Source organism: Nakamurella lactea DSM 19367, from assembly GCF_000426645.1.
Lineage (GTDB): Bacteria > Actinomycetota > Actinomycetes > Mycobacteriales > Nakamurellaceae > Nakamurella > Nakamurella lactea.
Genome location: NZ_AUFT01000018.1, coordinates 1 through 115,343 on the forward strand (window position 1 = coordinate 1; position 115,343 = coordinate 115,343).

The 115,343-nt window shown below is 69.4% G+C and carries 94 protein-coding genes, 2 tRNA genes and 3 pseudogenes (1 of these 99 running past the window's edge); 46 read left to right on the top strand and 53 right to left on the bottom strand.

The genetic code is table 11. The annotated features are described in order from the left end of the window. Together K340_RS35280 and K340_RS0116855 are read left to right on the top strand one after the other, a co-directional pair. Positions 1-172, top strand: a 172-nt coding sequence (locus tag K340_RS35280; protein WP_211229511.1) for a transposase, incomplete at its 5' end; no start/stop codon positions are given. Between the two features lie 256 nt (positions 173-428). Beyond that, entirely contained in the window at positions 429-1,673 is a 1,245-nt protein-coding gene (locus K340_RS0116855) for a S1 family peptidase (RefSeq protein ID WP_029137571.1), read from the top strand. Between the two features lie 19 nt (positions 1,674-1,692). Here the strand turns inward: K340_RS0116855 and K340_RS0116860 are convergent, their stop codons facing one another. The 3 genes and pseudogenes from K340_RS0116860 to K340_RS37580 all read right to left on the bottom strand — a co-directional run. Continuing rightward, positions 1,693-2,472 (bottom strand): hypothetical protein, encoded by a 780-nt coding sequence (locus K340_RS0116860; protein ID WP_029137572.1) that lies wholly within the window; start codon positions 2,470-2,472, stop codon positions 1,693-1,695. Positions 2,473-2,505: 33 nt separating this feature from the next. Next, on the bottom strand, positions 2,506-3,165 hold the full coding sequence (locus K340_RS37575; RefSeq protein WP_084614572.1) for an RNA polymerase sigma factor: 660 nt from the start codon (positions 3,163-3,165) through the stop codon (positions 2,506-2,508). 37 nt (positions 3,166-3,202) lie between these two features. Next, positions 3,203-3,602 (bottom strand): annotated as a pseudogene (locus K340_RS37580) (metallopeptidase TldD-related protein); the annotation flags it as partial. 105 nt (positions 3,603-3,707) lie between these two features. On the opposite strand from K340_RS37580, the pseudogene K340_RS37085 reads away from it, so the two are divergent. Further along, positions 3,708-3,962, top strand: a pseudogene (locus K340_RS37085) (SpaA isopeptide-forming pilin-related protein); the annotation flags it as partial. A gap of 324 nt (positions 3,963-4,286) precedes the next feature. Here K340_RS37085 and K340_RS37585 read toward each other — a convergent pair. The 4 genes and pseudogenes from K340_RS37585 to K340_RS0116890 all read right to left on the bottom strand — a co-directional run. After that, positions 4,287-4,352 (bottom strand): annotated as a pseudogene (locus K340_RS37585) (hypothetical protein); the annotation flags it as partial. 301 nt (positions 4,353-4,653) lie between these two features. After that, positions 4,654-4,743 (bottom strand) — tRNA-Ser (locus tag K340_RS0116880). Between the two features lie 65 nt (positions 4,744-4,808). After that, complete coding sequence (tadA, locus tag K340_RS0116885; RefSeq protein WP_029137574.1) at positions 4,809-5,276, bottom strand: tRNA adenosine(34) deaminase TadA; 468 nt, start codon at positions 5,274-5,276, stop codon at positions 4,809-4,811. A gap of 8 nt (positions 5,277-5,284) precedes the next feature. Continuing rightward, entirely contained in the window at positions 5,285-5,764 is a 480-nt protein-coding gene (locus K340_RS0116890) for a tRNA adenosine deaminase-associated protein (protein WP_029137575.1), read from the bottom strand. Positions 5,765-5,938: 174 nt separating this feature from the next. Here K340_RS0116890 and K340_RS34455 point away from each other — a divergent pair, with 174 nt between their 5' ends. After that, positions 5,939-6,682 (top strand): GntR family transcriptional regulator, encoded by a 744-nt coding sequence (locus K340_RS34455; RefSeq protein ID WP_051266644.1) that lies wholly within the window; start codon positions 5,939-5,941, stop codon positions 6,680-6,682. Beyond that, positions 6,679-7,665, top strand: coding sequence for a prephenate dehydrogenase (locus K340_RS30905; RefSeq protein WP_211229500.1), 987 nt, complete (start codon positions 6,679-6,681; stop codon positions 7,663-7,665). The genes K340_RS34455 and K340_RS30905 overlap by 4 nt, the downstream gene beginning before the upstream one ends. Before the next feature lie 111 nt (positions 7,666-7,776). Here the strand turns inward: K340_RS30905 and K340_RS0116905 are convergent, their stop codons facing one another. Further along, a complete protein-coding gene (locus K340_RS0116905; RefSeq protein ID WP_029137576.1) occupies positions 7,777-9,045 on the bottom strand; it encodes a homogentisate 1,2-dioxygenase in 1,269 nt (422 codons plus the stop codon). 119 nt (positions 9,046-9,164) lie between these two features. On the opposite strand from K340_RS0116905, the gene K340_RS30910 reads away from it, so the two are divergent. Genes K340_RS30910 through K340_RS0116920 form a run of 3 tightly spaced genes read left to right on the top strand, consistent with a single transcriptional unit; the run spans position 9,165 to position 12,356 of the window. Next, positions 9,165-10,100 (top strand): hypothetical protein, encoded by a 936-nt coding sequence (locus K340_RS30910; RefSeq protein ID WP_154674320.1) that lies wholly within the window; start codon positions 9,165-9,167, stop codon positions 10,098-10,100. After that, on the top strand, positions 10,097-11,347 hold the full coding sequence (gene fahA, locus K340_RS0116915) for a fumarylacetoacetase (protein ID WP_051266708.1): 1,251 nt from the start codon (positions 10,097-10,099) through the stop codon (positions 11,345-11,347). Before K340_RS30910 ends, fahA begins: the two co-directional genes overlap by 4 nt. A gap of 52 nt (positions 11,348-11,399) precedes the next feature. Beyond that, positions 11,400-12,356 (top strand): LLM class F420-dependent oxidoreductase, encoded by a 957-nt coding sequence (locus K340_RS0116920; protein ID WP_029137578.1) that lies wholly within the window; start codon positions 11,400-11,402, stop codon positions 12,354-12,356. 235 nt (positions 12,357-12,591) lie between these two features. Here the strand turns inward: K340_RS0116920 and K340_RS0116925 are convergent, their stop codons facing one another. Beyond that, entirely contained in the window at positions 12,592-14,022 is a 1,431-nt protein-coding gene (locus K340_RS0116925) for an amidase (protein WP_029137579.1), read from the bottom strand. Positions 14,023-14,146: 124 nt separating this feature from the next. Here K340_RS0116925 and K340_RS0116930 point away from each other — a divergent pair, with 124 nt between their 5' ends. Further along, positions 14,147-15,400 carry a DUF4032 domain-containing protein gene (locus tag K340_RS0116930; RefSeq protein WP_029137580.1) on the top strand — a complete coding sequence of 418 codons (1,254 nt, stop codon included), beginning with the start codon at positions 14,147-14,149 and terminating at the stop codon, positions 15,398-15,400. A gap of 7 nt (positions 15,401-15,407) precedes the next feature. Here K340_RS0116930 and K340_RS0116935 read toward each other — a convergent pair whose 3' ends face one another. After that, the gene (locus K340_RS0116935; RefSeq protein WP_051266647.1) at positions 15,408-16,439 is read right to left on the bottom strand and encodes a hypothetical protein; all 1,032 of its coding nucleotides are present in this window, start codon (positions 16,437-16,439) and stop codon (positions 15,408-15,410) included. 100 nt (positions 16,440-16,539) lie between these two features. On the opposite strand from K340_RS0116935, the gene K340_RS30915 reads away from it, so the two are divergent. Beyond that, a complete protein-coding gene (locus tag K340_RS30915) occupies positions 16,540-17,145 on the top strand; it encodes a TetR/AcrR family transcriptional regulator (RefSeq protein ID WP_051266649.1) in 606 nt (201 codons plus the stop codon). Here K340_RS30915 and K340_RS0116945 read toward each other — a convergent pair. The 4 genes from K340_RS0116945 to K340_RS0116960 form a co-directional block, all read right to left on the bottom strand. Continuing rightward, complete coding sequence (locus K340_RS0116945) at positions 17,135-18,352, bottom strand: cytochrome P450 (RefSeq protein ID WP_029137582.1); 1,218 nt, start codon at positions 18,350-18,352, stop codon at positions 17,135-17,137. The genes K340_RS30915 and K340_RS0116945 overlap by 11 nt on opposite strands. Before the next feature lie 40 nt (positions 18,353-18,392). Further along, a tRNA-Thr gene (locus tag K340_RS0116950) sits at positions 18,393-18,465 on the bottom strand. A 48-nt stretch (positions 18,466-18,513) separates the two neighbouring features. Further along, positions 18,514-20,466, bottom strand: a complete 1,953-nt coding sequence (locus K340_RS30920; RefSeq protein WP_051266651.1) for a VanW family protein — start codon at positions 20,464-20,466, stop codon at positions 18,514-18,516. Between the two features lie 148 nt (positions 20,467-20,614). Continuing rightward, on the bottom strand, positions 20,615-21,178 hold the full coding sequence (locus K340_RS0116960; protein WP_029137583.1) for a helix-turn-helix domain-containing protein: 564 nt from the start codon (positions 21,176-21,178) through the stop codon (positions 20,615-20,617). A gap of 190 nt (positions 21,179-21,368) precedes the next feature. Here K340_RS0116960 and K340_RS0116965 point away from each other — a divergent pair, with 190 nt between their 5' ends. The 3 genes from K340_RS0116965 to proS all read left to right on the top strand — a co-directional run bounded on the left by K340_RS0116965 (position 21,369) and on the right by proS (position 25,862). After that, positions 21,369-21,941, top strand: a complete 573-nt coding sequence (locus tag K340_RS0116965) for a peptide deformylase (RefSeq protein WP_029137584.1) — start codon at positions 21,369-21,371, stop codon at positions 21,939-21,941. Positions 21,942-21,973: 32 nt separating this feature from the next. Continuing rightward, entirely contained in the window at positions 21,974-24,283 is a 2,310-nt protein-coding gene (locus tag K340_RS35300; protein WP_211229501.1) for a bifunctional alpha,alpha-trehalose-phosphate synthase (UDP-forming)/trehalose-phosphatase, read from the top strand. Between the two features lie 142 nt (positions 24,284-24,425). Next, positions 24,426-25,862, top strand: a complete 1,437-nt coding sequence (gene proS / locus K340_RS0116975; RefSeq protein ID WP_211229502.1) for a proline--tRNA ligase — start codon at positions 24,426-24,428, stop codon at positions 25,860-25,862. A gap of 86 nt (positions 25,863-25,948) precedes the next feature. Here the strand turns inward: proS and K340_RS0116985 are convergent, their stop codons facing one another. Together K340_RS0116985 and K340_RS30930 are read right to left on the bottom strand one after the other, a co-directional pair. Then, positions 25,949-27,025, bottom strand: a complete 1,077-nt coding sequence (locus K340_RS0116985; RefSeq protein WP_029137586.1) for a LacI family DNA-binding transcriptional regulator — start codon at positions 27,023-27,025, stop codon at positions 25,949-25,951. A gap of 78 nt (positions 27,026-27,103) precedes the next feature. Continuing rightward, positions 27,104-28,669, bottom strand: a complete 1,566-nt coding sequence (locus K340_RS30930) for a protealysin inhibitor emfourin (protein ID WP_084614577.1) — start codon at positions 28,667-28,669, stop codon at positions 27,104-27,106. Positions 28,670-28,956: 287 nt separating this feature from the next. Here K340_RS30930 and K340_RS30935 point away from each other — a divergent pair, with 287 nt between their 5' ends. Next, complete coding sequence (locus tag K340_RS30935; RefSeq protein ID WP_051266653.1) at positions 28,957-30,111, top strand: ABC transporter ATP-binding protein; 1,155 nt, start codon at positions 28,957-28,959, stop codon at positions 30,109-30,111. Between the two features lie 105 nt (positions 30,112-30,216). Here the strand turns inward: K340_RS30935 and K340_RS0117000 are convergent, their stop codons facing one another. Next, a complete protein-coding gene (locus K340_RS0117000) occupies positions 30,217-31,626 on the bottom strand; it encodes a serine hydrolase domain-containing protein (protein WP_051266655.1) in 1,410 nt (469 codons plus the stop codon). Positions 31,627-31,786: 160 nt separating this feature from the next. On the opposite strand from K340_RS0117000, the gene K340_RS0117005 reads away from it, so the two are divergent. From K340_RS0117005 to K340_RS30945, 3 genes are read left to right on the top strand one after another with little or no spacing between them, the layout of a single operon-like run. Then, positions 31,787-32,731, top strand: a complete 945-nt coding sequence (locus tag K340_RS0117005) for a metal ABC transporter solute-binding protein, Zn/Mn family (RefSeq protein WP_029137588.1) — start codon at positions 31,787-31,789, stop codon at positions 32,729-32,731. Between the two features lie 56 nt (positions 32,732-32,787). Then, a complete protein-coding gene (locus tag K340_RS30940) occupies positions 32,788-33,618 on the top strand; it encodes a metal ABC transporter ATP-binding protein (RefSeq protein WP_037365292.1) in 831 nt (276 codons plus the stop codon). After that, positions 33,619-34,524, top strand: coding sequence for a metal ABC transporter permease (locus K340_RS30945; protein ID WP_051266657.1), 906 nt, complete (start codon positions 33,619-33,621; stop codon positions 34,522-34,524). Between the two features lie 33 nt (positions 34,525-34,557). On the opposite strand, the gene K340_RS30950 is transcribed toward K340_RS30945, so the two are convergent. Further along, positions 34,558-35,805, bottom strand: coding sequence for an ROK family protein (locus K340_RS30950; protein WP_051266659.1), 1,248 nt, complete (start codon positions 35,803-35,805; stop codon positions 34,558-34,560). A gap of 236 nt (positions 35,806-36,041) precedes the next feature. On the opposite strand from K340_RS30950, the gene K340_RS35305 reads away from it, so the two are divergent. Then, positions 36,042-39,575, top strand: coding sequence for an alpha-N-acetylglucosaminidase TIM-barrel domain-containing protein (locus K340_RS35305; RefSeq protein WP_084614579.1), 3,534 nt, complete (start codon positions 36,042-36,044; stop codon positions 39,573-39,575). An 18-nt stretch (positions 39,576-39,593) separates the two neighbouring features. On the opposite strand, the gene rlmB is transcribed toward K340_RS35305, so the two are convergent. After that, positions 39,594-40,550 (bottom strand): 23S rRNA (guanosine(2251)-2'-O)-methyltransferase RlmB, encoded by a 957-nt coding sequence (gene rlmB, locus K340_RS0117030; protein WP_029137589.1) that lies wholly within the window; start codon positions 40,548-40,550, stop codon positions 39,594-39,596. A gap of 5 nt (positions 40,551-40,555) precedes the next feature. Next, positions 40,556-41,965 (bottom strand): cysteine--tRNA ligase, encoded by a 1,410-nt coding sequence (cysS, locus tag K340_RS0117035; protein WP_029137590.1) that lies wholly within the window; start codon positions 41,963-41,965, stop codon positions 40,556-40,558. 200 nt (positions 41,966-42,165) lie between these two features. Between cysS and K340_RS30960 the strand changes: the two genes are divergently transcribed. From K340_RS30960 to K340_RS0117075, 6 genes are all read left to right on the top strand, one after another. Then, a complete protein-coding gene (locus tag K340_RS30960; RefSeq protein ID WP_037365351.1) occupies positions 42,166-43,344 on the top strand; it encodes an ROK family transcriptional regulator in 1,179 nt (392 codons plus the stop codon). A gap of 180 nt (positions 43,345-43,524) precedes the next feature. Continuing rightward, on the top strand, positions 43,525-44,913 hold the full coding sequence (locus K340_RS30965) for an extracellular solute-binding protein (RefSeq protein WP_154674322.1): 1,389 nt from the start codon (positions 43,525-43,527) through the stop codon (positions 44,911-44,913). A gap of 113 nt (positions 44,914-45,026) precedes the next feature. Next, the gene (locus K340_RS0117060; RefSeq protein WP_211229503.1) at positions 45,027-45,971 is read left to right on the top strand and encodes a carbohydrate ABC transporter permease; all 945 of its coding nucleotides are present in this window, start codon (positions 45,027-45,029) and stop codon (positions 45,969-45,971) included. 3 nt (positions 45,972-45,974) lie between these two features. Continuing rightward, the gene (locus K340_RS0117065) at positions 45,975-46,889 is read left to right on the top strand and encodes a carbohydrate ABC transporter permease (protein ID WP_084614581.1); all 915 of its coding nucleotides are present in this window, start codon (positions 45,975-45,977) and stop codon (positions 46,887-46,889) included. A gap of 116 nt (positions 46,890-47,005) precedes the next feature. Next, positions 47,006-47,944, top strand: a complete 939-nt coding sequence (locus K340_RS0117070; RefSeq protein ID WP_051266664.1) for an SIS domain-containing protein — start codon at positions 47,006-47,008, stop codon at positions 47,942-47,944. After that, complete coding sequence (locus K340_RS0117075) at positions 47,945-48,778, top strand: class II fructose-bisphosphate aldolase (RefSeq protein ID WP_029137594.1); 834 nt, start codon at positions 47,945-47,947, stop codon at positions 48,776-48,778. 46 nt (positions 48,779-48,824) lie between these two features. On the opposite strand, the gene K340_RS0117080 is transcribed toward K340_RS0117075, so the two are convergent. The 6 genes from K340_RS0117080 to K340_RS30970 form a co-directional block, all read right to left on the bottom strand. Continuing rightward, positions 48,825-49,835 carry a hypothetical protein gene (locus K340_RS0117080; protein ID WP_037365295.1) on the bottom strand — a complete coding sequence of 337 codons (1,011 nt, stop codon included), beginning with the start codon at positions 49,833-49,835 and terminating at the stop codon, positions 48,825-48,827. A 2-nt stretch (positions 49,836-49,837) separates the two neighbouring features. Continuing rightward, positions 49,838-51,700 (bottom strand): hypothetical protein, encoded by a 1,863-nt coding sequence (locus tag K340_RS0117085; protein ID WP_154674323.1) that lies wholly within the window; start codon positions 51,698-51,700, stop codon positions 49,838-49,840. A gap of 149 nt (positions 51,701-51,849) precedes the next feature. After that, entirely contained in the window at positions 51,850-52,713 is an 864-nt protein-coding gene (locus K340_RS0117090; protein WP_245599596.1) for a sugar phosphate isomerase/epimerase family protein, read from the bottom strand. Continuing rightward, positions 52,710-53,645: a Ppx/GppA phosphatase family protein gene (locus K340_RS0117095; protein ID WP_029137598.1), complete on the bottom strand. Its 936-nt coding sequence runs from the start codon at positions 53,643-53,645 to the stop codon at positions 52,710-52,712. Before K340_RS0117095 ends, K340_RS0117090 begins: the two co-directional genes overlap by 4 nt. A gap of 48 nt (positions 53,646-53,693) precedes the next feature. After that, positions 53,694-54,374 (bottom strand): response regulator transcription factor, encoded by a 681-nt coding sequence (locus K340_RS0117100; RefSeq protein ID WP_029137599.1) that lies wholly within the window; start codon positions 54,372-54,374, stop codon positions 53,694-53,696. Further along, entirely contained in the window at positions 54,371-55,630 is a 1,260-nt protein-coding gene (locus tag K340_RS30970; protein WP_051266666.1) for a sensor histidine kinase, read from the bottom strand. Before K340_RS30970 ends, K340_RS0117100 begins: the two co-directional genes overlap by 4 nt. 160 nt (positions 55,631-55,790) lie before the next feature. On the opposite strand from K340_RS30970, the gene mraY reads away from it, so the two are divergent. Next, entirely contained in the window at positions 55,791-56,885 is a 1,095-nt protein-coding gene (gene mraY / locus K340_RS0117110; protein ID WP_029137600.1) for a phospho-N-acetylmuramoyl-pentapeptide-transferase, read from the top strand. Positions 56,886-56,914: 29 nt separating this feature from the next. On the opposite strand, the gene K340_RS0117115 is transcribed toward mraY, so the two are convergent. The 11 genes from K340_RS0117115 to K340_RS0117165 all read right to left on the bottom strand — a co-directional run bounded on the left by K340_RS0117115 (position 56,915) and on the right by K340_RS0117165 (position 69,602). After that, entirely contained in the window at positions 56,915-57,658 is a 744-nt protein-coding gene (locus tag K340_RS0117115) for a phosphoglyceromutase (RefSeq protein ID WP_029137601.1), read from the bottom strand. Between the two features lie 37 nt (positions 57,659-57,695). Next, complete coding sequence (locus tag K340_RS0117120) at positions 57,696-59,753, bottom strand: hypothetical protein (RefSeq protein WP_029137602.1); 2,058 nt, start codon at positions 59,751-59,753, stop codon at positions 57,696-57,698. Then, on the bottom strand, positions 59,750-60,844 hold the full coding sequence (locus K340_RS0117125; protein ID WP_029137603.1) for a glycoside hydrolase family 130 protein: 1,095 nt from the start codon (positions 60,842-60,844) through the stop codon (positions 59,750-59,752). The genes K340_RS0117120 and K340_RS0117125 overlap by 4 nt, the downstream gene beginning before the upstream one ends. 4 nt (positions 60,845-60,848) lie before the next feature. Then, positions 60,849-61,691, bottom strand: coding sequence for a carbohydrate ABC transporter permease (locus K340_RS0117130; RefSeq protein ID WP_037365360.1), 843 nt, complete (start codon positions 61,689-61,691; stop codon positions 60,849-60,851). A gap of 71 nt (positions 61,692-61,762) precedes the next feature. After that, positions 61,763-62,644, bottom strand: coding sequence for a carbohydrate ABC transporter permease (locus tag K340_RS30975; protein ID WP_407662236.1), 882 nt, complete (start codon positions 62,642-62,644; stop codon positions 61,763-61,765). 59 nt (positions 62,645-62,703) lie between these two features. Continuing rightward, positions 62,704-64,089: an ABC transporter substrate-binding protein gene (locus K340_RS0117140; RefSeq protein WP_037365364.1), complete on the bottom strand. Its 1,386-nt coding sequence runs from the start codon at positions 64,087-64,089 to the stop codon at positions 62,704-62,706. A 115-nt stretch (positions 64,090-64,204) separates the two neighbouring features. Further along, positions 64,205-65,224 carry a LacI family DNA-binding transcriptional regulator gene (locus K340_RS0117145; protein ID WP_029137606.1) on the bottom strand — a complete coding sequence of 340 codons (1,020 nt, stop codon included), beginning with the start codon at positions 65,222-65,224 and terminating at the stop codon, positions 64,205-64,207. A gap of 126 nt (positions 65,225-65,350) precedes the next feature. Continuing rightward, positions 65,351-66,559, bottom strand: a complete 1,209-nt coding sequence (locus K340_RS34465) for a DUF4349 domain-containing protein (RefSeq protein WP_084614582.1) — start codon at positions 66,557-66,559, stop codon at positions 65,351-65,353. A 114-nt stretch (positions 66,560-66,673) separates the two neighbouring features. Further along, positions 66,674-67,225, bottom strand: coding sequence for a type III secretion system chaperone family protein (locus tag K340_RS0117155; protein WP_245599604.1), 552 nt, complete (start codon positions 67,223-67,225; stop codon positions 66,674-66,676). Then, positions 67,177-68,496 (bottom strand): L,D-transpeptidase, encoded by a 1,320-nt coding sequence (locus K340_RS0117160; protein WP_084614583.1) that lies wholly within the window; start codon positions 68,494-68,496, stop codon positions 67,177-67,179. Before K340_RS0117160 ends, K340_RS0117155 begins: the two co-directional genes overlap by 49 nt. A gap of 74 nt (positions 68,497-68,570) precedes the next feature. Then, entirely contained in the window at positions 68,571-69,602 is a 1,032-nt protein-coding gene (locus K340_RS0117165) for a UDP-N-acetylmuramate dehydrogenase (protein WP_037365300.1), read from the bottom strand. Between the two features lie 104 nt (positions 69,603-69,706). Between K340_RS0117165 and K340_RS30985 the strand changes: the two genes are divergently transcribed. Further along, positions 69,707-70,219 carry a DUF2505 domain-containing protein gene (locus tag K340_RS30985; protein WP_051266667.1) on the top strand — a complete coding sequence of 171 codons (513 nt, stop codon included), beginning with the start codon at positions 69,707-69,709 and terminating at the stop codon, positions 70,217-70,219. An 87-nt stretch (positions 70,220-70,306) separates the two neighbouring features. Here K340_RS30985 and K340_RS30990 read toward each other — a convergent pair whose 3' ends face one another. Continuing rightward, the gene (locus K340_RS30990) at positions 70,307-71,029 is read right to left on the bottom strand and encodes a hypothetical protein (protein ID WP_051266669.1); all 723 of its coding nucleotides are present in this window, start codon (positions 71,027-71,029) and stop codon (positions 70,307-70,309) included. 174 nt (positions 71,030-71,203) lie between these two features. Here K340_RS30990 and K340_RS0117180 point away from each other — a divergent pair, with 174 nt between their 5' ends. From K340_RS0117180 to K340_RS31000, 3 genes are read left to right on the top strand one after another with little or no spacing between them, the layout of a single operon-like run. Beyond that, complete coding sequence (locus K340_RS0117180; protein ID WP_029137611.1) at positions 71,204-72,148, top strand: PAC2 family protein; 945 nt, start codon at positions 71,204-71,206, stop codon at positions 72,146-72,148. A gap of 59 nt (positions 72,149-72,207) precedes the next feature. Next, entirely contained in the window at positions 72,208-73,329 is a 1,122-nt protein-coding gene (locus tag K340_RS30995) for a potassium channel family protein (protein WP_084614584.1), read from the top strand. Next, positions 73,326-74,075: a GAF and ANTAR domain-containing protein gene (locus K340_RS31000; RefSeq protein ID WP_084614585.1), complete on the top strand. Its 750-nt coding sequence runs from the start codon at positions 73,326-73,328 to the stop codon at positions 74,073-74,075. The genes K340_RS30995 and K340_RS31000 overlap by 4 nt, the downstream gene beginning before the upstream one ends. A gap of 18 nt (positions 74,076-74,093) precedes the next feature. Here K340_RS31000 and K340_RS31005 read toward each other — a convergent pair whose 3' ends face one another. The 4 genes from K340_RS31005 to K340_RS31010 all read right to left on the bottom strand — a co-directional run bounded on the left by K340_RS31005 (position 74,094) and on the right by K340_RS31010 (position 82,156). Further along, positions 74,094-74,894, bottom strand: a complete 801-nt coding sequence (locus K340_RS31005; protein ID WP_161632130.1) for a sigma-70 family RNA polymerase sigma factor — start codon at positions 74,892-74,894, stop codon at positions 74,094-74,096. A 262-nt stretch (positions 74,895-75,156) separates the two neighbouring features. Then, positions 75,157-80,535, bottom strand: a complete 5,379-nt coding sequence (locus K340_RS0117200) for an ExeM/NucH family extracellular endonuclease (protein ID WP_029137612.1) — start codon at positions 80,533-80,535, stop codon at positions 75,157-75,159. Positions 80,536-80,768: 233 nt separating this feature from the next. Next, positions 80,769-81,587 carry an inositol monophosphatase family protein gene (locus K340_RS0117205; RefSeq protein WP_029137613.1) on the bottom strand — a complete coding sequence of 273 codons (819 nt, stop codon included), beginning with the start codon at positions 81,585-81,587 and terminating at the stop codon, positions 80,769-80,771. A gap of 5 nt (positions 81,588-81,592) precedes the next feature. Then, complete coding sequence (locus K340_RS31010; RefSeq protein ID WP_051266672.1) at positions 81,593-82,156, bottom strand: GNAT family N-acetyltransferase; 564 nt, start codon at positions 82,154-82,156, stop codon at positions 81,593-81,595. A 219-nt stretch (positions 82,157-82,375) separates the two neighbouring features. Here K340_RS31010 and K340_RS0117215 point away from each other — a divergent pair, with 219 nt between their 5' ends. Further along, positions 82,376-83,896: an HNH endonuclease gene (locus K340_RS0117215; RefSeq protein ID WP_029137614.1), complete on the top strand. Its 1,521-nt coding sequence runs from the start codon at positions 82,376-82,378 to the stop codon at positions 83,894-83,896. A gap of 10 nt (positions 83,897-83,906) precedes the next feature. On the opposite strand, the gene K340_RS0117220 is transcribed toward K340_RS0117215, so the two are convergent. From K340_RS0117220 to K340_RS34470, 5 genes are all read right to left on the bottom strand, one after another. Continuing rightward, on the bottom strand, positions 83,907-85,562 hold the full coding sequence (locus K340_RS0117220) for an aminotransferase class V-fold PLP-dependent enzyme (protein WP_051266714.1): 1,656 nt from the start codon (positions 85,560-85,562) through the stop codon (positions 83,907-83,909). 70 nt (positions 85,563-85,632) lie between these two features. Beyond that, entirely contained in the window at positions 85,633-88,224 is a 2,592-nt protein-coding gene (locus K340_RS37320; protein WP_029137616.1) for an ATP-binding protein, read from the bottom strand. Positions 88,225-88,348: 124 nt separating this feature from the next. Next, positions 88,349-88,666, bottom strand: coding sequence for a hypothetical protein (locus tag K340_RS36280; protein ID WP_029137617.1), 318 nt, complete (start codon positions 88,664-88,666; stop codon positions 88,349-88,351). 104 nt (positions 88,667-88,770) lie between these two features. Next, positions 88,771-89,982, bottom strand: a complete 1,212-nt coding sequence (locus K340_RS31015) for an anhydro-N-acetylmuramic acid kinase (RefSeq protein ID WP_051266674.1) — start codon at positions 89,980-89,982, stop codon at positions 88,771-88,773. Then, a complete protein-coding gene (locus tag K340_RS34470; protein ID WP_051266676.1) occupies positions 89,967-91,148 on the bottom strand; it encodes a serine hydrolase domain-containing protein in 1,182 nt (393 codons plus the stop codon). The genes K340_RS31015 and K340_RS34470 overlap by 16 nt, the downstream gene beginning before the upstream one ends. A 107-nt stretch (positions 91,149-91,255) precedes the next feature. Between K340_RS34470 and K340_RS31025 the strand changes: the two genes are divergently transcribed. From K340_RS31025 to K340_RS0117305, 13 genes are all read left to right on the top strand, one after another. Beyond that, entirely contained in the window at positions 91,256-92,935 is a 1,680-nt protein-coding gene (locus K340_RS31025) for an ABC transporter substrate-binding protein (protein WP_084614588.1), read from the top strand. Positions 92,936-92,941: 6 nt separating this feature from the next. Then, positions 92,942-93,904, top strand: a complete 963-nt coding sequence (locus K340_RS0117250; RefSeq protein WP_051266681.1) for an ABC transporter permease — start codon at positions 92,942-92,944, stop codon at positions 93,902-93,904. Further along, the gene (locus K340_RS31030) at positions 93,901-94,854 is read left to right on the top strand and encodes an ABC transporter permease (RefSeq protein WP_084614589.1); all 954 of its coding nucleotides are present in this window, start codon (positions 93,901-93,903) and stop codon (positions 94,852-94,854) included. The genes K340_RS0117250 and K340_RS31030 overlap by 4 nt, the downstream gene beginning before the upstream one ends. Continuing rightward, positions 94,851-95,822 carry an ABC transporter ATP-binding protein gene (locus K340_RS0117260; RefSeq protein ID WP_029137619.1) on the top strand — a complete coding sequence of 324 codons (972 nt, stop codon included), beginning with the start codon at positions 94,851-94,853 and terminating at the stop codon, positions 95,820-95,822. Before K340_RS31030 ends, K340_RS0117260 begins: the two co-directional genes overlap by 4 nt. After that, a complete protein-coding gene (locus tag K340_RS31035; protein WP_051266682.1) occupies positions 95,819-96,874 on the top strand; it encodes an ABC transporter ATP-binding protein in 1,056 nt (351 codons plus the stop codon). Before K340_RS0117260 ends, K340_RS31035 begins: the two co-directional genes overlap by 4 nt. Further along, positions 96,867-97,742, top strand: coding sequence for a MurR/RpiR family transcriptional regulator (locus tag K340_RS0117270; protein ID WP_211229504.1), 876 nt, complete (start codon positions 96,867-96,869; stop codon positions 97,740-97,742). The genes K340_RS31035 and K340_RS0117270 overlap by 8 nt, the downstream gene beginning before the upstream one ends. Before the next feature lie 35 nt (positions 97,743-97,777). Then, positions 97,778-98,719 (top strand): LLM class F420-dependent oxidoreductase, encoded by a 942-nt coding sequence (locus tag K340_RS0117275; RefSeq protein ID WP_029137621.1) that lies wholly within the window; start codon positions 97,778-97,780, stop codon positions 98,717-98,719. A gap of 85 nt (positions 98,720-98,804) precedes the next feature. Then, positions 98,805-99,920 (top strand): tRNA dihydrouridine synthase DusB, encoded by a 1,116-nt coding sequence (gene dusB, locus K340_RS0117280; RefSeq protein WP_029137622.1) that lies wholly within the window; start codon positions 98,805-98,807, stop codon positions 99,918-99,920. Between the two features lie 13 nt (positions 99,921-99,933). After that, entirely contained in the window at positions 99,934-100,398 is a 465-nt protein-coding gene (locus K340_RS0117285; protein WP_154674324.1) for a hypothetical protein, read from the top strand. 128 nt (positions 100,399-100,526) lie between these two features. After that, a complete protein-coding gene (locus K340_RS0117290) occupies positions 100,527-103,283 on the top strand; it encodes an LCP family protein (protein WP_029137624.1) in 2,757 nt (918 codons plus the stop codon). An 88-nt stretch (positions 103,284-103,371) separates the two neighbouring features. Beyond that, entirely contained in the window at positions 103,372-104,049 is a 678-nt protein-coding gene (gene phoU, locus K340_RS0117295) for a phosphate signaling complex protein PhoU (RefSeq protein ID WP_029137625.1), read from the top strand. Between the two features lie 81 nt (positions 104,050-104,130). Beyond that, positions 104,131-105,609, top strand: a complete 1,479-nt coding sequence (locus K340_RS0117300) for a S10 family peptidase (RefSeq protein ID WP_037365394.1) — start codon at positions 104,131-104,133, stop codon at positions 105,607-105,609. Positions 105,610-105,761: 152 nt separating this feature from the next. Next, the gene (locus tag K340_RS0117305; RefSeq protein WP_029137627.1) at positions 105,762-106,580 is read left to right on the top strand and encodes a Bax inhibitor-1/YccA family protein; all 819 of its coding nucleotides are present in this window, start codon (positions 105,762-105,764) and stop codon (positions 106,578-106,580) included. 12 nt (positions 106,581-106,592) lie between these two features. Here K340_RS0117305 and pstB read toward each other — a convergent pair whose 3' ends face one another. From pstB to K340_RS0117335, 6 genes are all read right to left on the bottom strand, one after another. Beyond that, a complete protein-coding gene (gene pstB / locus K340_RS0117310; RefSeq protein ID WP_029137628.1) occupies positions 106,593-107,372 on the bottom strand; it encodes a phosphate ABC transporter ATP-binding protein PstB in 780 nt (259 codons plus the stop codon). A 14-nt stretch (positions 107,373-107,386) separates the two neighbouring features. Continuing rightward, a complete protein-coding gene (gene pstA, locus K340_RS0117315) occupies positions 107,387-108,448 on the bottom strand; it encodes a phosphate ABC transporter permease PstA (protein WP_029137629.1) in 1,062 nt (353 codons plus the stop codon). Continuing rightward, positions 108,445-109,578 (bottom strand): phosphate ABC transporter permease subunit PstC, encoded by a 1,134-nt coding sequence (gene pstC / locus K340_RS31040; protein ID WP_154674325.1) that lies wholly within the window; start codon positions 109,576-109,578, stop codon positions 108,445-108,447. Before pstC ends, pstA begins: the two co-directional genes overlap by 4 nt. An 86-nt stretch (positions 109,579-109,664) precedes the next feature. Next, positions 109,665-110,924 carry a phosphate ABC transporter substrate-binding protein PstS gene (pstS, locus tag K340_RS0117325; protein ID WP_029137630.1) on the bottom strand — a complete coding sequence of 420 codons (1,260 nt, stop codon included), beginning with the start codon at positions 110,922-110,924 and terminating at the stop codon, positions 109,665-109,667. A gap of 222 nt (positions 110,925-111,146) precedes the next feature. Beyond that, positions 111,147-112,064, bottom strand: a complete 918-nt coding sequence (gene mshD / locus K340_RS0117330; RefSeq protein WP_084614592.1) for a mycothiol synthase — start codon at positions 112,062-112,064, stop codon at positions 111,147-111,149. Further along, a complete protein-coding gene (locus tag K340_RS0117335; protein ID WP_029137632.1) occupies positions 112,061-112,753 on the bottom strand; it encodes a winged helix-turn-helix transcriptional regulator in 693 nt (230 codons plus the stop codon). The genes mshD and K340_RS0117335 overlap by 4 nt, the downstream gene beginning before the upstream one ends. A 175-nt stretch (positions 112,754-112,928) precedes the next feature. On the opposite strand from K340_RS0117335, the gene K340_RS31045 reads away from it, so the two are divergent. The 3 genes from K340_RS31045 to K340_RS0117360 form a co-directional block, all read left to right on the top strand. Continuing rightward, positions 112,929-113,762 (top strand): alpha/beta hydrolase family protein, encoded by an 834-nt coding sequence (locus K340_RS31045; protein ID WP_245599598.1) that lies wholly within the window; start codon positions 112,929-112,931, stop codon positions 113,760-113,762. A 73-nt stretch (positions 113,763-113,835) separates the two neighbouring features. Next, the gene (locus K340_RS0117350; RefSeq protein ID WP_029137633.1) at positions 113,836-114,549 is read left to right on the top strand and encodes an LmeA family phospholipid-binding protein; all 714 of its coding nucleotides are present in this window, start codon (positions 113,836-113,838) and stop codon (positions 114,547-114,549) included. 109 nt (positions 114,550-114,658) lie between these two features. Further along, a protein-coding gene (locus K340_RS0117360; RefSeq protein ID WP_084614594.1) for an FABP family protein crosses the window boundary here: on the top strand, positions 114,659-115,343 show its 5' portion. It continues 152 nt past the right edge of the window; 685 of the gene's 837 nt are visible here — the first part of the coding sequence; its start codon is at positions 114,659-114,661; the stop codon falls past the right edge of the window.

Below are 115,343 nucleotides of genomic sequence, written 5' to 3' on the forward strand. Positions count from 1 at the left end.
AGGCACCGAAGCACGCACCTGGGAACCGAAACGGCTGCGGCTACGCCTGTTTTCGATCGCCGGCCGCATCGCCAGACGATCCCGCCGAGTACACCTGCGGCTGTCGGCGCACACACCCTGGGTCCGCCTGATCACCACTGCCATCAGACAGCTGAACCCAGCACCGACCTGACCATCAGAACCCGACCTATCCCGACCTGGCAGCACCACCCCTCGGGCAGTGGAACCCGACGCACCAACCGCGGCGACACGCGGACCACCAGCCACCACCAACCGCAAACGGAAGGAGAAAAGGATCAAGACCCGGCGCCATCAGACCAACCCGGCCGACTCGCGAAAGATCGAGGCTAGTGTCCCGGGACAACTATTCGGGAAGGGGAGGGACCATGAGGCGGATTGCTCGCACACGACGGATCCGGATTGAAGGGGTGGCGGCTCTGGTCGCCGCTCTCTTCGTGGGTTCGATGGCCGTCACTGTGACCGCGACCGCAGAAACGGACGAGGACCCCGTCGTCTTGCACATCGCTGCGGCAGACCACGTGAGCCTGCAAGAGGCGACGATTCGAGCCGACGTCGAGAGCAAAGCGTCGCTGATCGGAGTCTTAGCGAAGGAAGCCTTCCTGGACTCCTACGCCGGCCTCTACTACGACCCCGAGGGTCCGCGGGTGCGCATTAAGGGGAGCATCGGCGAGGATCAGTTGAAGGAGCTAGACACTAAGCTCTCCACAATCGGCGTACCTGCCGAAAGGGTGAAGGTCGTGTCAGCCCGCTTTACAGAATCGGAAATGGTTGCCCTGGCTGACCAGATCGGAAACCTGATCCACACGGACCTCCCTTACACCCAGTACGTCGTCAAGCCCGACATTAGAACGGAATCTATCAGCGTTTCAGTCCCTCGCGAACAGGTGAAAGCCGTCGACCTCATCATCGTCGGCGTTCAAGAACAATCCATCATACCGATCGAGGTTAGTGGTGCCGATAGTATGCCTGTCACCCAAACCTGCAATACCACGAATCAGTGCACCGACTACCTGAGGGGCGGCATCAGTCTGGAATTCGTATCGCGACAGAATCACTATTACTGCACCTCCGGCGTCATGGTACGTGGGCGCGGCACGGGCAACACCTATATGATGACGGCTGGACACTGCGGCTTCGACATCGGCGATCCCTTTTATGCCGTATATCCGAACAGCAGCCTGCATAGCATCGGCCCCAAGCACTCTAGTACCTATCGCAGCGGCGGTGACGCCGGACTCGTGAAGGTCACCAACCCCAACTGGACGATCAAGCCGTGGATCTACAGCAACTACAGCGGAGTTAACGGGCAGTACCTGGTTCAGGGTACTAGCCTGAACACTGTAGGAGTAAGGGTTTGCAAGTCCGGAAGAACCACCGGAACGACTTGCGGTGAGATTACCGACGTGACGCTAACTGTATCGTATTGCGAGGCTAACTCTTCATACGGGAACTGCGCTCTGCCCGTAGTTCCGGTTAACCATCTGGTGGAATCGGACATGTGCGCCCAAGGCGGAGATAGCGGCGCGCCAATCTTTTCATATCACCTGGTGTACGGCATCCTGTCTGGGATCATATTGAATAGTTGCACAGTGTTCTATACAGGAATTACCACCGACGCCAACGCACTCAATGTGGACGTGATTCTCGGATAACTACGCCCCGGATTCGCGCCTATTCGATGACCAGGGCGATCGATGCGAGTATCGATCGGAGCTGGCTCGGTTCAGCTTCGATGCGTATGGCAACGCCCTGCGTAGGAAATACGACGATGGTGTAGGCTGTATAGTGGGGGTGTTCGTCGTCACCGGTGCGACCCGTAAGCCCGTTCACGTGAATCGGCTCAGTGGCAACATCCGTGTTCATCCAGGTGTCTGCGACCTCAAGTGGCGTCACTAACACGCCCGAAGCATTCGTGCGCTGCGAGGATTCCTCCTGCTGTGCCAGGCAGATGGTCTGTTGGTCTATTTGGGTCTCGATCAGCGCGTAGTTCGTGGGAGCTGCCTTGCACAGTGGGTAATTGTCCATATGCACCCACGTCGTGGGCACCGTGAGCTGAACGCCACGGAAGGTTAGAACACCACCTGGTGTGATCGATCCGCCGTCCGGGTTACTCAAGGTGCTCGCGTTGCGATCGCGCTCAGTGGCCGACGGCGCCCATGTCGTCGGCACCGGTGTCTGTTGAGCTGCCACGTGTGTGGACGTCGCCGGCGCCACGGTGTCTGGCTGCGTCACCGTAGATGGATGGTCCCTATCGGTGAGCGCAACTGTGGTGACGATCCCGCCAATCAAGACCGCGGTCACGATGCCGGCCGTCACGATAGGCGGCCAGCGTCGCGTTGGAGGCCTGACCGGCTCGACACACAGGTGGTGTTCAGCGATGTCGTCATCGCGGGCGGTCATCGCGTCGCGGAGGGCGGTGACGCCCGCGTCTGACTCGTTGGGTCGCTTCATGGGATCGCTCTCCGGGTTAGTTGTTCGTCAGGGTCACTGTCGCGGAGCAGGGCGCGCAGTTCGAGAGAGTCCGCGGTAACACAGTGATCGGGCGGTCGACTCTCGGCAGCCGAGGTGCTCGCCGATTTCCGCATACGGGTAGCCGAGGTAGTGGTGCATCACCACCGCAGCTCGTTCGTTCGCTGGCAACGTCGCCAATGCAGACCACACCCCGGTCCAAACTGCGGTCCGGCCGGAGATGTCCTCGGCGTCGGCAACGTGGTGCCCGAGTTCAGCATCGGCGTGCCGGCGCCAGGCGAGACTGTGTCTTGCCCGAAGATACCTGCGGGTGATTGATCGGACAACGTATGCCTTTCTGGCCGGCTCCGGAGGCGTCCCCGTGCGTGCCCAGCCGCGCTGGCACGACAACAAGGACTCCTGGACCAGGTCTTCGGCAGTGTGATGCCCATGGGTCAGCTGATAGGCGTACCGCACTAGAGCAAGGCCATCTCGCTCGACCAGGAGTGCGACTGCCTGAAACGCTTCCATACCGTCGGACACCAGCAAACTCCTCTCGCCCCCCGGACCGAACATGACCTCGCTACACCTTAAGAGGCAACCGGAGCATGAAACGTTGCACGTTCCGCCGGATTCGGTCCGACGGTGACGGCGCTTGACCCATTCCAAAAGCGCGCACACGCACTGCAAAGCCATCGTCGACAGCCGCCGGTCCTACGCCCTACTGTCTGCGTCAGCGAGCCTTGGACAACGACGACATGTGGAACCCGTCGACCCTGACCGGCGGCATCGCGCTGCGGGTGAACCAGTCGCTCCACTCCCGGGACAGACACCGCTCGGTCGCCCCGACGTCGGATGCCCGGCGCAACACGTCCAGCGGCCACATATTGAACCGGAAGTTGTTCACCGCACCGGTCACCTCGCTCGACCAGGTAGACCCCGTCCCTGGTGAGTCCGGTGAGCAGCCGCGTCATCGGGTCGACCTCGCGGATGTACCACTGCGAGGTGACCAGCAGCCCGCGCTCCAGGTCGCCCACCAGCTGATCCAGCCCGCGGGTCTGGTCACCACCGCGCAGCACCAGGTTCTCGGCGGCCGGGGTGAACGCCTCTCCGTACTCGGCGGCGGACGCCCTGGTCTGCAGGGTGCCAAGTTCCAGGTCAAGAAGGGCTCGACCGTCCTGGCCACCGGAACCACCGACACCTCCGGCAACTGGACGTCCGGCTATCTGGGAAGCAACGTGAAGGTCGGCGACAAGGTCTCGATCGTCAAGACCGACGCCGCCACCGGTAACGGCCTGGCTGGCGCGACTTTCGCCATCCACAAGACCAGTGCGACCGGCGCGACCGTTGGCACCATCACCTCGGTTGCCTCAGGCGCAGCCACCAGTGCCTACCTGACCGGCGATGTGAAGGTCGGCGACACGGTGTGGATCGTCGAGACGTCGGCTCCCGCGGGCTTCACGAAGGCCGCCACCGTCACCGCGACGGTGACCCGCACCGGAACAGGAACGGGCAGCGTGTCCGTCAGCGACGCCCGCGTCTTCGGTAGTGCGGCGGTCGCCAAGGTTGACACCGTCACCGGCAAGCCGATCCCGGGCGTGACCTTCATGGCCGAGGCGCAGAAGGCCGGCACCACAACTTGGGTCACCGTCACCGGTGGAGCAATCAACGGCACCACCACTAGCCCCGAGGGCTACATCACCGGCGCCAGCGGGCGCGCACAGATCGACGGCACCCAGTCCACTCCCGGGCTGCAGGACCGTCAAGGGGATGCGGCGGCGAGACGCGATCTTCACCGATTGCAGTTCACCAGAGCGGATCATCGCGAACACCGCGGTGCGACTGAGCCCGAGCGCTTCGGCCGCCTCCTCGGCGGTCAGCATCAACTTGGGCACGACCGGCTCGGGGTGGGCGCCTCGTCCTCTACCGGCCGGGGCGCCAGTGCTTCACCCAACACGGCCAGGTCCGCCACAATCCGGGCGATCAGATCCGACGGTCGAGGTGCTGAACCCTCCTGCTGCTGCTTCTCCATGCAGAGCACATGCGCGGGGAGCCTCTCGCACCCCCAGTCCTGACCGGTTCCGAGGGGGTCAAAAAATGCACCTACGAGTGCACCTATTTGTCCATCAAGATCCAACCCTTGGTCGGGCATGATCGACTCGACATGCCCTGACCAGGGGTTTTTGGCGGTAGCGGTGGGATTTGAACCCACGGAACGCTTTCACGCTCACACGCTTTCGAGGCGTGCTCCTTAGGCCGCTCGGACACGCTACCGGGAAGAACCTTACCGGAGGGACGGCGGTGGTTTCGACCGCCTGCGGCCAGGTAGCGCGGTTCGGTCAGCGCCGCCGGGCGAAGAAGTCCCGCATCAGGGCTGCCGCTTCGTCGGCCAGCACGTCTCCGCGGACCTCCACCCGGTGCGGCAGACGTGGATCCCGCAGCACGTCCCAGAGCGACCCGGCGGCACCGGTCTTGGGCTCCCAGCAGCCGAAGATCAGCCGGGACACCCTGGCCGCGACCAGGGCGCCGGCGCACATGGTGCAGGGTTCGACGGTCACCGCCATGGTGGCGCCGGACAGGTTCCAGGTCCCGGCATGGGTGGCCGCGATGCGCAGCGCGACGATCTCGGCATGGGCGGTCGGGTCAACGGTGGCTTCGCGTTGGTTGCGGCCGGCGACCACGTACGAATCGTCCAGCGCGAGCACCGCGCCGATCGGGACCTCGTCGGCCGCAGCGGCGATTCTTGCCTGCTGCAGCGCCAACCGCATCAGCAGCAGGTCGTCCTCGGGGACGAACGAGGTCGTCACCGTCGGGGTCAGTCGGCGTCGACGACGGCCGCGTACTGATCGGCGAACCCGCAGCTCTCGGCGATCATCTGCAGTTGCTCGTCCGGGAACAGGTCGTCCTCGGCGACGATCAGCGACATCTGCTCCTCCGGCACCCCGAGGTCGGCCAGCAACCCGAGTTCACCCTCCGGCCACGGTTCGTCGTCGTCCTCGTCGTCCTCTTCGGGGATGGGCACCTGAAGCAGGTCGAGCACATCGGCCGCGATGTCGTAGTCCAGACCTGCGGTGGCGTCCGAGAGCAGCAGTGAGGCCCCGCCCGGGATCGGCCGGACGATCACGAAGAACTCGTCGTCGACGGCGATCATCGCGAACACCGCGCCGGTCGCCGACACCCTCCGCAGGGCGGTGATCACCCCGTCCAGGTCGTCGATCAGCTCTTCGGCGAGCAGCGAGCATCGCCATTTCCCGTCCTCGTGGACGACTGCTACCGCTGAACCGTCGGTGCTCACGTGACAAACGTACGACCTCCCCGCAACTCCGGCTATCCATTGGTCCGTTCGGCCGGGCATTTGCTCGGTCGTCACCCGGCCATCGCCGGCCCGGGCGTCCCGATGCCGTCTGCTCTGCCTGACCTCCGCGGGGCCGGTCGTGGGCCCGATTCGACCGCCGACGAAGATGACCCGATGGCCCCCACCCGCTACCTGGAGATCGCCGACGAGCTCGCCGACGAACTCGCCGACAGCCCGACCGGCAGCCGGGTGCCCAGCGAGAACGAACTGACCGTGCGCTTCGGCGTCGGCCGCTCCGCCGCTAGGGCCGCGATCGAGGAGCTCGAACGGCGCAACATGGTCCGCCGGGTCAAGGGCGCGGGCACGTTCGTCCAGCGGCCGATGCAGTTCTCGGTGAAGGCCGGCGGCCCGACCGCCTGGGAGCAGCTGATCCGCTCCGGAGTCGGGCACACCACCGTGCCGCTGGTGCGTGGGGGCACGCTGCCTCGAACCGCGGCGCAGGCCATGGGCGTGCCCACCGGCACCCCTGGATTACGGCTGTCGGTGCGGATGACGGCGTACGAGCAGCCGATCGGCCGTTCGGCGCTGTGGGCGGTCGGCACGGACCGTACCGAGGTGACTGAAGGGCTGCGGGAACACCAGGCGCTGCTGACGGCGATCGACGCCCGGCAGGTGCGTTTGCGTTATCGCACGGCAGAAGTCACGCTGGCGAACGCGACCGCGGATTTGGCGGCGGAACTCGGCATCGGCGTTGACCGCCCGTACTGGAAGATCGAAGGTGTGCTGGTGGACGATTCGCGAGCAATATCCGTGTGGGTGCGAACCGACTTCCGGGCGGACCGGATCAGTCTGGTCATGCAGATCGGTTCCGGCCGTGAGGCCGGCACCGACTCCCCGACCGCCCGGGAATCGCTGTGACCCCGCCGCTGCCGCCGGCGATCTGCGTGCTGGGGATGGGCCTGATCGGCGGCTCGTTGCTGCGCGCCACCGGCGAACGGCTTTCGGTGTCCGGTTGGTCGCCGAGCGAAGGCACCAGAGCGGCCGCGACAGCCGGCGGCTTCCTCGCCCATGCCGAGTTGGAAGAAGCGTTGGCCTGGGCTGTCCGCTACGACGCCCTGGTCGTCCTGGCCGCACCGCTGACGGCCTTCGACACTCTGCTGCGGAAGATCACCCGGTATGCCCCCGAGGTACTGCTGACCGATGTCGGCAGCGTCAAATCCGGTGTCGCCCAGCAGGTCTCGGCGATCGTGCCGCGGGCACGCTACATCGGTGGGCATCCGATGGCCGGCACCGCCGAATCCGGCTTCGCGGCTGCCGACGCGAGGCTGTTCGCCGATGCGGCCTGGGTCACCTGCCTGGACGACGGTAGCCGGATGGAGACCTGGGACCTGGTGGCCGGCCTGGCGTTGGCCGTCGGCAGCCGGGTGGTGCCCTGCACCGCCATCGATCACGACCTGGCCGTGGCCAGGGTCTCGCACCTACCGCACCTGCTCGCGCTGGCCCTGGCCCAGGTGGCCGAACTCGGTGGCCCACTGGCGTTGTCGCTGGCCGCCGGTTCGTTCACCGACGGCACCCGGGTGGCCGGCACCCGGCCCGAGCTACTGCGGGCGATGCTGGAATCCAACCGCGAGCCGTTGGTGGACGCCGCCGACGACGCGCTCGGAATCCTCGGTGTGGCACGGGCTTCGCTGGCGTCCACCGGCTCGCTGGAGCGGATCAGCACCGGCGGTCATGCCGCTCGCGAAGGGTACAACCACCGCAACGACGGGCTGACGGAGTTCGAACTCGTCGACCCGACGGCCGCCGACCTGATCGCGATCGGTGCCGCCGGTGGCCATCTCACCGAGCTGACCAGGACCGACACCGGCCGCACGGTCCGCGGCCTGAGCCATCCTGCGTAGTGATCCCGCCCGTGCACACTCGCCAGTTCTCCCTGCAGAGTTGCCCGTCATCTCCTCCACAGTCGTCCCTGCCCCCCAACAAGGGGTAGGGAGCTGGAGCCGGAACCGGCCTCAGCCGATCGTCAGCGGGCCGGAGTCGCCGTCCGCCGCCGGGCCGTCCGCCGCGGTGTCGGCCGGGCCCCGGCCGGCCCAGCTCCAGGCGTACTTGCCGTCGTCCACCGCGACGCCACCCTCGCCGAGCTCGAGTGGCCGGAAGGTATCGACCATCACCGCCAGCTCGTCGAAGTAGTCCTTGCCGATGGCACCCTCGACCGCGCCGGTCTGCGGGCCGTGCGAGTGCCCACCGGGGTGCACGCTGATCGACCCCTTGCCGATGCCGGATCCCCTGCGCGCCTCGTAATCTCCGTCGACATAGAACATGATCTCGTCGGAGTCGACGTTCGAGTGGTAGTAGGGCACCGGGATCGACAGCGGGTGGTAGTCGACCTTGCGCGGAACAAAGTTGCAGATCACGAAATTGATCCCCTCGAACACCTGGTGCACCGGCGGCGGCTGATGCACCCGGCCGGTGATCGGCTCGAAGTCGCTGACGTTGAACGTGTACGGGTACAGGCAGCCGTCCCAGCCGACCACGTCGAACGGATGGTGCGGACTCACCACGATGCTGCCGACGATGCCGCTCGGGCCGTTGCCGCGATGCTTGGTGTAGATCTCGGTGTCGGTGCCGGCGGCCGCATCGGGAGCCAGCAGCGGGCCGACCGGGCCGTGCAGATCCCTTTCACAGTACGGCGAATGCTCCAGTAACTGGCCGAACCTGGACAGGTAGCGCTTGGGCGGACCGATGTGGCAGTTGCCCTCGATGCAGTAGAGCCGCGACAGCTCGGCCGGCACCCATCGGTGCACGGTGGCCCGGGGCAGGATCACATAGTCACCCGACCGGTAGGCCAGCGATCCGAAGACCGTCTCCACCACCCCGGAACCCGCTTCCACGAAGACGCACTCGTCACCGATCGCGTTGCGGTACAACGGGCTCGGCGCGGCGGCGACCACGTAGGAGATCCGGACGTCACCGTTGCCCAGGACCAGCCGGCGGCCGGTCACCGCATCGATCGCCGCGGTGTCGGCGGCGGCGCCGAACAGGTCGTGCAGCGTGAGGTGGCGCGGTGCCAGCGGATGGTTCGGCGTCGTGGTCAGGTCCGGCAGTTGCCAGTTCCTGGCGTCGACCATCGCCGACGGGACGCTGCGGTGGTACAGCAGGGACGAGTCCGACGAGAACCCCTCCTCCCCCATCAGCTCCTCGGAGTACAGCGCGCCGTCGGGCGCGCGGAACTGGGTATGACGCTTCGGCGGGATCTCGCCGACGCTGCGGTAATGGGCCATCGGAAACTCCTTCGCCGCGCCGCGGCTGTGCTGAATCCTCTTCGACAACTTTCACCGGCGACGTCCGCTCAGCGGACGAATCTGTCGCTCTACAGAGACATTCCGCTAGCATCGGCGCTGTGTCAAGAGACAGCGCCGGGTCAAGAGACCGCACCTCAGCCGCGACCGGGTCGTCGCCGAGCGTGGTGCACGGCGGCCTGTTCGCCACGCTGATCGACGACGCTGCGGTCTTCCCACCCGGTTCGGCCGCTCTGCCCGACGCACTCGACGCCCACCGCCGGCTCCGACAATCCCCCGCCTGCACCTCGATCGGGCCGCTGCTGGTGCAGGCGTCCGCGCTGCCGGCACTGTTGGAACTGCTGGAGGATCCGGCCGAACCGATCGCCATCGGCATCATCGGGGCCCCCGGGGACGCGGCCGCCCTGGTCGCTGCCACCCAGCTGGCGATCGGTCGCGACGGGCTGAGCGTGGTCGGGGTCGAGATCGCCGCCGCCGGACGACCGTTGGACGATCTGCTGACGGACCTCGCGCCGCTGAGTGGAACCACCGGGGAACAGCTCGGGGTCGCTCTGGAGATCGAACGCGGGCGTCCCGAGCAACTGGAAGTCGTTGCCACGCTGCGGGATCGGTTACCGCCCGGCCGGCTCCGCGGCAAGTACCGGACCGGCGGCGTCGAACCCGGGTCGGTGCCGTCCGCCGCCGAACTGGCATCGGTCCTGGTCCATGCGGTCCGACTGAACCTGCCGATCAAACTGACCGCCGGCCTGCACCACGCGGTGCGCACGACAACCCAGCACGGCGTGCTGAACGTCCTGCTCGCGGTCGACGCGGCGTTCGACCAGCCGAGCCGCGTGCCGGACTGGCTCGAACAGGACGACCCCGGGCAGCTCGTCGGTGCCCTCAACGACTGGGACGACATCCAGGTGGCGCGGGCCAGGTCGATCTTCACCTCCTTCGGCTGCTGCGGTGTGCTCGAGCCGTTGACCGAAGCGGCCCGGCTCGGTGTGATCGGTCGGGTGGCGCATGACCTCACCCTCCCGAAGGAGTGCCGATGACCGCCCCTCGGCAGCTGGCCGAACCGTCAGACCCGTTGCAGGGCTTCGGCATCGACCATCTTCCCTACGGCATCTTCGCCGATTCCGGCCCCGGTTCCGCCGACGGCGCCGACGTTCCGCGAGTCGGGGTGCGTTACGGCGACCGGGTTCTGGACACCCCGGCGGCCCTGCCCCGGTGGCGGGAGTTGCTGCTGCAGCCGACGCTGAACGCCCTGCTGGCGGCCGGCCCGGACACCTGGGCCGCGGTGCGTGCCGACGTCACCGAGGTGCTGGCGAGCACCGCCCGCACCGAACCGGCGGGCGCGCAGCCGGATTCGCCACTGCTGCTGCCGCTGTCCCAGGTCACCCTGCGGATGCCGTTCGAGGTCGCCGACTACGTCGACTTCTACGCCAGCGAACATCATGCGACCAACCTCGGCCGGCTGTTCCGACCGGATTCGGCGCCGCTGCTGCCGAACTGGAAGCATCTGCCGATCGGCTACCACGGCCGGGCCGGCACCGTGGTGCCCAGCGGCACGCCGATCCGCCGGCCGCGCGGGCAGTCGAAGGCGCCGGACGCCGATGCGCCGTCGTTCGGACCGTCGCGGCGGCTGGACATCGAGGCCGAGATCGGCTTCGTGGTGGGCGTCGGATCCGAGCAGGGAACGTCGGTTCCGGCAACGGATCTCGCCGAGCACGTCTTCGGCGTCTGCCTGGTGAACGACTGGAGCGCGCGCGACCTGCAGCCCTGGGAACAGCCGCCGCTCGGGCCGTTCCTGGCGAAGTCGTTCGCCACCAGTATCTCTGCCTGGATCACTCCACTGGCGGCGCTGGCCGCGGCCCGGGTGCCGGCACCGGCCCGGACCGTCCCGGTGTTGGAGTATCTCGCCGACGGGGGCGACTGGGGGTTGGACATCGCGATCGAGGTGGACCTCAACGGCACCGTGGTGTCCCGGCCGCCGTTCGCCGGCATGTACTGGACCGCGGCCCAGATGATGGCGCACCTGACGATCAACGGGGCGTCGCTGCGCACCGGCGACCTGTTCGCCTCCGGCACGGTGTCGGGGCCGACCCCGGACACCGTCGGCAGCTTCATCGAGTTGAGCCAGGGCGGCCGACACCCGATCACCCTGGCCGACGGTGCCACCCGCACCTTTCTGCAGGACGGCGACACGGTGACGCTGACCGCGACCGCCCCGTCGACCGGCGGCGGCACCCTCCGGCTGGGCGAGGTGACCGGCACCGTACTGCCGAGCGCGTCCCGATAGCGATCGGGCCGGCTCCGCGGCGGCTGCCGACCGGACGGCGTAGATTCGCCCGGTGACCGTTCTCGGATACCAGATTCCCAACTTCAGCTACCCCGACACCGCACCCGCCGACCTGTTCGCCAACATCACCCGACAGGCCGTCGAGGCCGAGAACAGCGGCTTCGACACGGTTCTGGTGATGGACCACTTCTACCAACTGCCCGGCATCGGCGAGCCGGACAACGAGATGTTCGAGTGCTACACCCTGCTGTCCGCCCTGTCCCAGCACACCTCGACGGTCCGACTGTCGTCGCTGGTCACCGGTAACACGTACCGCAACCCGACCTTCCTGGCCAAGACCGTCACCGCGCTGGACGTGGTGTCCGGCGGCCGGGCCCAGCTGGGCATCGGCGCCGGCTGGTACGAGTTCGAGCATCAGGCACTCGGCTTCGAGTTCGGCACGTTCACCGACCGGTTCGAGCGGCTCGAGGAAGCGCTGCAGATCATCCTGCCGATGCTGCGCGGCGAGCGCCCGTCGTTGGACGGCAAGTGGTACCACGTGCACGAGGCGATCAACTCTCCGGCCCCGCTCGGGAGGATTCCGGTGATGATCGGCGGTGGCGGCGAGAAGAAGACGCTGCGGATGGTCGCGCAGTACGCGGACGAATCGAACATCATCTGCGCTGTCGAGGATCTGCCCCGCAAGTTCGACGCATTGGCCGCCCACTGCGACAGGCTCGGCCGGGACCGCTCCGAGATCACCGTTTCGTACCAGACCAGCGCCTGCATCGCGCCGACCCACGAGCAGGCGGTCAAGGAGTTCGAGGAGTTCGTGGCCCGCAACCCGCGGGCCGCCGGACAGCGGGAGCGGGCGGTGATCGGCTCGCCGGAGGAGGTCGCCGCGCGGTATGCGGAGCTGCTCGCCACCGGCATCGACGGCGTGACCGTGAACGCCGCCGCCAACTGCCACGTCGAGGGTCGGGTCGAGTTGCTCGGCCGGACCCTGGCGCCCTTGATCAGCGGCCGCTGAACGGACACAACCCACCGAGTCGGAGCGCTTCTCCCCGCCCCGGCCCCACCGCCGTCACCGAACCCACCGAGTCGGAGCACTTCTCCCCGCCCCGGCCCCATCGTCGTCACCGAACCCGCCGAGTCGGAGCGCTTCTCCCCGCCCGGACCCCGCCAGCGCAACCCAACCCGACGAGTCGGAGCGCTTCTCCCCGCCCGGACCCCGCCGACGCAGCCGAGCGCCGGAGGCACACCGATCAATCCAGTCCGGGGTGACGGAGCGCGTGCCCGGTGACCGCCTCGAACCCCTTCGCCATGCCCAGCAGCTCCCGCTCGGCGCGGTGCCGGCCGACGAACTGCACGCCGACGGGGGTGCCGGCCGCGGTGAAGCCGGCCGGCATCGAGATGGCCGGGTGTCCGGTGACGGTCACCGCACAGACCGCACGCATCCAGCCCAGGTAATCCTCCTGCCGCTCCCCCGCCACCTGCTCCGGGTACTGGATCTCGGCGTCGAAGGCAGGCAGTGGCGCCACCGGCAGGATCAGTGTGTCGTAGCGATCCAGGAACTCGCGCATCCGGTGGAACAGCTCGGTGCGCAGCACCGCGGCCCGACCGACCTGCGGTCCGGTCAGCTCCCGGCCGGCCAGCATGTTCTGATACAGGCTGGGCCGCACCAGGTCCCGGTGAGAGTCCAGGGTCGCGCCCATCGTCGCTTCGAACTGCCAGGCGCGCAGGGTGCGGAAACACTCGTCGGCGCCGGTGAAATCCGGTGACGCCTCCTCGACGATCGCCCCCGCCCGCTCCGCATCCGCAGCGGCCGCCCGCACCAGCGATGCGATCTCCGGATCCACGGTGATCGCGCCGCCCAGGTCGGTCGAGAACGCGACCCGCTTGCCCGTCAGCCCACCGGCGGGCACCGAGGCGAAGTCAGAGCCCGGCGCCTCCAGCGAGATCGGCGACCGGCCGTCCGGGCCGGCCATCACGCTCAGCAGCAGGGCGACGTCATCCACGGTCCGGCCCATCGGGCCCTGCACGCTGAAGCCGGCGAACCCGTCGGCGGCCGGGTACACCGGCACCCGGCCGGCGCTCGGGCGCAGCCCGATCACGTTGCAGTAGCCGGCCGGCAGCCGCAGCGACCCGCCGAAGTCGTTGCCGTCGGCCAGTGGATGCATGCCGGCGGCCAGCGCAGCGGCGGCGCCGCCGGAGGAGCCGCCGGCCGTCACCGACAGGTCGTAGGGGTTGCGGGTGATGCCGAAGACCTCGTTGAAGGTGTGCCCGCCGGCGACGAACTCGGGCACGTTGGTCTTGCCGAGGGTGATCACCCCGGCCGCCTTCATCCGCTGGATCACCAGGTCGTCGGTGTCCGGCACGAAGTCCGCTCGCAGCCGCGATCCGAAGGTGGTGCGGATGCCGGCGGTGAGGTGATTGTCCTTGTGCGCCACCGGAAGCCCGTGCAGCGGGCCGGTGAACTCGCCGCGGGCGGCCGCGTCGTCGGCGGCCGCCGCCTGGGCGATCGCCGCGTCGGCGACCAGGGTGACGACGGCGTTGACCCGCGGGTTGGTCTGCTCGATCCGCTCCAGGTGCGCGGCCAGCACCGCCCGCGCCGAGATCTCCTTGGCGCGCAGCGCGCGGGCCAGTTCGGTGGCGCTGCGGTAGTACAGCGGCTCGTCGGACGAAGTTTCGCTCATCGACCCAGCATTCCTCGTCAGTCCCCGGCGGCCCACGGCAACTGTTCACGAACGCGAGGTCGACGGGCGTCGGGCCGTGCCGAACCTCCCCGCCACCTGCGCCGGAATGTGCCACGCTGAGCGGATGCGCATGCAATTCACGGCCGGGCCGGATCCGACGGATCTGCTGACCCTGCCGTGGTCGACGGCGCTGGAGGACTGGCCGCGGGAGAAGCTGGTGAGTCTGCCCCGCGGCATCTCCCGGCACGTGGTCAGGTTCGCCAGAATCGGCGGGCTCGTCTACGCGATCAAGGAGATCAGCGCCGACCTGGCCGACCGCGAGTTCGAACTGCTGCGGACGTTGGCCCGCACCGGCATCCCGGTGGTCGAGGCGGTGGGCGTGGTGGCCGGCCGAACCACCCCGGACGGCGAACCGTTGGACGCCGCCCTGGTCACCAAGCACCTGCGGTTCTCGCTGCCCTACCGGGCCCTGTTCTCCCGGCGACTCGATCCGAACCTGGAGCCGAAACTGCTGGACGCGCTGGCCGAACTGCTGGTCCGGCTACACCTGATCGGGTTCGCCTGGGGCGACTGCTCGCTGTCCAACACCTTGTTCCGGCGCGACGCCGGCGCGCTGGCCGCCTACCTGGTCGACGCGGAGACCGGCGAGATGCGCGACCAGCTGTCCAAGGGTCAACGGATGAACGACCTGGACATCGCCGAGACAAACCTTGCCGGTGAACTGCTGGACCTACAGATGTCCGGGCTGCTGCCGGAGTCCGTCGACCCGCTGGAGACCGCCGTCTCGGTGCTCGACCGCTACGACTCGCTGTGGCGCGAGCTCACCGAGCCGCAGCCGATGCACACCGACGAGTGGTGGCAGATCGAACGAAAGATGCGGCGGCTCAACAACTTGGGCTACGACGTCGGGCAGATCCAGATCAACGAGGACAACGGCGAGATGGTGCTGGAGACCCAGGTGGTCGAGGCCGGCCATCATCGGCGCAAGTTGCTGGAGCTGACCGGGCTCGATGTGCAGGAGAATCAGGCCCGCCGGATCCTCAACGACCTGGAGGCCTACCGCACCCAGGCGGTGATGCCGGAGACCGACGTCGACGAGTTCACCGTCGCCCGGCACTGGCTGACCGACGTCTTCGAGCCGGTGATCGAGGCGGTGCCGGCCGAGTTGAGCGAACGCCTGGAACCCGCCGAGATCTTCCACGAGGTGCTCGAGCACCGGTGGTTCCTGTCCGAGGCGGCCGGGCACGAGGTCTCGATGGACTTCGCGACCAAGTCGTACATCGAGTCGGTGCTGCCGTTCCGGCCCGAAGAGGCCGCGCTGCTGGACCCGACCCTGATGGGTGTCGGGTCCCTTGACGACGACTCGATCGAGGAATAGACCCGCGTCAGTGGGTGAGCTCAGCGGCCGGTAACCCGACCGATTCGCGGGCGGCCTGCACCGCCGCCGGCTCCGGTGCATTGCGGTCCCGCTTCGCCCAGGTCACGCCGATGCCGATCACCAGCCAGCCCAGCAGCACCAGCAGCGGGAAGGCGACCGAGGCGTCCGGGAAGAAGGCCACCCGGCGGAGCAGTTCGCCACCGGCACCGGCCGGCAGCAACCGACCAACGGAACCCCAGAAGTCCGGCAGCGCCTGCCACGGTGCGGCGATGCCGGCCAACGGGACCCCGAGCAGCACGAACAGCGCCGCACCGATGCCGACCCCGCCCGCGCCGACCAGCGCCGTCAACCCGGACACCACCGAGGCGACGGCGGCGACGGCCAGCGCGATCACCCCGGCCTCGGCGAGGAAGTGGCCGCCGAGCAACCCCAGCCAGCTGTCCAGCACGAGCGTGAAGAAGATCCCCATCAGCACGGCGGCACCGAGCACCCCGACCAACCGCTGCATGCGCCGCCGCACCAGCAGCCCGAAGGCCGCGCCGACCAGCAGCGCCGACAGGGTCAACGGCAGCACGGCGGTGACGAACGCCGAGCCGTGCGGGTCCCCGGCCGGCGGGGCCACGACGTCCTGTGCGGTGGCCGGCGGCCGACCGGCCGCCAGCGTGGCTGCCAATTGGTCCATCACCTGGGCGGCCAGGGGTGACGCGGCGCCGGCCTTGAGCACGACGGGACCCTGTGGCCCGATCACGATGGCGCCGAACGCATCCCGGTCGGCCAGCGCGGCCCTGGCCGCCGCCTCGTCGGCGACCGGGCTGAGGTCCAGCAGGTCCCCGGCGCCGGCCGCCGCCAGTTGTTGGCTCAGCTGCGGCACCGCCGCGGCCGGGGCCACCACCACCGGCAGGTTCCGCGGCGCGCTACTGCTGGTCGGCCAGGCGAAGGCCACCACGATGACGACGGTGACGGCGCTGAGCAGCACGGACAGCAGGCCGGCCTTGGCCCAGACGCCGTGCCGGTCGAGTCGGGCAGGTAGGTAGCTCATCGTCGCCTCCTAAAACGAATGATCGTTCGGTTGAGTGTGCCCGCGGCCCTCACCGTTGTCAAGAACGATCATTCGCTTTTTCGTCGGCTACAGTCGGGTCGTGCCGAAGGTCACCGACGAACACCGCGAACAACGCCGCGAGCAGATCCTGTCCGCCGCCTGGGACCTGTTCGCCGGGAACGGCTTCCACAACACCTCGATGGCGCAGATCATCGCCGCCAGCGATCTGTCCGCCGGCGCGGTCTATCTGTACTTCCGGTCCAAGGAGGACCTGATCGTGGCGACCGCCGAGAAGGCGCTCGGCGCCGCCCATGGCGCCGCTGGTGAACTGCTGGCCGCCAACCGGCCGGTCTCCCCCGGCGAGGCGATGCGGCTGATGCTCGGCCGGATCGAGCAACTGCACCGGAGCGCCGGTGGCGCCTTCTTCCCGGTGGCGATCCAGGCCTGGGCCGAGGCCGTGCGTAGCCCGGTGATCTCCGCGACGGCGCGGCGGTTCTTCGCAGCCCTGCTGGGTGATTGGGGCGAGCTGCTGCGGCGCTGGCAGGACAGCGGACACCCACTGGCCGGTCGTCCCGACGACCTGGCCCGGATGGTGATCGCCACCATCCAGGGCTACCTGATCCAGCGGGTCTCGTTCGGTGCGGAGCACGACGAGCGGTTCCTGGAGGTGCTGGCCGACCGGATCACCGGCATGGTCACGGCCTGACGACAGGCGCCAACAACAGTGAGTGGAAGCCCCTGAGCACGAACGTCTCTCGCTGGTCCGCCCGGTCGACCTGCAGACGACCGAAGCGCTTGAGCAGCGCCCGCACGCTGATCTGCATCTCCAGCCTTGCCAACGGAGCCCCGATGCAGAAATGAATGCCGGCGCCGAAAGCGATGTGCCGGTTGGGATCTCGAGTCGGGTCGAAGGTATCGGCGGCATCGAAAACCGCGGGATCCCGGTTCGCGGCGCCGAGCAGCGCGGCGATCTTCGCGCCCTCGGGCACCGTCATCCCGGCAATCTCGACATCCGCGGACGCCGTCCTTTCGAACAGGTGCAGTGGTGAGTCGAACCGCAGCATCTCCTCCACCAGCGACTCGATCAGCGCGTCGTCATCCACGTTGTCGAGCACCCGGTCCAGCGCCGGCGAGTGATCGAGCAGAGCGGCCAGCCCGTTGCCGAACCCGTTGACGCTGGCCTCGTGTCCGGCGTTGAGCAACAGCACGGCGGTGGCGATCAGCTCGGTCGGTGACAGCCGGTCGGAGCCGTCCCGCGCCTGCACCAGCGCGGTGAGCAGGTCCTCGCCCGGGTGCGCTGCCCGATGGCCGGCCAGCTCCTCGACGTAGCCGGCGAAGTCCCGGGCGGCGATCTGCGCGGCGAGCAGCTGCTCGGCGCTCGGTCCCGGTTCGTACATCTTCACGATCGCCTGCGACCAGTCGCGCAGCAGCACCCGGTCGGCGGTCGGTGCGCCGAGCAACTCAGCGATCACCAGCACCGGCAGCGGCTCGGCATAGTCGGCGATCGCGTCGAAGGTTCCGCCGTCCGCCAGTTTCGCCGCACACTCGTCCAGCAGCCCAGCGGTGAGCTCGACGATCCGCGGCGCCATCCGCTGGATGTGCCCGCGGGTGAACGCGCTGGAGACCAACCGGCGCAGCCGGGTGTGCTTGGGCGGCTCGGAGTCGAGGATCGAGTCGGCATGCAACCAGTTGAAGACGTCCCACTCGGCTCCGGGCTTCGGGGTGAAGATCCGGCCCAGCTTCCGGTCACGCAGCACCGCGAAGGCGGCGGCGTGCGTACTGGTGACGTAGGTGCCCAGCCCGCTGTGCCAGGCGACCGGCGCCACCGCACGCAGCGCGGCGTAGTGCGGGTACGGGTCGGCGACCACAGCTGGGTCGAACAGATCGAGGAATTCGGCGGCGTCTACGGTCACGCCTGCACCGTATCCCGCGTTGCCGGGCGCCCTCAGGGAGAGCCACCACGGGGACTCGAACCCCGAACCTTTGCTTTACAAGAGCACTGCGCTACCGATTGCGCCATGGTGGCCTGGCCGGCGAGCCGGCCCGAACAAGAATAACCGCCGGGATGACGCCGTCAGTTCTGCGGCGGCGGCGCCGGCAGGGACGGACCCGGGACCTTCGTCACCGGCGGGGGCGTCTGGCCGGGTGGCTGGGTCTGCGCCGGCGGCTTCGTCGCCGGCGGTGCCGTAGCCGGAGGCGTCGTGGCAGGCGGCGCGGTGGTGGGCGGCGGAGCCGGCGCCGGCTCGCAGATCACCTGGTACTGCCCGTTGTAGACGGTCGTCTTGGTCTCCCGCTTGATCTCCTTGCCGGCCAGGTCGCGGATGATCCTGGTGACATCGACGGAGAATCCGGAGCTGCCGTCCGACGGGTTGCAGCTCTGGCCGTACGGAACCGTGGTCTGCGGCGGGTTGGTGAAGTTGTACCGCTCGCCGGTCTGCGACTCGACCTCGACCTGCTTGGTCCCCCACAACCGCACGGTGATGTCGTTCTCCGTCCAGATCGTCTGGACCAGCACGCCGGTCGGATAGTCGTTGGCCCACACCATGTCGATCACGTCGTCGAAGATGGTGGCCTCCCGACCCTCCGGGTAGCGGGAGATGTAGTACGAGTGCGCCTTGTGCTCGACGTCGCGCATGCCGGCGAAGAACGCCGCGTTGTACAGGGTGGTGGACAGCTGGCTCACTCCACCACCCAACGCCTTGTCGGCCTTTCCGTTTTGGATGATGCCGGACTCGATGTAGCCGTGCGCGGCGTCCCGCGGCTTGGTCGCGTCGTTGAGGGAGAAGGTGCCGCCGGGCTGGACGACCACACCGTTGATCTTCGCCGCGGCGGTCTTGATGTTCTGCCCGGAGGCCCAGACGAAGTTGCCGGTGGTGAACTCGCCGATCACCTCCTTGATCCCGAGCGCCTTCGCCCGTGCGGTGGTGAAGTCCGGATCGCTGGTGGTGTAGGCGATCTGCCAGGTCCGGCCGTCCTTCTGGGCCAGCACTGCCGTCAGCGCCCGCTCGCTGGCCGGCCAGTCGACCTTCCGGCCGGTGATCGCCTCGGTGAGCTGCGGCTTCCCGTCGACCAGCGCGATCACCGCATCCTTCGGCTCGGTCTGGGTGGCCTCGACGGCATCGGTCACCGGTACCCGCAGCCGAGCGACGTCGACCGTCACCGAGAATCCGTCCTCGGCATCCGGCTTGATCGACATGGCGGCGGCGATCTGCGCGACGGACAGCTTCGCGTCGGTGCCGGCGGCGTCGACGGCCACGGGTGCGGACAGCATCGTCCCGGCCTTCTGCTTCGCCGCGGCGACGCCGGCCGCGGACGCCCGCACCGGTTGCTCGGTGACCGGTAGCGCCAGCTCGGTCACCGCGTCCGGCCCGCCATCGGCCCAGGCCACCGCGACCGCGGTGGCCGCGGCGTCCACCTCGAGATGCAGGCCGGTGACCGGAGCGACCACCGCGATCTTTGTCCCCTTCTTGCTGACCGATCCCTCGACCGCAGCAATATCGGTAGAGGTGGCGACCGACGACAGCCACTGCGTCAGCGCGGAGCGATCGACCGCGGTGGCCAACGGGATCTGCTCGGACCGGAAGAACGACGTCAGCCGGGCGATCGGCGACGCCGAGCTGGTGCCGGCCGCCGCCACCGCCGCATCGAGGTCGGCGGTCAGTCCGGCCTCGGCGGGCGAGACCGTCACCGCCGTGCCGTGCACCGTCATCGCCACCGGTGCCGCGAACCGCGACCCGAGCTGCTCATCGAGCTTCTTCCGGGCCTGCTCCGGCGTCAGCCCGCCGACGTCGACCCCGGCGATCTCGGTGCCTCGCTCGATCTCCCCCCTGGTCACGCCGAGGTCGATCAGATAGCCGATCAGCAGCACCGCGAAGACCCCGGCCGCCGCCAGGGCGGAGATCAGTCCCTTCCGGCGACCGGACCGGCCCCCGTCGGCACCGGGCCGGTCGGCGGCACCCGATGCGGGCGCGGTTTCACCCGGCGGTACGGCAGCGGGGTCGGAGAAATAGCGGTCGTCGGAAGCCACGCATCATCCTTCGTCGGTCGGTTCGGCAGCGGGTGTCCTGCCCGGATCGGCTGGCGAACAACCATGATCCCAGATCAACGCCGTCGACGAGGGCCACTTGCGGCGACCGGCCGGTGTACGGCCGGTCACCGGCGCCCGAAACGTGCGGTCAGGCCGTGGTAGCCCGGTAGATGACGCCGTCCGGCGCCGGGGCCTGGTGCGGCAGTCCCACCGGCGCCGGCTCGCCCGCGCCGGCCAGATCGATGAGCCGGTCACGGCATTCCGCCACGGTCATCCCCATCAGGTTGGCCAGGGCCTTCAAGGCGCCCTCGCCCAGGGTCTCGGTGAGACCCGCACCGCCGTCCGGGTGACGGATGGAGAACCACCGTCGCACCGGGGCGAGCGCGCTGTCCGAGGTGGCGAGCACATCGGCCACCCGCACCGAGATCGTGCTCCGGCCGCGCAACGCGGCCGCCGGCACGATCGTTCGCTCGGCTCCGGCGATCAGTTTGCCGCAGTCCTCACCGAGTGCCCGGGCGAGCACCCAGAACACGTCGACCCGGAGCGATCGATGCCCCGTTTCGTAGTTCGCCAGTGCGGCTTTGGACACCAGCCCGCCGGTGCGTGCGGCGACCTGGGCCTGCGTCAGACCCTGACGGCGGCGCGATTCGCGGAGTTGACTGCACAGCGCGGCGGCGAATCCCGCCTGCTGATCTACGTCCAGAGGCTGCATGAGGTGACCTTCGAGTCCGGACATACTGTTCGTTTCGGTGTTGCGGTAGCCATGACGCTACACCATACAGGTGACAGGACGGAATCCCCGACTACAGTATGTAACGAGAATGATGTCCCGTTGAGATCCACCGGCGCCCGGCAGGATCCCGCACGCACCGCCGCCGGGGGCGCGACCTACCCTTTCCCGCATGACCATCCGACCCATCGTCATCTGCGGCGAGCCGGTGCTGCACCGACCGACCGAGCCGGTCACCGTGTTCGACGAGGAACTCCGGCAGTTCGTCGACGACCTTTTCGAGACCAATACCGCGGCCCACGGGGCCGGATTGGCCGCCAACCAGGTTGGCGACGGCCGGCGGGTATTCATCTACGACTGCCCGGATGACGAGGGCGTCCGACAGGTCGGGTACGTCGTCAACCCCGTGCTGGAGACCTCGGAAATCCCCGAGACCATGCCGGATCCGGACGACGACTTCGAGGGTTGCCTGTCCGTTCCGGGCGAGAACTTCCCGACCGGACGGGCCCACTGGGCGAAGGTGACCGGCGTCGATGTCGACAACAACAAGGTCGAGGTCGAAGGCACCGGGTTCTTCGCCAGGTGCCTGCAACACGAGACGGACCATCTCGACGGTTTCCTGTACCTGGACCGGCTGGTCGGCCGGAATGCCAGGGCCGCCAAGAAGATGGTGAAGGAGAACGGCTGGGGAGTACCCGGCAACAGTTGGATGCCGGGTAGGGATCCCGATCCGTTCGGGCACTGATCGCCGGTGCCGCGGGTGGCTAGGGTTGGGGCGTGAAGCCCCATGATGCAGCTGCAGGCACGGAGACCGAGCACCATCGGCCGCGGATCCACCCCATCGATTCCACCGCGTCGCCGTCCAGCGGTGACCGCGCCGACATGGTGGTGGTGGCCAACCGGCTGCCGTTCGACCTGAAGAAGCAGCCGGACGGCAGCACCATCGCCCGGCAGGCACCCGGCGGTCTGGTGACCGCGCTGGCTCCGATCCTGTCCCGGCGCGAGGGCGCCTGGATCGGCTGGGCCGGCGACGCCGACGTCGAGCTCGACCCGACCACCACCGACGGTCTCACCCTGCACCCGCTGCCGCTGTCCGCGGACGAGATCAGCGCCTACTACGAGGGTTTCTCCAACGGCACGCTGTGGCCGCTGTACCACGACGCGATCGCCGATCCGGAATACCATCGGCACTGGTGGGACGCCTACCGGCGGGTGAACCGCCGGTTCGCCGAGAAGTCCGCCGAAGTGGCCGCCGACGGTGCCGTGGTGTGGATCCACGACTACCAGTTGCTGCTGGTCCCGGCCATGCTCCGCGAACTGCGGCCCGATGTGCGAATCGGGTTCTTCCAACACATCCCGTTCCCGCCGGTCGAGCTGTACATGCGACTGCCGTGGCGCAAGGAGATCATCGCCGGCATGCTCGGCGCCGACCTGATCGGCTTCCAGGTCTCGGGTGCGGTCCGGAACTTCGCCCGGCTGGCCAGAACACTGGTCGGCGCCGACGTCTCGGGCTCGTCGCTCAGTTACGCCGACCGCAACATCCGCGTCGGCGCCTTCCCGATCTCGATCGACGCCAAGGCCCAGTCCGAACTCGCCGTGCGGCCCGAGGTCACCGAGGCAGCCGCGAAGCTGCGGTCGGATCTCGGGAACCCGCGAAAGCTCATCCTGGGCGTCGACCGGCTCGATTACACCAAGGGCATCAACGTCCGGCTGCGGGCCTTCGGCGAATTGCTGGCCGAGCGCGACCCGGCGGTGGACGGCGCGACGATGATCCAGATCGCCACCCCGTCCCGGGAGCGGCTGGGTTCCTACGTCCGGACCAGGGAGAACATCGAACGGCAGGTCGGCGCGATCAACGGCGACTACGGGCGGATCGGCCACCCGGCCGTTTCCTACCTGCACCAGTCGTTCCCCCGGGACGAGCTGGCGGCGTTCTACGTCGCTGCCGACGTGATGGCGGTGACCCCACTGCGGGACGGGATGAACCTGGTCGCCAAGGAGTACATCGCCTGCCGCACGGACGGCGACGGCGTCCTGCTGCTCAGCGAGTTCACCGGCGCCGCCGGCGAACTGCGCCAGTCGCTGCTGGTGAACCCCTACGACACCAACGGCGTCAAGGAGACCCTGCGCACCGCACTGCAGATGCCCCACCAGGAGCAGAAGAAGCGGATGCGCTTTCTGCGCCGACAGGTGCGCACGCACGATGTCGACGCCTGGGCCAAGACCTTCCTTTCCACCCTTGAGGACACCAAGGATCCGGTCGCGGCTGCGCTCAAGCGGCTGCCGGCCGAGGTGAAGTCGGCGGTCCGCAGCCTGGCCGACGAGCAATATCTGTTGGTGGGCACGGACTTCGACGGGGTGCTCTCCCCGCTGGTCGAGGATCCGGCCGCGGCCAGACCGCTGCCGGCCGCGATCGACGCGCTGCGCACCCTCGCGGTGCTGCCCAACACCTCGGTGGCGGTGATCTCCGGCCGATCGCTGGATCAGTTGCGGCTGCTGGTCGGTGACGCCGGCCCGGTGCACCTGGTCGGCTCGCACGGCGCCGAGGACGCCGGGATCTCCGGACTGGTGCACCACGCCGCGCACACCGGACCGACCCCGACGACGCTGACGGACGACGAACAGCACCTCAAGGACCGGCTCGACCGGGCGGTCGCCGACCTGGCCGAGAAATACCCGACGATCCGGCTCGAGCACAAGCCCACCGGCATCGCCGTGCACCTGCGGGGTACCACGCCCGAGGTGGAAACCGCTGTCGCCCAGGAGATCACCCGCGGCATGGCCGAATGGGACGGGGTTCGCGTGCTCCCCGGCAAGAAGGTGCTCGAGCTGTCGGTGGTGACGGCCGACAAGGGGCGGGCACTGGCCGGGCTGCGCAGCGCGCTGGGCGGTCCACGGACCATCTTCCTGGGCGACGACGTCACCGACGAGCACGCCTTCGGGGTACTGCAGCCCGGTGATGTCGGGGTCAAGGTCGGCCCCGGCGAGACCGCGGCGAAACTGCGGATCAGCGATCCGCGGCAGGTGGCGGACCTGCTGACGGCATTGGCCGCCGCCCGGCAGACGCACAAGTTCCCACTGCAGTAACTCTTGGTTCGCCGGGCCGCGCTCGACTGCGGTCACCGCCCCCGCTCCTTCGTCGCCGGGTCGGTGTCCTCGCTTCGCTGTGCCGGCGAACGGGTGGGGTAGCGCGGTTGTCTCGGCCTGGTGGCGTCATACCATGGCGCGCATGCCGAAGACCTCAGTCCTGACGCCGCGCGTAGACGATTTCCCCCGCTGGTACGCCGATCTGATCAACAAGGCCGAACTCGCCGACAACGGTCCGGTCCGCGGAACCATGGTGATCAGACCGTACGGATACGCGATCTGGGAGCGGATGCAGGCGGCGATGGACCGGCGGATCAAGGCTGCCGGCGGCCAGAACGCCTATTTTCCACTGTTCATCCCGGAGTCGTACCTGCGCCGGGAGGCCGAGCACGTCGAGGGCTTCTCCCCCGAACTCGCGGTGGTGACCCACGCCGGCGGCAAACAGTTGGAGGAACCGGTCGTCGTCCGGCCGACCAGCGAGACGGTGATCGGCGAGTACCTGGCCAAGTGGATCTCCTCCTACCGGGACCTGCCGTTGCTGCTGAACCAGTGGGCGAATGTGGTCCGCTGGGAGCTGCGGCCGCGGATCTTCCTGCGCACCAGCGAGTTCCTCTGGCAGGAGGGTCACACCGCGCACGCCTCGGCCACCGACGCCGCCGGGTACGCCCGGCGCATCCTGCACGAGGTCTACGCCGACTTCATGCGCACCGAACTCGCCATGCCGGTGGTGGCGGGCCGCAAGACCCGCCGGGAACGGTTCGCCGGCGCCGTCAACACCATGACCCTCGAGGCGATGATGGGCGACGGCAAGGCGCTGCAGATGGGCACCAGCCACGAGCTCGGGCAGAACTTCGCCAAGGCGTTCGACATCGGCTTCGCCGATGCGACCCAGCAGCGGCAGCTCGCCTGGACCACCTCCTGGGGTACCTCGACCCGAATGCTCGGCGGGCTGATCATGTGCCACGGCGACGACGCCGGCCTACGGGTGCCCCCGAAACTTGCGGCCGTGCAGGCCGTGGTGACGGTGGTCAAGGCCGGTGGACCCGGCGACCCGGTGAACGTGGAAGCCGTTGCTGCGCAGCTGGTCTCCGATCTCACCAACGCCGGCATCCGGACCAGGCTGGACGACCGGGTGGACACCCCGTTCGGTCGCCGGGCCGTCGACCACGAGCTCAAGGGAGTACCGATCCGGGTCGACGTCGGCCCGCGGGACCTGGCCGCCGGGACGGTCATGCTGGTCCGCCGGGTGCCGTCGACCAAGGAGTCGCTGCCGGTGGAATCCGTTGTCGGGGCGGCAGTCTCGGCGATCGAGCAGGACCATCAGGCGCTCTACGACCAGGCACTGCAGCACCGGGACGGCCGCACCGTCGACGTGCGGACGGTCGACGAGGCCGCGCAGGCGGCCGGCAGCGGCTGGGCCAGGATCCCGTGGCGGCTGCTCGGCGACGAGGGCGAGGCGGCGATCGCCGGGCAGGGCGTGACCGTGCGGTGTCTGGTGCGGCCGGACGGTTCGCTGCCGGAGACCGACGATGTCGCGGTGGAGCCGGAGCTGCTGGCGATCCTCGCCCGCGCCTACTGATCAAGATGACCATTGCCCGCACGGAACTGCCGGTCGTGGACGTGGTCGTGCACCAGGACCGCCGGTCACAGCACGGTCATCGGTGATCAGACCCGGGGCGGGCCGGCGGTCGAGCCCGGGACGAACGTGGTCGGCAGCATCACCCGGCGCGGCTGCTCGTGCTGGGCCGGGTTCAGCAGCAGCTTCGCGGCCTGCCGCCCCTTCTCGACCACCGGCTGGGCGACGGTGGTCAGCCCCGCGTCGACGGCCGTCTTGACCCCGTCGAATCCGGTCACCGACACGTCCTCAGGCACCCGCTGCCGCCGCCGGTGCAGTTCCTGCACGGCCCCGAGCGCGAGCACGTCCGAGGTGGCGACCACCGCGGTGACCCCCGGATCCAGCGCCAGCACCTCCGCCGTCGCCGAGGCGCCGGCCTCGACGGTGTGGTCGAACCGTTCCACCACCGGAATCCGGTCCCAGGCCACGCCGGCCGCCTCGAACCCGTCACGCAGGCCGGCCAACCGGTTCCGCTGCACGTGGTAGAGCGCGCCGGCCTGCTGTGCCAGGTCGACCGGGCCGTCGCGGCGGGTACGGCCGAGGCGCATGCAGATCACCCCGATCCTGCGGTGGCCCAACTCGACCAGGTGCCCGGCCAACTCGCGGATCGCTCCGCGGTCGTCGATCCCGACCAGGTCCACCGTGTCCAGTGCCGGCTGGTCGCAGATCACGGTCGGTACCGGCCGGCCGAGCATCGCCGTCAGGTGTGGGTCGTCCTCGGCGGTGGAGTAGGCGACGAATCCGTCGACCGCGGCGCTCGACACGCTCATCACGTCCTCGACCCCGGGGCTGCCCGGGATCAGCAGCAGCCCGATCCTGGCCTGGTCACACTCCAGGGTGAGGCCTTCGAGAAAGGCGATCGCCGCCGGGTCCCGGAACGCGTACGACAGTTGTTCGGTGAGCAGCAGCCCGACGGCACCGGCCTTGCGGGTGCGCAGCGAACGGGCCATCGGGTCCGGCCCGGCATAGCCGAGCCTGGCTGCGGCGTCCATCACCCGCTGCCGCAGCGCCGGGGACAACTGGTCGGGCCGGTTGTAGGCGTTGGAGACCGTGGTCCGCGACACGCCGAGCTCTTTCGCCAGCGACGCCAGCGTTGCTCCGTGGCCCCTCCCGAAACGACCTTCCATCCGAGCACCGTATCGGAGCAGGTTCCAGCGATCGGACTGGACCGGCCGGGACAGCGGCGCTGACCGGCGTCGGCGCCCTCAGGAACGGCGGAATGCCCGGTTCAGCAGGCCGAGGACGTCGCTCGGCAGGTCCTGTTCGGCCAGCGTGACGGACGCCGGTGCGGTAGTGCTCTCGGCACCGGACAGTTCCACCTGGTAGACGAACCGGTCGGGTTGCGGGCGGCCGGCGGGCAGCTGCTGCAACCGGCCCGACAACAGCGCCTGCCACTGGGTCGCGTCCTCGCGCGGCAGATCGGCGAGCCGCACGGTGTGCTCGACCGTGCGTCCGGCGAACCCGCCGGACCGGCGCACGGTGAGCCGGGCGTCGGCGGCGGGCGGGTGATGCCCGGTCGGTGACGGACCGGCCGCCGGGGTCGCCGCGGACCCGGTCGCCCGCCGCGTACCGCCGGGGGGCAGCACCCCGACCTGCTCCCAGCCGCTGCGCACCGCGGACTGCTGTTCGGAACCGGCACCGAACTGCGCGCCGGCCGCGTCGATCGTCAGCCCGGCGAAGGTGACGAAATCGCAGTCGGCCCTGATCGGGCCGCCGGTGAGCACCGCGTACCAGACCGCGCCGGCGCCGGACCACGCCTGGCCGCCGATGCCGGTGGCCGCCAGGTAGAACGCCCGGTTCGGGATGCCCGAGTTGATGTGTACGCCGCCGTTGTCGGCGGTGGTGTTCACATAGCCGGACATGGAGTCCGGCTGCGGATCCTTGCCGAGGACCGGATCGTCGTAGGCGGTGCCCGGCGCCTTCATCGAGCGCAGGGCGACGCCGTCGACGCCCGGCATCAGCAGGTCGGCGCCGATCAGCCAGTCGGCCTGATCGGCGCTCTGGCCGAGCAGCCGCTGCTTGACCAGCACGCCGAACACGTCGGAAATGCTCTCGTTCAGCGCACCCGACTGGCCCTGGTACCGCAGGCCGGCGGTGTAGTCGGTGACGCCGTGGGTGAGTTCGTGACCGATCACATCGACGCTGGCGGTGAAGGCGCCGAACACCTTCCCGTCGCCGTCGCCGAACACCATCTGCGTGCCGTCCCAGTAGGCGTTGTCGTAGTCGTGCGAGTAGTGCACCGAGGCCAGCAGCGGCAATCCCTTGCCGTCCAACGAGTTCCGTCGGTACTCCTGGTAGTACAGGTCCCAGGTGGCACCGAGCCCGTCGAACGCCTGGTTCACCGCGGCGTCGGCGACCGCCGGGTCGCCCTCGCTGCGAACCGTCCGGCCGGGCAGCGTCTCGCCGTTATCCGCGTCGGCGATCGTCCGGTGCGGTACCGGGTCGCCGGACTCGGTGGCCGGCCCGGTGCCGGACGCGGTCCTTAACCCGGTGCCGGACTCGGAGCTGATGGACGCCTGACCCGCAGCAGCAGCCGGCCCGGCCGCGACCCCGGCCTGCGGGTTGAGCCGGTCCTGCCGGACCGCCGCGTCGCGCTCGAGCGTCCGCACCGCCCTGGCGGCCAGTGTCGGATCGTCACACATCGCCAGCGCGGCAAGGAGGTACGGCGGCACGATGCCGCAATGGGCGGGCCGGCTGCCGACCGACGCGTCCCCCCGGCCCCGACCGCCGCCGGCACGGGGACCGGGTAGCCCGCTGGAATACTCGATCATGATCCCAGTGTGCGCCGCGACACCGACGGTCCGGTCCGCGGCAGATCACGATCTGACCACATCCGCCCGAGCCGGGCAGCTACAGCCACCGCCCATCGACCCCGCGCCCATCGTTCCCCCGAACGGGTGAAACGTGGGCGCGCTTGGAAAGCGTTTTCCCGACGGTGCTTCCCAACCGGCACGTCGGTCGCTAGCCTCGCCAGGACAGGCATCGCCGAGCGTGCGGTGCGCCAGCTAGCAGTGTCGCCACCGTGCTGTGGCCGCCACCAGAACAGGAAGGACCCCAGATGGCAGAGGTCGTCTACGACGAGGCATCCCGCGTCTACCCGGGCAACCCGCCGGTACGCGCGGTCGACAAGCTCAGCCTGAACATCGTCGACGGCGAGTTCCTGGTGCTGGTCGGCCCGTCCGGCTCCGGCAAGTCCACCGCGCTGCGGATGCTGGCCGGCCTTGAGGACGTCAACGAAGGCCGCATCCTGATCGGCGGCCGGGACGTCACCAACGTGCCGCCGAAGAACCGCGACATCGCGATGGTGTTCCAGAGCTATGCGTTGTACCCGCACATGACCGTCGCCGAGAACATGGGCTTCGCGCTCAAGCTGCGCGGCGTCAACAAGTCCGAGATCGCCGCCAAGGTCAAGGAGGCCGCCGGCCTGCTGGACCTGGAGAAGTACCTGGACCGCAAGCCGAAGGCGCTCTCCGGCGGCCAGCGGCAGCGCGTCGCCATGGGCCGGGCCATCGTCCGCGAGCCCTCGGTGTTCCTGATGGACGAGCCGCTGTCCAACCTGGACGCCAAGCTGCGCGTCGAGACCCGGGCGAACATCGCCGAGCTGCAGGCCCGGCTCGGCACCACCACCGTCTACGTCACCCACGACCAGGTCGAGGCGATGACCATGGGTCACCGGGTCGCCGTGCTCAAGGACGGCATCCTGCAGCAGTGCGACACCCCGCGGACGCTGTACGACAAGCCGGCGAACGTCTTCGTCGCCGGCTTCATGGGCTCCCCCGCGATGAACCTGATGCAGCTGCCGCTGGCCGACGGTGGCGTGCAGCTCGGCGAGACCGTCGTCCCGCTGCCCCGCGACGTGCAGTCCGAGGCCGGCTCCGAGGGCCTGAAGGAGGTCACCTTCGGCGTCCGCCCGGAGAACCTGCTGCTGGGCAGCCAAGGCATCCCGGTGACCGTCGACCTGGTCGAGGAGCTCGGCGCCGACTCGTTCATCCACGGGCACGGCCCGAACGGCGAGCGCCTGGTGATCCGCACCGACGCCAGGGTGCAGCTGACCCAGGGCACCACCGTGCGGGCCACCGTTCAGGACGGCGACCACGTGCACGTGTTCAACCCGAACACCGGCGAGCGGCTGAAGTCGTCCGGCGCGGTGGCGGCTGACGCCGGACTGGCCGCAACGGACGTCGCCGGAGTCGCGTCACTCACCAAGGAGTAAGAGGTTCGCGGCCTGTACTGCGGTGATGACCGTGGAAATCAGACCGATCACCGCAGAAGGACCCGCGAACCTTGGGGTTCGCGGGTCCTTCTGCGGTTGATGCCGTCAGCCCAATCGCACGGTGAGCGTCTGCACCAGCGGGGGCGACTGCGGCGTCAGCTGGATCTCGCAACGCAGCGAGCCGCTGCTGCCGGGACTGGTCCAGACCAGATGCGCCGGTGAGTTGCAGAACGGTGAAGCCGACAGCAACGGCACCGGGTCCGTTGCTGCGATCCCAGCGGCCCGCACCAACTCTCCGATCGAGGCGGCCCGCCGCGACAGCGGCTCGTCCAGCTCGACATTGTCGGCGAACAGCGCGCCGGCCAGTTCCGGATCCCAGTGGCGCAGCAGGCGTTCAACGGTATCCCTGGCCGCGATCGTCTCCGGCCACAGCTCCGGCGCCCGCTCCGGCATCGCGGTTTCGTCGAGCATCAGCGTCAGTGCCGCACGGGCAGCGAGTTTGGTGCCGCAGTAGGTGGCATTCTCCATCGCCACGATCCCGATGCCGGACTCGGAGTGCCAGCGCAGGTGGGCGCCGAAGCCGGGGTATCCACCCGAGTGCGCCAGGACCGTGCCGTGCCGCGGCGATTCCTCCACCACCAGGCCGTACCCGTAACCATTGCCGTCGTCGTCGTCCTCCCCGATCGGGGTGTGCACGGTGCCCATTTCGCGGCGGGACGCCGCCGACAGCACCCGCTCGTCGGCCGGATCACCGAGCCAGCGGACCCAGTCGACCAGCGCCCGCGGGGTGGCGAACAGGCCGCCGATCGGCGAGAAGGCACCGGGCCCGGAGAACGGCTGCGCGACCCACTCGGCCGGCTCGGGGCCACCGCCGGTCCGGTGGTAGCCGACGGCGACCCCGTCGGCGGCAGGAACCCCTGCGTGGTACGCGATCTGATCCAGGCCGAGCGGTCGCAACAACTCGTCGGTGACGAAATCGACATAGGGACGGCCGGCCGCCACCGCGATCGCCCGGCCGACAAGCGCGAACCCCAGGTTCGAATACTCGTACCCGGTTCCCGGCCGACGGACGAACCGAAACCCGTTGCCCGCCAGCCGGTCGAAGTCGGCAATGCTCATCGACTCCTGCCGGTCCGCCCACGGGTCGTCGGTCGGCAATCCGCCGTTCATCGACAGCAACTGGCCAACGGTCGGTAGCCGGCCACCGGCCCCCTCGGGGCCGCCCAGCCGGACGAACTTGTCGATCGGATCGTCCAGCGAGAGCCGGCCCGCATCGCGCAGCAGCAAGGCCGCCGCGGCGGTGAAACTCTTGGTGCAGGAAGCGATCCGGAACGCGGTGTCCACCGAAGGTCGGCCGTCGGCGGGCACGCCCGTCAGCCCGTTGCCGAAGATCAGTCCCGACCGGTCGAAGACGGCGTAGGTGGACCAGGGCGAGCGCAGCTGATCGATCCGGGCGGAGAAGATCGCCTCGACACCGTCCTGGGTGCTGCCCAGTCGTTCCAGATGATGCCTCACCGTGCTCCTCGCCGCTGCCTCGCCGTGCCGGATTGCCCCGTCGTGCCGGGATCCACAGATCGCAGATCCTACGGGTGGGTGGCGATCCGGCTTTCGGCGACCGCTGGACGCTGCTACTGTGAATGGGAATGATTCCCATTTAGCCGTCAGGAGCCCCCCAGTGCGATTTGCGCCCCGTGCCGTCCCCGCCCTCGCCGCGACCGCTGCCGCCGCCGTGCTGGTCGCCGGCTGCGGTTCGTCCGGTGCCGCGGACCCGACCGCGAACGGAGCCGCTGCCGATCCGACGGGCGGGCCGGCCTCGATCTCGGTGGTCACCTCGACGAATGTGTACGCCTCGATCGCCACGACCATCGGCGGCGACGCGGTCCAGGTGTCGGCCATCCTGTCGGACCCGGCCGCCGACCCGCACTCGTTCGAGGTCTCGGCGCAGGACCAGGTGAAGATCGCCAAGGCCCAACTGGTGATTGCCAACGGCGGCGGATACGACGATTTCGCCCAGCAGATGGTCGATGCCGCCGATCCGCGGCCGCAGCTGCTCGACGCCGTCCAGATCTCCGGGTTGGACACCGGCGACTCCGACCATTTCAACGAGCACGTCTTCTACGACCTGGACGCGATGACGAAGCTGGGCAACGCCATTGCCGGCAAACTCGCCGAACTGGATCCGGCCGGCAAGGCCACCTTCGACAAGAACGCCGCCGACTTCACAAAGGTGCTGGCGGCCCTCAAGGACCGGGCCGCCGGCATCGGCGCGGCGCACCCGGGGGTCAAGGCCGTTGTCACCGAGCCGGTGGCCGACTACCTGCTGGCCTCGGCCGGCATCAGCGATGTCACGCCCGGGGACTTTGCCGAGGCGATCGAGCAGGAGAACGACCCGGCGCCCGGCGACATCGCCCAGGTCGACGCGCTGCTGGCCGGCGGGACGGTGAGCCTGGTGGTGTTCAACTCACAGACCGCCGGACCGGTCACCGAACGGCTGGAGACGAAAGCGCAGCAGACCGGCATCCCGGTACTGAAGGTGACCGAGACCCTGCCGGCCGGCGTCACCGATTACGCCGATTGGATCGGCGGCACCCTCGACGCGCTCAGCAAGGCCTTGGGATGACGACGCGACTCGCGCCCGGCACCGCCGGTCCGGCGAGTGGCCGGCGGGAAGCGATAATGACTCCCGTGCCAGCAGCCGGAGCCACCACCCCCGCCGTGCGGCTGCGCGACGCAGAACTCGCCTTCGGCCCCAGGGTGTTGTGGTCCGGGCTGGACCTGGACATCGCCCCCGGCGAGTTCGTCGCGGTGCTCGGCCCGAACGGTGCCGGCAAGACCAGCATGCTCAAGATGCTGCTCGGGCAGCTGCCGCTGACCGCCGGCACGGTGCAGATCGCCGGCCGGCAGGCCAGCCGCGGCTCCAGTGCGATCGGCTACGTACCACAGCAGCGCTCCTTCGACCCCGGCCTACCGGTGCGCGCCCGCGACCTGGTCGGGTTCGGCATCGACGGCCACCGATGGGGACTGCCCTGGCCGGGCCGGGATCGACGGCAACGAATCGACGCGGCGCTCGCCGCGGTCGGGGCCGGCGGCTACGCGGACTCGCCGGTCGGGATGCTCTCCGGCGGTGAGCAGCAACGGCTGCGGATCGCCCAGGCACTGATCACCGATCCGGCTGTGCTGCTGTGCGACGAGCCGCTGCTCAGCCTGGATCTGGCGCACCAGCAGGCGGTGTCGAACCTGATCGACCGCCGCCGCCGGGAAGCGCACACGGCGGTGGTCTTCGTGACCCACGAGATCAACCCGATCCTGTCGATGGTCGACCGGGTGCTGTACCTGGTCGGCGGCGAGTTCCGGATCGGTCCGCCGGACGAGGTGATGACCTCCGCGGTGCTGTCCGAGCTGTACGGCACCCCGATCGACGTGTTGCGGGCCGGCGACCGGATCGTCGTGCTCGGCACCGATCACCATGTGCACCACGGGGATCACGACGACATCGAGGTCCTCTAGGTGTCGGACGTCTTCTCGCTCTCGACGATCGCCGAGCTGCTGCCCTACGTGTACGGCTCGCTGATCGCCGGCGCGATCCTCGGCCTGCTCGGCGGGGTGATCGGCCCGATGATCCAGGCCCGGGATCTGGCATTCGCGGTGCACGGGGCCTCGGAGTTGTCCTTCGCCGGCGGCGCCGCCGCCCTGTTGTTCTTCGGCACCGGCGCCGCTGCCACCGGCACGCTGGTGGCCACCGGCTCGATCGTCGGTTCGGTGATCGCGGCGATCCTGTTCGGGTTACTGGGTTTTCGGGCTCGCGACCGCAATTCGGCGATCGGCGTGATCCTGCCGTTCGGGTTGGGCCTCGGGGTGTTGTTCCTGGCCCTGTATCCGGGCCGGTCGGCGAACAAGTTCGGGCTGCTGGTCGGGCAGATCGTCGCGGTGGACCAGACCCAGCTGTGGTTGCTGGTGGCCGTCGCGGTGGTGGTGCTCGGTTCACTCGCGGTGATCTGGCGGCCGCTGTTCTTCGCCTCGGTCGACCCGGAAGTTGCTGCGGCCCGCGGAGTTCCGGTCCGGTTCCTGGCCCCGTTGTTCATGCTGTTGCTCGGGTTGACGGTAGCCATGGCGGTGCAGATCGTCGGCGCGCTGCTGGTGCTCTCGCTGCTCATCACGCCGACCGCGGCCGCAGTCAGGGTGACGGCCTCACCGGCCAAGGTGACGCTGTTGTCGGTCGCCTTCGCGATGTTCTCCGCGGTCGTCGGGATCATCCTCTCGCTGACGCCGAAGCTGCCGGTGAGCCCGTGCGTCACCACCGTCTCGTTCCTGATCTACCTGGTCTGTCGGCTGATCGGCAGCCTCCGGGCCCGGCGCGGCTGGGGCCGGCGGACGGTCACCTCGGCGGCCGTCACCGCCGAACCGGTCGGCTGAGCCGTTCCGGCGGCGGCACCGGCCGCCCTGGGATCACTCGTCCGGGATCGGCCGGGGCGAGCGGCCGGTGTCACCGTTCCGCAGCTGATCGGTCAGCCGGTCCCAGGCCCGGCTCCGCGCCATCGACAGCGCGCCGTCGAGCACGGCCCGGTCGGCGTCCGGCCGAACCTGCAACTCGGGCGGCACCAGGGTGTACCGCGGAAGCTCCCGCCGGAGTTGATCGACCAGGAACGCCCCGGCCCTGGCCACCCCGCCGGACAACACCAGCGCGTCCGGATCCACGGTGAGGATCACCGGTGCCAGCCGCTGGATCATCACCCTGGCAACCCTGGCCGTCACCCGAACCGCGGCCGGGTCGCCGCGCTCGGCGGCCGCGAAAACGTCCTGCGCCGTCAGCTGATCGACGCCGGCCAGCGAGCTGTCCGGAAACCCCTCCGCCGTTGCCCGGGCATTGGCGACGATGCCGGCCGCGCCGAGCAGATGTTCCAGCGGACCCCGTCCCTCGTCGTCGAACCGGACCCCGGCGGCGGACACCGGGATCATGCCGATCTCGCCGGCGGCGCGGTGCGCGCCCCGGTGCAAGGCACCATCGATGACGATGCCCGCCCCGAGCCGCTCGCCCCAGTGGATCACCACCAGGGTCCGGCCGGGGTGCTCCGCCGCGGCCGCGACGGCGGCCAGATTGGCATCGTTCTCCACCATGGCCCGGCCGGCGAACCGCCGGCTGAGCGCACTGAACACGCCCGACGCCGCCCAGCCCGGTACGGACGGGGCCATCCGCACATCGGCCTCGTCCACCTCGATCACCCCTGGCGAGCCGGCGACCACCGACGCGATCTGTTCCTGCTCCAGCCCGGTCGCCCGCAGCACCCGATCGATCAAGGCGGTCAACTGTTTCGAGACCGAGGCCGCATTCCGGGGCGGGCGGACCGCACGGTCGGCGGCCGCCAGCCGGACACCTTGCAGGTCGCTGACAGCCGCACTGAGCCGATGCGGCCCGATGTCCAACCCGAGCACCGGGAGCAGGCCGGGACGAAGCCGGTACCGCATCGCCGGGCGGCCGACCGTCGGCCGGCCGGATCCGGCGGCGATGCCGAGGACGTAGCGCCCGGCGACCAGGTCGTCGATCGCCTGAGCCACGGTCGGCCGGGTCAATCGGGTGTCGGTCGCGAGCTCGGCGATCCTGGCGCCGGCATCGCCTGCCGACCGGACGGCGGTGAGCACGGCCACCGTGTTCAGCCGCCGCAAAACCCCCGTGCCGCTGGGCTCCTTGACCGTCATCTGCGCTGCCGGCCCGGATCGCCAGGACTGCCGGCGACGGGGCGGCCCCGGCCATCGCAACTGTTCATCCGCAGAAACGTACCCGGCGAACGGCGGAACATCGCTGCTGGGACATCGTTTCGGCAGGTCCGTCTCGCGGAACTGCCGGTCGGGACGACCGGGTCTTGACCGGAAGTGATCCGGCTGTCAGGATTCGCGAGTTCGGAAAGATTGCTTCTTAATTACCGGAGATCCCCATGGCGCTTGACCGAGTACCCACCGCGAGATCGGGTCGGCGACCCCGACTGCGGGCGATTGCCACCGCAGTGGCGACCGGCCTGGTGGCCGCGCTGCTGTCGGCCACGCCGGCCGCCGGTGCCCCGGACCCGACTCCGGCGTCGGCGGCGTCCCGACCGGCCGACGGCGCCGCCGCCTCCCTGGCTGCCGGAACCGCCCTCCCGCGCGGGACTTTCGACCTCCGCCCGGCCCGCGACGCGTTGCGGCGACTGGTCGGGAAGGAGCATGCCAACCAGGTCTCGCTGGTCGGAGTCACCGCACTGCAAGGTCAGGATCGATTCCGGATCAGCGCCCGCGGTGGGCGGCTGTTCGTCGAGGGCAGCAGCACCTCGGCACTGCTGATGGGGTTCAACTGGTATCTCAAACACGTGGCGCTGGCGGATATCTCGTGGACCGGCGAGCAGCTCGACCTGCCGAAGCGGCTGCCGCTGCCCGATGCCCCGATCGAACACACCTCGCTGGTCTCGCACCGGTTCGCCGGCAACGACACCGAGGAGGGGTACTCCGGGCCGTTCCGGACCTTCGCCGACTGGGAAAGACTGATCGACATCAACGCGCTGCACGGCATCAACGAGATGTTCATGCCGGTCGGCGCCGACGCCGTCTACTACCAGACGCTGCAACACTTCGGCTACCAGCCGAACGAGCTCCGCGCCTGGATCCCGTCGCCGGCCTACCAGCCGTGGTGGCTCCTGCAGAACCTGTCCAACTTCACCGCGCCGGTCAGCCCACAGCTGCTGACCGAACGCGCCGCCCTCGGCCGGCGCATCGCGGATCGGATGCGCAGCATGGGCATCACCCCGGTCCTGCCCGGGTACTTCGGCACCGTGCCCACCGACTTCGCCGACCGGAACGCCGGAGCCGTCACGGTCCCGCAGGGGAACTGGGAGGGAACCACCCGGCCGGACTGGCTGGCGCCGACCCAGCCCCTCTTCGATCAGGTCGCCGCCCGCTTCTACCGCGTCCAGGACCAGCTCCTCGGCCGTTCGACCATGTACAAGATGGACCTGCTGCACGAGGGCGGGCGCCCGGGCCCGATCTCGGTCGGCGATGCCTCGGTCGCCGTCCAGAAGGCTTTGGACACCGCACATCCGGGAGCCATCTGGGTCGCACTGGGCTGGCAGAGCAACCCGCGACCGGAGACGGTACAGGCGATCGACCGCAGCCGGATGCTGATCGTCGACGGCCTGTCCGACCGGGCCCTCGATCCGCAACGCGACACCGATTGGCTCGGCACGCCGTACGCGTTCGGCTCGATCTGGAACTTCGGCGGCAATTCGACGGTCGGCGCGCCGATCGCCAGCTGGAACGAGCGCTTCTGGGACTTCCGGGCCAGGCCCGGGAGCGCGCTGGACGGCATCGCGGTGATGCCCGAGGCCAGCTACAACAACGCCGTAGCGATGGACTTCCTCACCGAGCTGCCCTGGCAGAGCGGCCCGGTCGATCTCGACCAGTGGTTCGCCGACTACGCCGACGCCCGCTACGGCGGCGCCGACGATGCGGCCCGCGCAGCCTGGAAGGTGTTGCAGGACACCGCCTATTCGATCCCACCGAACAACGGCCGGTCGTCCGGGCACGGCGGCCTGTTCGCCTCCGTGCCCAGTCTGACGACGGATCGCCCGCACCAGTTCTCACAGAGCACCGTCCGTGACGACCCGCAGGCGTTCGCCGCCGCGCTGCCGGATCTGCTGGCCGTCGGCACGAAGCTGCGCGGCAGTTCCGCCTACCGCGACGACCTGGTGGAGATCGCCCGGCAGTCCGTCGCCGACCGCACCCGGACGCTGCTGCCGCAGATCCGGGATGCCTACCTGGCGAAGGACCAGGCGAGTTTCTCCCGGCTCGCCGATTCCTGGATCGGCTACCTCCGCCTCACCGACAGCCTGGTCGCCACCGACCCGCAGGATCTGCTCGGCCGCTGGCTGCAACAGGCCAGGTCGGCGGCAACGACCTCGGCGGAGCGGGCGAACCTGGAGTACGACGCCCGCAAACTGATCACCTCGTGGAGCACCACCGACGACCTGTCCGACTATGCCTACCGCGAGTGGTCCGGGTTGCTCGACGGCTACTACGCCCCGCGGTGGCAGCGATACTTCGATTCACTTCGGGAGTCGCTGCACACCGGGACCGCACCGGTCGCGATCGACTGGGCAGCTGTGGCAGAGGACTGGGCCCGCGGGACCGAGCGGTATCCGACCAGGCCGAGCGGCGACAGCTACACCGAGGCAACGAAGGTCCTGCAGCGGCTGGCCGACGACGAGTACGACTTCGATCTCGCGCTGCTGCCCACCGGTGTCGTCTCGTCCTCGACCCAGCCATCGACGCAGCCCGCGACAGTGACCGCCACGCTGCCGAACGCCAACTTCTTCGCGCCGCTGACCGGTGTCGACTTCACCGTCACCGCACCGGCAGGAATCACCGTGACGCCCACCGGTCCCGCCCCGGACCATGCGCCGCCGGGCGGCCAGGTGGCCCGGTCCTGGACGGTGACCGCAGCCGACGGCCGGCCGGCCGACCTCGACGAGGTCTCCCTGACGGTTGCGGTGACGTTCGACCAGCCGACCGGGCCGGCCACCCTGGAACGGGTGGCCGTGCTGCCGGTGGCGGCCGCCGGCCGGCACCTGCTCAGCGACCTGCCGTTCGCGTCCTCCCGCAACCACGACGGCCTGCATCCGGTCGCCAGAGACGCGGTGACCGCGGCCACCCCGTCCGGTGACGCACCCATCAGGCTCGACCAGGTGACGTACGCAAAGGGATTGGGCACCAACGCCAACGCCGACATCCGGTTCGAGCTCGGCGGGCAGTGCCACCGCTTCGGGTCGACGATCGGCATCGACGACGCGATGAACCACACGGCCGACGGCGACGCGGTGGTCCGGATCTACGGCGACGGAAAGCTGATCTACACCTCACCGGTGCTGCGCAGCGGACTGGCGACCACCGGCGCCACTGCGATCCCGCTCGACCTGGACATCAGTGGGGTGCACCAGCTGCGGCTGGCGGTCGACCAGTCCGACGCGAACCGGTACTTCGACGCGGTCTCGTTCGGCGGCGCCGTCGTCGAGTGCACCGGCGAGCTGCCGACGCCGCTCAGCCAGGGCAAGCCGGCCACCGCCTCCAGCGTCGACGGCAGCCACCGCGCCGGCCTTGCCAACGACGGTGACCTGAGCAGCAACTGGCTGTGCGATCCGAAGCAGTGCGGCGGCGTGCCCGCCTGGCTGCAGATCGATCTCGGTGCGGTGCAGGCCCTTTCGAGTATTCGGGTCACGCCCTACTACGCCGATGGCCGGTCGTACCGCTACACGGTCGATGGCAGTGTCGACGGCCAGGCCTGGACGGAGCTGGCGACCAGGACGAGCACGGCGGCGCAGACCGACGTCGGCGATGAATTCGCGGTGTCCGGCGACTTCCGGTACGTCCGGGTCACCGGATTCGGCAACACCAAGAACGCCTACACCCTGCACCTGCAGGAACTGGCGGTCTACGGCTCATCCTGAGCGGCTCATCGTCCCGACTCAGCGGATCCGGCGTCGGCGGGCCACCTCGGCCAGCACCACGCCGGTGGCCACCGACGCATTCAACGACTCGACGGTGCGCGCCATCGGGATGGAAATCGTTGCGTCGCAGACGGTCCGGGTCAGCCGGGCCAGACCACGCCCCTCCGAGCCGACCACCAGCACCAGCGGCCCGGTGGCCAGCTCGAAGCTGTCGATGTCGACGGTGCCGTCGGCGTCCAGCCCGACGATCATCAGGCCCTCGGCCGCCCACTCCTTCAGGGTGCGCACCAGGTTGGTGCACCTGGCCACCCGGAGCCGGGCCGCGGTACCGGCCGAGGTGCGCCAGGCGGACGCCGTCATCCCGGCCGAGCGCCGCTCGGGGACCAGCACACCGTGGGCGCCGAACGCCGCAGCCGACCGGACGATGGCGCCAAGGTTCCGCGGATCGGTGACGCCGTCGACGGCCACCAGTAACGGCGGCACCCCGGAGTCCCTGGCGATCGCCAGCAGGTCTTCCGGGTGCGCGTAGTCGTAGGGCGGCACCTGCAGGGCCAGCCCCTGATGGATCGCGTTGCCGGTGAGCCGGTCCATCTCCCCGCGGGAGATCTCCATCAGGGCGATTCCGCGGTTACCGGCGGCCTGTACCGCCTCGGCGATCCGTTCGTCGACCGAGACCCCTTGCGCCACATACAACGCGGTTGCGGGTACTCCCGCCCGTAGAGCTTCGACCACCGGGTTGCGACCGACCACGGTCTCCGGCAGCTCCTTGCGGCCTCGGGGCCCGCGGACCTGCGGCGCTTGGGCCCGTTTCGCGGCGGCGGCAGCCTTCTTCGCCGCCGGGTGCTTGGTCCGGATCTCGGCGGCTGGGGTCGGCCCCCGCCCCTTGAGGGCTCGACGGGCTTGCCCGCCGGAGCCGACGGTTGCACCCTTCTTGCCCTTACGGACGGCGCCTCGACGCTGTGAATTTCCGGCCATGGGAGCTACCTTTCGATCAACCAGGTGGAGCCGGAGCTTGCGTCCTCGACCTGAATCCCGGCGGTGGACAGTCGATCGCGAATGCGATCGGCTGCGGCAAAGTCCTTGGCGGCACGCGCTTGCTGGCGTTCCTCGAGCATCCCGGAGATCAGCGAGTCCAACGCCTCGGCGAGCGCGGTGGTTCCCTGACTCGGCGTCGAGCCGGTCGCCCACATCGCGTCCAGCGGATCCAGCCCGAGAACGGCCAGCATGCCCCGGACCGCGGCGGCGGCCGAGACGGCAACCTCCTGCTGGTCGGCGTCGGCCGCCGAGTTGCCGCTACGGACATGGTCGTGGACGACGGCCAACGCCCGCGGCACCCCCAGGTCGTCGTCCATCGCCGCGACGAAATCGGCCGGCAGCTCGCCGATCTCGACCTTCCCGTACCGCGCCGCCGTGCGCTGCAGGAACGATTCGATGCGCCGCAACGCTTTCGCCGCGTCCTCCAGGGCGCCGGCGGAGTACTCGATCGACGACCGGTAGTGCACGCTCACCAAGTAGTAGCGCAGCTCGATCGCGCGCACCTGCTCCAGCAGCACCGGTACCGCCAGCGTGTTGCCCAACGACTTCGACATCTTCTCGCCGGACGTGGTCACCCAGTACGAGTGCATCCAGTACCGGGCGAAGCCCATCCCGACGCCGTGCGACTGGGCGGCCTCGTTCTCGTGATGCGGGAACACCAGATCCAGGCCGCCGCCGTGGATGTCGAACTCATCGCCGAGATAGGTCCTGGCCATCGCCGAGCACTCGATGTGCCAACCGGGCCGCCCTGGACCCCACGGCGAGTCCCAGAACGGCTCTCCCGGCTTGGCACCCTTCCACAGGGTGAAGTCGGCGGGGTCGCGCTTTCCCTTACCCGCAGACGGATCCGCCTCGCCCTGCTCCATCTCGTCGATCCGTTGACCGGACAGCGAACCGTAGTCGGGCTGTTCACGCACGGCGAAGTAGACGTCGCCGGCGGCGGCGTACGCCTTGCCGACCCCGATGAGCTCGGTGATCAATTGGTGGATCTGCGGGATGTGCCCGGTCGCCCTCGGCTCGATCGTCGGCGGCAGGCAGCCGAGCGCGGCGTAGGCATCCGCGAAGGCCCGCTCGTTCACCGCTGCCCAGGCCCACCACGGCCGGTCCGCGGCGGCGGCCTTGGCCAGGATCTTGTCGTCGATGTCGGTGACGTTGCGGACCTGGGTGACCCGGTAGCCGGAATGCTCCAGCCAGCGCCGCAGCACGTCGTAGACGATCCCGGCCCCGCGCAGGTGCCCGATGTGCGGTTCCGCCTGCACCGTGGCGCCGCAGTGGTACAGCGAGACCTCGCCGGGTACGAGGGGAACGAAGGGGCGGACCGAACGGGTCGCGGTGTCGTAGAGGTGCAGAGCCACAGCAGGGATCGTACGTGGTCCGACGGAACACCCTTGTTTCACCGCATCACGCACGAAGTAGGCAGATATCTGCTCGAAACTGCGCTTCCCGTGTCAAAAAGTCTCGTCCAGCCTGATCGGGGCGCATCGTCAGGTATCAATTTGACGTTTGTTTACGCAGGTTATTGACGAACTGTTGGTCGGTGGTCGATGCTCTCCGGGTGACCGCGACCAGCTCCCGAGGGCTCACCTCGTTGCGCGCGGCGAATCGACGACTGATCGTCGACCGGCTGCAGCGCCAGGGCGAGATCAGCAGGGCCGCGCTGGCCAGGCACACCGGCCTGTCCGGCACCACGGTGTCCAGCCTGATCGCCGAACTGGAGGCGGAGGGTCTGGTCGCCGAGACCGGCGCCGACGATCGCGGGACCGGCCGGACCGGCCGGCCGGCGAGGTTGCTCAGGTTCGTCCCGCCGCGCACCCTGGTCGCCGGCCTGGAGCTGGGCCACGCATCGATCAGGGTCGCGGTGTCCGACCTGGCCGGCCAGGTCAAGGTCGAGCAGGCGATCGACTTCGACGTGGACGACGCCGGCCCCGGCGCGCTGGACCGCGCGGCCGAGTTGCTGGGCGACGCCATCGACGCCGGCGGGATCGGTTGGCAGGACATCGGCCGGCTGGTGCTCGGCATTCCCGGGTATGTCGACCCGCAATCCGGCACCGTGGTGTCCGGCCGGATGCGTAACTGGGCCCATCTGGTGCCGGCCGAGATCCTCACGGCCAAGACCGGGCTGCCGACCACTACCGAGAACGACGCCGACCTGTCGGCGGTCGGCGAGCAGATGTTCGGCGCGGCCAAGGGTCTGCAGGACGTCGTGTACGTGAAGGTGTCTTCCGGCATCGGCGCCGGCCTGGTACTCGGCGGACGCCTGCACCGGGCCGCCGAGGGCGGCACCGGCGAGATCGGGCACGTGCAGGTCTCCGAATCCGGCAGCATCTGCACCTGCGGCAACCGGGGTTGCCTGGAGACGATTGCGTCGGTGCCGCAGGCGATCGAGGTGTTGCGCGAGGTCCACGCCGATGCCCTCTCGGCGGCCGACCTCGACCGGCTGACCCGGGCCGGTGATCGGGCAACGGTGCGGGTGCTGACCGACATGGGGCGGGAGATCGGTCGGGCCGTTGCCGACCTGTGCAACCTGTTGGCCCCGCAGGCGGTGGTCTTCGGCGGCGACATCGACGAGGCCCTGGAACCGCTGGTGGACGCCGTCCGCCGGTCGGTCGAGCGGTACACCCAGCCGCGGACCGCGGCCAGGGTGCGGATCGTGCGGACCTCGCTCGGTCATCGCGCCGGCGTACTCGGCGCCGTTGCCACGGCCATCGACTCGCATCCACTGCTGGTCGGATGACGACGACCATCATGCCGGGATCCAGGAAAGGAGGCCGCCGACGGACAGCGCACTCGTCAGCGCGATCCTGCTGAGCTGCACAGCGCCGGAGGACATCACTTCGGCGAGCACCACACCGTCACTACCAACTCCGCTACCCGCCTCGGGCAGCGATCTTCAACCCAACGCATGGAGGCGTTCGTGAAGAAATCCATCCCCCTCATCGCACTAGCCGTGGCCGGAGGCCTGGTGCTGTCGGCGTGCGGCTCGAGCGACAATGCCGGCGGCACCTCCGCCGGCACCACGGCGCCGGCCTCGGACACCTCGGCCGCCGGCGGCGAATCCTCGGCTCCGGCCGAATCGTCCGCCGCCGGAGAGTCGTCGGCCGCCGGCGAGTCCTCGGCTCCCGCCGAGTCGTCGGCCGCCGGCGGCGAACAGCTGCCGGCCGCCACCATCAGCATCCTCGCGCCGTCGTACGCCGATTCGTCGGAGGCCGACTGGCAGAAGATCATCGACGCGTTCAAGAAGATCCAGCCGAACGTGACGGTCAAGCTGCAGATCGAACCGTGGACCGACTTCACCTCAAAGGTGCAGGCCCGGATCCAGGCCAACGACATGCCGGACATCCTCAACGACAACAACTTCGGCGAGGCGGCGGACGGCCTGCTGTACCCGATCACCGACGTGCTCAGCGAGGACACCCTCAAGTCCATCGAACCGGCGCTGATGAAGAACGGCGTCGGCACCGACGGGACGCAGTGGGCGGCGCCGGACATCGCCACCTCGCGGCTGCTGGTCTACAACACGGAGCTGTTCTCCAAGGCCGGCATCACGGCAGCCCCGAAGACCTGGGACGAGATGTACTCCGACGCCGAGAAGATCACCAAGCTCGGCGGCGGCGTCACCGGCTACGGCATGCCGTTGGGGCCGGAGGAAGCTCAAGCAGAGAGCACCGTCTGGCTCTGGGGCGCCGGTGGCACCTGGGTGGACGGCGACAAGCTGAACGCGGACACGCCGCAGGCCACCGAGGCGTTCACCGAGATGAAGAAGTTCATCGACGCCAAGGTCACCCAGCCCAACGTCGGTGCCTCGAACCGGCAGGACGTTGCCGACCTGTTCAACCAGGGCAAGGTCGGGATGTACGTGGCCCACTCCGGACTGACCGGGGTCACCCGGGAGAAGTTCAAGGACATCAAGTTCGACGTCGCCCCGATCCCGTCGAAGTCGGGTGAGGGCATCTCCTACGGCGTCACCGACTACATCTTGGCGTTCAACAACAAGGACGAGGCCCGCAAGGCCGCCACCAAGGCGTTCCTGGACTTCTTCTACACGCCGGAGCAGTACACCCCGTGGTACCAGGGCACCGGCCTGTTGCCGGCCACCACCGCGGCGATCGAGGCCGCGACCAAGAGCGACGCCGACAACGCACCGTTCTACGACGCGCTGAAGACGGTGAAGTTCACCCCGAGCGGCAACCCGCAGTGGGCGGCGCTGCAATCCGCGCTGCAGTCCACCGCCGGCAAGCTGGCTTCCGAGGCACCGGCCGATGTGCTGAAGGAGATCCAGGCGCAGATGACGGCGGGCGGCTGACCCACCCGAGCGACGGCGCTGCCGCGGGATTCTCCGCGGCGGCGCCGTCCGGGGCCGCCCGAGCCCGTCCTCGCCGGCCCGTACCGATCCCGTGACCCGACGAAAGGGATGACGTGACTACGCTTTCCACCTCCCCGATCGAGCCGCTGCCGAAAACCGGCCGACGCCGAACGTCGTCGGGGGCGCTCGGCCGCTTCGCCATGGCGGTGCCGTGGCTGCTGCCGGCGGTGGTGCTGATCGCCGCTGTGGTGCTCTATCCCGCGGGGCTGATGATCTACAACGCCTTCCGCAAGTTCAGCAAGTACGGCTTCGAACAGGGCGCGGCCGGCTGGAGCAACTTCCACCTGGCGCTGACCTTCCCCGGCGTGCCGATGGGCCGGATCATCGTCAACACCATCGTCTGGGTGGTGGTGGTGGTCGCCGTCACCCTGCTGATCTCGCTCGGGCTGGCCCAGTTCCTGAACAAGACCTTCCGCGGACGCAAGATCGTCCGGCTGGCCATCGTCATCCCCTGGGCCGCATCCGTGGTGATGACCAGCTCCATCTTCCTGAACGGGCTGGACCCGAACTACGGGCTGATCGCCCGGATGATGCGCGCGCTCGGGCTGCTGGGCCCGACGACCGCGCTCACCGACAACCCGGACACCGCGTTCTGGGTGGCCGTCGTGGTGGCGATCTTCGTTTCGCTGCCGTTCACCACGTACACGCTGCTGGCCGGCCTGCAGACGGTGCCCAAGGACGTGCTGGAAGCCGCGCACGTGGACGGCGCCAGTCGCGGCCAGACCTATCGGCAGATCGTGCTGCCGATCCTGCGGCCGGCGGTCGCGGTGGCCGCGTTGATCAACATCATCAACGTGTTCAACTCGCTCCCGATCCTGCAGATCCTCAACCCCACGGCCGGTTACAACACCGGTCTGACCACCACGCCACTGGTGTTCCTGTACAAGACCACGCTGGGACCAGGGGTTTCGTCAGCCCTGTCGGTGCTGAACTTCGCGTTCTGCCTGGTGATCATCGTGATCTACCTACTCCTCGTCCGACCCACCAAGGAGGTCTGACGAATGACCACCGACATTTCCGACACCCCCGCCGCCGGGCCGCTCACGCTGACCGAGCCCGCGCCCGGCGGGTCCCGGTCCACCGGACCGGACCGGGCGCCGAACCGGATCGGCATCGTGATCGGCTCGATCGTGATCGTCGCGGTGTTCGTCGCGCCGTACCTGCTGATGCTGCTCGGATCGTTGAAGACGCAGCAGGAGATCACCAGCATCCCGCCGCCGTTCGGCCTGCCGAGCGGCCCGCACTTCGAGAACTACGTGAACGTCTGGTCGTCCCAGGTCGCGCCGTTCAACGGGCTGGTGGCCACCGTGGTGATCTCGGTCGGCGCCACCGTGCTGGTGCTGCTGGTCGCGACGCCGGCCGCCTACTACCTGGCGCGGTTCCGCTTCCCCGGCCGGCTGGCGTTCCTGTTCCTGGTGCTGATCACCCAGATGCTGCAGCCCACCGTGCTGGCCATCGGCCTGTTCAAGGAGTTCCTGACCTGGACCGGGCACATGTCCTGGGTCGCCCTGATCCTGGTGAACGGCGCGTTCAACCTGGCGTTCGCCATCTGGATCATGCAGGCGTTCTTCGCCTCGGTGCCCAAGGAGGTGGACGAGGCGGCGGTGGTCGACGGCGCCGGCCGCTTCCAGGTGCTGTTCAAGATCTCGCTGCCGCTGGTCTGGCCCGGCGTGGTGACGGCGATGGTGTTCGTCTTCGTCAACTCCTGGAACGAGTACGCCGCAGCCTCGGTGATGGTGCAGGACAACAAGTTGCAGCCGCTGACCGTCTCGCTGCCGAAGTTCTTCGGCTTCTACAGCCAGGACTGGCAGTACGTGTTCACCGTCGCCACCGTCGCCATCGTTCCGGTGGTGGTGCTGTTCTCGTTCGTCGAGAAGCGGCTGATCGGCGGACTGACCGCGGGGGCCGTCAAGTAGCTCCGCACGTCTCCTCCCCGGCGGGCAGCCGTCGGCCCGATCTGCTAAATTATGTCCGTTAGACAGAACATTCGAGCTAATTCGATCATGAGCGCCGAAACGATTGCGAGCCAGCGATGACAGCCCAGCACCACGATCTCGACGCACCGGCCGCTGCTGGGGCCGGGCGGCATGTGCTGGCCGAGCTCGCCTCCCAGCCGGACGTCTGGTCCCGCGCGGTCGGCGTTGCCGCCGAACAGGTGGCCCTGCTGCCGCAGCCGGGTGAGCGGATCGCGGTGGTCGGCTGCGGCACCAGCGCCTTCATCGCGCAGTCGTACGCCGTCTATCGCGAACAGGCCGGCGGCGACGTCGGCGGCGAGACCGACGCGTTCTACGCCTCGGAGTTCCCGGCCGGCCGCAGCTACGACCTGCTGGTCGCCATCACCCGGTCCGGCACCACCACCGAGGTGCTCGAACTGCTGGCGGCGCTGCCGGAGAGCCAGCGCACGCTGATCATCGTCGGCGATGCCGACTCCCCCGGCGCCCGCGCCGCCGATGCCGCGATCCTGCTGCCGTTCGCGGACGAGAAATCGGTGGTGCAGACCCGGTTCGCCACCACGGCACTGGCCCTCCTGCGCGCCGGACTCGGCCACGATCTCGCCCCGCTGATCGAGCAGGGCCGGGCGGCACTGCAGGCGCCGTTGCCCACCGGCTGGCAGCACAAGGTGCACTTCACCTATCTCGGCCACGGCCCGGGCGTCGGCCTGGCGAACGAGGCAGCGCTGAAGATGCGCGAGGCGGCGATCGCCTGGGCCGAGTCGTACCCGGCCTACGACTATCGGCACGGGCCGATCGCGGTGGCCGAGGAGCATTCGCTGGTATGGATCTTCGGCGAACCGCCGGCGGGACTCATCGACCAGATCGAGGCCACCGGCGCCACGGTCGAGACGGCCGGCGGCGACCCGTTGGCGGATCTGGTGCGCGCCCAGCGACTGGCGATCGAACTGGCCCTGTATCGCGGCTACGATCCGGACAGTCCGCGCAATCTCACCCGTTCGATCATCCTGGAGTCGTAAATGCCGCTGGTGGGCAGTGAACTGTTGGTCGAAGCCCGCCGTGCCGGTGTCGGGGTCGGTGCCTTCAACGTGATCGGCATCGAGCACGCCGAGGCGTTGGTCGCCGGCGCGCAGACCGCCGGCCGTCCGGTGATCCTGCAGATCTCCGAGAACGCCGCGAAGTTCCACCGCGGGCTGCCGCCGATCGGCCGGGCGACGCTGGAGATTGCCAGGGCCGCAACGGTTCCCACCGTCGTTCACCTCGATCATGCAACCGACGAGACGCTGATCGACCAGGCGATCGATCTCGGTTTCACCTCGGTGATGTACGACGGAGCGACGCTCGACTACGCGGAGAACGTCGCCCGGACCGCTGCCGTGGTACAGCGGGCGCACGACGCCGGCGTGTGGGTGGAAGCCGAGCTCGGCGAGGTCGGCGGTAAGGACGGCGCCCACGCGCCCGGCGTGAAGACCGACCCGAGGGAGGCCGCCGGGTTCGTCGCCGCCACCGGGGTGGACGCCTTGGCGATCGCCGTCGGGTCCTCACACGCGATGACCGAGCGCACTGCCGCTCTGGACCTGCCGCGGATCGCCGAGATCGCCGCTGCCGTCACGGTTCCGTTGGTGCTGCACGGCTCGTCCGGGGTGCCGGACGCCGCCATCGCGGCCGGCATCGCCGCGGGGCTGACGAAGATCAATGTCTCGACCCACCTGAACAAGGTCTTCTCGGCGGCGTTGCGCGACTACCTGGCGACGAATACCGCGGTCGTCGATCCACGGAAGTACCTGGGCGCCGCCCGGGACACGTTGGCTACCGAGATCGCCCGGCTGATCGGCGTGATCGACGGTCGGTGATCGACGGCCGGCCTTGGCCGCACCGCGAGGACCGACCGGGCCGGGCTCACCCGGTAGTCGACAGCTTCGGAACCAGCTTTCGCAAGGCCCGGGTCGCGGCGCCGACCGCATCTGCGGGCGCGCGGACCGAGACGGTGGCGACCCCGACCCCTGGGACCAGCGCGACGGCATCCCAATAGCCCAAACCGCTCGGCGCGGTGTAGGCACGCTCGATGCCCGGGCCCGCGTCGCCGAGCACCCGATAGTCCGTCAGGCCCTCGGGTGGTTGGTAGCTGCCTTCCGGTCCGACCGACACCTGTAAGGCCGCCGCACCGTCGGCGGACTGCCAGCGGCACGAGGCGCCATCCACCTGTCCGGCGCCGACCGGACCGCCCAGATACCCGGCGACCTCGGAAACGGTTGCGACAGCGCACAACCGGGCACCGATCTCGGCGGGATCGGCCGGTGCCGGCGCCGGCTCGTACCCCGGCGCTATCCGCTGCACGATCGCCCGCAGGACCGTCACCGCGCGCGGCTCGGCGTCCTTGACGCCACCGACCGATACCACGATGGTGAACCGGTCCAGCAGCAAAGCGGCAGCCTGCTTGTCGCCCAACATGCCGGGGCCGGAGTAGGCCGCGTCGGCGATGCCGGTCAACACGGTCGAGTCGTCGCCCGGTTCGGCATAGAACTGCGGCAAGGCCGCGGTGATCATCACGGCCTGCCCGTCGCCCGCCGCATGCCAGTAGCAGGCCGAGTTCAACGGACCCGCCACTTCGGTCCGGACGATCGACTCGCCCAGCCAGCCACCGACCTCGGCAGCCGTGAACAACGCACACAGCTGCGGACCGGCGCTTCCGCCCTCATCGTCGAGCACCACGCCGCCGACCACCGACCCGGCAACGGATCCGGTTGCCGCCGAGTCGATCACGGCGGGCGCCCCGGCCGGCATCGTGCCGGCCGACGCCGCCCCGCCGCCGGCGACCCTCGGCGCATCGGATGCACCGGGCGACGACGCCCCGCAGGCCTGCAGCGTGAGAACCAGCGCCGCGGCAGAGATCCAGTACCTACTTCGCACGCTCACCCTCCCGGCCCGAACGCGGCGAACGGCACATGGCAGGTGGTACCGAGTAGTTCGGCCGCCGCCGGGAATCCCGTCCGCTCCATCAGTTCGCCCAGCTGTCCACCATTGGCGCCGGCCGCGACGCCCGCGTAGACGTCGGTCATCACCTGAGTGGCCCGCGCCAGATTTGCCGGCGCTATCGGCTGCAAGACCTTGAGCTGACGAACGATCTCGGCGGCCCACGCCGGCGCCGGGTTCGCCGGGTTCGCCTTCGACCAGGCCGCGGTGGCCCGGTATCCGGCGCAGAAATCCGCCTTCGGCGTCCCGGACCTCGCCGACCGCGATGCGGTCGTCGACTTCTCGGCCGGACCATGGAAAAGGATCCTGAAGTCGGTGACAGCGGTGATGGTGAAGAGCTTCTCCACGTTGTCAAGGAGCGGTTGAACGCTCGTCATCACGAACGACGATGCCAGGCCGGACAGCGCCGCCGGCAGCGTTCCGAACAGTCGACCGAGCGCGCCGCGGACCGCGCCCGAGAGCAGCTTCGCGTTGCGGGTGATCGTCGCCGTGACCCGTACGTCACCGAACCGCGGCTGCCCCTTGACCGCATTCTCCGCCGATTCCTGACCGGTGCCGAACTCCAGCCGACCGACGCCGGTCCCGGCGGCGCCGGCGGTCAGGGTGACCGACTTCGTCCGGACCGCGGCCTCGGCGACCGGCGAGCTGAACTGCCATTCGACGCCGTTGGTGTCCAACGCCAGATTCGGCAGGGTGACACCCGCCAGAGCCGCGCAGGAACGGACCTCGACCGGCCAGTCCGTCGGACCGGTCGGCGATGCCGTGAGAGTCAGCGTGAACGGCCCGCCGGGCTGATCGATCCCGTAGAGGGGCGGGCGGTCCAGGGTCCACGCCGTGGTGACCGGCCGAATCAGTTGCGCGGCAGAGACGATCACCGCCGCCACCGATGCCACCTGAGCGAGCACCCCGAGGATCGGGGCGATCAGCGTCTTCGCCCCGTTCACGATCACGAACTCGACGCCGTCGATCGCCGCGTTCCACACCGCGACGCCGCCGTCAACGATCACCTTGAAAACCGAGAACCAGCCGGTGGTGTCGGGTCCGGAGGTCTTCAACGCGCCGAGTACGGCCTTCAGCGTATTGCTCAGAAAATCCTGGGCCAGGGCGCACGGATCGAGCGCCGTGGTTGCGCGCTGCCCGGCGACAGGCATCACCACGGGGCCCCGGCCACCGTGCAGGCCCGGCGGCGAGCTCCCCGCGGTCAGATCCCTGACCAGCGCCACCAGCACGACCAGTGGAAAGACCGTGGTCTTCGGGTGGGCCAGGTCGACGGTGGTGAGCGAGCCCCGAAGCGCGGTCGCGGCAACGCCTTTGCTGCCGAGGTAGCCGGCCAGCATCGCCGAGAACGGCACCTCGGTACCGGCGGCGTGCGAGACGATGTCGTCCAGGACCGCGCCGGTGAGCCCGTCGCCGGTCGCCGCACCGGCGGCCAGCCCGCGCACCTGACTGTGCAGCAGTCGCAGCGGCGAGGCCGGCTGCGTCACGCCGACCATCGGCTCCGCGTCGCCCGCAGAAAGGTAGGTTCCGACCCCCCACGATGCGAGCACCCTGATGTCGGCGTCCAGCACCGACGCCGAGAACCCACCGGGCGCGAACGCCCGCACCGTCGGGGCGGCGCCGGCGGCAGTGGGCACAACCGTGGCCGATGCCGCCGCCGGAGCGTGCGTTCGGGTCCCCGCCACCGGTGGCACGACCGTGGTGACGGCCGTCGATCTGGCACTCGCCGGTGGACCGTCAGCGGGCACCTGGCTACACCCCGCCGCGAGCGTCAGCGCCGTGACGATCGCCAGCGTCACGCCCACGCGGGCGGTCCGCGACCGGATCAGCGCCCTCACGGCGACTTCAACCGGTCCGCAGCCGTCACAGTTTGTCCAGTGCCATGCCGATCAGAGAATGCGGATGATCGGACAGATACCTCATACCGGATGCGCAGATCTCCGGCGACCGCGGCTCAGGTCGGCGTCAGCGCCAGTCTGGCGAACACCAGCGACTGGGCGATGTCGTCCTCGCGCCGCCGCCGCGACAGCCCACGGGTGCTGATCTCGGCACACACCGCACCACGGAAATCATTGCGCACCAGGCCCTCCAGCAACTCGGTGCACGGTTGGGTGCCGCGTCCGGGGACCAGGTGCTCGTCCTTTCCTGACCCCGAGCCGTCGGCCAGGTGAATGTGCGCGAGGCCGGATCCCATCTGTTCGGCCAGCTGCAACGCGTCGGTACCCGAGGTGGCGGTGTGCGACAGATCCAATGTGTAGTACCGATGCCCGGACGGCACCGGATTCCAGTGCGGCCGATAGCTGTTCACCCGAACGCCAGGGGTGAACCGGCTGCTGCCGACGGTCAGCGGAAACATGTTCTCCACCGCGATCTTCACCTGTGTCCGGGCCTGCAACTCGGCCACCGAGGCGGCGAAGTCGGTCGACGCCGCCCGCTGCCAGACGAACGGCGGATGTACCACCACCACCGAAGCGCCGACCCGCTCGGCCAGCTCCAGCGAGCGGGCCAGCTTGACCAGCGGATCGGTCGACCACACCCTGGCCGTCACCAACAGGCACGGCGAGTGGATCGAGACGATCGGTAGCTCGTACCTGTCCATCAAGCGCCGCAACGCGTCCGCATCCTGGGTGAGCGGATCCGCCAGCACCATCAGCTCCAGCCCGTCGAAGCCGATCTCGGCAGCCATCGCGAAGGTGGTGCCGGTCGACTCCGGAAATGCCGAGGCGGTGGACAGGGTCACCGGGATCGAGGGCCGTAGCGGGGGGCGTTCGGGATAGCCGCCGACATCGGGGCCGCGATCGGGGCCGGTAGCGGTCACGGTCCGAACGCCAACTGGTCGAGACGTCGCAGGATGACGCCCTCCCGCAGTGCCCACGGGCAGATCTCCACCTCGGAAAGTCCCAGGGCCGTCACCGCCGCCTCCGCGATCAGCGCGCCGGCCGGGATCTGCGGCGCCCGATTCGGCGAAACCCCTTCCAGACAAGCGATATCCGCCGCGGTCATCCGCTGCAGGAACGCCGACACCTGGCGCAGGCCGGCCGCCGTCAGCACCCGCTGTACCCGGGGTCCGGCGCTGGACGGTGCGGCGCCGGTCAGCCTGGCCAACGTCCGGAACGTCTTGGAGGTGGCCACCACCCGATCGAACGGACCGGCCGCCTTGATCTGCAGCCGGGCCGCGGCCAGCCGCTCCGTCAACCATTCCTTGAGCTCGCCGACCTGGGTCGGGCTCGGCGGATCGGCCAACTGTCGGTCGCGGTGCAGCCGACCGGCTCCCAACGGCAACGACAACGCCACCTCGGGCTCTTCGTCCTTGCCGGCCGCGATCTCCAGCGAGCCGCCACCGATATCCAGTACCAGCAAGTTTCCCGCACTCCAGCCGTACCACCGGCGGGCGGCCAGGAACGTCAGCCGGGCTTCATCGGGACCCGGCAGCACCTGTAGATCGACCCCGGTCAGCGTTCGGACGTGGTCAAGCACATCCGAGGCGTTCGACGCGTCCCGGACCGCCGAGGTGGCGAATGCCAGTAGTTCGGCGCAGCCCAGCCGGGCGGCGGCCTGGGCGGCCTCGCCGACCGCGGCCAGCAGGGCGTCCTTTCCCTGGTCGCTCAGGATCCCGGCATCGTCCAGGTGCTCGGCCAGTCGCAGGCCGGTGCTCTGCGAGAGCTGCGGCGTCGGATGCCCACCCCGGTGGGCGTCGACCACCAGCAGATGCACGGTGTTCGACCCGACATCCAGTACGCCAAGTCGCATCGGGTCAGCCTAACGGGGCAGGCAGCGGGACAACCGCGCTACGCCCCATCACCCCTCTAGTTTGTAACCGAGGCCGCGGACGGTGATCAGGTGTCGCGGCGCTGCCGGGTCCGGCTCGATCTTCGCCCGCAGCCGTTTGACGTGGACGTCAAGGGTCTTGGTATCGCCGACGTAGTCGCTACCCCACACCCGGTCGATCAGCTGCCCCCTGGTCAGTACCCGGCCGGAATTGCGCATCAGGTACTCGAGCAGGTCGAACTCCTTGAGCGGCAAGGTGATCTCGCTGTCACCGACGCTGACCACGTGCCGCTCGACATCCATCCGCACCGGTCCGGCCGACAGCACGCTCTCGTCCAGGTCCTCGGGTTCCGTGCCGCGCCGCAGCACGGCCCGGATCCGGGCGATCAGCTCCCGTGAGCTGTACGGCTTGGTCACGTAGTCGTCGGCGCCCAGCTCCAGCCCGACCACCTTGTCGATCTCCGAGTCGCGGGCGGTCACCATGATCACCGGCACCGCCGCGCGTTGCCGCAGTTGCTTGCACACCTCGGTGCCGCTCATTCCGGGCAGCATCAGGTCCAGCAGGACGATGTCGGCGCCGGCCCGGTCGAACTCGAGCAACGCATCGGGGCCGGTGGAGGCGGTGGTGGTGGTGAAACCCTCCCGGCGCAGCAGGAAGGCCAACGGCTCGGCCATCGACTCCTCGTCCTCGACGATCAGCACCCTGGTCACGTTGCTCCTTCTCGTTGTCCTGCAGATTCGATCAGCGATGCCCGACGGTCGGCACCGCCGGCGTTGGTGGCGGCGGCCGGGTCCGGCTGCGCCGGTCGTGCGGTGTCGACCGTCTCCGGCAGCTGCGGCAACCGCAGGGTGAACGTCGAGCCGGTGCCGGCCCGGCTCCACAGCAGTGCCTGCCCGCCGTGGTTGGCCGCGACATGCTTCACGATGGCCAGCCCCAGTCCGGTGCCACCGGTGGCCCGTGACCGTGCCGGGTCGACCCGGAAGAACCGCTCGAACACCCGCTGCTGATGTTCCGGCGCGATGCCGATGCCGCGGTCCGTCACCGAGATGTCGATGCTCCCGTCGCGGCTGGACCTGGTGACCGACACCGGGGTCCCGGGCGGGGAGTAGCTGATGGCGTTGTCGATCAGGTTGGTCAGCGCGGTCACCAGCAGGGTCCGGTCGCCGCGCACCAGCAACCCGGACAGCGGGTCGCTGATCACCGTGATGCCGGCGGTCTCGGCCACTGTCTCCAGCCGGCCCATCGCCTCGGCCACCACAGCGTCCACCTCGACCACCGCCAGGTCCTGCAGCGGCAGCCCTCCCTGTAATCTGGACAACGCGATCAGCTCGTTCACCAGGGCGCCGAGCCTGGTCGACTCGGCGAGCATCTTGCCGGCGAAATGCCGCACCGACTCCTCGTCGTCCGAGCCGTCCAGCACTGCCTCGGCGAGCAGCGCGATGGCACCGACAGGCGTCTTCAGCTCGTGCGAGACGTTCGCCACGAAGTCACGCCGGATGGTCTCGACCCGGCGGGCGGCGGACTCGTCCACCGCGCTCACCAGGATCATCTCGGCGCCCAGCGGCTGGGCGACCGCATGCACCATCGACGGGTCACCGGCGTCATCGACGGGGCTGCCGCCGGCGGTGGTGTCGGCGGCGGGCTGCATCGTCCCGAGATCGACATCGATCGGCTCGCCGGACACCCCCGTCCGGGCGATCGCTTCGAGCACCCGGGTGTCGGGCATGCCCGCCCTGACCACCCGCAGCTCGCGGGCGCGCTGGTTGGCCAGCAGCACGTTGCCGCCGCGGTCCGTCACCAGGTAGGCGCTGTCCGAACGGGCGACCACCTCGGCGGCCAGCGCCGCGTCCTGGTGCGAGGTGGCGTCGACGCGCGGCCCCTCCGCTCGCCGGATGAGAACCGCGGCGAGCAACCATCCCAGCAGCACTCCGCAGAGCGCGACAGCCAGGTATCCGACCCACGGCACGTCTTCATCGTAGGGTGACGGCTCAGGTGCTCCCGACCATCCGCTCGGCCGCCGGACCCGCGTTCACCCGCTGTTCCGCCAGCCGTTCATCGGCCGTTCACCCGTAATGTGCGTTGACCGCGGTGGCAGCGCCCCCGAACGAGAGGCTGGAACCGACCCCATGAAGAGCATCCTGATCGCGGCCGTGGTCGGGCTGATCGTGGCGGTGACCTTGACACCGTTCCTGATCAAGCTGTTCTCCCGACCCGGCTTCGGCCAGGAGATCCGCGAGGAAGTCAAGCAGCACCAGGCCAAGCGCGGCACCCCGACCATGGGCGGCGTCGCCATCCTCATCGCCATGTGGATCGGGTACCTGGTCTCGGTGATCGTCCGGATGATCACCGAACGCGGCGGCGGCCCGACCGCCTCGGCCTGGCTGCTGCTGTTCCTGACCACCGGTTGTGGGCTGGTCGGCTTCCTGGACGACTTCATCAAGATCCGTAACAAGCGCAACCTCGGTCTGCGGCAGCGGGCGAAACTGATCGGCCAGACCCTGATCGCGGTGACCTTCGGGATCGGCGTGCTGCTGTTCCGCAACGACTTCGGCCTCACCCCGGGATCGGTGCGGCTGTCCTACACGCACGACCTGAAGTTCATCACCTTCGGCGCCATCGGCTTCGTCATCTTCGCCGTGCTGCTGATCGCCGCCTGGACGAACGCGGTGAACTTCACCGACGGCCTGGACGGGCTGGCCGCCAGTTCATCGGTGATGGTGCTCGGCAGTTACGTGGCGATCTGCTTCTTCCAGTTCCGCAACGCCTGCTGGGTCCTGCCGGCCAACAGTGCCGCCTATCCCGGCTGCTATGCCGTGCGGGATCCGCTCGACCTGGCCGTGGTGGCCGCCGCCGCGGTCGGCGGCTGCGTCGGCTTCCTGTGGTGGAACGCGCATCCGGCCCGGATCATCATGGGCGACACCGGCTCGCTCGCGCTGGGCGGCATGATCGCCGGTCTGTCGATCCTCACCAAGACCGAACTACTGCTGGTGGTGATCGGCGGCCTCTTCGTCATCGAAATGGCCTCCGACATCATCCAGATCATCGGCTACAAGACCCGCAAGATCCGGATCTTCAAGATGGCACCGTTCCACCATCACTTCGAACTGTCCGGGTGGGCGGAGACCACGATCTTCGTGCGGTTCCTGCTATTGGCCGCGGTGTCGGCGGCGATCGGTCTCGGCCTGTTCTACGCGGACTGGCTCTCGCTGACCGGCGGTTGACCGGGTCGGCGAGTTGCTCCCCGCCTGCGTCAGCGGCCCTGGTTCGCCACCGCCTGGGCGGCCTCGGCCGCCGCCGCCGGGTCCAGATACAAACCGCCTGGGGTGACGGGCTTCAGATCCGCGTCCAGTTCGTACTTGAGCGGGATGCCGGTAGGGATGTTCAGGGCCGCGATGGCGTCGTCACTGATCCCGTCCAGCAGCTTGACCGTGGCCCGCAGCGAGTTGCCGTGGGCGACCACGATCACGGTCTTGCCGGCCTTCAGGTCGTCGGCGATCGGGCCGTACAGGTACGGCTCCAGTCTGACGACGACGTCGGCCAGGCATTCGGTGGTCGGGGCGTCGGCGCCGAGGTCGGCATACCGCGGGTCGCCGGCCTGCGAATACTCGTTGTCGGCGCTGATCGGCGGCGGCGGCACGTCGTAGCTGCGCCGCCACAGCATGAACTGCTCCTCGCCGTAGGTCTGCAGGGTCTGCTTCTTGTCCTTGCCCTGCAGGTCGCCGTAGTGACGCTCGTTCAGCCGCCAGTGCCGGCGCACCGGAATCCAGTGCCGGTCGGCGGTGTCCAGCGCCAGGTTCGCGGTCGAGATGGCCCGCCGCAGCACCGAGGTGTGCAGCACGTCCGGCAGCAGGTTCTGCTCGGCGAGCAGCTCGCCGGCATGCCTCGCCTCCCGCTCACCGGTCTCCGACAGCGGCACGTCCACCCAGCCGGTGAACAGGTTCTTGGCGTTCCAGGTGCTCTCGCCGTGGCGCAGCAGGATGAGGGTCGAGGTCATGCCCTCATCCTGCCGCAGCCGGCCATCGGCGGTTCGATCAGGTGCGGGTCACCAGGGTGAAGCCTCCCGGCAGCACCGGCACCGTCATCGATTCGCCGCCGGCGGCGAATCGGGCGATCGTCCGCCCGGCGGAGTCGTAGACCCCGACGGAGGCCGGGCCGGACCCGGCGAGGGCGACCTTCCGCAGCTCGGGGCTGCGCGACTTGGACGTCAGCAGCGCGGTGGCGGCGCCGTTGCCGTCGGCGACCAGCGTCGCGACCTCCGGCATGACCATCAGCGCATCGATCCGGCCGGTACCGCCGCCGGTGGTGGCCGTCACCGTGGTCTGCCCGGCTCGCGCCGTCCGGCTCAGCGCAACCGGCATCAGCATCCCGGCCGATTGCGCCTGGCCCTGAGCACCGACGCCGCCGAAGTCGACGGAACCGAGTGGACGGCCGCCGTCGGTGAACCGGGTCCGCGCCGTCGCGCCATGCAGCTGCTCGACGACGGGCTGCACCAACCGCGGCTGGTCGGCCGCCGGCAACTGCCAGCTCACCGTCGAACCCGCCGTCACCTGCACGGCGTCACCGCTCCACAGCGACTCGCCGGTCCAGGCCGGATCGGGGGTGACGATGCTCGCCCCGCCCGACACCGCGCCGGTTTCGGCCTCGATCACCTGCAGCCCGTCCCGCTGCCGGATGTTCGCGGACGAGCGGGCCAGCGCAGCGAGGTCGGGATGGGCGTCGAGCACCTGCATGCTCATCAGGCCATGAATGGTGGACTCGGCGCCGGAGTTGCGGTTCACCGTTCCGTCGGGCTGGACGCCGTCGTTGGTCACCCCGGTCTCCGGGTGATAGACGGCGACTCCGGCGGCGTTCGCGCCGAAGAACCAGCCGGCCGCCACTGCGGCAAGCGCGGTGATGCCCGGCCGCCGGCTCGCCGCGCCGACGGTGGCCGCGGCCTGCACCCTGGCGTCGGCGCCGTAGGCGATCTGGGTGGCGTCGGTGGGCAGCGGCAGCAGCCCGTTCACCGGACCGGTCGAGGTGAGCAGCTGGGGGGTGAAGCCGGCGGCATCGGCGATCGCCGGCCGCAGCAACGCCGGATCGTGCAGCGCGGCAGCGGCCGCGGCCAGCCCGGACGGCATCTGCGCACCCCAGGCATGCCAGTCGGAGCGGGACAGCGCCCATGGCAGCAGCGCGCGGTAGGGCCACTGGGTGATGCTGCCGGCCGACATCTCGGCCACGCCGCGAGCCAGCTTCTTCAGGGCTGACGACGCGGTCCGGGTCCCGGGACCGGCGGCCTTGACGTAGGCGGCCAGGCCGAGCATCGCCTCGGACGAGGCGTCGGCCCCGTCGACGATCAGCCAGGCCGGCACCCGAACCCCGTGGATCACCTGGTACTTCCCGTAGTCGCCGAGCACGTCGCGGTTGAGGGCGGCGACCGTCAGCTGCATTCTTTCGGCCAAGAACGCCGCAAAGGAGGGATCGGCCTTCTTGAAAGCCGCATACCCCTCGCCGTAGGCCCATAGGGTCCGGGCCAGCCAGTAGCTGGCGTCAGAGTCCGCCGGGTTCGGCGAGTCCGGCGGGGTGGGTGTCGGGTTCAGCGAGCCGTCCGGCTGCATCCACAGCACGCCCTCGCCGGCGTGCGGGCCGGTGGCCGTCTGGAAGTAGGCAACGCCGCGAAGCTGTTGATAGGCCTGTTCTTTCGCGTGGGCATTGCCGGTCGCCTGCCACTCGCGCAGGTAGACGACGGCCGCCCTGGTCATGTCGTCGCTGTCGTAGGAGCCCTGCCCCCAGTGGCCGGTCGCCGGATCGAGACCGCCGCCGCCGACCCGTTCGAAGGTGCCGCCGTCCCTGGCGTCCGCATAGACCCAGATCACGCCGATCTGCGGATCGGCGGCCAGCCGGTAGGTGGTGTGCGCCGCGGTATCCGGCACGGCCACCCGGTCGGTGAGCCAATCCAGGTGGTCGAGGTTGGTGAGCCGCTGCGTCGGGGCCGGGTGGGCTGCGGCTGCCGAATCGGTGGTGGCGGCGAGCGCGGGTGCGGCGCTCAGTGTGCTGAGCAGCAGGGTGCCGGCCACCGCAGCACTCCTCCCGCGGGTGAGAACTGACGTCATTGTCCGTTCCTTTCGGTGAGCAGTTCGGCCACGCCGATCTTCGAATCGGCCATTCCGTAGAAGACGAACCGGCGGCCGTCGATCTCTTCGATCGCGGTGGGAAACACCACGTTCGGCACGATTCCGCTGCGCTCGTCGTCGGTCTCCGGCGCCAGTAACGGATGTTGGGTCCGGTTGAGTACCCGGCTCGGGTCGTCGGCGTCCAGCAAGATGGCCCCGGCCGCGTAGTTCACCCGCTGCTGCTGGTCGGTATCCGCCGACAGCTCGCCGGTGACGCCGTGATGGATCAACAGCCAGCCCTCCGGAACCCGGATCGGCGGCGGCCCGCCGCCGATCTTGAGCGCCTCGAAGTCCATCTCGGCGAACGCGACCGGTCGGTGCTGCGACAGATGTGCCAACGCGCCGGGGTCGGCGCGCACCGCAGCTGCCGGTGCATAGGAGATCCAGATACCGGGCCGGTTGTCGGTGATCCCGTGCGGCAGCGGCTCGCCGGCGCCGGCCGCGATCCACGACAGGTCCCACATCGGCCGGTGCAGCATCGCGAACGCCTCGGTGCCGTCCGGCGCCGTCACCGGTTCGGGGAAGATCAGCACGTCCTTGTTCGGGTACAGGTTCAGGTCGGTGTCCAGGTCGGCCTGGTACTCGAAGTGCAACGGCCCCAATCGATCCCACTGCCGCAGGTCCTTCGACACGGCGAGCGCCGGGCGGGGGCCGAGCGGCCCGTAGGCGACGTACGTCATCAGGTGCACACCCAGGTCCGCGACGTAGGTGGTCCTGGGATCCTCGACCCCGGCATGGTCGGCACCCCGTTCCCAGCCGGCGTCCGGCTCCAGCACGACGCCCTCGCGTTGCACACCGACCGGGACGCCGTCTGAGACCAGCACCTTGGCCAGCCCGACTCTGGACAGGTTGCCGTCGGCCACCAGGCGGGGCAACAGGTACAGGGTGCCGTCGGCGTCGCGGCCACTGGCCGGATTCAGCACCCCCTCGGCCTCCCTGGGGTCGTCGGGATCGGGCGACATGATCACCCCGATCCGGCGCAGGGTGTACGGAAAGGGGGCCGCGGTCGGCTCGTCGACGGGGTCAGTCATGAGGTCATCCCTTCACGCCCGACCCGAGATCGGTCGAGACGAAGTGTCGCTGGAACAGAATGAACAGCACCACCGCGGGTGCGGCGAGGATCACCGCGCCGGCCAGGATCGCGCCGTACGGGTTTGCCACGCTGGAGGCGACGTTGGAGATGTAGTTCGCCAGCGCCACCGCGAGTGGTTGCTTGTCGGGCTGTTTGGTGATCAGGAAGGGCCACAGGAACTCGTTCCAGGGTCCGATGAAGGTCAGCAGCACGGCGGTCAACAACGCCGGACGGACCAGTGGCAGGGCGATCGACCACAGCGTTCGCAGTTCGCCGGCACCGTCGATCCTGGCCGCGTCGAACAGTTCCTGCGGCAACTGCAGGAAGTACTGCCGGAAGATGAACACCGCCGTCGAGTTGATGGCGAACGGCAGGATCATCCCCAGGTACGAGTCGGACAGCCCGTAATCGCGGGCGATCAACACGTACAGCGGGATCATCAGCAGCTGGAACGGCACCACCTGGATCAGCACCAGGGCTGAGAACACCAGGCCGCGGCCGCGGAAGTGCAACCGGGCCAACGCGTATCCGGCGAGTACGCCGAACACCACGGTGCACAGCAGCACCCCGCCGGTGAAGATCCCCGAGCTGAGCAGGGCCTGCGGAATGTCCAGCCGGGAGTTGATCGCGGTGTAGTTCGACAGGCTCAGGTCGCCGAACCGTGGAAAGGCGCCGGCAATCGTGGTGTCCGGCGTCTTCTGGAACGAACCGACGACCATGTAGTAGAAGGGGAACAGGAATGCCAGCGCGGCGATCAGCAGCAGGGTGATCCCGGCCCACCGCCCGATCGGTTTGGTGCGCCGCATGCTGCCGCCCGAGATGGGGCGACCGACTTCGGCCGGCTCGAGGCCGGTCCCGGCTGAAACTGCTTGCCCGGTCATCGGTTCCCCCGTTCGGTCAGGAAGCGGTTGATGCCGGCGATGATCAGCACCAGCACCATCAGGATCACGCCGATCGCGGCCGCCTGGTCCGGGTGGTTCTGCAGGATGCCCTTTTGATAGATCAGCAGCACCGGTGAGGTGGACGCGCCGTCCGGTCCACCGCCGCCGGTCAGCAGATACGGCTCGGTGAACAGGTTGGCGCCGGTGATGATCGCCAACAGCACGACCAGTCCGGTGGCCGGCCGAACGCCGGGAACGGTGACGCTCCAGAACGACTTCCAGGCGCCGGCGCCGTCGGTCGATGCCGATTCGTACAACTCCTTGGGCACGCTCTGCAAGGCCGCCAGGTACAGCAGGATGAAGAACCCCAACTGCTTCCAGGTGACGAAGAAGGCGATCATCGGCATCGCCCAGAAGCTGCTGACCAGCCAGCTCGGATCCGGCGCCAGCGGGCCGAGGATCGAGTTGACCAGGCCGTGCGAGTTGAACAGGAACAGCCACACCCCGACAACGGCGACGCTGGCCGTCACGTATGGCACGTAGAAGGCCACCCGGAAGAAGGCCCTGGCCCTGATCGCCTTGTTCAGTGCCGTCGCGAGTACCAGCGACAGGATCACTGTCAGCGGGACGTTGATCAGGATGAAGACGCCGACGTGGCGGAACGAGTCGAGCACGTCCGGATCCGTCAGCACCGATTTGTAGTTGTCCAGGCCGACGCCCGGGGTGGCGACCTTGACACCGGGGGCGGTGAAGCGGAACTTGTGGAAGCTCATCCACACCGCGAAGCCCAGCGGGAAGGCGAACACCACCGCGAGGAAGACCACGTACGGGGCCGACAACAGCAGCCCGATCGGCTGGCGGCCGACGACTTTCGCCATCAGGCCGCCGGCCGACCGCTGCCGCGACTGCGTCGTCGGGGCGATGGTCGACATGGTGATCAGCCCGCGGCGAGCTTGTCGATCTGGGTGGCCGCGTCGGCGAAGGTGGACTGTGGGTCCGCCTTCCCGAAGATCACGGCCGTGCTCCAGGCCTTACGGAAGTCCTGCCAGATCTCCACCGAGTTCGGCACGTTCGGCACCTCGACGGTGCGGGCGGCCTGCGAGGCGAATTCGGCGTACTCCGGGTTCTTCTTGAAGTAGTCGGCGTAGGTGGTGGGCAGGTCGGTCCGCAACGGCATCTGCCCGGTCAGCTCCAGCAGCTTGCCGTCCTGCTCCTCACTCGTGGCGAATTTCAGGAAGTCCCAGGCAGTGCCGGTGTTCTTGCACGAGGTGTACAGCCCGACGTTCTTGGCATCGGAGAAGGTGTGGATCTGATCGGCGGGCATCCCCTTGCTGGTCGGCACCGGGACCACTCCCCAGTTCACCTTGCCCTTGTAGCTGGCGATCGCCCACGGGCCGACGGTCGACATCGCGGCCTTGCCGTCGGCGAACGAATCACCTTGGTACACCTCGGTTCCGGCCAGCTTGTCGGCGTAGATCTGCCGCCAGAAGTTGATGACGTTCATGCCCTCGGCCGAGGTGAACTGCGACTTCCCGTCGACGATCAGCTGCTTGCCGCCGGTCTCGGCGGCGAACATCGGGTAGAAGTCGAACCAGGGCTGATAGAAGTCGGCGCTGGGCGAGGGATAGATCGCGTACTGCGCCGCCTTGGAATCCACGACCTTCTTGGCCGTCGCCAGGAACTCGTCATACGTTGCAAGCGGTGGCTTGTCGGTGTCGATCCCGGCCTTGGTGAAGATGTCCTTGTTGTAAAAGATCATCACCGGATTCGACTTCCACGGCAGCTGGTAGTAGTGGCCGTCTGCGCTCTGGTACTGCTTGGCGACATCGGCGCCGGTGCGCGTCTCGATGTACGAGGCGCCGTCCGGGAACGAGCTGAGATCGACCAGGCCACCGGCGTCCTGGAACTGCGGAACCGCGGCCGGCGAGGTGTTGAAGATCAGGCACGGAGTGGTGCCCGCGGTGATCGCGGCGCCGATGGTCTCCTCGGACGACTTGCCCGCCGGGATCTCCTCGCCGGTCACTTTTTGGTCGGCGTGGGCGGCGTTCCAGGCGGCCACCACCTGTTTGCCCCAGGCGACCTCCTGCTCGTTGTTCGAGTACCAGATCTTGATCTCGCCGGTCGGCCCGACCGGGGCGGCCGCGCCGGCCGAACCGGTTGCCGCGCCGCCGGTTGCCGCGCCTGCGGTGGCGGCGCCGCCGGCCGGAGTGCTCCCGGCGTTGTCGCCGCCGCTGGAGCCGCAGGCGGATACGGCGAGCACGGCCACGGTGGCGGCGACCAGCGCGGCTCTCCTGCGGGTGCCGGATCGTTGGGTGATGGTCATCTTGACTCCTTTGTCGCGATGGGTGGGGTCGGTCAGGTGAGTGACGTTCGGTGCTGCAGTGACGATCTGGTGCGCGGTGACGATCGGTGCTGCGGTGAAGACGGATGGATCGCGGTCAGCTGCCGCCGGGTCGCCCGATCGACCCGCGGGGAACGAATTGCGCGGCAGGAAGTTCCAGGTCTGTCGCGTCCTGGTTGTCGATGTGCTCGGTGAGCCGGCCACCGGCGGCGGCGCCCCAGCCGTAAGCGTCGGTGCGCACGCTGGCCAGCGCCGGATGCAGGTAGCCGGAGATCTCGGTGTCGTCGAAGCCGATCACCGACAGATCCTCCGGCACCCGCAGGCCCTTTCGCTGCGCCACCGACATGCCGGCGATCGCCATCAGATCGTTCGCGTACAGCAGTGCGGTCGGTCGGTCGGCCAGTGCCAGCAACCGCTCGGTGGCCGCGGCGCCGCTGCCGGCCGTGAAGTCGGTCTCCACCAGCGGTCCCGGCGGCAGGCCCGCGGCGGCGAGCGTGCCGGCCCACTCGGCCTGCCTACTGTTCGCATGCAGGAATTCCGCGGGACCCGCGATGTGACCGATCCTGGTGTGGCCCAACGCGATCAGCCGGTTCACGGCGTCGCGGACGCCGGGCCGGTCGTCCAGGCAGACTGCCGGACCGAGACCGGCGGTGTCCGGTCGGTTCAGGCTGACGAACGGCACCCGCAACTCGGCCAGCAAGGCCGGTCGCTGATCACCCACTCGCAGGTCGGCGACGATCGCACCGTCGATCCGGTTGGATCGGGACAGCTCGGTGTACGCGGCCATTTCGTCGACGGCGGACACGAACCGCAGGACCAGTGAACGACCGGTCGGGGCGAGTACCGATTCCAGGCCGGCGATGAACGGCGGGAAGAACGGATCGGCCCGCAACAGTTCCGGTGGCCGCGCCAGCACCAGACCGATCGCGTCGGCGCGGCGGTTCGACAGCGACCGGGCCGAGTAGCTGGGCGCGTACCCGAGTTCGGCGGCAGCGGCCAGGATCCGCTCCTTGGTGGCCGAGGCGACGCCGGGCCGGCCGTTGAACGCGAAGCTGACGGCACCCTTGGAGACACCGGCTCGCTCGGCGACATCGGCAATCGTCGGATTGCGCGCCATCGGAGCCTCCGCTGCATCGTCGCCGCCGCCGGTTCAACAACTAAACCGGTTTAATGTTGTTCTCTTTAAACCGGTTCAGAACGGCTGGGTCAAGAGCCAGGAGGTTTTATCACCCGATCGGGTCAGTCAGCGGTCTCCGCGCAACTCCGGGCGCAGTCCGGCACCTGGCGAGCGGTCCCGCCGCAGCTCACCGAACCGGCGGCGCAGCCACGGCGTGGCGAACGCCAACAGGATCAGGATCGGCAGGAACGGCAGCAGCGCCCCGAACACCACGGCCATGCCGGCGCCGATGTTCTTCAGCACGGTGATCGCGCCGAGCACACCGCCGACGAACCCCGAGGGTCCCGGCGACCCGAGCTGGGCAACCGGCAGCACCAGCGCCGGGTTCGACTTCTCGGTGGCCGCCACCACCTTCCCGGAGATCACCAGCGTGATGGTGGACAACGCGACCTGATCGGCCATCGCCGCCCGTTTGCGCATGATCGCCTCGAGATCGGCCTCCCGACCGGACAGCTCCGACTCGATCGCGATGATGTCGGAGATCTTGGTCGCCTTCGTCAGCAACTGCCGCAGCCGGCCGACGGCGGCCTTCATGGTGGCGATCCGGCCGTCCATATCGGCCAGCGCCCCGGTCACGTCCTCGGAGCTCTCCGTGCCGGTCAGTTCGCCGAGCCCGGCCAGCGCCCTGCGCGCCGCGTCGTACTTGCTCACCGGTACCCGCAGGGTGATCGACTGGGTGGTTCCTTCACCTTCGGACGCGCTGACGTAACCACCGACCCCGGTGCCGGCCGCCCTGGCCTTGATCGCCAGCTCGGACACCTTCTGCCGCAACGCTTTCTGATCCGCATCGGAGTCCTTGGTGGCGGGCACGGTGACCTCGACGGCGAAGCTGGCGGTGCGGATGATCTGCCGCCCGTCCATGGCGACCGGCTCCGGATCGGTCGTCGCCGGTGCCTTCGAGCCACCCTTCGCCGCACCCGATCCGCCGTCGGCCGAGTCCCCCGCGGCCGAACCGGCCGAGCCCGATTCCGCTGCCGCGGACGCGGCTGCACCGGCGGACGAGGCCGCCGACGGCGCAGCCGCACCGACGGTGCCGGCCGCCCGTTCTTGCTCAGTTGCCCCGCCGGCCGGGCCGGACTCCGCCGAGTCGTTGCCGAAGGACGCGGCGTCACCCGCCGCTGAGTTCTCGTTGGAGTTGGTACAGGCCGACACCGCAGCGCCGGACACGACCAGCGCGGCCAGCAGGCCGGCTGCCCACCGGCGACCGGATCGGGGGCGGCCACCGTCAGCCGCGGTTGTTCGTCGTTGAGCTCTCCGCTTCGCTGCTGACCCCATCGCTGCTCCCAGGACTGACGCGCGGCCGCCGAACGCAGCAACGCTGGTTGTCCGTGGGGACGGAACAGGGGGTCCGGTCGGCTGCACCCCCGAGGTCACGATCGCATTACGAGCTCAGGTATCGATCAGGTGCCGGAACGCCTCGAGGTTCTTCGCCGACTCGCCGCGGGAATGCCGCCAGGCCCACTCGCGCCGGATTGCCGAGGCGAAGCCACGTTCCAGAATCGGGTTGAAATCGGCGTCCGAGGCGGACAACACGGTGCCGAGCAGGGTGTCGATCTCGGCCGTCACCCGGTCGGCAGCAACAGCCGTCAGCCCGAGCCGGCCGACCAGATGGATATCGCCCACCGCGTCCAGTGCGTAGGCCACGGTGCGCAGGGACGCGTTGCGCTGCAACAGATACCGGTAGACGCCCTCGGCGTTCTCGTCCGGCCGGCGGCAGACGAACGACTCGATCAGCAGGTCGTGGGTGCCGACCATCAGCCAGACAAGGGTGCGGTGTCGGCGCTCCCCCGGCAGCGTCACCAGGAAGGCATCCGGACTGCCGGGCGAGCCGTCACCCTCGTGGACGAACTGGGCCCCCAGTTCGTCCAGTGCGGCCGCGAGGCGCCGGGCCGTCAGCCCAGTGCCGATAGGTTCTTCCAGTCTTCCCAGGAGAACGCCCAGTCGTAGACATAGTCCTTGGCGCTCATCTGCACCGAGGTACCCGTCACCTCGACCGGGTCGCCGTAAATCACCATCTTGTACAGCTCTTCGGCGTCCTTGCCGCCCATGTTGATGCAGCCGTGCGACACGTTCCGTTTGCCGAGGTACCCAGCCGCCTCCACGCCCTTGTTCTCGTGGATGAACTCGCCGTTGTTGTTGATCCGGATCGCCCACCGCTCCGGCAGGTTGTAGTAGCCGAACTCCGGGTTCGTCATCTTGTACTCAAGGTCCTTCCTCTGCACGATGTGGATCCCGCTGACCGTGGTCCTCCCCGGTTCGGATTCCTTGCCGTAGGAAACGGGATAGTTGCGGAGAATCTTCCCGTCCTTCCAGACCACCAGATGCTTGGTCTCCACCGCAGCCACCATCACCAACTTGCGCCCGATGGTGAAGTGCCGGACCAGGTCCTCGCGGCCCCAGGCGCCATCGCCGAGGTTCACCCCGGCCAAGTCGGCGGTCACCGTCACCTTGGTGTTGGCCGGCCAGTACTCCTTCGGCCGGAAATGCACCTGGGATTGCTGCGAGCCTTGGTTCATGAAGTCCTCGTCCTGCAGCCAGCCCCACGATCCCTCGATGTCGCCCTTGTCGGTGGTCACCTTCAGCGCCTTCTCGGCGGCGGCCTTGTCGGTGACCGGAGTCAGGAAGGTGAGCACGATCGGGGCGCCGACCCCGACGGTCCCGCCCTCGGGGATCTGGATCAGGGCCTGCACAGTGGATGTCGGCTTGACCGTGGAGATCTTCCCGGAGATCTTCTTGGTGCTGTTGTCCGGCGCCACCGCGGTCCCGGCGAACGTGTAGGTGACGCCATAGGTCATCTTGTCGGTGGTGGTGAAGGTGGCCTTGTCGTCACCGACCTTGCCCTCGATCGTCGACCCGTCGTCCCCGGTCACCGTCATCTCGGCGATCTTTCCGGAGAAAACGGTGATGGTGACCGGGTCGTTCGGGCCGTTGTTCTTGCTGCCGAAGGCCGGTTTCGCACTGATCCGGATCGCGTCGGCAAGCTTCCCCGAGCTGGTCTCGGCGGGCGGCGCCTGCTGGCTGCCGCTCGGATCGGCCGCGGCATCCTGCCCCGGAACGGTGACCGGGGCCGAGCTCTGCGCCACCCCGGGGGTGGTGAGCACGGTAACCACGACTTCCCCGCCCGACGAGCACGAACTGAGCACCATCGCGACCGCGGCTGCCAACGCACCGACCATCGTCGCCCGGCGCGCAGCCGGCCGTCTTTTCCTCATGATCGCTGAGGATACCGGCGGACCATGTGAGACCCGTGGGCACCGACCTGCGGGTACGCCGAGCAGAGCCCCCGTCAGCCCAGGCTCACCCCGACCAACACGGGCTCCGGCTGCAGCCGGACACCGAACGCGGCCTGCACGCCGTCGCGGATCTCGCCGGCCAGCGTCAACAGATCGGCGGTGCTGCCGGTGCCCCTGTTGGTCAGCGCCAGGGTGTGCTTGGTCGAGATAGAGACTCTGCCACCCGGACCCTGATAGCCCTTGGCGAAGCCGGCCCGCTCGATCAACCAGGCCGCCGACAGTTTGGTGCGCCCCGGACCGGCCGGATAGGCCGGCACCGCCACGTCGGGACCGAGCCGGGCCGCAATCGCCGCGGTGGCGGCGGCGAACTGCTGCTCGTCCAGGATCGGATTGGTGAAGAACGAGCCGGCGCTGTTGGTGTCCGGATCGGCCGGATCGAGCACCATCCCCTTGCTGCGGCGCAGCGCCAGCACCGCCTCGCGGACCGCCGCGGGTGGCGCCTGGTCCCCCGCCTGCACGCCGAGCCGACGGGCAAGTTCCGGGTAGCGCACGGCGGTCGACCCCTGGTGCAGCCGCAGCGTGACCTCCAGGATCACCGCCCGATCGGTGCCGCGCAGCATCGAGCTGCGGTAGCCGAGCTGCAGCTCGTCCGCCCGGATCAACCGGATCTCCCCGCGATGACGGTCGAACGCGGTGACGCTGTCCAGGAAGTCGGCCAGCTCGGCGCCGTAGGCACCGACGTTCTGCACCGGGGTGGCACCGACCGAGCCCGGAATGCCGGACAGCGGCGCGACCTCGGCCAGGCCCTCGACGGTCAATTCGGCGACCACGTCGTCCCAGTTCAGGCCGGCCCCGATGGTGACCAGCTCGGCGCCGTCGGCGGCCCGCTCCCGGGCGATGCCACCGATCGCGATCTGCACCACCGGGACCTCGACACCGGCGTCGGCGACCACCAGGTTCGACCCGCCGCCGAGCACCAGCACATCCCGGCGGCCGACCGACTCGGCGACCTGCTGCGGCGTAGCTGCCCTGATCAACTCGGGCGCGGGGCCGCCCAACCGCAGAGTGGTGAGGTCGCAGAGCATGAAGGGGGCGGGCACCTTGCAAGACTAGAGCTGCACGTGATTTCGCCCGCAATACGGTTTACTGGGGCGCGACCAGTTCCGACCCGAACCCCACAGGAGCCTCCGTGTCGACCGATCTGCATGCTGTCCAGAACTACGACGCCGATCCGGACACGGTGTTCGGCAAGTTCTCCGACCGGGGCTTCCTGGAGGGCAGACTGCAGGCGGCCGGCGGCATCGACCCCGAGATCACCGAGCTGACGAGCACCGGCGACGGCACCGATCGCACCGTGAAGATCGCCACCAAGCAGGCGATCCCGGCCTCCGCGATGCCCACCATGGTCGCCTCACTGCTGCCCGGCGACCCGGTGATCTTGCGGACCGAGACCTGGCGGCCGACCGACGACGGCAGCTACCGGGCGGACTTCGACGTGGTGATCAAGAACGCCCCGGCCACCCTGAACGGCACGATGACGCTGAGTCCGGCGGACACCGGGAAATCGGTGCTGACGGTGCAGGGCCAGGCCTCGGTGCCGATCCCGCTGTTCGGCGGGAAGATCGAGAGCGTGATCATCGAGCAGGTCGGCAAGCTGCTGGACGCCGAGGAGATCTACACCCGCAAGGCGCTGGCCGGCTGACCCGCCGGGACAACCCCGCTACGCGCACCGGGACAACCCCGCTACGCGCGCCGGGACAACCCCGCTACGCGCACCGGGACAACCCCGCTACGGCTGGGCGCGCACCAGCAGCAGCGGCTCGGTGTGCCGGTACCAGATCCAGGTGGTGACCGGCCGCGGACGAACGACGCCGTCCAGGGTCGGCGTCATCGGTTCGCCCGTCACCTGGACGGCCCGGGCCGCGGTGGTGCCCGAGCCGCCGCCGAACACTCCGAACCGGCGACGGCGGGTGACGGTCACCGTCAGCCCCTTGCTGTCCAGGTCGTCCGGTCTCACCAGCAGCCGGGTCGCCGGGCCGGCCAGCAGCCGGTGTTCGTCGGCGTAGACCAGCCCGGTGATCGGCGCGATGATGCCCTCGGCCAGCAGCACCCCGCCGGAGTCGTCGCGGAGCAGCGTGGTCGGCGTGGCCACCCCCTGCCCGGCCGTGCGCAGTCCGGCCGGCCCGGTGGGCAACCGGCGGGCCGCGGTGAACGCGGTGGGCAACCGGCTGACGTAGGCCAGCTCGACCGAGCCCAGCCCGTCGGTCCGCAGCAGCCGCAGGGCCACCGCGGCCAGATCTGCATCTTCGCCGATCACCAGCACCCGCCCGACCAGCAGCGGATCGATCTGCTTGCCGGGGCGTGGCCCGACCCGGTGTCCGTTCTGGCAGTCGAGCAGCCGGCCGACCCCGCGGAGCCAGGGCGAGGCGGCCACGGCGGCGGGATCGGCGAAGGCGTCCTCCGACAGGCAGCCGAGTACCGTGACGCCGTTCGTCCCCGTCGGTTCTCCCACCCGTGCAGAATCCCATGGCCCGGCGCCTGGGTCGTCGGCAACGGGTCGTGGGCACGGGCCCGCCAGGTCACGGTTCGCTCTCGGCGAAGGGGAATACTGCCCCGGGAATCCCCATCCGGCCGCCGCTGTTGCATCCTTGAGGGGCAACGACTCGAAGGAGTGCTGAGGAAACACATGCTGGAGCCGGGAGATCTGTACACCCTGAACGCGCAGGCCGCCGACGGCCTGGGCGAGCCGGTGCTGCTGGTCGCCCTCGACGGTTACGTGGACGCCGGGAACGGTGTCCGGATCGCGGTCCAGCATCTGCTGCAGGGCACCGAGGCGCTGACGGACGAGGGTGGCCCAGACTCCCCCGACGCCGGCAACGTGGTGGTCCGGTTCGACGCCGACGTGCTCACCGACTACCGCTCGCGCCGGCCGACCCTCACCTACACCGACGGCGCGTTCACCGCCTACGAGGGTCTCGACCTGCAGATCCGGCGGCTCACCGATACCGCCGGCACCCCGTACCTGCTGCTCACCGGCCCGGAACCCGACCTGCTGTGGGAGCGGTTCACCGCGGCCATCGTCGATCTGGTGCACCGGCTCAACATCCGCCTGGTGATCGGCCTGATGGCTATTCCGATGGCCGTGCCGCACACCCGGCCCGCCGGCATGTCCAAGCACTCCGGCCAACCGGGCCTGGTCTCGACGTCCGAGGCATTCATGGGCACCATGCAGGTGCCCGGCCACGTCGCCGGGCTGATCGAGTACCGGCTCGGCGAGCTGGGCCTGAACGCGATCGGGCTGGCCGCGCACGTCCCGCACTACCTGTCGCGCAGCGATTACCCGGTCACCGCGCAGCACCTGCTGCGGACCGTCGGCGAGTTGGCCGCCCTGCAGTTGGACCCCGAGGGCCTGAACGCCGCGATCGGCACCTTCGACAGTGAGCTGGCCGGCGAGCTGGAGGGGAACGCCGAGGTGGCCGAGGTGGTGCAGGCGCTGGAGCGGCAGTACGACACCTTCGTGGCGGCCACCGGCCGCGGTCTGCTGGCCGAGTCCGAGCCGCTGCCGACGGCCGACGAACTCGGCGCCCAGATCGAGGCCTTCCTGGCCGATCAGGACCCGCACACCAACTGATCGGGTGGCCCCGACCGGCCCTGCGCCGATGCCGCGCCGAACGGCAGTAGGGTTCGGGCGTGTCCAAGGAACTGCCGGTCCGGCTGGCGCTGCCGGAACGTGAACACGGTCCGCTGCGGGCGATCCTCATCCGCATCGGCATTGCCTTCGCCTGCATCGTGCTGACCGCGACCATCGTCTACCTCGAACGCGACGGCTACCGGGATCTCGATGGCAAGGTGGACAGCTGGCTGGACGCCTTCTACTACGCCACCGTCACCCTGTCCACCACCGGATACGGCGATGTCACCCCGGAAACCCCGGCGGCGCGGCTGACGAACATCATCGTCATCACCCCGCTCCGCTTTCTGTTCCTGATCGTGCTGGTCGGCACCACCATCGAGGTGCTGACCGAACGCAGCCGCCAACAGTTCCGCTACGCCCGCTGGAGAAGACGCGTGAAGAAGCACACGGTGGTGATCGGTTACGGCATGAAGGGCCGCTCGGCGGTCGCCGCACTCATCGACCAGGGTTGTCCCGCAGAGACGATCGTGGTGGTCGACAACGACAGCGCGATGATCAAGGTGGCCACCGGCGACGGTTGTGTCGGGGTGGTCGGCGATGCCCGGCGGGAGGAGGTCCTTGTCCGGGCGGCGGTTCCCGGCGCCCAGCGGGTGATCGTCGCTGCCGATCGGGACGACACCAGCGTGCTGGTGACGCTGACCGCGCGCCGGCTGGCTCCGCACGCGACCATCGTGGCGGCGGCGCGAGAAGAGCAGAACATCGGTGTGCTCCGGCAGGGCGGCGCCGACGTGGTGATCCCCACCGCAGAGTCCGCCGGCCGGCTGCTCGGGTTGTCGACCATCGCGCCGGCCGCCGGCGAACTGCTCGAGGATCTGCTGGAACCCGTTGCCGGACTGCAGATCTCGGAGCGCGTGGTGCGTCCGGAGGATGTCGGGCTGGCGCCGTCCCGGTTGTCCGCGCAGGGTGAGATCGTGCTGACGGTGATCCGGCACGGGGTGTCCCACCGGTTCGATTCCGGTGGCGTCAAGGTGTTCCAGCCGGGCGATCGGATCGTGGTGATCCGTGGCACCGAGGGCACCGCCGGCGGGGCCGAGGGCCGCCGCGAATCGTCGGCATCAGCCCGGTCGGCGGTGCCACCGATGACGCCGCCCGCCGATTCCTCGAACGGTGCCCCGTGACGGCCGCCGCCGACCCCACCGGCGACCGGAAGCCCAGGACGGACCCGGAGCCCGTCGATCACCTCGGATCCGACCCGCTCGAACTGGTGCTGGCCGAGAGGTTCCGGCACCTGGCGGTCGGCGACCTGTCGACGACGCTCGCCTCGATCACCGCGCTCGCGGTTGAGACGACGGTCTCCGACCACGCCAGCATCACGCTGATCGACCGACCGGGGTCGTTGAGCTCGGCCGCCGTCACCGACGATGCCGCAGCGGCGGCCGACCGGTTGCAGTACGAACTCGGCGAGGGGCCCTGCCTGACCGCAGCCGCCGACGGCGGCTACTACGCGATCGCCGACACCGCCACCGATCCGCGCTGGCCGCGCTGGGGCCCTGCGGTGCGGCAGTCCGGGATCCGCAGCGTGTTGTCCATCCATCTGTTCACCGCGAACCGGATGCTCGGCGCCCTCAACCTGTACGACGAGCAGAGTCGTGGCTACACCGACGAAGAGATCATCGCCTGCCGGGTGGTGGCCGCACACGCGTCGGTGGCACTGGCCAGGAGCAGAACCGAGCAGGACCTGTGGCGCGCAGTCGATGCCCGGCACCTGATCGGCCAGGCCCAGGGCATCCTGATGGAACGCTATTCGATCAATGCCGAGCAGGCATTCTCGGTGCTGCGCCGGTATTCGCAGAACAGCAATCGCAAGCTCAGCGCGGTGGCCGGGCATCTGGTGTCGACCTCGAAACTGCCTGACAGCAACTGATTCCGCGCCGCTCCGGGCTCAGTTCTCCCAGCGGAGGCGCAACTTGCCGTAGATGTCCCGCAGGATCCGGGAGACCTGCATCTGACTGACCCCGATCCGCTCACCGATCTTCGCCTGCGACCACGACCGGAAGAACCGCAGCTGCACCACGGTCCGCTCCCGCTCGCTGAGGGTCTCCAGCATGCGTTGGACCGTCAACCGGTCCTCGACCCGGCGCAGGTTCACATCGTCGGTGGCCAGTGCCCGGTCGTAGCTGCCGTTGTCGGCCTCGGCGGCCGCCTCCAGCGATGACGGACGGGCCCGCTGCCGCACCTGCTTGGCCTCCCGGACGGTGTCCAGGCCGACGCCCAACTCGGTGGCGGTGCGCCGCTCGCCGGGCTCGCGCCCGGTGTCCTGTCGGTAGTCCTGCTCGAACTGCGCCATCGCGGCCCTGGTCTCCTGCAACCGCCGCGGCGGGCGCACCGTCCACCAGTGGTCGCGGAAGTAGCGCTTGATCTCGCCGGTGATCGTCGGCACGGCGAACTGCAGGAAGTCGTCGGACAGCCCTGGCTTCCAGCGCCGGACCGCCTTGACCAGCCCCAGCGCGGCGATCTGCTCCAGATCGTGCTGATCGACGCCCCGCCCGCGATAGCGTGCGGCGACCGAACGGGCGACCGGCAGGCTGGCCAGGATGACGGCGGTACGCAGCTGACGGCGCCGGGTCGGGTCACCGGCCGCCGAGAGCTCGGCGAGCAGCCTGCCGACCTTGGCCGACCGGCCGCTCGATGGCCGTCCGGCCACGACCGCACCGGCCTTGCCGGGCGAGGATACAACGGACACAGCGCCTCCGCATGGGACAGAAATACAGGTGGCCGCGCTGTTGGACCTGGATCATCAGACCACACCGACACCACGGCCATCAACGGAACTCGCGGGCATTCCCACCATCGGGGACCGCGGGCACGAACCGTCACTCCGGCCTTCGCACCGAATCGCGGGAATCACGGGCCGTCACCCGATCCGGTGCGCCGCCGCCGGCCGCCGCGAGACGGCCGGAGCCCGGGTCGCCGTTGACGGCCCGGGCTCCGGTGGTGAACCGACGTCAGTTTTTGATCTTCACCGTGACGATCCCCGAACCGGACCGGGCCAGGTTCGGATCGGTCGGCAGGAAGGTCGCGATCACCGTGGCGGTGCCCTTGGCAACGGGGATGACGGCGGTCTTCGCCTTGCCGTTCTTGACCGTCACCGACGCGGCCTTGCTGCCGTTGATGTTGACGTTGAGCACCCCGTTGGCCTTCACCGTCGAGTCGCTCACCACCACCGTCGCGGTGAGCGTCAGACCCGATGTGAAGCCGCTCTGCTCGGCCAGCTTCTTCGACAGCGCGGAGACCTTGCCGGTGACCGAGGTGTCGGTCAACGCCGTGTACACCTGGAACTTCGTCTCCGCCGAAGTGGCACCGGCGACATCCGCCGGATTCGCCGGGACGAACTCCGCGGTGACCCGCAGCACCCCGGCCGGCGTCTTCCTGACCACCTTGAACTTCGCCTTGCCGTTCTTGTTGACCGGCACGGTCGCCAACTCGGTGACGCCGTTGCGGAACACCACGGTGCCGGCCGCCTTCGACCCGTCGGCCAACGCCACCGACGCCGTCAGCGTCTGCGGCTTACTGGTGCCGTAGGTTTGGCCGGCCGCGCCGCTGAGCGTGACCGTCGAGGTCACCCGGCAGTCGATCGCCAGATACGGCGCCTTCAGGCTGACGTACGACCCGACCCCGTTCACGTAGGTGTACGCGGCCACCGTGGCATTCCCGGCTTCGACCACCTTGGTCGGTGCGTAGAAACCGTTGTAGGCGGCCTTGCCCGGAGCGACCTTGTCGAACTTCTTGTCGCCGAACGGCGTGGTGAGCCGGATATCGGTCGGCACGGTACCGGTGTTCAGCGCGTACACCGCGACCACGGCCTTGCCGTCCCAGCACTGCGAACGGGCATTGATCGACAGCTTCGGCGGCACGCCTTCCTTGGCCTTGACCGTGATCGGGATCCGCACCGTGGTGCCGGACGGCGCCGCGGTGACGGTCAGGTCGTAACTGCCGGCCGCCAGCGATGCCGGGACGGTCGCGGAGACGTCCGCCTTGCCGTTGAGCACGCCGTTCTTCAACGCGTCGTTGGCATCCAGCACGGTGCTCACCGGGAAGTCACCCAGCGAGGTGTCACCGATCTTGACCGTCACCGAGGTGTTCCTCGGCGACCCGAGGCTGGTCAGGTTCAACCCGCCGACGGTGAAGGCCAGTGCGCTGCCCGGTGCCACTTCTGCCGGCACGTTCGGCAACGAGACGGCGTGCCGGGCGAACGTCGGCGACACCGGGGCGTTGTCCTTCAGGTACTGGATCCAGGCGTCCCGGTCGATCAGACCGGAGTCCTTGACGTCGGTGCCGGAGGTGAAGATCCGGAAGTTGTCGCCGCCGGTGGCCAGGAACGAGAAGGTGCCGATCCGGTAGTTCGCCGCCGGATCCAGCTTCTTGCCGTCGATGGTCACCGAGGTGATGTGGCTGCCCTGCGCCGCGTTCGCGTCGTAGGTGTAGCTGACGTTCTTGCTCAGACCCAGTTGCAGGTAGTTCCGCGACGGGATCGTGCCGTCGGCGTTGGTCTGCCACTGCTGCTCGAGCATGGTCTTGAACTGCGCACCTGTCAGGGTGACCGTCCACAGGTTGTTGACGAACGGCAGCACAGCATTCGCCTCGGCGTAGGTGATCACGCCGTCGTTGCCCTTGAGCAACTCGGCCCGCAGGCCGCCGGGGTTGACCACGCCGATGGTGGCGCCGCCGCGATCGGCCGACGACATCGAATCGACCAGTGAATCGGCCACCAGGTTGCCCAGACTGGACTCCTTGCCGCGGTCGTCCCGGGTCGGAGCGACGTAGGTATCACCGGGACCGGTGTAGCCCGCGCCGGTGCCACTGAACGCGGTGGTGATGTCCGCCGTGACGGACGACACCGGCTGATCGCCGATCACCGCGGCCCTCGCGAGCGCACCGTCCACGATGGTCTTGACCGTCGCCACCCGCGGGTACGTCGCGACCAGGGTCGCATCGTCGGTGGTGACCCGCGCGACGTTGCGGGCGGTGTAGGAGGCGACCGTGTTGTCGGCATTCAGGGTCAGCTTGATCTGACCGATCCGCTCGCCGTAGGAGCCGGTCTGCAGGATCGGCCTGGTCTTACCGGCGACACCGGGAATCGGTGCGTCCCAGACATATTCCTTGTGGGTGTGGCCGGTGAAGATGGCCGCGACCTTCGGGCTGGTCTTGGTGACGATGTCGGCGAAGGCACCACCGGCCGCCACTTCCTGCTCCAGCGTGGCGCCGTCCGGGGTGCCCGATCCGGCGCCCTCGTGGTACTCGGCGATCAGCACGTCCGCCTCGCCGTTGGCCTGATTGCCGTCGGTCAGCTGAGCGGCAACGCGGTTGACGGCGGCGACCGGGTCGCCGAAGTCGAGGCTGGCGATTCCGGTCGGGGTCACCAGGGAGGGGGTCTCCTCGGTGACCGCGCCGATGACGCCGACCTTGACGCCGTCGACCGTGAGGATCTCGTACTCCGGCAGCGCCGGGGTCTGGGTGCCCTTTTCGTACACGTTGGCGCCCAGGTACTTCCAGTTCGCGCCGCCCAGCGGGTTGGTGGTGGCGTCGTAGGGCGCCTGGATCCGGTTCTTCAGATCGTCGATGCCCTTGTCGAACTCATGGTTGCCGACGGCAGATGCCTTGAGATCCAGGGCATTCAGCACATCGATAGTTGGCTTGTCGTCCTCGAAGGCGGAAGCGAACAGCGAGGCGCCGACATTGTCGCCGGCCGACAGCATCAGCGTGTTGGCGTCGCCGCCCTCGGCGCGGAGTTGCTCGACGGTGCCGGCGAACTTCACCGTGTTGGCATCGATGCGGCCGTGGAAGTCGTTGATGTTCAACAGGTTGAGCGTCTTCGGCGGGCTCGTGTTCTTGAAGCTGTTCTTGAAGCCGAGGATCACCGGGTCGTGATCGGAAGCCGCGTACTCGTCGGGCGCGTAGAACAGCGTGCCGTGGTAGTTGTACCTGCTGTACTGCAAGGCCACCGACTCCGGCGAGTTGATGTTCCAGATGTCGGCGCCGGTCGCGCGCTGCTGGGCCTTCGCGTTCAGCAGTACGTGATCCAGCGAGCCGGACAGCCCGGAGAACGAGTAGGAGTACTTGCCGACGTTGAAGTCGTGCTCGGCATCGGTGTAGCCGGCCGCGTACAGCACCTGCAGCGGGTCCTCCTGCGAGTACGAGTTGTAGTCGCCGACCATCACCACGGCCTCTGCGGCCGGATCGACGATCGTCGGGATCCAGTCCTTGAGCGCGGTGGCCTGCCGGACCCGGGACTCGTTGGATGCTCCCTGACCGTCACCGGTGTCGGTGTCACCGGGCCACGGACCGGCAGATCCCTTGGACTTGAAGTGGTTCACCACGAACAGGAACTTGTCGCCGCCGGCCGCCGGAACGAATTCCTGGGCGATCGGCTCGCGGGCGTTGCCGAACGCCTGGTCGTCAGCGCTGAGGGTGCCGAGCGCGTGCGAGGCGCCGACCGGGGTGACCTTCGCGGGCTGGTAGATGATCGCGTTGCTGATGACGTCCATCTCGGAGGCCGGCGGCAGTTCGGTCGACGACGGGACGAAGGCCCAGGTACCCGCGCCGGCATCGGCGTTCAGCGCGTCGACGAGGTGGGCGACCGTGCTGTCTGTCGTTTCTCCGAGGACGACCGAGTTCTCGATCTCCATCAGACCGGCGACATTCGCGCCGGAACCGTTGATGGCGGCGACGATCTTGTCCTGCTGACGCTGCAGGTTCGCCGCGTCCCAGGCGCCCCGCGGGCCGTTGCCCGGGCAGCTGTTGACGGCGATCGGGTTGCCTTCGCGGTCGTTGTACGAGGTGCAGCCGGCGACGTCGGCGCCGAGCTTGGTGAAGTAGTTCAGCACGTTGAACGAGGCGACCTTGAAGTCGGACTGCCCGTCAGCGTTGATCTTGGCGTCGTCCGGTGCTGCGGTGCGGGTGTCGGTCCAGGTGGCCGGGTAGGCGGCGGCGTCGGCCGGGGTGACCTGCGCGGTCGGCTGGAACTTCCAGGCGTTGTTCGCGTAGTCGACGATCACGTCCTTGGTGAAGGTGACCGGCGCACCGACCCGGATCGGATCGCTCATCGAGATATACGGCGGGGTCTGCGCGCTGTTGGCCGCTGACAGGAAGTTCGTCGTCGCGCCGTCGTCCAGAACCACTGCCCTGGCGGCGTTATCGGCCTTGACGGCGTTCGCCTCGGCGGTGCCCGGCTTGGCCACCTCGGTCCACTGCAGCAGCGGCTGGTCGCCGGATGCCAGGCCGAGTTCGCCGTACTGGTTGGTGCCGTAGGTGTTGGTGATCGTGTAGTCGCCGGTCGGCCGGTACAGCATCGACTCGAGGGACTCGCGCTGCACATCGGTGCTCAGCGGCGCGGTGGTGGTGGCCGCGGTGGGCGCTTCGACGGTGTCGGTCAGCTTGACCAGGTCCGCTGCGGTGCTGACGGTCACCTCGGTGAGCCCATTGAACTCGCTGACGATTCCGGTGACCTGCACGTAGTCGCCGATGGCGACGCTGCCCACGGTGGCCGCCGAGAAGACGAAGACGGCATCGGAGCCGGTGTGGCTGGCGAAGTCGATCGCGCCGCCGGTCCCTGGGGTCTGGATGGTGTAGCCGTTCTTTCCGCCGACCGGGTACGCCGCTGTGACCACACCCTTGGTGATGACGGCCTTGCCGGCAAGTGGCGAAGCCGCACCGGTGCCCTGGATCTCCTCGATGGTCTTCGGTTGCGGGACGCCGGGATCGGTCGGGCCGGTGCCCGGGGTGGCCGCGCCGGCGATGAAGTCGACGGCGTTGTTGCCGGTATTGGCGTGGGCAGCATTGCGGGCGACCGAAGTGCTGTTGGTGGTGGCCGGCGCCGGCGATCCGGCGGAGTCGTTGGCGGTCGTGCCCCAACCGACGAAATCGACCACTGCGGCATTGCCGTCACAATCGGTGCCGCAGGCCAGCGCGGTCTGGTTGTTGACCAGCGCCACCTTGCCGCCCGTCCCGGACATCGGGATGGTGCCGGTCACGTCCGGTGTCGGAAGTGGGGTCGCCGACGTGTTGGCGCCGTCGGCCTCCTTGACCAGGTAGTACGCGCCGGGCGCGACCGAGCCGGAGAGGGGCGTCTGTGCCCAGTTTCCTCCGGCGCTGGAGGCGTACTGCACCGAATAGCCGCTCAGATCGATCGGCGTGGTTCCGGTGTTGAACAGCTCGATGAAGTCGCTCAGGTAGGTGGCGCCGGCGTTGCCGCCGCCGCCGTAGACCTCGTTGATGACGACCTTGCTGGTCAGGTCGACGGCCTGGGCCGTCGACGGCACCACCAGCGCAGTTCCCACTGTCAGACCGAGGGCCGAGAAGCCGGCGATCCATCGATTTCTGTGCACGCACTCACCACTTTCTGCGGGTCCGGATTGTGTCCGGAACGTGAAGATCGAGCCCCCCGGCAGCACCGTTGAGGTGCGGCCGGGTCAGTGTGGGCGCTCAGGTGGTCCACCAGCACACGCCTGAGTGAACTTTGTGTGACGAGCCAAGCAGCCCGGAGGCGTCCGGGCAATCAGGTCACCCGTTCGGCGGCGCTCCTTGCCCGAATCGTTATCCGAGACCTCGCCCGAAGGAGCTATTTGCCGCCGCCGGGAAATTCGGTCAACACGGCATGCAGGCTCGGGCCGGCCGCCAGCCAACCGCTCGGCTGGCCCGTAGGAGTGAACTCCGTCATCAGCCCGCCGGCCTCCCGGACGATCAGGGCCCCCGCTGCCCGATCCCAGTGCTGGATCCCTTCCTCGAAATAGGCGTCGACCGTGCCGGCCGCGACCGCGCACAGGTCCAGCGCGGCCGAGCCCATCCGGCGGATGTCCCGCACCCGGGGCAACAGCCGCGCAACGAAGGCGCCCTGGGCAGCCCGCCGGGCCGGGTCGTAGCCGAAACCGGTGGCCACCATCGCCCGGTCCATCGGCACCGGCTCGTTCACCTGTAGCCGACGGCCGTCGAGGAACGCGCCGCCGCCGCGGGTGGCGGTGAAGGTGCGGCCGGTGACCGGATCGCACACGACGGCGACGACCGGATCGCCGGTGCCGTCCGGGGTCTCGCCTTCGGTCGCGGCTTCCACTGCGATACTCACCGAGAAGTTGTCCAGCTGGTAGAGGTAGTTGACGGTGCCGTCCAGCGGGTCGATCACCCACGTGTAGCCGCTGGCGCTCCGATGATCCGCGCCCTCCTCGCCGATGATCCCGTCATCCGGCCGCTCGGCCAGGATCATCTCGACGAGCATCCGCTCGGAGGCGCGATCGGCGTCGGACACCGGATCGGTGGCCGACGATTTCGTCTCCAGCCCCTCGATCCGGCCGTATCGCCGGAGCAGTTCAGCGCCGGCGGCGTGTGCCGCCCTCGTCGCGAGATCGAGCAGCTGCTGCGGTTCTGAGGTCGAGGGTGTTGGCATGGAGGTCATTGTCCTTGACCTGCGGCCAGCTGCCCGCCCCGGGACAGCCGACGGGACATACCGATCTGCGGCACCTGCCATTCGGGATCCGTGAGCTCGCGACCGTCGGCGACGAAGCCGGCAGCCTCGTACAGCCGGCGGGCGCGCTGGTTGTCCCGGAACACCCACAGCCGGATGAATTGCTTGCCGTGCTCGGCCTGGGTCCGACAGACGTGATCGAGCAGGTCCCGTCCGATCCCTGCACCCGCGGCCGCCGGATCGACGTAGAGCGAGGCCAGGTAGCCGGTTCGGTCTTCGCTGTCGTCGGCGACATCGTTCCCGAAGCGAGCGAAACCGACTGCTGCTCCTCGCTTCTCGGCGAGGACGGTCTGCAGACCCGGAGAGGCGCTCCAGTTGTTGAAGATATCGATCGTCCACGGCAGGTCAACCCTGGCCAACACCTCCGCCGGCAGCACGGAGGGATACGCGTGCTGGAACGCCGCGACGAAAATCCGTGCCAGCGATTCGATGTCGGCCGGCCCTGCGGGCCGCAACCGAATCGCCGCGCCCGGTGGTGAGGTCGTCGACATCCGCCCATTGTCACAGCCGTCAGATCCGGCGCTGTCGGTGGTGCGTTCTACGGTGGGCCGATCACGCCGGACGGAACCGCCGCTGGTTCCGGATGTGCTCGCCGATGGCGGCGGCCGCGTGGATCGGGTGCTGCCCTGCCGAGATTCGGTCGGGTTCACCGGAAGCGAACAGAGATCAAATCCCTTGCAGTGTCGGAGGTTCGGAGTAGAATCGAACGTATGATCGACACGGGTGGGGTACCGGAAGGCAGAGCGGCCGTGCTGGCGGCGCTGGCACCGTCGTGGGCGCCGATCCGGCTCACCGCGGGCGAAGGGTTCGCCGAGCAGGCGGCCCGGCTGCTGCGGCCGCTGGGCGACGGGATGATCCGCTCGACCCGGGCCTTCACCGACATCCTGCACACGTCCGCACCGGCCGCGGACCCGGGAACCCGGATCGATCGGATCGCCGCGCTGGAACAGGCCCGGGCGGTCCTGGCCGCCGCGTTGTTGGCGGAGGAGGTCGCGTTCGCCGAACAGCAACGCGCCGCACAGGCCGCCGCCGGGGTGGCGGCCTCGAAACAGGGCCGCGGCATCGGCGAGCAGATCGGCTTCGCCCGCCGGGTGTCGCCGGTCGCGGCGTCCCGGCACGTCGCTCTGGCTGTCACGTTGCGGGACCGGCTACCGCAGGCGTTGCAGCAGCTGTGGGCCGGTGCGGTGTCTGAGGAGCAGTGCGCGATCCTGGCCAACCGCACCTCGCACCTGACCGATCTGGACGCGACGATCGTCGATGCCGGGATCAGCCCGTTGATGCCGGGGTGGAACAAGAAACAAACCGAACACGCCGCCGACCAGGCCGCCTACGCGATCGACCCGAAAGGCCTGATCAACCGCCGCACTGCCGCGGAGAAGGACCGGCGGGTCTGGGTGCGGCCGGGTAAGGACGGGATGGCGAACCTCGGGGCCTCGCTGCCGCTGGCGCAGGGTGTGCGGGTGTACGCGACCCTGCTGAAGAGGGCGAAAGCGATCCGCGGTGTCGGCGGCGAGACCCGCACCCTGAACCAGATCATGGCCGACCTGCTGGTCTGTGCGGTCACCGGCGAACGCGACCCGCATCTGGTGCCCGTCGTGATCAACCTGACCGTCACCCCGGACACGGTATTCAACGGCGGTGACGAACCGGCCTACCTGAACGACTTCGGTCCGATCCCGGCCGAACACGCCAGAGCCATCATCGCCGGCCAACCACCCGACAACGGTCCACCAGCCAGCGGAACACCAGCCAGCGGACCACCCGCCGCGTCCGCCGGCCAGCACCCACCGGGCGAATGCACCTGCGAAACCACCAACCCCGAACCCGATGTGACCGCCCGCGAATTCCGCCGCGCGAAGGTGTGGCTGCAACGCGTGCTGGTCAACCCGGTCACCGGCGTCGCGACCAACATGGACTCCCGGAAACGCGAGTTCGACGGCATCCTGCGCAGGTTCATCACCCTGCGGGACCGGGTCTGTCGACACCCCTACTGCGCCGCCGCGATCCGGCACGCCGACCACATCACCCCCTACCGCGACGGCGGCGACACCAGCATCGACAACGGCCAAGGACTCTGCGAATCCGGGAACTACGCCAAAGACATCCCCGGCTGGCACACCCAACCCGGCGACCAACCCGGCGAAACCATCGTCACCACCCCCACCGGCCACCAATACGCCACCCTGCCACCCCACCAAACCGGCATGCCCGGCCAGACCCAGCGCCGATGACGAGCCGGTGTCAGACGGTCAGCAAACAGCGAGCCGGCAGGTGGAAGTCCCGGAGATGCTCCAGTTCGGGCGGCAGGCCGCTGGGTCGATCCTCGAGGTCATAGCTGGTGGCGGACAGCAACTCCCGAGCCATCGCGAGATAGCTCGGCAGCACCTCCTCGCCGACGGCCGGAGACCACGGCGGACCGACCTGGACCGGCGCGTCGAGCAGCGCACCGAAAGACGGCTCGGGGTCGGCCGGCGCGCAGCGATGCCGCCATCGTCCGCTGCGCGGTTCGAAGAGGTAGTCGTCGAGCAGCCGATAGCCGTCCGTTGCCACCAGTTCGATGGCCTCGATCACGAAATCCGCGACCTCGTCCGTCATGAAGTAGGCGAAATTCACGCGTGCCCACCCCGGTTTGATGCCGAGGAATCCGCGGCCCGCCTGCTCCTGCAGGGCCGCCGACCGCCGCGGGGTGATGCAGAGCAGCTGGTGCCCGTACGGACCCGCGCACGAGCACCCGCCACGGGCCTGGATCCCGAACAGGTCGTCCAGCAGCGCGACGACGAAATTGTGGTGCAACACCCGGCCGTGCCGGTGAACCCGGAACGACACGATCGGCAGCCTCGGCGCACGAAGGTCGCCGAGCAGCTCCAGATGCGGATTGCGACTCCACCGCAGAGCCGCCTTTCGCCAGAAGTGCTGCTCCCGCTGTTCGATCAGCTCGGTGCCGACCAGCTCCTTCACGGTGACGGCGAGCGCCGCCCGGATCGACTCGACGATGGCCGGAGTGCCGCCCTCTTCCCGGGCGACCGGGTCGTCCAGGTACCGCACCGCATCCGGGCCGACGAACGCGATCGTTCCGCCCGCGGGCACCGTCGGGACCGGGCCAGGCACCAGCCCGCGGCGCACGACCAGCACCCCAGGGGACTGCGGGCCGCCGACGAACTTGTGCGGGGAGAAGACGATCGCGTCGCTGTGCTCCGCCCGGATCGGCAGGTACGGCGCCGCGGCGGTGTAATCCCACACCGCGAGCGCCCCGCGGGAGTGCAGGCACCGGCTGATCCGGTCGACGTCCGCAAGGATCCCGGTGACGTTGGAGGCCGCGGAGAACGCCCCGACGCGCAGCGGCCGGTCCGCGAACGTGGCCAGCCGCTCGTCCAGCATCGACAGGTCGAGCACGCCGCTCCCGGTCTGCCCGATCGACACCACATCGACGTCGGACTCGCGCCACACCAGCTCGTTCGAGTGGTGCTCGTGCGGACCTACGAACACCACCGGTCGGGGCCCGGACCCGGTCTTCGGTCCGCGCACGCCGAGCAACCGGGCCAGCTTGTCGATCGCAGCAGTGGATCCGGAGCCGCAGAAGATGACCAGATGGTCGTCGGTACCGCCGACCGCGCGGTGAATGACGCTCCGCGCATGCTCGCGCCAGCGGGTGCTGCGACGGCCGGTGGTCGACGTCTCGGTGTGAGTGTTGGCGTAGCCCGGCAGGATCTGGCGGCGAATGAAGTCCTCGACGAAATCCAGCGAGCGCCCGGACGCGGTGTAATCGGCGAAGGTGATCCGTCTGGGTCCGTAGGGGCCGTCGACCACGTCACCGTCGCCGATCACCCCCCGACGGATCCGACTGAGCAGCGCCACCGAATCGGTGGGTGACGCCGACCGTAGAGACAGAGCTGGCATGGTGCCGATCATCGGCCGTCAGCATCGTTCCCGGATGAGTAAGCGCCGCTCATCTTGGCCACCCGACTACCTAGGGCATCGGGCGATCCGGCAGCAGGCCCAGCCGGCGGGCGGCCCGAACCGCCTCGGTGCGGGAGCCGACGCCCAGTCGCTGCAGGACGACGGCGACGTGGTTGTCCACGGTTCGCGGCGAGAGCACCAGGCGTTGGGCGATCTCGGCATTGGTCAACTCCTGCGCGAGCAGCGTCACCACTTCCCGCTGACGGCCGGTCAACAACCCCGGGTTCGCCCTCGTCGACGGCCGCGGACCTCGTGGCACCCCGGAGATGCCGGCCTGCCGCAGCCGACGCCGGGTCCGGGTCGCCGGCACCGTGGCGCCGAGCCGGTCGAAGAGCTCCAGCGCCTCGAAAACCACTGCGGGATCCGGTGATTCGCTCAATTCCAAGGCTTGCTCGTACGGGTTGCCGGCCAGCGCCCACAGCCTCGCGGCCTCGGCCCAATCGCCGCGCAGTCCCGCGGCGAACGGTGGCGGGCAGCCGGTGAACGGTTCCACCGGGGTACCCGTCCGGCGCAGGTAGCGGAGAACCTCCGCCTGCCCGAAGCGATTCCCGGCCCGCGCGATGATCGGCAGGGCGCTGTTCGCCTCGGCCCTGAGCCGGACGGGATCATCGGTGAGCCAGCAGTTCTCGATCCGCGCGGCAGCCGCCACCGACAGCTTCTGGTCCTCGCCGCTGGCCACCGCCAGCCGCCACGCCTGCTCGAGCAGCTCGACGCCGGCCGGATCGCCACGCCGGCAAAGGATCCGGCCCAACAGGCTCAGGGGATTCACCGCCACCGCGCCCGCGTCGGTGGCGCCCGCCAACTGTTCGCGCAGGCCGGCCTCCGCCGACGACCACTCCCCGCGCAGCAGCTGACACAGGCACAGCTGGGCCTCGATCCGGAACAGCGCGTTGTCCAGGTTGTGCTCCCGCGCCACCGAGCGTGCCCGCACCAGTAGCGGTTCGGCCTCACCGACCCGGCCGGCCCGCAGATGTATCACCGCGAGGTTGTGCGCCGCCACCGTTTCGTAGTCGGCCTGCCGCAACCGTTCGGCGATCGCGATCGACCGCTGCAGGTCGGCGATGCCACGGTCATCACCCTGCGACGACCGGGCCACGCCGCGATAGTTCAGCGCATAGGCAACCACGTCCTCGGCCTCGACCAGCCGGGCCAGCTGCACCGCTCGCTCCACCCGGTCCGCCGCGTCGGCATAGCGGGCCTGAACGGTGTCCTGGGCGGCGAGCATGGCGACGCCGAGAGCCAACGCCTTGCTCGGTCCCAGCGGTTCGAGCAGTTCGACCGCCTGCAGGGCCAGGGTCCGGGCCATCCGCGGCTCGGCCAGCAACGTCCGGATCCGGGCGGACATCAACAGCGCTTCGCCCAACTGGAGGGGCTGCAATCCGTTGTCCCGCAACAGGTCCACCGCCCGATCGGCGTGACCCACCGCCGCGCTGAACTCGTTGCTGCTGTAATGCGCGGCCGCCGCCAGCACGTGCAGGCCGGCCCGTCGGGCACCGGCGAGCCGGCCGTGCTCGAGCGCGATGGTGCAGAACCGGATCACCTCGCGATGACCGTTGACCTGCGCGGCTTGTTCGGCGGCCCGCTCGGCGTGCTCGACGAGCGCATCGTCGTCACCCACCGCCATCGCATGGTGGACGAGCTGGGACGGATCCGCACCGAGTTCGATCAGTGCCGCCAATACCTGGCGGTGCGCGGTGATCGCCCGCGATCGGCGCAGCGAATCCTCCACCGCTCGCCGGGCGAGCTCGTGCCGGAAGTGCATCCCGGCGTACGAAGGCACCAGGATCCCCTGCCGCTCGGCCGGATCGAGCACCGCGACGTCGCCGAACAATCGGGTGATCAGCGCCCAGCCGATCTCGGCGACCACCACCGACAGATCCTCGACCGCCGCCCGGCAATCGGCCGGCAGGGTCGCCATCCGACCGATCACGGCGTGCCGGATCGAGATCGGCACCTCGGTGGCCGGGGCCGCGATCACCTCGCTCAGGTAGAACGGGTTGCCGCCCACCCTGGCGACGATCGGCGCCGGATCGACCCCGGCCTCGGAAGCCAACATGGCCACCGCGGTATCGGACAGGCCGGTCAGCGGCAGCCGCAGGACCGCGGCGGCGGGAATGGAGGCCACCACCCGGAGCAGTGGATGTTCGTCGGCGAGGTCGGGCTCGCGATAGCTCACCACCAGCAACGCGGGCAGGCCGGCCACTCGGCGCGCGAGGAACCGCAACACGTCCAACGACGCCTGGTCGGCCCACTGGATGTCTTCGACGATCACCACGGCAGGTCGCTGGACGAACGACATCTCGGTGACGAGCGAGTCGATCAGCGCATCCCGGTCGTCGAGAATGCCGGTCCCCAGGGCCCCGTTCGCGTCGCGGGCCATGTCCCGGAACGGACCGAGCGGGCGGGGGGTGAGCAGGTCTTCGCAGGTGCCGCGGAAGACCCGGGTGCGGGCCTCGACGAGGTCGGTGAATCGGGCCAGCAGGCTCGTCTTGCCGATGCCGGCCTCGCCGGAGACGAGGACGATGGTGCCGCCACCGAGCCTCGCCCGATCCAGAGCGGTGGCGAGCCCGGCGAGCTCGCGTTCACGCTCCGCGAACCTCATTACGGACAGCACAGCAGCCTCTGATCGGGTCGTCAAGATGCCCGGCGCGATGTGCACCGAAGCACCGGCAACGACAGTGCCGCGGCGCGGGAACCCCGGCGGAGCCCGCGCCGCGACGACCGCGTCACTTCTTGTTGGTGATCTGGTAGTACAGCTCGTAGTGCGTCCCAGAGGTCTTGAACACCAACGGAACCTGGTTCCCGCCGCTCGCCGAGACCGTGTACGCGGTCCCGATCTGCTGCGGCTTGCTGCCGTCCAGCTCCTGCAGCACGACGGTCGCGACATCGTCGAACTCGACCGAGGTCGAGAGCGTCTGGGTGTCCCCCTTGCCGATCGCGCCGGTCCAGGCGGCCTTCTTGTTCACCACGATCTGTGGTTCGTCCAGTCCCTCCAGGTCGTTACGACGCTGGCAATGCAGGGACGTGAGCTTGAGTGTTGCCATGATGCTTTCCTTCCTTCGGTGTGCTGCGACTGTGTGGTGATGCTCTGCAGTGCGCTCTGCTGGAAGGAAGAGGTGATCGGGCGCCGGCGCGGGCGCCCCGCCAGCTACCCAGCTTGGTCCGACGGCATGCCTAGGTTTGCCGCGATGTCGCCGACGATCAGCCGCCTGGGTGCCTGCGACCCGGCCGGCGGCAGCTGCCAGCCTCGCGGCCCCGGGGTCACCGAGCCGAGGATCGACCCGACCGGCGCACCGGTCGCGCCCGGCAGGGTTCCGGGCAGACCGTGCACGGTGAGGTAGCCCAGCAGTGCGAAGGCGTAGGCCTCCTTCGCCTGCGCCGGCAGCCCGAACACGTCGACCGATCGGACCGCACACGGCTGCACCAGGTCACGGATCCGCTGCATCAGCACCGGGTTCCGTGCGCCGCCACCGGCCACCACCAGATCGGTCAGCCGGTGCCGGGTGCACGCCTGGGCGACCACCCATGCGGTCAGCTCGGTCAGCGTGGCGACCAGGTCGTCGTCCGCGATCTCCGGAAGCCCAGCACGCAGGCTGTCAAGATAGCCGCGGTGGAACAGTTCCTTGCCGGTCGATTTCGGCGCCGGCGCCGCATAGTACGGCTCGGCCACCAGCCGCTCCAGCAGATCCGTCCGCACCGCACCGCGTGCGGCCCGGCGACCGTCGATGTCGAAACCTTCTGCACCGCCGGAGATCTCGACGACCGCCGCATCGATCAGGGCATTCGCCGGACCAAGATCGTAGGCCAGGACGCCATCCGGACCGGTCACCGTGATGTTCGCGATTCCGCCGAGGTTCAGCGAACCGCGGGTCGGCGCGTCGGCCAGGATCAACAGCGCGTCGAGGATCGACACCAGCGGAGCGCCCTGGCCGCCGGCGACGATGTCCCGGTTGCGCAGATCGGAGACCACCGGCAACCCGGTGGCCTGCGCGATCCAGGCGGGATTGCCGAGCTGGATGTCGCCGTACGCCACCCCGTCGTCGACGCCGTGGAACACGGTCTGCCCGTGTGATGCCACCAGATCTGCTGCGCCACCAGCGGTCTCGTCCCGCGCGCGGGCAGCGACGGCGCCGAACAGCCGACCGAGCTCGGCGTCCAACCGGGTCACCGCTTCCAGGCTGACGGTGTTCGGCGGCAACACGTCGGCGATCTGCCGGCGGACCGCCGCGGGCATCTCCATGCTGGTCAGGCCGAGTGGCGTCATCGTCAGCGTCTCGCCGTCGAGGGAGAAGTCGGCCACCGCTGCGTCGATCGCGTCGTAGGAGGTGCCGCTGATCATCCCGATCACTCGTAGGTCCATTCGGCCTGCCCTTCGTCGGTGTGCAGAGAATCGGTGTGCAGAGAATCGGTCTGCAGAGAATCGCTGTGCAGAAATCTGTGCCCGGCGGCCAGCGCGGCGTCCCACAGCGGACCGAAGGCCGCGGGTTCGGTGTCCACGTGCAACCGGTTGGTGGCCAGCACCAGGGTGGCATCGTGCTCGGGGATGACGGCCAACCCGATCCCGGGGAACCCGGTGTGCCCGATCAGCTCGGCCGAACACCCGGCGCAGCTGTCGCGCCAGCTGCGGAACCCGAGCAGCTGACCGGGATCCGGCCCGACTTCGAAGAACCCGGCCGCAGCCGGCCGGGCGCCCTCGCGCCTTCGAGCCGCCAGCACGGCGGCGCCGAACTGATGCAGTGCCGTCACCGTCCCGAACAGGCCGGCGTGACCGGCAGCGCCGCCGAACGCATGGAAGGCGTTGCCGTCGTTCACCTCTCCGACCAGCACCCGCTCCCGCCAGCCGTCGAACCCGCTGGCATCGACCCGAACCGGATACGGCTGACCACTGGAGACCATCTGCCGTTCGATCCGATCGCCGCGCGAGCTCGCGGCCACCGGATGGTCGGGCGGCGGGGCCCCGTACTGCAGCCCGACGATGCCGAGCGGACCGCAGACCAGGTCCACCAGCGCCGCCGGCAGTCGTTGCCCGGTAACGGTTTCCACCACCCGGCCGAGGATCATGAAGCCGAGGTCCGAATAGTGCCGCCCGGTTCGCGGCGGGTAACGCAGCGGCAGCGCCAGCACTGTCGCCAGCGGGTCCGCCGGTTCCAGATAGGTCGGCCACCACTCCCACAGGCCGGACCGATGGGTCAGCAGGTCGCGCAGTGTGGTCCCGGCCGATACCTGGGAGCCGATGTCCAGGAACCGGTCGAGACGGTGGTCGACCGACAGTTCGCCGGCCGATGCCAGCGCCATCAGCATGGCGGTGGTCCCGACGATCTTCGTCACCGAACCCAGATCGTGGGCGGTGTCGGCGGTCAGCGGCCGGTGCAGCCGGCCGGCATCGTCGAATTCCTGGGCAGCCCCCGCCCACCGATCGGCGGCCGCCCCGGGCGCCCGGACGGACAGGTGGGCGCCGGGGACGCCGGCACGGAGCGTGAAGCGGATCGCCGCGTCCAGCGTTTCGGTTGCGCCATTCGGCTGCATCCGGCCAAGTTAGCAGGTTACCCATTGCCCGGGGCCTGAGTAATTGACTACCGTCGCCTCAGTGTCAGGGTGATGGCGGATCGCCGGTCGAGCCTGGAGGAACAGCCGTGAACAGCAGGAGCAGCAGGGTCGCCGCAGCAGCAATTGCCGTCGCAGTCGGACTGGTCGTCGCGAGCTGTTCGCCGGCCGGTTCGACCGGCAACAGCTCGGCGGAACAACCTGCGTCGGTGGGCAACTCGGGCACCGACAGCACGGCAGCCGGCGAGACGACCGGCGCCGCCGACAGCGGCGCGGCCGCGTCCGGTTCGGCGACGGCGCCCGGTTCGGCGACGGCGGCCGCGGCACCGTCCGGCACCTTCGTGGTCGCCCGCACCGGCGACGTCGACAAGCTTGACCCGCACCTGGCCACCGCGTTCCAGACCATCGAAACCCTCGGCCTGGTTTACGACTCGCTGGTCAAGACAGATGCGGACGGCAAGCTGATCCCCGGGCTGGCGACCAGCTGGAAGACCTCAGACGGCGGCAAGACCATCACCTTCCAGCTCCGGGACGGGGTGAAGTGGCAGGACGGCGACGCCTTCACCTCCGCCGACGTCAAGGCCTCGATCGAGCGCATCCTGGACGAGAAGACCAGCGCCGTCGGCCGCTCCAACCTCTCGCTGATCACCTCGGTCGACGCGCCGGACCCGGGCACCGCGGTATTGCACCTGTCCGCGCCGGACACCGCGATCTACTACGCACTGGCCTCGACCAACTCATCGATCCTGCACGCCAAGGACATCACCGCCGGCACCGTCGGCAAGACGCCCGACGGCACCGGGCCGTTCAGCTGGAAGAGCTGGCAGCCGGAGCAGCGGGTCACGCTGGCCGCGAACGCCGACTACTGGGGCGGCGCGCCCGGCGTCGCCTCGCTGGAATTCCGGGTGATCCCGTCCGAATCGTCGATCCTGGCGGGCATGAAGGCCGGCTCCTTCCAGCTCGGCGTGCTGTCCGACCCGAGTGTCGCGGCCCAGGCCGAGGGCGCGAGCAACTTCGCGCTGGTCAAGCAACCGGTGCTGTCCTACCACGTGATGCAGCTCAACGGCCGGCGTCCGCCGCTGGACAAACTCAAGGTGCGGCAGGCGATCGCCTGCGCCGTCGACCGTCAGCAGGTGATCGACACCGCGGCCTTCGGAGACGGTCAGGTGACCGGGCCGATCACCAGCCCCGGCTACCAGTTCGATCCCACCGAGGGACTGCCGTGCAAGCCCGGTGACCTGGACGCCGCGAAACAGCTGCTGGCCGATGCCGGTGAGGGCGGCGGGTTCCACCTGAAGACCATCGTGGAGACGGGCGAGTACGCCACCAGCGTCGCCGAGGGCCAGAACCTGCAGGCGCAGTTGGCCAAGATCGGCGTCACCCTCGACCTGCAGCAGCTGACCACCAGCCCGTACGTCAAGGCCTGGCTGGACGCCGACTACGACGCAGCGGTGGCCCTCAACGGCGGCAGTTCCGATCCGTTCCTGATGTACGGCAGGTACTTCACCACCGACGGCAGCCTGACCAAGCCCGCCGGGCTGGAGTCCAAGGAACTCAACGAGCTGCTCGTCAAGGGCAACTCGACCGACGACGAGACGGTCCGGCAGCAGACCTACCAGCAGCTGCAGAAGACCCTGCTCGAGCAGTCGCCGTGGGTCTGGATGTTCCGCGGTGACGACTACTACCTGGTGTCCTCGAAGGTGCAGGGCTTTACCGCCAGGGCGGACGAGTCGCTCACCAGCCTGGGTTCCGCGACCCTGTCGGGCTGACCGCAGGTGATCGGCCTGCGCTGGGCGGCCGTCAGGTTCGGCGGCGCCCTGTTGACGCTGTTCGGCGTCGCCGTGGTGGTCTTCCTGGTGCTGCGGGTGATCCCCGGCGATGCGATCACCGCGTCGATGGGCATCGAGTCCGGCACCCTCACCGAGGTGCAGCGGGCGAGCCTTGAGCACTACTACGGCCTGGACAAACCGCTGGTGGTGCAGTTCTTCTCCTGGCTGGGTCAGGTGCTCACCGGCAACCTCGGGGTGTCGCTGATCAGCGGGCAGTCGGCCGCCTCGCTGATCGGAGCGGCGCTGCCGATCACCGTCGAACTCGCGGTGCTGGCCGCGGTCATCGGCACCGCCGCCGGGGTACTGCTCGGCATGTTCGCCGCCAGCGCGCCGGGACGGTGGCGGGACGGCACCGCGCAGACCGTCGCGCTGCTCGGGCTGGCGGTGCCGGAGTTCGTCCTCGGCGCGGTGGTGGTCGCCGCGCTCGCCAGCTATTTCGGGTACTTCCCGGACACCGGCACCTTCGTCCCGCTGACCTCATCGGTGACGGGCAACCTGAGCCAGATGATCTACCCGGCGCTGGTGCTCGCCGTCGGCTTCGCGGCGAACGTCATGCGCACCACCAGGTCGGCCGCCGTCGAGGTGGCCGACGCCGACTTCGTGCGCACCGCCCGCGGCAAAGGCGTGCCGGCCGGCCGGATCCGCAGCCGGCACATCCTGCGGAACGCGTCGGTTCCCATCGTCACCATCACCGGCATCCAGTTCGGCTACCTGCTCGGCGGCACGGTGATCATCGAGCAGATCTTTGCACTGCCCGGTCTGGGCAGGCTGTTGTTCACCTCGATCGAGAACCGGGACTATCCGTTGGTGCAGAGTTCGGTGTTGGTGGTGGCGGTCGGATTCGTCGTGGTGAACCTGTTGGTGGACCTTCTGTATCGGGTCATCGATCCCCGGACCCGGGCCGCATGAGCACCAGCGCACCGCCGCCGATCGCCGAGCCGGTCGAGTCGGGCCCGCCGACCGGCCGCCGGTCGCCCACCGCGCTGTTGCGCCGGGTCTGGCGCGACCCCGGTGGCCGGATCGGCATCGTGCTGATGGTGCTGATGATCCTGCTGGCGCTGCTCGGGGTGTCCGGACTGCTGCCGCACGGCCCGATCGACCAGGCTCCGCAGGACCGGCTGCAGGGGCCGTCGGGGCGCTACTGGTTCGGCACCGACCAGTTCGGGCGGGACATCGCCGCCCGCACCTTCGCCGGCATCTTCACCTCGCTGCGGGTGTCGGTGGTGTCGGTGCTGGCCGCCGCGGTGATCGGAACGTTCCTCGGCGTGCTGGCCGGCTTCCTCGGTGGCTGGGTCGATCAGGTGATCGGCCGGCTGATCGACATCCTGTTCGCCTTCCCGGCCATTCTCCTTGCCCTGGCACTGGTGTCGGCGCTGGGCAGCGGCTGGGTGAACACCGCGATCGCCATCACCGTCGTCTATGCGCCGATCTTCGCCAGGGTGGCGCGGGGACCGACCCTGTCGGTGGCCGGCAGCGAGTACATCAGGGCGGGCCGGGTGCTGGGCATCCCCACCTCGCGGCTGCTGCTGCGGCACGTGCTGCCCAACGTTGCGGCGCCGATCGTGGTGCAGGTGACCCTTGCCCTGTCCTGGGCGATCCTCACCGAATCCGCGCTCTCCTTCCTCGGACTCGGCACCCAGGCGCCGGACGCCAGCCTCGGCCTGATGGTCTCGGACGCCCGGAACCTGGTGTCCACCGCGTGGTGGACGCTGGTGTTCCCGGCCGCCGCCATCGTGCTGCTGGTGATCGGCCTCAATCTGCTCGGCGACGGCCTGCGGTCCGCGCTGGATCCGCGTCAGACCAGCGGCACCCGACCACGTCGTCAACGGCTGACCGGGACGCGCGGGAGGACCTCGTGAGTGCAGTGCTGCAGGTATCCGGCCTGCGCACCGCGGTGGCCACCGCCGACGGTCCGTTGGAGATCGTCCGCGGGGTCGATCTGGCCGTCGAGGCCGGCGAAACCCTCGCGGTGGTCGGCGAATCCGGCTCCGGCAAGTCGTTCACCGCGCTCAGCATCGCCGGCCTGCTGCCGGCCGGCGCCACGGTCACCGCCGGCTCCATCAGGATCGACGGACAGGAGACCGCCGACCTGCCGGAGCCCGCCCGGCGCCGGATCCGCGGCGCCCAGATCGGCATGGTCTACCAGGATCCGATGACCTCACTCAACCCGATGATGCGGATCGGCCCCCAGGTCCGGGAGGCACTGACCGTGCACGGCTGGACCGCCGCTGAGGCCACCCGTCGGACCATGGAGGTGCTGGACGAGGTCGGCCTGCCGACCCCGGGCGCGATGGCCAGGCTGTATCCGCACCAGCTGTCCGGTGGGATGCGGCAGCGGGTGCTGATCGCCATCGCGCTGGCGCCGCGGCCGAAGGTGCTGATCGCCGACGAACCGACCACCGCGCTGGACGTGACCATCCAGCAACAGATCCTGCAGTTGGTCGGCGGGCTCCGCGACGAGTACGGACTGGCCGTCGTCTGGATCACCCACGATCTCGGGGTGGTCGCCAGGATCGCCCGGCAGGTGTCGGTGATGTACGCCGGCCGGATCGTCGAACAGGCCAGCGTGCTCGACCTGTTCGGCGCACCCACCCATCCCTACTCGGCGGCCCTGGTCGCGTCGGTGCCACCGATGCGGGGCACCGACCGCGGCGACCTGCCGCAGATCGGTGGCTCGGCGGTCCCGCTGGCGGACCTGCCGATCGGTTGCCCGTTCCGTGAGCGATGCCCGCAGAGTATCGAGATCTGCGCCGAGCGGGAGCCGGACCTGCTGCCCCGCAACGGATCGCACGCCGCTTGTTGGGTCGAGCCCGGGGACTGGACATGACCGACAGCACCGGGAGCAGCCCGATGATCGAGGTACGTGACCTGGTCAAGCACTACCGCACCCGTGGCCGCGGCACCGTCCACGCGCTGGACGGGGTCAGCTTCTCGGTCGGGCGCGGCGAGACCCTCGGCCTGGTCGGCGAGAGCGGCTGCGGCAAGTCGACGGCCGCCCGGCTGCTGGTCCAGCTGGAACGCCCGACCTCGGGGCAGATCCTGCTGGACGGGCGCGATCTGCTGGCCGGCGGACACCGAAGTCGCAGCGGACGCGGCCGCCGACGCAGCCGCACCATCCAATTGGTCTTCCAGGATCCCTATGCCAGCCTCGACCCGCGGCAGCGGGTCGGCGACGCGCTCGGCGAGGTATTGACGGTGCACCGTCTGGTCTCGGATGCGGCGGGCCGCCGGCGACGGATCGGGGAATTGCTGGAAATGGTCGGGCTACCGGCCGGGACCGCCGACCGCTACCCACACCAGCTCTCCGGCGGCCAGCGGCAACGGATCGGCATCGCCAGGGCATTGGCGGTCGAGCCCGCGGTCCTGGTGCTCGACGAGGCGCTGTCCGCGCTGGACGTGTCGGTGCGCGCCGAGGTGATGAACCTGTTGGCCAGGCTCCGGCGCGAGCTGGGGCTGACCTACATCTTCATCTCCCACGACCTCGGCATGGTCCGGCACATCGCCGACCGGATCGCGGTGATGTACCTGGGCCAGGTGGTCGAGATCGGCAGCTGGGACACCGTTTCGGATGCGCCGGCGCACCCCTACACCGCTGCGCTCAACAGCGCGGTGCCGGTCGCCGATCCGGTCGTGGAGGCCGCGCGGCCGGCGCTGACCGTCCGCGGCGAGGTGCCGGACGCGGCCCGGCCACCCGGCGGCTGCCGCTTCCATCCCAGATGCCCACTGGCGCAACCGATCTGCAGTTCCGTCAACCCGGCACTCGAGCCGTTCGGGCCGGCCGGGACCGGCCACCGGGTCAGCTGCCATGTGGTGGAATCTGCCCAACGCCCGGCCTCCGATCTGCTGCTGGCCCACCGACAGGAGCACAGCGGTGAATGAACTACTGCCGAAGCTGCGCGGGCTGGCCCCGAGCCTGGTCCCGTCGCTGCGCCGGGTCGCCGACGTCCTGCTCGCCGATCCGGGAGTGGCCGCCGGGCTGACCATCAGTGACCTGGCCACCGCTGCGCACACCTCCAAGACCACGGTGCTGCGACTGTGCCGCGAACTCGGGGTGCCCAGCTACCGGGACCTGCGGGTGCGACTGGCCGCCGAGGGCGGGCGGGCCGAGGCCCGGGCGGAGCGGTACGCCGCCGGGGCCGACATCTCGCGGACCGACAGTCTGGACGATGTGATCGCCAAGATCACCTTCGCCGACTCGCAGGCCATCGCCGAGACGGCGCGACTGCTCGATCGAGACCACCTGGCCGCAGCGGTCGCCGCGGTCGCCGCGGCACGCCGGGTCGACGTGTTCGGCGTGGGCGCCAGCGCCTTCGTGGCAATGGATCTGCAGCAGAAGCTGCACCGGATCGGGCTGATCAGCTTCAGCTGGTCGGATCAGCATGCCGCGCTCACCGCGGCGGCGCTGCTGACGCCCGGCGACGTCGCCATCGCCATCTCGCACACCGGCTCGACCAGGGACACGGTCGAGACCATCGGACTGGCCCGCCGGCACGGCGCGACCACCGTTGCACTGACCGCGGTACCCCGGTCGCCGCTGGCCGTTGCGGTCGACCACCAGTTGATCACCGCGTCCAGGGAGACCACCTTCCGCTCCGGCGCGATGGCTTCCCGGATCGCCGCCCTCAGCGTCGTCGACGTGCTGTTCGTCGCGGTGGCCCAGGCCCGGTACGACCGCACCGTCGCCGCCCTGGAGGCCACCCGCAAGGCGGTCGGGATCCGCCGGTTCGACAGCGATGAGACCCGCTGAACCCGCCGTCCGACATCTCCAACTACCGTCGCCCTATGGACCTGAGGATCTTCACCGAACCGCAGCAGGGCGCCTCGCACGCCACCCTGCTGAACGTCGCGCTGGCCACCAAGGACGCGGGCTTCTCCGCGTTCTTCCGCTCCGATCACCTGATGAGCATGGGCGCCGGCGACGGACACCCCGGCCCGTCCGAATCGTTCGTCAGCCTGGCCGGGATCGCCGCCGCGGTGCCGGACCTCCGGCTCGGCACCCTGGTCACCTCGGCGACCTTCCGTCATCCCTCGATGCTGGCGATCGCCGCCGCCAACCTGGACGACATCTCCGGCGGCCGATTCGAGCTGGGGCTCGGCTCCGGCTGGTACGAGCAGGAGCACACCGCCTACGGCATTCCGTTCGGCGACTCGTTCGGCGAGCGGTTCGACCGGCTCACCGAGCAGCTGGAGATCATCACCGGGCTGTGGGACACCACCGTCGGTGGCACCTTCGACCACACCGGAGCGCACTACACACTGACCGGGGCGCCCGGACTGCCCAAGCCCGCGCAGATCGGCCGGACCGGAACGCCACGGGTGCCGATCATCGTCGGCGGGCACGGACCGAAGCGGACACCCGCGTTGGCCGCGCGATTCGCCGACGAGTTCAACGTGGCGTTCTCGCCGCTGGACGTGGTGACGAAACAGTTCGACCGGGTCCGGGCCGCCTGCGAGGCGGTCGATCGCGACCCGGGCTCGCTGGTCTACTCCGCCGCCCAGGTGCTGTGCCTCGGCCGCGACGACGCCGAGGTCGCCCGGCGGGCGGCGGCAATCGGTCGCGATCCGCAGCAGGCCAGGGAGAACGCCACCGGCGGCACCGTCGCCGAGGTGGTCGACAAGCTCGGCCGCTGGGCCGAGGCCGGCGTGCAGCGGGTGTACCTGCAGGTGTTGGACCTGGCCGACCTCGATCACATCGCACTGGCCGGCGAGCAGCTGCGGTCGTAACTTCTGGGACACTGGACCCATGACAGCCGCCGGCGAACTCGTGCGCGTTGGCCCGCCGCGCCCGGAAACGGCGGTCGCGGATCCGATGACCATCGGCCGGTACGAGGTGTGGCCCCCGGTCGAACTGGCCCCGATGGCCGGCATCACCAATCGCAGCTTCCGCAAGCTCTGCCGGGAGTTCGGTGCCGGGCTGTACGTCTGCGAGATGATCACCACCCGGGCACTGGTCGAGGGCGACCCGAAGACCCGGGAGATGATCCGGTTCGGCCCCGAGGAGTCGCCGCGGTCGCTGCAGTTCTACGGCGTCGACCCGGCGACGGTGGAACGCGCGGTGCAGCTGGTGGTCGACGAGGACCTGGCCGACCACATCGACCTCAACTTCGGTTGCCCGGTGCCGAAGGTCACCAAGCGTGGCGGCGGCGCCGCCCTGCCCTACAAGCGCCGGCTGTTCGAGCAGATCGTCAGCCGCGCGGTCCGGGCCGCGGCGCCGGCGAACATCCCGGTGACGGTGAAGATGCGGATCGGTATCGATCCCGACCACATCACCTATCTGGACGCCGGCCGGATCGCCGAGGCCGCCGGCGTCGCGGCGGTCGCGCTGCACGGTCGGACCGCCATGCAGCACTACTCCGGAACCGCCGACTGGTCGGCGATCGCCCGACTCAAGGAAGCGGTGACGACGGTGCCCGTCCTGGGCAACGGCGACATCTTCTCGGCCCAGGACGCGCTGGACATGATGGCCGGAACCGGGTGTGACGGGGTGGTGGTCGGCCGCGGCTGCCAGGGCCGACCGTGGCTGTTCGCCGACCTGGCCGCTGCCTTCGACGGCCGGGCCGAGCCGGAGCCGCCGACCCTGCGCGAGGTGGCCAAGATGCTCCGCCGGCACGCCGAGCTGCTCATCGAGGAGATGGGCGCCGACCGCGGGATCCGCGACCTGCGCAAGCACATCTCCTGGTATCTCAAGGGTTTCCCGGTCGGCTCGTTGGTCCGGCTCGACCTCGGCATGGTCTCCAGCCTGCAGGATCTCGACGACCTGATCCGCCTGATGGACCTGAATCAGCGCTTCCCGGCCGGCGCCGAAGGTCCGCGCGGACGGCAGGGTTCACCGCAGCACCGGGTGCATCTGCCGCACGGCTGGCTGGACGATCCGGAGGACGACCTGGTTCCGGTCGGCGCCGAGCTGGACTCCAGCGGCGGCTGACGTGCGCCACCCGGTGCGACGCGTCGCCGTGGCGGCGATCGGGGTGCTGTTGGTGACCTTCGCCGGACTGCTCTCGGCCGCGCGCGGATCTGTGGTCCCGACCGAGGACGGCGTCCGCCAGACCGCCACCGCGGTGGCCCCATCGGCGGCCGAGCTCGCCGAGATCCATCGGACGATCGATGCGGTCAACGCCGTCGCGGACACCGATCCGGCCCGGCAACGAGCCGTGCTGCAGGCCCTGGTGGCCGACGACCGCGCCGCAGATCAGCGCAGTTGCGCGCCGGCCACCACCACCGTGCGGTTCGAGCCGGTGTGGACCGGCCTTCGCCCGGACCCGAACGGCAGTCCGAACACCTTCGTGCTGCCGACCCTGGTCCGCAGCTACACCGGCGGCCGGATCACCGGGACCGACACCGCCGCGCTGTTGATCAGCATCTTCAGTGACGGAGCCCACCTGCCACCGCTCTGCGTGGCCTGAGGATGTCCCGGTCAGCTACCGACACCCGGAATCGATCCGTACCATCGTGGAGTCCGTCCCGGGACATTCCGGGGCCATGGTGGCGCGCCCGATCCGTGGCCGCGCTGAACTGAGCAAGGAGGGGTCGCGTGAGCGAACCGCCGCGCGATCGCAGCGACGGCGACGCCGGCCGTGGTGAGCACCCCCGCGGCGGCGCTGCCGGCGACGACGCGGCCGGCTCGGCGCCCTGGGAGCGTCCGCGCAGGTGGAACCAACAGCGGCTGAACGCGACGAGGGTGGACGAGCTGCTGGCCAGGCTCGGGAACGAGGAAGAGACCGGCGGTCGGCGGCGGCGCCGCCGGGAGGCGGAGGAACGCGCGGCCCTGGCCGGGACCGGTGACGACGCGGGTGACGAGACCGCGGGTGACGGCACCGCGGGTGACGAGACCGCAGGCGACGGCACCGCGGGTGACGGCACCGCGGGTGACGAGACCGCGGGCGACGAGACCGCAGGCGACGAGACCGCAGGCGACGAGACCGCAGGCGACGGGACCGCGGCCGACGGGACCGGGGAGAGCCCGGCCGGCGACTCGGCCGGCGCGGCACCGGACGAGCCGGGTCGGCGCAGTGAGCGGGCCGACCAGATCTCCGCTGCCGACCTGATCGCCGCCTTCGGCGGCACCGTGCCGGGTCGGCAGACGCCGCCGGACGCGCCGACCCCGACCCCGGCGCCGGAGATCCCCGGCGCCAGCGAGACCACCGACATCATCGATCCGCAGGCGGCCGCCGCGCTCAGGAGCCAGGCTGATGCCGCCCCGGCAGAGCCGCACCCCCCCGCTGCCGACGTGCGACCCCGGTTCGGCGGACCCGGTGTGGTCAGCATGCCGGGGCACGACGACGACGGCACCGATCAGATGCCGTTGATCGGCCCCCAGGAAGACATCAGTTCGATCCGCGAGTCGCTGCGCCGTCAGCACCTGACTGCACCGGTTGCCGGAGCCGTCGCCGCCTCCGCAGCCCGCGAGGACCGCCCGGCGGCATCGCCGGCCGGGACCGGCGTGGGCGGACAGGCGACGACCGGACAGGCGACGACCGGGCACGCGGCGACCGGGCACGCGGCGACCGGGCCGCGGCGATCCCGCACCTCAACGCACGGATTCCTCTGGGCCGGCCGGGCGGCCATCGCCGCCGTTTCCGCGCTGATCCTGGTGTTCACCGGCATCTACTGGAACCTGACCAAGACGGCCGATGCCGACATCGCCGGTAACAGCGGGAACGGTTCCTACGTCCAACCCACCGACACGCACATCTCGACCCCGTCGACCAAGTCCAAGGATCCGACGGCCGCGGCAGCGCCGGTCACCTTGTACGAGCCGGAGAACATCCTGCTGTTGGGCTCCGACACCAGGGCCGGGGCAAATGCCAACTCCGGCAACAGCGACGGCACCCAGAACACCGCGCAGTCGGACACCATCATGATCGCGCACCTGTCCGCCGATCGGCAGAACGTCACCGTCCTGTCGATCCCGCGAGACCTGCACGTCACCGCCCCGCACTGCAAGATCTGGAACTCCGAGACCGGCAAACTGTCCGACGAGGAGCAGCCGGTCAACGACACCACCCAGTGGAAGATCACCAACGCCTACTCGGTCGGCGGACCGGCCTGCTCGGTGAAGGCCGTCCAGCAGCTCACCGGACTGCGGATCGACCGGGTGATCGGCATCGACTTCGACGGCTTCAAGTCCATGGTCGACGCGCTCGGCGGGGTCACCGTCAATGTCTGCAAGCCGATCGTCGACGCCGAACTGCAGACGGTGGTACCCACCGCCGGCGTGCAGACGATCCGCGGCGACCAGGCCCTCAACCTGGTCAGGGCGCGCAAGGTGATCGGCGATTCGACCGGCGACTACGGCCGGATCCGCCGCCAGCAGGTGGTGCTGTCGGCCATGCTGCGGCAGCTCACCAGCGCCGGCACTCTGCTCCGCCCCGGCAAGCTCAACGACTTCCTGAAGGCGTTCACCTCGGCCACCTTCACCGACAACGTCACCTTCGACTCACTGCTGGATCTGGCCCATTCGCTCGGCGATCTCGCGCCGGGCAAGGTCACCTTCTTCACCGTCCCGGCCCGCCCGAACCCGGTTGACGACGGCGATTCCCAGGTGCTGGTCAAGGACAAGGCCGAGCCGATGTTCGCCGCTCTGGTCAACGACGAACGGCTGCCAGGCGAGACCGTTTCCAGCAGCAGCGCCGCGACCAAGGGGAGCACAGCGACCAAGAGCGGCACGGCGTCCAAGAGCGCGTCTGCGTCGAGCAGGTCGACCAGCTCCGAGGCCACCACCTCGACCAGCGCCGCCCCGCAGACGCTGTCCGTCGACCCCGGCTCGATCAAGCTGCAGATCGTCAACATGACCGGGGTGGCCGGCAAGTCCACCGAGGCGATGGACATCCTGAACGGCTACGGATTCGCCGTCACCCCCGATGACCTGTACCGGCCGGAGGACCAGACGCAGAACGGTCTCACCGTCGAGTACACCGCCGGCAACCGCGATGCCGCGGTGGTGGTGGCGGCTGCGGTGCCGGGCTCGCAGCTGGTAGCAGTGGACGACACCGGGAGCTACCAGGTGCGACTGGTACTGGGCACCAGCTACGACGGCAATCTGTCGTCGGTCGCCGTCGGCCAGACCGTGCCGACCCGGCTGCAGAGCACACCCGCGACGTCGCCTTCGTCGTCATCCGCGACCTCGAACTCGACACCGACACCGACCACCGACACCGGCGGTTCCGCCGCCGGCGCGGGCGTCAACGCCGGTGGCGCCGGGGCGGCAACCCCGAAGACCACGGCGGCCAGCCCGCTCGACAGCACCGATCTGAACGCGGTGAACGCCGAGCAGACCGGCTGCGTCTGACAGTTCGCCGACGACGATCCATCCGCCATTCACCCTGCGTTCACCGGATCGGTGGGAACCGGCATCACCCTGGGCCTAGGCTTGGGTCATGCGCCAGGCCTATCAGACCCAGCTCGCCGACCTCGGCGAACACGGCTCGCGGATGTGCGACCTCGCTTCGACGGCGATCCGCGACGCGAGCCGCGCCCTGTTGGACAGCGACCTCGCGCTGGCCGAGCAGGTCATCGCGATGGACGTCAGGCTGGACGAAATGCGTGCCACCGCCGAGGATTCAGCACTCGAGCTGCTCGCGCTGCAGGCCCCGGTGGCCTCCGACCTGCGGGCTGTTGTGTCGGCGATCTGGGTCGTCGCCGACGTGCAGCGAATGGGCACCCTGGCGATCCACATCGCGAAGGCGGCCCGCCGCAAGCACCCGCACTCGGTGGTGCCGATGGAGATCCGGCCGATCTTCGAGCGGATGAGCTCGGTGGCCCAACACATGGCGGGCCGGGCATCGCAGGTGCTGCGAACCCGCGACCTGCAGATCGCCAACGGGATGGACGCCGAGGACGACCTGATGGACGACCTGCACCGGCAGATGTTCACCGCGCTGCTGGCGCCGACCTGGACCCACGACGTGCCGACGGCCATCGACCTGGCGCTGCTCGGCCGGTTCTACGAACGGTTCGCCGACCACGCGGTGGCGGTGGCCCGCCGGATCGTCTTCCTGGTGACCGGCGACAATGTCGGTGGCGACACCACGGTGGTCCTGACGCCGCCGGAGTGATCGGCACCGGCTAGCATCGCCCGGGTGCCCGATGACGCAACGAATCCCACCCCAGAACACGGCCGCTCCGCCGCGCAGGCAGTGCCGACCGACAAAGCAGTGCCGACCGACAAAGCAGGGCCGGCCGACAAGGCAGGGCCGACCGACGACCTGGTCACCACCCGACACACCCTGACCACGCCCGACGGCGCGCTCGAGTACACCGCCACCGCCGGACGGATCGTGGTGCACGAGGAGAAGCACACCGACGGCGCCTTCGACGGCCACCGTCCGGCCATCGAGATGTTCGTCGTCTCCTACACCGCCGATGACGCCGATCCGGCGACCCGACCGGTGACGTTCGCCTTCAACGGTGGGCCCGGCAGTTCATCGGTCTGGCTGCACATGGGCCTGCTCGGCCCGCGCCGGGTACTCGCCGGCGACGCCGGCGCTCCCGTGCCGCCCCCTTACCGACTGGTCGACAACGCCGAAAGCCTGCTGGCGCACAGCGATCTGGTGTTCATCGACCCGGTTTCGACCGGCTACAGCCGGCCGGTGGCCGGCGGCAAGCCTGCCGACTACCACGGCTTCACCGCGGATCGGGACGCGATGGCCGAGATGATCAGGCTCTGGACCACTCGCCATCAGCGCTGGCTGTCCCCCAAGTTTCTGGCCGGCGAGTCGTACGGGACGCTCCGGGCGGCCGCGCTGTCCGCGCACCTGTCCCGGCGGATCGGGATGACGCTGAACGGCCTGATGCTGATCTCTTCCGTGCTCGACATGGGCTCGGTCCGGTTCACCGAGGGCAACGACGCGGCCTACATCGGTTACCTGCCGACCTATGCTGCCTACGCGCACTACCACGGTCTGCACGGATCCCGGAGCCTCGACGAGGTACTGGCGCAGGCCAGCGAACTGGCCGAGCACGACTATCCGTGGGCGTTGGCCCGCGGCTCCCGGTTGACCGCCGCCGAACGCGCCGACATCGTCGCCAGGGTCGCCGCCGTCACCGGATTGAGCACCGAGTACGTCGACCGGGCGAACCTGCGGATCGAACACCAGCGCTTCTTCGCCGAGTTGTTGCGCAACCGGGGCGAGACGGTGGGGCGTCTCGACGGCAGGTTCACCGGACCGGCCGCCGATCGCAACGCGGCTGCTGCCGACGGTGACGTTTCCTACTCCGCCTTCCAGACTCCGTACACGGCCGCGGTGAACCACTACCTGCAGGCCGAACTCGGGTACACCAGCGATCTTCCGTACGAGATCCTCACCGACCGGGTACAGCCGTGGTCGTACGCCGAGTTCGAGGGCCGCGGCGTCTCGGTAGTCTCCGACCTGGACGCGGCACTGCGGGCGAATCCGTTCCTGAAGGTGAACGTCGCCCTTGGCTACTTCGACGGGGCAACGCCGTTCGCCGCGGCGGAGAACACCCTTGCCCGGATGGACCTACCGGAGTCGTTGCGGGACAACATTTCCTATGTCTACTACCCCGCCGGACACATGATGTATCTGCACGAGCCGTCGCGGGCCCGACAGTCCGAGGACCTGGCGGCCTTCGTCCTCGGCGCCTCCGGGACCTGACGACCCGGTCAGCCGACCGAGCCGGTGACCCAGCGCGAATCCATCGGGTCCTGGGTCGTCGCCGGATAGGCTGTACCGGCAGTCAGTACGCAGGTTTCGCCCCGTCCCGTACGTGCTCACATCCGGTCACCCCTCGAGAGGCGACGAACACGATGGCAATGAACAACCCGGCGTACAGCCGGAACGAGGCCTTCAGCGACAAGCCGCAGGCCTCAGCACAGGTGAGTGCCGCCCAGCTGGAACAGCTGTACAACCAGCCGACCGCCCACGACCCGCACGCCCCGGGCGCCGAGCGGATGTCCATCGACGACACGTTGATGAAGTCGTTCGCCTGCTTCGGTGTGCTCCTGGTCGGCGCGGCAATCGGCTGGGCGACCGTCGACGCGATGCCGTATCTGTGGATCGGCGCTGCGGTGGTCGGTTTCGTGCTGGCCCTGGTCAACATCTTCAAGCGCGAGCCGTCGCCGGTACTGATCCTCGCGTACTCACTCGCCCAGGGTGTGTTTCTCGGCGGCATCTCGGCCTTCTACGAGTCGAGCTACCCGGGCATCGTGCTGCAGGCCGGGCTGGCCACCCTGTGTGTGGTCGGGGTGACCCTCGCCCTGTTCGCCAGCGGCAAGATCCGGGCCTCGGCCAAGGCCACCAAGGTCTTCCTCGTCGCCATGCTTGGTTACCTGGCGTTCTCGCTGGTCAACCTGATGATCATGATCTTCGGCGGGGCGGGCGCCAATCCGTGGGGGCTGCGCGGCAGCGTGGAGATCTTCGGCATCCCGCTGGGCCTGATCCTGGGTGTGTTGGTGGTCATCATGGGCGCCTACTCGCTGGTCCTGGACTTCGACTTCATCCAGCGTGGGGTGCGCAACGGCGCGCCGCGCAAGTACGGCTGGACCGGGGCGTTCGGCATCATGGTCACGGTGATCTGGCTGTACCTGGAGATCCTGCGGCTGATCGCGATCGCCCGCGACAACTGACCCCGGACGGAATCAGCCGAACCGGCCGGAAATGTAATCCTCGGTGGCCTTCTCGGACGGGTTGGAGAAGATCTTGGTGGTCTCGTCGTACTCGACCAGTCGGCCGGGCTGACCGACCCCGGCCAGGTTGAAGAAGGCGGTGCGGTCGGAAACCCGGGCGGCCTGCTGCATGTTGTGGGTGACGATCACGATGGTGTACCGGGTCTTCAACTCACTGATCAGATCCTCGATGGCCAGCGTTGAGATCGGGTCGAGTGCCGAGCACGGCTCGTCCATCAGCAGCACCTGTGGCTCCACGGCGATGGCCCGGGCGATGCACAGTCGCTGCTGCTGACCGCCGGACAGCCCGGCGCCCGGCCGGTTCAGCCGGTGCTTGACCTCTTCCCACAGGTTCGCGCCGCGCAGCGACCGCTCGACGATGTCGTCGAGTTCGTTGCGCCCCTTGCGGGTGCCGGCGATCTTGTAGCCGGCGATCACGTTGTCGTAGATCGACATAGTGGGGAACGGATTCGCCTTCTGGAACACCATCCCGACCGTCCGCCGGACATTCACCGGATCGACGCCCGGACCGTACAGATCCTCGCCGTCCAGCATCACCTTGCCGTCGACCCGGCCGCCGGGAATCACCTCGTGCATCCGGTTCAGCGTCCGTAGGAAGGTCGACTTGCCGCAGCCGGACGGCCCGATGAAGGCGGTCACGGTGAGCGGCGCAATCTTGATCGAGGCGTCCTGCACCGCCAGGAAGTCGCTGTAATAGACGTTCAGGCTTTCGACGTCGATGCGCTTGGCCATGGTGACAATTCCTCTTACTTGGTCTTCGGCTGGGCCAACCTGGCCAGCAATCGGGCGATCACGTTGAGCAGCAGCACCAACAGCACCAACAACAGCGCCGCTCCCCAGGCGCCGGCGTCGGTGCCGGGATTGCCGGTCCGTTTGCCGAGCTGGTCCCAGACCATCATCGGCAGGGTGGCCTGGTCGCCGGAGAACGGGTTGGCGTTGAGGAAGCTCGAGTAGCCGGTGAGCAGGATCAGCGGTGCGGTCTCGCCGGCCACCCTGGCGACGGCCAGCAGGCCCGAGGTGATCAGGCCGGACATCGCCGTCGGCAGCACGATCATGATGATCGTCCGCCACTTCGGCACCCCCAGGGCGTAACTCGCGTCCCGCAGGTCGCGCGGCACCAGCCGCAGCATCTCCTCGCTGGAGCGGACCACCACCGGCAACATCAGGATGGCCAGCGCGATCGAACCGGCGAAACCGAACGGTCGGGCGCCGAAGCCCAGCAGCAGGAAGGTGTAGACGAACAGCCCGGCGACGATGGACGGCACCCCCGTCATCACATCGACGAAGAACGTCACCGCCCGGGCGAACCGACCCTTGCCGTACTCCACCAGGTAGATCGAGGTGAAGATGCCCAGCGGGATGGCGATGATCGCCGCCATCCCGACCTGTTCCAGCGTGCCGATCAGACCGCCGACCAGCAGGCCGCGCAGGTCGGGGTCCGACAGTCCGGTGGTCAGCGCCGGCAGGCCGCGCTGCAGCATGTAGACCAGGATCAGCAGCAGCGGCACCATCGCCGCCACGAAGCAGGCGTGGATCAGCGTGCTGGCCACCCGGTCCTTGGCCCGCCGACGGCCCTCGACCGAGTACGACCAGGCGCTCAGCACCACGATGTACAGCGCCGCGGCGGTGAAGAACGCTGTGTACCATCCGGTCCAGCCCAGTCCGTACTTCGCACCGACCGCCAGCGCGAGCGCGATCAGCGCGGCAACGTACGGCGCCCACTTCGGCAGCCTGGCACCGACCAGGGCTGACGGCAGAGCCCGCCCGGCGGGCGGGGTGGTCGGCGCCGGCGAGGTCAGAGTGCTCATGCCGTGAAGTCCTTCTTCCTGGCGATGATCGCCCGGGCGATCGAGTTCACGATCAGGGTGATGACGAACAGGAACAGTCCGGCGGTGATCAACGCCGGGATGCCCAGCGGGGTCCCGGACGCCTCGCCGAACTTCAGCGCGATGGTCGAGGCGAAGGTGTCGCCGGCCTTCTCCGTCAGATGGCCGTTGATCTTGAACGCCGAGCTGAGCAGCAACGCGACCGCGATGGTCTCGCCGAGCGCCCGGCCGAGTCCGAGCATGGCCGCCGAGATCATCCCGGCCCGGCCGAACGGCAGCACCGCGGTCCGGATGGTCTCCCATTTGGTGGCGCCGAGAGCCCAGGCGGCGTCAACGGTCTCCCGTGGGGTCTGCAGGAACACCTCGCGACAGACCGCCGAGACCACCGGCAGGATCATGATCGCCAACACGATGCCGGCCATCAGCAGGCTCTGCCCGTACTGGTTCGGATTGGTGAACCTGGTGTTGTCGAAGATGTACGTCCAGCTGAAGTACTCGTTGAGCCACGACTGGAAGCCCTGTGTCTTGGGCACCAGCAGGTACAGGCCCCACATGCCGAAGACCAGCGACGGAACTGCGGCCAGCAGGTCGACCAGGCCGCCGAGCACGGTGGCCAGCCGGCGCGGTGCGTAGTGCGAGATGTACAGCGCGATACCGATGGCGACCGGCACCCCGATCGCCATCGCGATGGTCGCCGAGACGATCGTGCCGAAGGCCAGTGCGGCCACCCCGAAGTTGGACGGCCCCTCGCTGGAAAAAGACCACTTCTGAGTGGTGAACAGGTTGCCCTTGTTGGCATCTCCGGCGAACAGCGCCGGCCAGGCCTTCCAGACCAGGAACGCCGCGATGGCCGCCATCACCACCAGCAGCACCGCGCCGGAGCCGGCCGCCAGGCCCTTGAACACCCGGTCCCCCCGGCGCACCGACTGCCCGGAGATGCTGGACCTGACCGTCCCGGACCCGCCTGCGGCCGAACTCGGGGGGTCGGCCGGACCCCGGGTCGGGGCGGGCGCCGCGCGCCGCTGTTCGTCAGCGACGGCGCCCGCCGACCGCAACTCCTCCTCCAGCGGATCCGGTTCGGTCATCGACCCGCTGCCAGCTGTGCTCGACATGTGTCCTCGCCCGCGCCGGCAGGCCGGCCGCTCGATGTCATCGGGTAATGGTGACCCATGGTGGGTAGCTGTCGGAACTCCTGCCGTCAGCTCAGGCCGCTGACAGCCGCGATCACCTTGGTCTGGATCTCGGCCGGCAGCGGCGCCGCGCCGACGTCCGTGAGCATGGCCTGGCCGTCCGTCGCGGCGTACCCGAGGAAGCTCTTCAGGGTGTCCAGCTTGTCGCCGTTGTTGGCCGAGCAGGCGATCTCGTAGGTCACCAGGATGATCGGGTAGGCCCCGGCCTGCTTGGTGGCGTAGTCCAGCTCCAGCGACAGGTCCTTGCCGGTGCCGACCACCTTGGCGGCGGACACGGCCTTGCCGGCCGACTCGGCGGTCAGCTCGACGGCGCCGCCGCCGTTGTCGATCTTCGCGACGGTCAGGTTGTCGGCGGTGGCGTAGCCCCACTCGATGTAGCCGATGGCGCCGTCGGTGCCGGCGATCGCCTTGGCGACACCGTCACTGCCGTTGGCACCGGTGCCGCCGTTCGCCTCCCAGGCCTTGCCGCCCTCGTAGGCCCAGTCGGAGTTGGCCTTCAGGTACTTGACGAAGTTCTCGGTGGTGCCGGAGTCCTCGGAGCGGTGCACCGACTGGATCGCGGTGGCCGGCAAGGTGACGTCCGGGTTCGCGGCCTTGATGGCCGCATCGTCCCATGAGGTGATCTTGTCGTCGAAGATGCCGGCCAGGATGGCCGGGGTCAGGGTCAGGCTGTCGACGCCCTGCAGCTTGAAGGCGATCGCGATCGGGCCGGTGACCATCGGCAGGTCGATGGCGTCGGCGCCCTGGCAGCGGTCCTTGGCGGGGCCGGTCTGGTCGTCCTTGAGCGCCGAGTCGGAGCCGGCGAAGTCGGTCTGGTTCGCGGTGAAGTCGGTGATCCCCTTGCCGGAGCCGCCGCCGCCGTAGTCGTTGACCTTGGCGCCGCACTTGGCGTTGTAGGCCTTGATCCAGGCATCGATCGCCTTGCCCTGCGCGGTCGAACCCGAGGACCGGAGTTCACCGGTCGCGCAGGTGAACCCGGCCGCGTCGAAGCTGACGCCGGCGGCTGCGCCGCCCGCGGTGCCCGCGGTGCCCGCGTCCGAGGAGCCCGCTGCGGACGAAGCGCCCGAGGTGGCGGCCCCGGAGGTGGCTACCTCCGCTGAGCCCGCCGCTGACGAAGCGTCCGACGAGGCGGCGGCCTCGGAGGTGGCCGACTGGGTCGCGGCGCTCGACGTCGGGTCGGAAGCCGCGGGATCGGAGCCGCAACCGGCCAGCACCACAGCGGCGGCTGCGATGAATGCGGCGAAGCCGCTGATGCGCGTGATCTTCACGCTGGATCCTCCATGAGTCTGCGTCTGCCAGATGGCACGTCGGGGGTGTCGCCCGGATCCTGTGCGTGCGGACTTCCCGGGCGGCGCGGATAGCCGTTCGGGCTATCCGATCGGTGACGCTATGTGCCCCGGGTAGCCGAACGGATCGTTCTGGGTGAACGGCAGGTGAACGAGCGGTCCCGACCGCCGTTTCGGCCTGTGATCTTCGTCGTCCCGGGCGTATCAGGGCAGGTCGCGGGGCGCGTAGACGACGTCGGTGACGGTGGTCCGGAAGCCGAACCGCCGGTACAGCGCGACGGCCCGCTCGTTGTCACCCTCCACGTACAGCATCACCGTCGGCAGCCCGGCGGCTGCCAGGTGCCGCAGGCCGGCCGCGGTCAGCGGTGCGCCGAGACCGCGGACCGGCGCCTGTGGGTCGACGGCCAGCACGTACACCTCGCCGATCGGTCCCGGCTCCCCGGTACCGGCCTGCGGGGTGGGATCGATCGGGTGCACCTTGGTCCAGTGGAAGCCCAGCACCGTGTCGTCACGATCGACCGCGAGGAAGAACCCGGCCGGGTCGAACCAGTCCTTGGCCATCTCGTCGGCCAGCCCCGCCGCGTCCAGCCGACCCTGTTCCGGGTGCCAGGCAAAGGCCCTGGCGTTCACCCCGAGGAACTGCTGCTCGTCCTGCCCGGGAACGAAGGATCGCAGGCGAATCCCTTGCGGCAGGGGCGCTTCCAACTCCGCGGGCAGCGAGCGGCGCATCTGCAGCAGGGTCCGGACCACCGTCAGCCCTCGGGCGTCGGCCAGTGCCTGCGCGGCCGGCAACTGCCCATGCGCCCAGACCCGGCCGGCCCGTCCGATCGCCGCGTCCAGCAGCCACCCGCCGATGCCGTGGCCACGAGAGTCGGGGTGCACCACCAATTCCGCGGGATCATCGGGCCGGAGCACCGCCACCCCGACGAGCCGGTCGCCGTCCGTCCGGAGCAGGAATTCGTCAGTCCCGGCGGCGGTCAGCGACTCGAGGACGTGGCCGGAGAGCGGAGCCACCCCGTCGACGTCCCTGGCCAGCTCGGCCAGCTGCCGAACCTGTTGGGCAACAGTCGGTTCCACGCCGCGTTGCCACTGCCGCCCGTTCGCCGGTGTCGGATCGGTCATGCCGGGTTGGCCGCCTCGTCCCTGGTCGCGGAGCGCGGCGGCACCATCTTGTAGCCGACGTTGCGCACGGTGCCGATCAACGCCTCGTACTCGGTGCCGAGTTTCGCCCGCAGCCGCCGGACATGCACGTCGACCGTGCGGGTACCACCGAAGAAGTCGTAGCCCCAGACCTCGGTGACCAGCTGCTCGCGGGTGAACACCCGGCCCGGGTGCTGGGCCAGGAACCGCAGCAACTCGAATTCCTTGTAGGTGAGCTCCAGGATCCGGCCGCGCAGCCGGGCGGTGTAGGTGTCTTCGTCGATGCTCAGGTCGCCGACGCTGACCAGTCCGCTGTTCCCACCGACCGACGTCCGGCCGACCAGCAGCCGCAACCGGGCGTGCACCTCGGCGGGGCCGGCGGTGGCCAGCACGATGTCGGCCACCCCCCATTCGGGGCCGACCACCACCATGCCGCCCTCGTTGACCACCGCCAGCACCGGGACCGCGAGTCCCTGCGAGCCGAGCAGCTTGCACAGCGTCCTGGCGCCGGCAAGGTCGTCCCTGGCGTCCACCAGCACCACGTCGTACGGGCCGGCGGTCACCAGCGAGGCCGCCTCGAAGGCAGCGGCGCGCAACGTTACCGGCAGCAGATCGGCGGCCGGCAGGACGGCGACGGGGTCGGACTCGGAGGTCAGCAACAGCACGTCCATGGCTGCCTCCTGCCTGGTCGAGCCGGGTGTCAGGGCATTCTATTTCAGCGGTGTCCGGCGGTTCGGCGCGCACTGCCGAACGGCCGGTTGCCGGCCCGGGTTCCGGGCCGACCCGGCAGCTGACCAACCCGCGGCAGGGATAATCGGTATGACGAGGGACGGGAGGAACCGGTTGATGACCGTTGGCACCGGCCGCCCCGGCCGCACCGGCCGCGCCCGCCTGCCGCCGTACCGGCGGCAGACCCGGCCACCGGGCCCGGCGAACGGGCCCGCCGCCGTACCGATGACGGCCGTCACCAGCGACGGTGTGACGCTCCGCGGGCTGCGGCTGCCCGGGCCGGTCGGTGTCACCTTCGTGGTGGCGCACGGGATGAGCCACTCGACCGCCAGGCCCGCGACCCGCCGGGTGATCGAGCGGCTGGCCGGCCACGGCAGCGTGCTGGCCCTGGACTTCCGCGGCCACGGACGCTCGGCGGGCCGGTCTTCGGTCGGCCGGGACGAGCCACAGGACCTCGACGCCGCGGTCGCACTGGCCCGCGAGCACGCTCCCGGCGATCGAATCGTGCTCGTCGGGTTCTCGATGGGCGGCGCGGTGGCCCTACTGCAGGCGGCCGCCGGCGCGCAACCGGTGGACGCCGCGGTCGCGGTGTCGCCGGCCGCCCGCTGGTACATCCGCGACTCGGCGCAGATGCGCCGGGTGCACTGGATGCTGGAGCACCCGCTCGGGCCGCTGGCCGGTCGCTGGCTGGGTGTGCGGCTGGGCAAGCCCTGGGATGACGTACCGCCCAGCCCGCTCGAGGTGATCGACCGGGTCACGGTGCCGCTGCTGCTGGTCCAGGGCACCGCGGACCGCTATTTCTCCCCCGCCGACACCATCGCCCTGCAGCGCGCCTCCGGCGGGCACGCCCAGCTCTGGATCGAGCCGGGGATGGGCCATGCCGAAACCGGCAGTTCGGATGAGCTGATCGACCGGATAGCGGCCTGGGCCGTCGCCTCCCGAACCCCCTGACCTCGCCCCTGATCTCGCCGCGGAACGGCCCGTTCGTCCGCCGACGGAGTTCGCGGCAGGCACACTGGCAGCTGTGCGCAAGCTTCTGATAACCCTCATCGTGCTGATCCTGCTGGTGATCGGCGCGGACTTCGCCGGCCGGGCGATCGCCGAGTCGAAGGCTGGCGAGGCCATCGCCACCGAAGGCGGCGTCAGCCCGGCGCCCGACGTCGACATCCACGGGATGTCGTTCCTCTGGCAGGCCATCGCCGGCAACTACCAGCACATCACGGTGGCCAGCCACGACCTGAGCACCGGGAAGCTGACCGGCGTGGACGCCACCGTCGAGCTCTACGACGTGCGGCTGACGATTTCCGACGTGCTTGACGGCAACGTCGACAGCCTGACCTCAGGACACGCCGACATCACGGCGAGCATTCCGGCGCCGGTGCTGGCCTCGGTCCTCGAGCAGCAGGAGCTCACCGTCGCGGCGGGTGACAACGGCGCGCTGCGGCTGGGCACCACCGTCGCGGCCGCCGGACAGACCTTCCCGGTGACGATCGACGTGACCCCGACCTACGCCGACGGAACCCTGCGGCTGGGCAACGCGAAGGTGGTGGAGGCGCCGGCCGCGGTGCCGACCGCCCTGACCAACGCGCTGATCAAGGACTTCAGCATCGACCTGCCGCTGACCGGACTGCCGTTCCGGTTGGACTCGGCCACGGCCCGGGTCGACGGGTCGGCGCTGGTGCTGACCGGCTCGGCGCGCGACGTGCAGCTCGGCCAACTGTTGCAGGCCGCCGGGTAAGGTCGCCAGACATGTGGCAGGCCATGTTCACCGCGCTGCTGATCGCCCTCGCCCTGCTGATCGCGGCCGGCGCCGGCTACCTCAGCTACCGGCTTGCCAGGAACGACCGATGAGTGAGCACGAGAGCAAAGACCCCACCCGCCGGCGTAGCGGGGTTGTCCCGCCCGGCGACCAGGAACGGCGTAGCGGGGTTGTCCCGCCCGGCGACCAGGAAGGGCGTAGCGGGGTTGTCCCGCCCGGCGACCAGGAACGGCGTAGCGGGGTTGTCCCGCCCGGCGACCAGGAAGGGCGTAGCGGGGTTGTCCCGGGCAGCGGCGATGCCGCCGTGGCGGCGGCGGCCGCCCGCGCCGCCTCCACCAGGGAGCGGAACATCGCCGACGCCCCCGAGTTGCCGATCCCGGCCGACACCGCGAATGTCCGGCTCGGGCCGGAGATCCACCCCGACTGTCTGAGCCTGTTGCCGCTGGTCGGCGTCTGGCGAGGGACCGGCAGCTACGGCAACGAACCCCTGGCTGACGACGGCGCCACCGGCGCCCACCCGGATTTCGGCCAGCAGATCGTGGTCTCGCACGACGGACGGCCGTTCCTGCGGTTCGAGTCGATCGTCTGGAACCTGCCGCCGGCGATTCGCAGCGACGACGACCCGATGCCGGCATCGCGCGAGGTCGGCTGGCTGCGGCCCCAGCCGGACGGCTCGATCGAACTGCTGCTGGCGCACGCCGAGGGCCGGGTCGAGGTGTTCTACGGCCAGGCCCGCTCGCTGACCGCCTGGGCATTGTCGACCGACGGGGTGC

Bases quoted from the DNA above. Each gene is read 5' to 3' on its own strand.
- K340_RS37575 (WP_084614572.1), bottom strand. From the start codon at position 3,165: ATGGCTTTGCAGTGCGTGTGCGCGCTTTTGGAATGGGTCAAGCGCCGT.
- K340_RS31030 (WP_084614589.1), top strand. From the start codon at position 93,901: ATGAGCACCAGCGCACCGCCGCCGATCGCCGAGCCGGTCGAGTCGGGC.
- pstB (WP_029137628.1), bottom strand. From the start codon at position 107,372: ATGGCCAAGCGCATCGACGTCGAAAGCCTGAACGTCTATTACAGCGAC.
- mshD (WP_084614592.1), bottom strand. From the start codon at position 112,064: ATGACCGATCCGACACCGGCGAACGGGCGGCAGTGGCAACGCGGCGTG.
- K340_RS0117130 (WP_037365360.1), bottom strand. From the start codon at position 61,691: ATGCGGCGCACCAAACCGATCGGGCGGTGGGCCGGGATCACCCTGCTG.
- K340_RS0117305 (WP_029137627.1), top strand. From the start codon at position 105,762: ATGGCAATGAACAACCCGGCGTACAGCCGGAACGAGGCCTTCAGCGAC.
- mraY (WP_029137600.1), top strand. From the start codon at position 55,791: ATGAAGAGCATCCTGATCGCGGCCGTGGTCGGGCTGATCGTGGCGGTG.
- K340_RS0116965 (WP_029137584.1), top strand. From the start codon at position 21,369: ATGACCATCCGACCCATCGTCATCTGCGGCGAGCCGGTGCTGCACCGA.
- K340_RS30935 (WP_051266653.1), top strand. From the start codon at position 28,957: ATGGCAGAGGTCGTCTACGACGAGGCATCCCGCGTCTACCCGGGCAAC.
- K340_RS35305 (WP_084614579.1), top strand. From the start codon at position 36,042: ATGGCGCTTGACCGAGTACCCACCGCGAGATCGGGTCGGCGACCCCGA.
- pstA (WP_029137629.1), bottom strand. From the start codon at position 108,448: ATGAGCACTCTGACCTCGCCGGCGCCGACCACCCCGCCCGCCGGGCGG.
- K340_RS31045 (WP_245599598.1), top strand. From the start codon at position 112,929: ATGACCGTTGGCACCGGCCGCCCCGGCCGCACCGGCCGCGCCCGCCTG.
- K340_RS0117335 (WP_029137632.1), bottom strand. From the start codon at position 112,753: ATGGACGTGCTGTTGCTGACCTCCGAGTCCGACCCCGTCGCCGTCCTG.
- K340_RS30950 (WP_051266659.1), bottom strand. From the start codon at position 35,805: ATGACGGTCAAGGAGCCCAGCGGCACGGGGGTTTTGCGGCGGCTGAAC.
- K340_RS0117215 (WP_029137614.1), top strand. From the start codon at position 82,376: ATGATCGACACGGGTGGGGTACCGGAAGGCAGAGCGGCCGTGCTGGCG.
- K340_RS0116860 (WP_029137572.1), bottom strand. From the start codon at position 2,472: ATGAAGCGACCCAACGAGTCAGACGCGGGCGTCACCGCCCTCCGCGAC.
- K340_RS30930 (WP_084614577.1), bottom strand. From the start codon at position 28,669: ATGATCGAGTATTCCAGCGGGCTACCCGGTCCCCGTGCCGGCGGCGGT.
- K340_RS0117115 (WP_029137601.1), bottom strand. From the start codon at position 57,658: ATGACCTCGACCCTCATCCTGCTGCGCCACGGCGAGAGCACCTGGAAC.
- phoU (WP_029137625.1), top strand. From the start codon at position 103,372: ATGCGCCAGGCCTATCAGACCCAGCTCGCCGACCTCGGCGAACACGGC.
- fahA (WP_051266708.1), top strand. From the start codon at position 10,097: ATGACCGCCCCTCGGCAGCTGGCCGAACCGTCAGACCCGTTGCAGGGC.
- pstC (WP_154674325.1), bottom strand. From the start codon at position 109,578: ATGTCGAGCACAGCTGGCAGCGGGTCGATGACCGAACCGGATCCGCTG.
- K340_RS31010 (WP_051266672.1), bottom strand. From the start codon at position 82,156: ATGTCGACGACCTCACCACCGGGCGCGGCGATTCGGTTGCGGCCCGCA.
- K340_RS0117275 (WP_029137621.1), top strand. From the start codon at position 97,778: ATGGACCTGAGGATCTTCACCGAACCGCAGCAGGGCGCCTCGCACGCC.
- K340_RS0117075 (WP_029137594.1), top strand. From the start codon at position 47,945: ATGCCGCTGGTGGGCAGTGAACTGTTGGTCGAAGCCCGCCGTGCCGGT.
- K340_RS31035 (WP_051266682.1), top strand. From the start codon at position 95,819: ATGACCGACAGCACCGGGAGCAGCCCGATGATCGAGGTACGTGACCTG.
- K340_RS34470 (WP_051266676.1), bottom strand. From the start codon at position 91,148: ATGCAGCCGAATGGCGCAACCGAAACGCTGGACGCGGCGATCCGCTTC.
- K340_RS30975 (WP_407662236.1), bottom strand. From the start codon at position 62,644: ATGGCGAAAGTCGTCGGCCGCCAGCCGATCGGGCTGCTGTTGTCGGCC.
- K340_RS0117095 (WP_029137598.1), bottom strand. From the start codon at position 53,645: ATGCGACTTGGCGTACTGGATGTCGGGTCGAACACCGTGCATCTGCTG.
- K340_RS0117120 (WP_029137602.1), bottom strand. From the start codon at position 59,753: ATGACGTCAGTTCTCACCCGCGGGAGGAGTGCTGCGGTGGCCGGCACC.
- K340_RS0117165 (WP_037365300.1), bottom strand. From the start codon at position 69,602: ATGCTCTGCGACCTCACCACTCTGCGGTTGGGCGGCCCCGCGCCCGAG.
- K340_RS30940 (WP_037365292.1), top strand. From the start codon at position 32,788: ATGACTCCCGTGCCAGCAGCCGGAGCCACCACCCCCGCCGTGCGGCTG.
- rlmB (WP_029137589.1), bottom strand. From the start codon at position 40,550: ATGGCCGGAAATTCACAGCGTCGAGGCGCCGTCCGTAAGGGCAAGAAG.
- dusB (WP_029137622.1), top strand. From the start codon at position 98,805: ATGACCATCGGCCGGTACGAGGTGTGGCCCCCGGTCGAACTGGCCCCG.
- K340_RS0116925 (WP_029137579.1), bottom strand. From the start codon at position 14,022: ATGAGCGAAACTTCGTCCGACGAGCCGCTGTACTACCGCAGCGCCACC.
- K340_RS34465 (WP_084614582.1), bottom strand. From the start codon at position 66,559: ATGGGGTCAGCAGCGAAGCGGAGAGCTCAACGACGAACAACCGCGGCT.
- K340_RS0117125 (WP_029137603.1), bottom strand. From the start codon at position 60,844: ATGACTGACCCCGTCGACGAGCCGACCGCGGCCCCCTTTCCGTACACC.
- K340_RS0117145 (WP_029137606.1), bottom strand. From the start codon at position 65,224: ATGGCGCGCAATCCGACGATTGCCGATGTCGCCGAGCGAGCCGGTGTC.
- K340_RS0117220 (WP_051266714.1), bottom strand. From the start codon at position 85,562: ATGCCAGCTCTGTCTCTACGGTCGGCGTCACCCACCGATTCGGTGGCG.
- K340_RS34455 (WP_051266644.1), top strand. From the start codon at position 5,939: ATGGCCCCCACCCGCTACCTGGAGATCGCCGACGAGCTCGCCGACGAA.
- K340_RS37320 (WP_029137616.1), bottom strand. From the start codon at position 88,224: ATGAGGTTCGCGGAGCGTGAACGCGAGCTCGCCGGGCTCGCCACCGCT.
- K340_RS0117205 (WP_029137613.1), bottom strand. From the start codon at position 81,587: ATGCCAACACCCTCGACCTCAGAACCGCAGCAGCTGCTCGATCTCGCG.
- K340_RS0117140 (WP_037365364.1), bottom strand. From the start codon at position 64,089: ATGACCATCACCCAACGATCCGGCACCCGCAGGAGAGCCGCGCTGGTC.
- K340_RS0116960 (WP_029137583.1), bottom strand. From the start codon at position 21,178: ATGCAGCCTCTGGACGTAGATCAGCAGGCGGGATTCGCCGCCGCGCTG.
- K340_RS0117180 (WP_029137611.1), top strand. From the start codon at position 71,204: ATGCTGGAGCCGGGAGATCTGTACACCCTGAACGCGCAGGCCGCCGAC.
- K340_RS0117160 (WP_084614583.1), bottom strand. From the start codon at position 68,496: ATGAGGAAAAGACGGCCGGCTGCGCGCCGGGCGACGATGGTCGGTGCG.
- K340_RS0116905 (WP_029137576.1), bottom strand. From the start codon at position 9,045: ATGGCCCATTACCGCAGCGTCGGCGAGATCCCGCCGAAGCGTCATACC.
- K340_RS31015 (WP_051266674.1), bottom strand. From the start codon at position 89,982: ATGGACCTACGAGTGATCGGGATGATCAGCGGCACCTCCTACGACGCG.
- K340_RS36280 (WP_029137617.1), bottom strand. From the start codon at position 88,666: ATGGCAACACTCAAGCTCACGTCCCTGCATTGCCAGCGTCGTAACGAC.
- K340_RS0116935 (WP_051266647.1), bottom strand. From the start codon at position 16,439: ATGAGCTACCTACCTGCCCGACTCGACCGGCACGGCGTCTGGGCCAAG.
- proS (WP_211229502.1), top strand. From the start codon at position 24,426: ATGCCGAAGACCTCAGTCCTGACGCCGCGCGTAGACGATTTCCCCCGC.
- K340_RS0117070 (WP_051266664.1), top strand. From the start codon at position 47,006: ATGACAGCCCAGCACCACGATCTCGACGCACCGGCCGCTGCTGGGGCC.
- K340_RS0116985 (WP_029137586.1), bottom strand. From the start codon at position 27,025: ATGGAAGGTCGTTTCGGGAGGGGCCACGGAGCAACGCTGGCGTCGCTG.
- K340_RS0117065 (WP_084614581.1), top strand. From the start codon at position 45,975: ATGACCACCGACATTTCCGACACCCCCGCCGCCGGGCCGCTCACGCTG.
- K340_RS0116930 (WP_029137580.1), top strand. From the start codon at position 14,147: ATGCGCATGCAATTCACGGCCGGGCCGGATCCGACGGATCTGCTGACC.